Here is a 92040-nt window from a genome sequence, read left to right as displayed (position 1 = left end):
TTTTCCGGCTAATGGAGATCGAATTTATGTATTCAATCCTTCGTGATACCAAAAATTCATCAATGCCTGGGCTTTGTTGAATAAATCGAACTTTTGCTGAGTTGAAGGATCAGATCACGCATCTTCCCGACAACACAGACCGTTCCATGGCAAAGCAAAAGTTCAAAATCACCAACTGGCCCACCTACAACAAAGCCCTCATCAATCGTGGCTCCGTCCCTTTTGGCTGGATGATGAGGCTATTCAGGCCTGGTATGAGCCAGCAACGCCTTCATCCCGGGGAAGACCTCAACGTTATTCTGACCTTGCCATCACTACTGCCCTGGTGATTAAACGCGTATTCCGGCTGACCCTGCGGGCTGCTCAGGGTTTTATTGACTCCATTTTTACCCTGATGGACGTTCCGTTGCGCTGCCCGGATTACACCAGTGTCAGCAAACGGGCAAAGTCGGTTAATGTCAGCTTCAAAACACCCACCCGGGGTGAAATCGCGCATCTGGTGATTGATTCCACCGGACTGAAGGTCTTTGGTGAAGGTGAATGGAAAGTCAAAAAACATGGCAAAGAGCGCCGTCGTATCTGGCGAAAGCTTCATCTGGCTGTTGATGGCAAAATACATGAAATCATCTGCGCAGACCTGTCGCTGAACAACGTAACGGACTCAGAAGCCTTCCCGGGTCTAATCCGGCAGACTCACAGAAAAATCAAGGCAGCAGCGGCAGACGGGGCTTACGACACCCGGCTATGTCACGATGAACTGCGGCGTAAAAAAATCAGCGCTCTCATCCCCCCCCGAAAAGGGGCAGGTTACTGGCCCGGTGAGTACGCAGATCGTAATCGTGCAGTAGCGAACCAGCGTCTGAGCGGGAGCAATGCACGGTGGAAATGGGCAACAGATTATAATCGTCGGTCGATAGCGGAAACGGCGATGTACAGAGTAAAGCAACTGTTCGGAGGTTCACTGACGCTACGGGACTATGATGCCCAGGTTGCAGAGGCTTTGGCCATGGTGCATGCGCTGAACAAAATGACAAAGGCAGGGATGCCTGAAAGCGTGCGTATTGCCTGACAGAAGCAAACAGCTATAGGTATGTTTGCCCCAAATCTGATTTATTCAACAAAGCCCTAATTAAACTAACGAATTGCAGCTAACATATATGAGCTACTCTCGTGCTTCACGAATTTCTTCCGCGCAATGTACACGCTTATGGGACTATTATGTAAGTCTCCCTACAAAAAGATCCATGAATTTTTAGAGGGCCTCTGGCACTCCAGCTTCTCCTCCTGGCACGTAACGGACCTTCATTGACGCTATGCCAGACCTAAATTGCTGCTCAGCAGGGATTTTAACGCCGCCATTAACTTCACTTACTGGAGGCTTAGCAGTGGCTGGGAAAAGTTGGTTGACGGAGGGCTGACAACCGATTTTATTGAAAACCGTGAGCAAGACCGGGAATCCTTTCCGGGATTGTGAGGGGGTGAGCAAGCCTACCGGCGCGGTAGTGTTTTCCACACATCTGAAGTGAAGTGAAGCGATGCTGCTTGTCTTCTCCTGACCGGACAAAGACCGGATTCTGCCTTGCTGTGATCAATTCACCAGTAGGTATACTTGGTGGAAATAGTATTTATTGGCAGAGTGAAGACCAGCAGACGTTGGCACAATGACCGGAAGGGCATCGCTAAAGGAAAATGCTCAGGTGGGGCCCAAGGTGTAAAGCAATGCCTCCTGTGGCCGACACGACCAGAAATCTACCGGAACCCCAGAAAGCAAAAAACCAGCCCATAGGCTGGTTCTTCTAAATAGTGGTGCCCGGACTCGGAATCGAACCAAGGACACGGGGATTTTCAATCCCCTGCTCTACCGACTGAGCTATCCGGGCAACGAGGCGCATTAAAACCGATTCACCTCGTTTCGTCAACGAAATTTCTTCAAATTAATGCAGACTGCACAATCTATCACCACATTGCTGGTATTGCACGCATTGTCAGGCAAAAAAAGCCGTCCACGCGGCGGAAAGTGGCATGACCAGCAGTAGGGCGGGCAGCATATTCACAACGGCAAACATTTTAATTCCACAAATACGCAAGCCGGTTGCCAGCAACAGTAGACCGCCTACGGCACTAAAGTCAGCCATCATGGCTGGCGTGGTCAGCGGCAAAATCAGCGTAGCGCAGGTGGCTAGCGTCAGCTGGATTGCCAGCATCGGCACACATATGGCAGATACCGCAATTCCGAGCGAACAGGCGAAGATGATAGCGGTGAAGAAATCGAGAAACGACTTCGCGATTAATATATTCGGATCGCCGGTCATTCCTTCATGTATCGCCCCAAAGATCCCGGTACCGCTGGCGCAAAACAGGACAATGATGGCGACAAAGTTTTGGATAAAAGACTCGTGCGTTGAATTTGTATTCGACTTTGAGAACAGTTTCTGTGCTTTGGCGACCGCTGTGTTAATCCCTTTTTCCAGATAACAAAACTCACCAATAAGCGCGCCGACCAGCGTTGCCAACACCATGACTGGTAGATTGGCGCACTTGATGACGAGTAAGATCCCAATACCGAGCGAGGACAGTCCGAAAATGGAGGTCATTGAGACCCGAATACGTTCGGGTAAATGCTGGCTAAGCAGTGTGCCGAGAACGCCACCAAGTAAAATAGCGCTGGCATTAATAAAAGGTCCGATTACCACATGAACTCCTGCATACCCGTTATCGTCTTGATGATGAAGGCAATTTGCGAGGTATAATTATGTTTTCAGGTTGCATTATTATGCCGCTATTGTTCGGCGAAATGCTTGTTTATCTGTGAGGTATATGCATAGGATTTTATCTTGCGCCTGATAATGAAAGGTGCCATTATTGCGCGAATTTTCTCCTGTCTGAATGGGGTTGCCTGGGATGAATCAATTCCCCCTACATCACCTTCAACATCGCCTTTTTGTGCGAAGTTCCCCCCTTTCTGCGACATATCCTCATTATCCCACCATGCGGTGACGGCGGCGTACGCTCACTGCAGGATAACAGTAAAATCAGAGGCTATCTGCTTTTACTGATGTCTGGCGGTCGGGGCTGGTAACCAGTTTGACCAAACATTTCGTGGGACAACGCCGTGTGGTTTTGTCCGGGACTTTGACTTTCCCGAAACGGGTTTTTGCGCTTATGAAATCAATGAAAATTGCCGCCAGTGGTGAACTGGTCTCTCGTCTGTCTACCCATCGTCAGGTGGTATCACTGGACAGTACTGATTTTACTGATGTTGCGGCAGTCGTCATTACTGTTGCGGATAGCCGCAGCGGGATCCTGGCTTTGCTTAAATGCACAGGTTTTCATTTACCGGTGTTTATTTTCTCAGAGGTTACTGGCGAATTGCCTGCGGGCGTTGAGGCGGTCATTAACGGTAATGCACAGGACTGGCTTGAGCTGGAATCTGCCGCCTGTCGCTATGAGGATGATCTGCTGCCTCCCTTCTATGACACGCTGACGCAGTATGTCGAAATGGGCAACAGTACCTTTGCCTGCCCAGGCCATCAGCACGGTGAATTTTTTAAAAAACATCCTGCCGGACGGCATTTTTATGAGTTCTTTGGCGAAAATCTGTTTCGCGCGGATATGTGTAATGCCGACGTCAAGCTGGGTGATTTGCTTATTCACGAGGGGTCGGCAAAGCATGCGCAGAAATTTGCGGCAAAAGTGTTTAATGCAGATAAAACGTACTTCGTGCTGAATGGCACCTCTGCTGCCAATAAAGTGGTGACTAACGCGTTGCTGACGCGTGGCGATCTGGTGCTGTTTGACCGCAACAACCATAAGTCAAACCACCATGGTGCGCTGATCCAGGCCGGCGCTACGCCAGTCTATCTGGAAGCGGCGCGTAATCCGTTTGGCTTTATTGGTGGTATTGATGATCACTGCTTTAATGAAGAGTATCTGCGCGGTCAACTCCGCGAGGTCGCGCCACATAAAGCTGACCAGCCGCGTCCGTTCCGTCTGGCGATTATCCAGTTGGGGACTTATGACGGGACCATTTATAACGCACGACAGGTGATCGACAAGATCGGCAGTTTGTGCGATTACATCTTGTTTGACTCCGCCTGGGTTGGTTATGAACAATTTATTCCGATGATGGCCGATGGCTCACCCTTGTTGCTGGATCTCAAGCCCAACGATCCGGGTATTTTTGTCACCCAGTCGGTGCATAAACAACAGGCCGGGTTCTCACAAACCTCGCAGATCCATAAAAAAGATAACCATATTCGCGGTCAGGCACGTTTCTGCCCGCATAAACGGCTAAACAATGCCTTTATGTTGCACGCTTCCACCAGCCCGTTTTACCCGCTATTTGCTGCGCTGGATGTTAACGCTAAGATTCATGAAGGTGAGAGCGGACGTCGGTTATGGGCGGAATGCGTGGCGTTAGGGATTGAGGCACGTAAAGCTATTCTTGATCGCTGTAAGATGATTCAGCCCTTTATTCCTCCGACGGTGGAGGGTCAACCCTGGCAGACATACCCGACGCAGGTTATTGCCAGCGAGCGTCGCTTCTTTAGCTTTGAGCCGGGAGCAAAATGGCATGGTTTTGACGGCTATGCGCGCGACCAGTATTTTGTCGATCCGTGTAAACTGCTACTGACCACGCCGGGCATTGATGCGCAAACTGGGCAGTATACTGACTTTGGTATACCAGCGACGATCCTCGCACACTACCTGCGAGAGAATGGTATTGTGCCGGAAAAATGCGATCTCAATTCCATCCTGTTCCTGCTGACGCCAGCAGAAAGCGCAGAGAAAATGGCGCAACTGGTGGCGATGCTGGCTCAGTTTGAACAGCACATCGAGAACGATACGCCGCTGGCAGATGTACTGCCCACTATCTTCAACAAGTACCCAGTGCGTTACCGGGATTATACGCTGCGTGAACTGTGCCAGGAAATGCATGACCTGTACGTGAGCTTTGATGTGAAGGATCTGCAAAAAGCGATGTTCCGTCAGGAGAGCTTACCTGCCGTTGTCATGAACCCGCAGGACGCCAACAGCGCCTATATCCGGGGTGATGTTGAGCTGGTGCGTATTCGTGACGCTGCTGGTCGTATTGCGGCAGAAGGTGCGCTGCCTTATCCTCCCGGCGTGTTGTGCGTGGTACCCGGTGAAGTATGGGGTGGGGCGGTGCAGCGTTACTTCCTGGCGCTGGAAGAGGGCGTTAACCTGCTGCCGGGCTTCTCGCCGGAGCTGCAAGGGGTTTACAGCGAAACGGATGCCGACGGCATAAAGCGTCTGTACGGATATGTTCTGAAATAAAAACCGGATCGCGCAGCCGATACATTTTCGGCAAAAAAAAGGGTCACCGTCAGGTGACCCTTTTAAATCAATGAAGATTAGTGTGCGATAGTCTGCGTGCCAGCCGGAGTGCGAACGTGTTTGTACTTAAACAGTGCGACGAAGGCAAAGGCCAGGAACAGTGAGTAGCCCGCGAAGATCAGCCATACGCTCTGCCAGTCAGTAATGCCGTTCAGCGTAAAGTGTTCCACCACTTTTCCGCTCACCAGACCACCCAGAATACAGCCAAAGCCGTTGGTCATCATCAGGAACATACCCTGTGCACTGGCGCGAATTTCCGGACGAACTTCTTTTTCCACGAACACCGAACCCGAGATGTTGAAGAAGTCGAAAGCGCAACCGTAAACAATCATCGACAGAACCAGCAGCACGGTACCAAACGGAGTCGGGTCGCCGTAGGCAAACAGACCAAAACGCAGCATCCACGCCACAATACTGATCAGCATAACGTTCTTAATACCGTAACGGCTTAAGAAGAACGGGATGGTCAGGATAAACAAGGTTTCAGAAATCTGCGAGATGGACATCATCACTGACGCATGCTCAACGATGAAGCTACCAGAGAACAGCGGGTTATTATCGAAGCTGTGCAGGAAGGTATTACCGAACATGTTGGTAATTTGCAGTTCTGCGCCCAGCATCATCGAGAAGATGAAGAAAATTGCCATACGCTTGTTTTTAAACAGGGCGAAGGCATCCAAACCCATCATTGATGTCCAGCTCTGATTTTTCTGCTGATTAGCAACCGGAATATGCGGCAGCGTCAGGGTGAACAGTGCCAGCACCACGGACAGGGTTGCGCCGATATACAACTGCATATGGCTCAGTTCAAAACCAGAGAAGCTCACCGCCCACATGGCCAGAATAAACCCGATGGTGCCCCAGATACGGATTGGCGGGAAGTCGGTGACAATATCCATCCCGGCAGACTGCAGGCGATAGTAAGAAATGGTGTTGATTAACCCAAGCGTTGGCATATAGGCCAGGGAGTTAAGCAAGATCACAAAGAACATGGCCCCAGGTGTGGTGACCTCGGCGGCAGCGAACAGCGTACCTGCACCCACCAGGTGGCAAAGAGCATAAACCCACTTCGCACTGATCCATTTGTCGGCGACGATACCTAACAGCGTAGGCATAAATACGGCGGCAATCCCCAGGGAACTATAAACCGCACCAATGGATGCGCCGTCGAATTTAAGGGTGACAAACATATAAGAGCCGAGTGTCGTGAGCCAGCTACCCCACAGACAGAACTGCAGAAAGGAAAGGACTTTCAGCTGCAGCTTAAGATTCATGTTAATTTCCTCACACCGTAATGCGGATGGATGTTTTAAAAAGCACATTTGCCGTTTCAATATGATGTGATTCTATCAATGAGAAGGGGTGTTTTTTTGTTAGCTGTGACAAATATTTGCAAACAATTTCTAATTGCAAAGCAAAATAGTGACGCGGTTAACACTTTCTCCCTCTTCTGCCCTTCGTTTTACGCGACAGAAGAGGGAAAACATTACCGGCGTCGATAGGATTTTTGTGCAGAATTGACCTTATAAAGATAACGGCGTGATTCTGCCGACGGATGTCGGGTGGTTAATGTTTGATAAACGTCCCCTGGCGACATGCTGTTGATAATATTTGCAGCCTGAATTTTATCGCTGGAGAACACGCGCAGCACGCTGCCCGCCCCGCCGTTATACGCAGTAATAACGGCGTAACGACGCGAGGTTGGGTTATCGATTCCGCCCAGATAGACATTGTTGAGCATCGCCAGATAGGCGGTACCAGTATCAATGTTGTTGGCCGGGTCAAACAGGAAGCTACGGCTTGGCGTACCGGATCGGCCCTGAGAGCGGAACACATCCTTCCCGGCGCTGTGCTGCACGACCTGCATCAGGCCCAGAGCATCAGCATGGCTGACCGCATACGGGTTAAAGGAGGATTCAGTTTGCATGATGGCGAGGATCAGCGCCTCATCGACGCCATATTTACGCGATGCCTGACGAACCATGCCGACATACTTATGCGCACGCTTATCAAGGTGGTTTGGTACCAGATTAATTGTCACGCTGTAGATAATGCGCAGGCCGTTACTCCGGCTCTTCAGTCGAGTTTGCAGCAGGTAGTTGGCGAAGTTTGTTGCGCGTCCCTCCCAGCGAATAGGCTGACCGGTATTATCAACGACCTGCCCGTAGAGGAACGGCTCTTTGGAAATCTTGATATCATCGACATCGGAATAGAGATCGATGGAACCCGGATCGTCTCCCATCAGCAAGGTCTTGATTATTGCCCGTCGTAAATGCCCGGCAGGATCTGTCCCGGCAATGGTCTCCACGGTTATTGTACCGTCATCAAAGTTGATGTGGCTGCGGGTTTGATACTGATCGGTATACTTGACGTAGTCCTTCGGACCCGCGATCAGCACTTCTTTAAATCCCCACAAATTCTCAATGTTATGGGCAAACTGCCCCATCAGAATATCAAAACCGTTGGTATCCTTGACCCAGGCTTCGTTATAGGAATCGCCTTTTTTGGTCGAACTGGAACAGGAGATGAGCAACGGCGCAATAACGGCAAGCGCGAGAAATTTTTTCATCATTCCGGGGGGGCGTGTTGTGTTGGTTATTTGCAAGGACCAGATTAAATCGTCGGCCGGATAAGCACAGCGCCATCCGGCAACGGTTCTTATGACTCTGGCGTATAGCCTTCAATGTGCACGTCCTTGCCTTCAAACAGGAAGTTGATCATCTCCTGTTCCAACAGCTTACGGTGCTCGACGTTCATCATGTTGAGTTTCTTCTCGTTAATCAGCATGGTTTGCTTGTGCTGCCACTGCGCCCATGCTTCTTTCGAGATCTCGTTATAAATGCGTTTTCCCAGATCGCCTGGGTACAGCTGAAAATCCTGACCTTCTGCTTCACGTTGCAGGAAAGTACAAAAAATCGTTCTGCTCATAAAAAATCCTCTTTATCGACCGGCACGTTAAACCTGCGCACCGACGCGTAATTGCTGTAACAAACGCTCCACGGGAGCCGCCAGTCCGACCGACGGCGGTTGCGCTAAGTTATACCAGAGCGCGTTGCCTTCATCCATGCAGGCGGTGAATGAGGACACGGGAAGCCACATAGGCACAATATCTAAGTGGAAATGACTAAAGGTATGGCGAAACGCAGTAAGCTGGGTCAGATTATCTGCGTTAATTTGCCGTTGCGCCAGCCACTGATGCAGCCCATCTTCATCTTCAAACTGCGGAAAACAGTATAATCCGCCCCATAAGCCGCTGGGTGGACGCTGCGCGAGTAACACCTCATCGTTATGCTGCATCAGTAAAAAATAGCCTGTGCGCTGCGGTAACGTCTGTTTGGGCTTTTTACCCGGGTACTGTGCCCAACTTGCATTGGCGGTAGCCACACAGCCATTTTGTAATGGGCACAGGGAGCATTTGGGTTTTGAACGCGTACAGACAAGCGCGCCTAAATCCATCATCGCCTGATTAAATCGCTCAACGCCGTTGGCGGGCGTAACCTGTTCACTCAGCGCCCACAGTTTTTTCTCGACCTCTTTTTTCCCCGGCCAGCCGCTGACAGCATAGCAGCGCGCCAGCACGCGTTTGACGTTGCCGTCGAGAATCGGAAAATGCTGACCCAAAGAGAGCGAAAGGATCGCGCCTGCGGTAGAGCGTCCAACGCCGGGCAGGGCGGCCACTTCATCAAAGGTTTGCGGGAAGGTGCCGCCATGCAGCGTCGCCACCTGCTGAGCGGCTTTATGCAGATTGCGCGCACGAGCGTAATACCCCAGCCCGGTCCACAAATGCAGGACTTCATCAAGCGGGGCGTGGGCTAAATCGGTTATCGTTGGAAAGCGCGCCATAAAGCGTTCAAAATAAGGAATAACGGTCGCAACCTGCGTTTGTTGCAGCATGACCTCAGAAAGCCATACTTTGTAAGGCGTCTTGTCAATTTGCCAGGGCAGCGTTTTCCGCCCGTATTTGTCGTACCAGCTCAACACCTGAGCTGAAAATTGAGACGCTTGCATGATTACCGTTTCATTATTGCTGGGGGCAAGATTGCAGCACAGAGGTCGAAGGGTGTAAACCGGAACTTTCCGCAGCTGACTTTCTTCCTTTACTTGCATCCGGCAACTAACTTTGGATAATGCCCGTTTTCAGAACTCAAACACAGCAGACTAAACTTTTATGAAGAACGACGTCATTTCACCGGAATTTGATGAAAACGGCCGCCCGCTGCGCCGGATTCGTAGTTTTGTTCGTCGCCAGGGGCGACTGACCAAAGGGCAGGAACACGCGCTGGAAAACTACTGGCCGGTGATGGGCGTTGAGTTTAGCGAAGCGCCGGTCGATTTTACCGCGCTGTTTGGCCGTGACGCACCGGTGACGCTTGAAATAGGTTTTGGTATGGGTGCTTCGCTGGTGGCAATGGCCAAAGCGCGCCCGGAACAGAACTTCCTCGGCATCGAGGTACACTCTCCTGGCGTTGGCGCGTGCCTGGCTTCTGCCCATGAAGAAGGTGTCGAAAACCTGCGTGTGATGTGCCATGACGCCGTTGAAGTACTGCATAAAATGATTCCTGACAATTCTTTATCGATGGTTCAGCTCTTTTTCCCTGACCCGTGGCATAAAGCGCGTCATAATAAACGCCGTATCGTTCAGGTACCGTTTGCTGAGCATATTTTAAGTAAACTGAAGCTGGGCGGCGTTTTCCACATGACTACCGACTGGGAAGCCTATGCGGAACACATGCTTGAAGTGATGTCCTCTATTGACGGGTATAAAAACCAGTCTGAGAGTAACGATTATGTACCGCGCCCGGAATCGCGCCCGGTAACCAAATTTGAACAGCGTGGTCATCGTCTTGGCCACGGCGTATGGGACTTAATGTTCGAGAGGGTGAAATAATGGCAAAGAACCGTAGCCGTCGTCTGCGTAAAAAAATGCACATCGACGAATTCCAGGAAGTTGGATTTTCGGTTGCATGGCGTTTTCCGGAAGGCACATCTGAAGAGCAGGTCGATAAAATCGTTGATGACTTTATCAATGAGGTTATTGAGCCGAACAAGCTGGCCTATGACGGCAGTGGCTATCTGGCCTGGGAAGGTCTGATTTGCCTGCAGGAAATCGGCAAATGTACTGAAGAACATCAGACGATTGTGCGTAAGTGGCTGGAAGAGCACAAACTTGAAGAAGTGCGCACCAGCGAACTTTTCGATGTTTGGTGGGACTAAGTAGCACAGGGTCGGCAAATGCCGGCCCGATTTGTATTGAGGGATAGATATGATGCGCAAAACGCTGCTGGCGGCAGTCCTGACGTTCACGGCGATGGCCGCACATGCTGATTATAAGTGCAGCGTCACCCCGCGTGACGATGTGATTTTGAGTCCGCAAACGGTGCAGGTGAAGGGTGAAAACGGCGATCTGGTTATTACCCCAACGGGTAATGTTACCTTTAACGGTAAGCAGTACACCTTAAGCGCCGCACAGCGTGAGCAGGCAAAAGATTATCAGGCGGCGTTGCGTAGCAGCCTGCCGTGGATTGACGATGGCGCCAGAGAGCGCGTCGAGAAAGGCCGTGTGGCGCTGGATAAAATTATCGCCAAAGAAGTCGGTGAAAGCAGCAACATGCGTGGTCGTTTAACTAAGCTTGACGCCCAACTGAAAGAGCAGATGAATCGGATCATCGAGCATCGTACTGATGGTCTGACCTTCCATTATAAGGCGATTGACCAGGTTCGTGCTGACGGACAGCAACTGGTGAATCAGGCGATGGGCGGTATTCTGCAGGACAGCATCAACGAAATGGGTGCCAAAGCGGTGCTCAAAGGTGGCGGTAACCCACTGCAGGGCGTGCTCGGCAGTCTCGGCGGTTTGCAAACCTCGATCCAGAATGAATGGAAGAATCAGGAGAAAGACTTCCAGCAGTTTGGCAAAGATGTTTGCGCGCGCGTCGTGACGCTGGAAGATGACCGTAAGGCATTGGTTAACGGCCTAAAATAGCATTTACTTCTCTTTAACGGCACAGAAACATTTCTGTGCCGTTTTATTTTGTACTTTTCTGTCTTTTTGATATCCATCTCTAAGAATAACAATTTCATAGAAATATAAATCTGGTTAATTGGAATGCGTCACATTATTCATCTGCAAGATAGACATAATGCAGCAAATTCAAGTGACTGGAGAATTAACATGGAGTTTTTCAAGAGAACGGCACTGGCAGCACTGGTTATGGGATTCAGCGGCGCGGCGCTCGCATTACCCAATATCACCATTCTGGCTACCGGCGGGACGATTGCTGGCGGCGGTGATTCCGCAACAAAATCCAACTACACGGCAGGTAAGGTCGGCGTAGAAAATCTGGTTGAAGCTGTGCCGCAACTGAAAGATATTGCAGTCGTTAAAGGTGAGCAGGTGGTGAATATCGGCTCTCAGGATATGAACGACGACGTCTGGTTAACGCTAGCGAAGAAGATCAATACCGAGTGTGATAAAACCGACGGCTTCGTGGTAACACATGGTACGGATACCATGGAAGAAACCGCGTATTTCCTCGACCTGACCGTCAAGTGTAACAAGCCGGTTGTGCTGGTCGGTGCAATGCGTCCGTCTACAGGTATGAGCGCTGATGGCCCGTTCAACCTGTATAACGCAGTGGTTACCGCAGCAGACAAAACCTCTGCTAATCGTGGTGTGTTGGTGGTGATGAACGACACCGTCCTCGATGGTCGTGATGTGACCAAAACCAACACCACGGATGTAGCGACCTTCAAAGCAGTCAACTATGGCCCACTGGGCTACATTCATAATGGCAAAATTGACTACCAGCGTACGCCTGCCCGTAAGCACACCTCCGCAACGCCATTCGATGTTTCTAAGCTGAGTGAGTTGCCGAAAGTGGGCATTATTTATAACTACGCTAACGCCTCCGATCTGCCGGCCAAAGCGCTGGTCGATGCCGGTTACGCCGGGATTGTAAGTGCGGGTGTGGGTAACGGTAACCTGTATAAAACTATTTTTGATACGCTGGCAACCGCTGCGCACAAAGGCACCGTTGTTGTGCGTTCTTCCCGCGTACCAACTGGCTTCACCACGCAGGATGCTGAAGTTGATGATGCGAAGTACGGATTTGTGGCTTCAGGTTCTCTGAACCCGCAAAAAGCCCGCGTGCTGCTGCAGCTTGCGCTGACACAGACCAAGGATCCTAAGCAGATCCAGGAAATGTTTAATCAGTACTAATCCAGTCACCCCGGTCATCTGACCGGGGTTCGTTTCTGTACACACATCAGTCATTTCCGCACAATAATACTTTTGATTATAATAACCATTGTGATTATTTTGGGTGGAGCCCACGAATGAAAAAACAATGGATTGCTGGAATTGCACTGCTGACACTGGCTTCAGCGTATTGCCGGGCTGATGATGTTACCCCGCCGACAGACAACATTCTTAAAGACCAGTTTTATGCCGACTTTACTGGCCTTATGCGGCTGGACGATATTTCGTTGAAGTTGATTAGGGCTGAAGGTAATCAGGCAACCTGGTCGGCAGAAGGCGATATGTCTGCTACTGAAGATCTCTATAACATGGTAGGGATGGCGGGTGATTATAAATTTATGGAAAAAAACTGGGTTAAGGGTCACCAGATTAAATTCTCGGCTATGGTGACATCCGTTGGCACGCCCGCCTCAGGGTGGCGGACGGAATTTTTTTCCATGCAGACGGCGGCAAAGGTTATTGGTTATCCGCTGCCCAAAACAGAAAATAAAGATCATTACCTCGTCATTACCGACAGTAATTTTTACCCGAAGCTGGCAAAAATAGAGTCTATCTATCACGATAAAAAAATTGCGCAGGAAAAAGCGCTGAGTCAGATAGAGAAAATAGAAAAACAGATTACTGACATTGATACGCAAATTAAGCAATCATGGGGGGTGGATACGAATGGCAAGCCGCGCACTCGTAGCGATGTTATGCAGGAAAAACTGGAGAAAATGTACGAGGTTGACAAGCAAAATGATCCGCTTACCTACGAGAATCATTACTATAAAACCGTATACGATCCCGCGCTTGCAGTCTGCCAGGCTAAACCAGAGTGTGATGCTGTGCCATTGCGTGCAGCGCGTGATACCGCGCTTAACGAGCAAAAGCGAGACTATTACCGCCAGCACGCGCTCATGAGCGCAAAAATTAATGAAGAAATGGCCGCGTACGATGAAAGGCTGAAACCGCTTTATAACCAGCAAAGTGAACTGCGTCGACAGGGGATGGCACTGGATACGCAAAGCAGTCAGTTAAAAAATGAGTATGAGCGCTGGGATAGGGATATTACTGATTTACGACGCAAAGGTATTATTAAATAAATTTGTAGCCGATAGCCTCATGGGGCTGGATTTGATTTTAATGCGCCATCAGGAAAATTGCCTGATGGCGCTACGCTCATCAGGCCAACGTTCATTACGGTTTTCCGCGTTACTCCGCCAGAAACAGCTCCAGCAGTGAGTTTAAAAACAGCTTACCGTGCTGGGTAATCTGCCAGTACTCATCGCTTTGCGTCAGATATCCCTGGGCGATAGCCTCATCAATCTGTGTACGAATCACCTCTTCGGCAAGCCCTGTGTAGTGCGTGAATTCCGTACGTGGTGCGGCCTCCAGCAAGCGGAAGCGGTTCATAAAGAACTCAAACGGCTTATCAGCCTCGGCAACATCACGCTCGCTTTCGAGATAGCGCCCCTGCATGTAACCGCGCGGATGTCGCGTTTTGGTGGTGCGCAGGATGCGTCCGTCCGGGAAGGTGACCTTGCCGTGAGCCCCGCAGCCAATGCCAAGATAGTCACCAAATCGCCAGTAGTTCAGGTTGTGCTGACACTGATAGCCCGGCTTTGCATAGGCCGAAGTTTCGTACTGCTGATATCCGGCGGCGGTCAGCAACTGGTGGCCTTGCTCAAAAATATCCCACAGGGCGTCATCGTCTGGTAATACCGGCGGACGGGAGCCAAATAGCGTGTTAGGCTCAATAGTGAGCTGGTACCAGGAGAGATGCGGTGGGTTAAGCTCAATGGCTTGCTGCAAATCGCCCAGCGCCTCTTCCAGCGTTTGATCCGGCAGGCCGTGCATCAGATCGAGATTAAAGCTGCGTAACCCCAGACTGCTCGCCAGATGTGCCGCGCGTTTAGCTTCTTCCGGTCCGTGAATACGCCCCAGACGCTCAAGTTTGGCGGCGCTAAAACTCTGCACACCAATCGAAATACGGTTCACACCGGCGCGTTGATAATCAACAAAGCGATTGGCTTCTACCGTACCCGGATTGGCTTCCATCGTGATTTCGGCATCCGCCGCCAGATTCAGCCGCGCACGCACGCCATCCAGCAGCGTTTGCATTGCCGGGCCAGAGAGCAGGCTCGGCGTACCGCCACCAATAAAAATGGTCTTTACTTCGCGTCCCTGCGCGTAGGCGACGTTGGCATCCAGATCGCTCAGCAGATGCCCAACGTAATCATCATGGGGAACTTCCCCCTTTAACGCATGCGAGTTGAAATCGCAGTAGGGGCATTTCTGCACGCACCACGGGATATGAATATAAAGACTCAGTGGCGGCAGCTTAACCATTACGCAGCGCATCCAGCAGCAACTTCAGCGCCTGCCCACGGTGGGAAATAGCACTTTTCTCTTCACGGGTCAGCTCAGCTGCGGTTTTACCCTCAGACGGTACAAAGAAAATGGGGTCGTAACCAAAACCGCCGTTTCCGGCAGGTTCACGGGTAATCATACCAGGCCAGGCCCCATGGCACACAATCGGGGTTGGGTCATCTGCGTGACGCATATACACCAGCACACAGTGGAACTGCGCTTGACGTTTTTCGTCCGGGACATCTTGCAGAGTGTGCAGTAGTTTTTCCAGGTTCTGTCTGTCAGTCGCATCTTCACCAGAATAGCGAGCCGAATAAATCCCCGGCGCGCCGCCGAGTGCGTTCACGGCCAGGCCGGAATCATCGGCAATGGCCGGCAGACCGGTGATTTGCGCGGCATGACGCGCTTTCAGAATGGCGTTTTCAATAAATGTCAGGCCGGTTTCTTCTGCGGAATCAACGCCCAGATCCGTTTGGGCAACGACATCAAGCCCGAAATCGCTCAGGAGAGAGGCGAGTTCACGCACTTTACCGGCATTGCCGGTCGCGAGGACAACTTTTTGCATGGGATACCTAATCAGTTAGCGCCGCAATTTCTGGCGGGATCTGTTGCGGATGAATGATTTTAACCTGTTTGTGGCGGCCAAGCTCGCCCTTCTCAATAACGACCTGGCTTTTCGCCACGCGGAACTGTTTACCGAGAAACTTCACCAGATGGCTGTTGGCCTGCCCATCGACCGGTGGGGCGGTAATGGCGACTTTTACTTCGTCGCCATGTAAACCCACAATACTGTCACGGCTGGCTTTAGGCTGAATGTAGAGCCGTAAAACCAGACCGTCATCGCAGGGTGTTACGGCACTCATAGCGCCATCCACAGCCCCGGCAGCAGCATGTTGCCTGTTGCTTGTAACACTTCTGCGATCCCCATGTTGATGACATAGAGTAGCAGCACAAGGATCATTGGCGAGAAGTCGATCCCACCCATACCCGGAAGAATACGACGAATAGGGCGCAGCAGCGGGTCCGCCAGTTGAATCAGTACGTATTCTACAGGGCTGCGGCCCTGACTAACCCAGCTCATGATAGCCATCACCAGCAGTACCCAGAAAATCAGCAGCCCGATAGTCTTCAGGACGATCAGTACGGCGGCGATCCAGATAATGGGCTGGAACGTGACCACTTTGAACAACACAATGGCCTTGATAAAGCTGAGCACTAACGCGACCAGTAACGATGCGCTGTCAATCGGCCCCATAGGGGGAATAATGCGGCGTAACGGCCCAATAATAGGCTGAGTGATTTTTACAATGAACTGCGAAAACGGGTTGTAAAAATCGCAGCGAGACCACTGCATCCACACGCGCAATAGCAGCGCCATGGTATACAGCTCAATTACCGTTGAGAGCAGGAAGGTCAACGTATTCATGGTGTTCCTCAGTTTTCCTTAATTTTTTGTGTAATCACGAGCACCAAAAATGGCAGTGCCAATGCGCACCATCGTGCTACCCGCCGCGATGGCGGCATCCATATCATCAGACATTCCCAGTGAGAGTGTATCGATAGTTGGGTAGCGAGTTTTCAACCCGGCAAATGCTACAGCCATTTGCTGTGCAACTTCAAACTGCCTTACATAATCTGACTCAGGCGCCGGGATTGCCATCAGTCCACGCAGGGTAATGTGCGGCAGAGCGGCGACGTCTGCGGCCAGGGCATCAAGCTCAGCCAGCGGAATACCAGACTTGCTGTTCTCATCGCTGATATTTATTTGAATCAGCACATTCAGCGGCGGTAGGTCTACCGGGCGCTGTTCACTGAGACGGGTGGCGATGCGCAAACGGTCTATCGTATGGCACCAGTCAAAATGTTCAGCCACCAGACGGCTTTTGTTGGACTGCAGCGGGCCGATAAAGTGCCACTGCAGACCGGTGGCACCGTTTTCTTTGAAGTAGCGGATCTTGTCCACACCTTCCTGAACATAGTTTTCACCAAAAGCGTGCTGCCCGGCGGCAATGGCTTCTTCGATGGCGCTCGCAGGTTTGGTTTTGCTCACTGCAAGCAACGTAACTTCTTCTGAAGACCGCCCGCAACGCGTCGCGGCGGCTGAGATTTTGTCCCGGACATGTGCCAGGTTATGCGCGATATCGTTCATTTTCCGAGGATGTTCATATGAATATGGAAGAAATAGTGGCCCTTAGTGTAAAGCATAATGTGTCGGATCTACACCTGTGCAATGCATGGCCTGCGCGCTGGCGCATATGTGGGAGGGTAGAAATAGCACCGTTTACCGCGCCAGACGTGGACGTGTTGCTATTGGCCTGGCTCAATGAGCAACAACAGGTACAGTGGCGGGAAAATGGCCAGGTTGATTTTGCTATCGAGTTGGCGGATTCCCGTCGTTTACGGGCCAGCGCATTTGCTCATCAGCAGGGAACGTCACTGGCGCTGAGACTGCTGCCGGTGGCCTGCCCACAGTTAGATGAGCTGCAGGCTCCCGCCATTTTGCCAGAGCTGCTGCACAGCGAAAACGGGTTGATTTTGGTGACGGGGGCGACGGGTAGCGGTAAGTCGACGACGTTGGCGGCGATGGTGGACTCTCTCAATCAGCACGTTGACGGCCATATTCTGACGCTGGAAGACCCGATCGAGTACCGCTATACCAGCCATCGTTGTCTGATCCAACAGCGTGAGATTGGTGTGCACTGCCCATCTTTTTCCACCGGTCTGCGAGCGGCGTTGCGTGAAGACCCGGACGTGATTTTACTCGGAGAACTGCGCGACAGCGAAACGATTCGTCTGGCGCTCACCGCGGCGGAAACGGGACATCTGGTGCTGGCAACACTGCATACGCGCGGCGCGGCGCAGGCGATAGAGCGGCTGGTGGATACGTTTCCCGCACAGGAGAAAGATCCGGTACGTAATCAACTGGCGGGTAGCTTGCGGGCGGTGCTCGCGCAAAAGTTGGAGGCCGACAGGCAGGGTGGGCGGGTGGCGTTATTCGAACTTCTCGTTAATTCGGCGGCTGTTGGTAATCTGATCCGTGAAGGGAAAACCCACCAGCTACCCGGTGTGATACAAACCGGGCAACAGGCAGGTATGCAGACGTTTGCCCAGAGCCTGCAACAGCGACAGGCGCAGGGCAGGCTGTAAATATGAGCCTTAGTAGCCTTGTTCGAAATAGCTTTCGAGAATAACGACGGCAGAGGCAGAGTCTACTTTGCCTTTATTCAGCGCGCGGTACCCGCCTTGCTCAAACAGGCCAGAACGAGCTTCGACGGTGCTCAGACGTTCATCGTGTAGCGTGACGGTGACGCCAAAACGGCCATGAATACGGTTGGCAAACTTGCGTGCGCGTGCGGTAAGCAGCTGCTCGGTGCCGTCCATATTGAGCGGCAGACCGACAATGATTTCATCCGGCTGCCATTCTTTCAGCAGGCGTTCAATCACATTCCAGTCCGGCGTGCCGTCCTGCGCTTTGATGGCGGGCAGCGGTCTGGCGGTGCCGGTAATGCGTTGACCGATCGCCACGCCAATACTTTTGGTCCCAAAATCAAAGGAGAGTAATGTTTCGCTCATTATGCATGTCCCGCCACACCGGGCATGGTCAGGATATCGATCCCGATAAGTTTGGCCGCGTCGCGCCAGCGGTCGGCAATCGGTGTTTTAAACAGAATGTTGAGATCGGCAGGGGCAGTGAGCCAGGCGTTATCCAGCAACTCTTGCTCCAGCTGGCCTTTTTCCCATGATGAATACCCCAGGGCGACCAGCACTTCAGAAGGTTGTTCCTGAGTACCTAAGGTTTCCAGCACATCGCGAGAGGTGGTGATAATGGTGTTGTCCGAAATACGAATGCTGGAGGCGAAGCGTGAAGGTGGGGTATGCAGAATAAACCCACGGTCTTCTGCTAGCGGGCCACCGAGCATCACAGCTTTATCCAGGCGAATCGCCGGATCGCGTGTCTCTGGGGTAATTTTCAGCTTTTCCAGAATCCCTTCAATCTGTAAGTTTTCCAAGGGCTTATTGACGATAATCCCCATAGCGCCGTTTTCATTATGTTCGCAAATATACACCACGGAGCGGCGGAAAATCGGATCCTGGAGAGCAGGCATGGCAATAAGAAAGTGATGCTGTAAATTCATTGTCAGAGGTTCTGTTTCCTGGTTCAAAAAAGCAACAGCGCCCAGTATGTGGGCAAAGCGTTGAGTTGTCACCCTCTGAAAAAAGCTTTGCCGGATGTCGGCTTCGCCTTATCCGGCCTACGGGGTGCAATTGTAGGCCGGATAAGACACCGTGGCGTCGTCATCCGGCGCAGGTTTACTTGGCTAAGCGAGCCTCAATGGCATCCATCAACATACCGGTAATGGACACCGGGAACTCTGCTTCAATTTCGCGAATACAGGTCGGGCTGGTGACGTTAATTTCCGTCAGGCGATCGCCAATGATATCTAAACCGACAAAAATCAGACCTTTGGTTTTCAGCGTTGGCCCGATACGGCGCGCAATTTCCCAGTCGCTGTCGGTCAGTGGACGGGGCTCTCCACGGCCACCAGCGGCCAGATTACCACGGGTCTCACCGCCCTGCGGAATGCGTGCCAGGCAGTAGGGAACGGGTTCGCCATCGACCACCAGCACGCGTTTGTCACCGTCTTTAATCGCTGGCAGGTAGTTTTGCGCCATGCAGTAGCGGGTGCCGTGTTCGGTCAGCGTTTCGGCAATGACGCCGAGGTTCGGATCGCCTTCCTTCACGCGGAAGATCGACGCACCACCCATGCCGTCCAGCGGCTTGAGAATGATATCGTTGTGTTTTTGCCAGAAGGCTTTCAGCTGCGCTTTGTTACGCGTGACCAGCGTTTCTGGTGTCAGGTCGGCGAACCAGGCGGTGAACAGCTTTTCGTTACAATCGCGCAGGCTCTGCGGTTTGTTCACGATCAGCGTCCCTTGTTCTTCTGCACGTTCCAGAATATAGGTGGCGTAGATGAACTCGGTATCAAACGGCGGATCTTTACGCATCAGAATGACATCCAGGTCAGCCAGTGGCAGATCCTGCTCGCTGTTGAACTCATACCATTTGTCGTAGTTCTGCTCTACGCTCAGGGTACGCGTACGGGCGCGGGCTTCTCCGTTAATCAGATAAAGATCGGCCATCTCCATATAGTGAAGTTCGTAACCACGACGTTGCGCTTCCAGCAGCATAGCGAAGCTGGAGTCTTTCTTGATGTTGATGCTTGCGATGGGGTCCATCACGATGCCGAGCTTGATCATTGTTCTTCTCCGTTAAAAACCCAACCTCTTAGGCTATTTTTCTTGCCAGTTTGAACCTGGGCAGTGCTCACAATCCTCACATACTGCGTGTACGCTCCGGTTGTTGTGCGCTGTCGTGTTCAAACTGGCTACGACAATAACGCCTAATAGGCGGCTTTAGCCCAGATCGCCAAATCGCACCTGTAGCGCGGTAATGGCGGTGAGCGCAGTTGTCTCAGTACGCAGAACGCGAGGTCCCAACAGGATATCAGTAAACTGATAACGTGCAGTCATGGCAATTTCATCTGCCGACAGCCCGCCTTCCGGGCCAATCAGCAGTCGGATGCGTTCTACCGGCAGCGGCAGCGTGTTAATACTGGCACTGGCGCGTGGATGCAGGTTTAGCTTCAAGCCTGTATCTTCTTCGGCGCACCATGCTTCCAGATCCATCGCCGGGCGGATTTCTGGCACCCGGTTACGACCGCACTGCTCACAGGCGGCAATCGCAATTTTCTGCCACTGCTGGAGCTTCTTGTTCAGGCGTTCACTGTCCAGTTTAACGCCGCAGCGCTCAGAAAAAAGTGGCGTAATGAGGCTTACACCCAGTTCAATCGATTTCTGGATAGTAAATTCCATTTTTTCACCGCGCGACATCACCTGCCCAAGATGAATATGCAAAGGGGATTCGCGATCGTCGAGTTCGGCGCTCAGTATCTTCACATCCACGCTTTTCTTGCTGGCGTGCGTGATCTCGGCGTCAAACACCTGGTTGCTGCCATCAAATAGTTGAAGAGCCTGGCCCGGCCCCATGCGCAGCACGCGACCGATATGGTTGGCGGCATCTTCACACAGTGAAATCTGGCTGCCTGCCGTGAGTGGTTCAGGGTGATAAATGCGAGGAATGCGCATAGGTAACCATCCGCGTCATGGCCCTGGGCTGCAAAACACCAGGGCATGGGTTAAAAATATTGACGCTAGTGTAGGTTAGCTCTTTTGCGCCTGGCAAGCGCGTTGCACGTATGGGTTATGATTGCCCTGCACCTTCGCAATACGTTCGTCGCGTTCACACTCCCAATCGGTCACCGGATACTGTTTATTCCAGGCATTAAAAAGCTGGGTTTGCTGGCGGGAAAGCGTCAGGTTGTACTGGTCGCGCATGTAAAAATAGGTGCGCGCGATGGCGCCGCGGGCGCGGGCTGGCGGCTCAGCCACTTTTTCTTTGAAATCGACCTTCATAGCGCACTGCCCGTACTGGCCTTCACCGCCGTTCCACTGGCTGTACATAAAGTTCGCGCGATCGCCATTTACTTCACCCACTGCCGGTTGCAGGTTGTGCATATCGCTTTCCATCTGGCGATAGACCGGATCTTTGGCGCAGTTTTTACGTCCACCGTCCTGCCAGCACTGGCGTTGATGACCAAATTGCCAGGCCGGAACTACGTGTTCCCATTCAATACGGCTGGCGCGGTTTTCATTTTTCCGCACTTTATAGCCGCAGGACTCGAGATCCACGACCCCTTTTTTGCCCTGCCAGTTAATTTTACAGCCGCAGTAGAAATCGCCGGGCGCATCGGCATTAACTTTTACACCAGCGGCTTTCGCCTGGGAGAAACTGTTGATACCTTCGGCGAATGCCGGGCCAGAGAGCGCAGTGGCCAATAACGCCACTGCCATAGAAAGATTACGGTACATCACACACTCCGTGTCAAAACGAGCCCGCAACGTAACGAAAGCGTCGGGCAGATGCAATCAGCTAAATCATATAAGTTCCAGAAATTACTTTTGAGTAACAAGGCGCTATCGGCGGATCATCGTTTGCTTGTTTAGCGCGCCTGCTCATACAGTAGCGTGTCACGAGTGCGAACCAGGGCGTTGCGCAGATTGCCTGGATAACAGCCGTTTTTAACGAATTAATGACCGGGGAAAAAGATGAAGAAAGGGTTGAGCGCGTTTCCGCTTACGCCGCTGAGGGCGGGTGAGGTTGATGAAAATACATGGCTTTCTCTGATTGAGAATATTGCCGGTGCCGGCGTTGATTCCATCGGTGTGCTGGGTTCTACCGGGAGCTATGCATACCTGACGCGTGAACAGCGCCTACGCGTTACCCGGCTTGCGCTAGAGGCGGCATCTGGTATCCCCGTTATTACCAGCATTGGCAGCGTACGAGTCGAAGAAATTCTGCATCTTATCGATGATGCGCAGCAGGCGGGTGTCAGCGGTGTTTTGATGGCCCCGGTCTCTTACCAGCGGCTGAACGTGGATGAAGTTTTTGATCTGTACGATCGAGTCACTCGTGAGCTGTCGGTGCCGCTATGTATTTATGACAATCCCGCCACCACCGGGTTTGAATTTAGCGATGACCTGCTTATCGCGCTGTCAAATTTACCGGCTATTGGTTCGATTAAACTGGCTTCATTCACCTCTGAACGGATCACCAGGCTAAAAAACAGTCTTCCGGCAGGCGTCTCTATTGGTGTCAGTGGCGACGGTCAGGCTGCCTCAGGACTGTTAGCCGGAGGCGATGTCTGGTATTCGGTCCTGGCAGGCTTGTTCCCGCATTATTCACGTGCTTTAGCCAATGCCGCGTTGACGGGAGATCACGTCAAAACCCGGCAACTGGATAGCGCGCTCCAGCCTCTGTGGGCCTTTTATCAACGGCACGGTAGCCTGAGGGTGATCGCGACGGTGGCAGAAATGATGGGAAAAGTGTCTGCTCCTTGTCTCCCCTTTCCGCTGCAAACGCTGAAGGGGGAGGAAAGGATCTTATTGCAGGAAACGTTGAGTTCATTATCTTTTTTAGATTGATGAACGAGGATGTCAGGCCTTCGCCGGGTTTTCCTGCGACTCGGGAATCAACGGTTCGCCGCAGTGGACGCAGCGGTAGGTGGCCTCACCGCGCACAATGCGGTTATGTCGGCGGACGGTCAACTGATGCTCCTGGCACTTGCAGCGGTAAGTAAAGGTATTGCGCTGCACGGATTGCAGTTCGAACTGATGCGTACGCCGGGCCGGAACGCCCAGCACGCTTTCCATCATCCATTTCCACTCTTTCCCGTGAGGCGGCACGCGGCCAAAGTGCTTCCACACCAGCAAATGTGCCAGTTCATGCGGTACGACCTCGTTGATAAACGCCTCGACGTTTTCCATCAACAGCACCGGGTTGAGGCGAATTTCATTGCTTTGTAGCCACGCTGTACCCGCAGCAGTGCCACGCTGTTGGTACACGAGCTTAGGTTCCGGATAATTGCGTTCGAGCTTGAGATTGGCGAGGGCGAGTTTTTCCCGCAGGCTGCGCATAACGGCTTGCTGGATGGCGATGGGGAGACGGGAGGTTTTCATAACGCCAGAGGATAGTGCGACAGGAAAAGGACTGCAAGAGGCAGGCTTCCCCCCGGCAGGGGAGGAAGCCGCAGGTGATTAGTCGTGGGCGCCAATTTCGCGCAGTTTACGGCCTTTCATTAGGTTACGTTCAATGTGTTCCAGGGAGACGTTTTTGGTTTCCGGAATCAGCCACAAGGTCAGGAAGATGAACAGGACGTTCAGGCCGCCGTAGACCCAGAAGGTGTTGGCGCTGCCCAACGAGTTCAGCATCGTCAGGAAGGTTGCGCCGACGATCATGTTGGCAATCCAGTTGGTTGCGGTAGAGCAGGTGATACCGAAATCGCGGCCTTTCAGCGGCTGGATTTCAGAGCACAGTACCCAAATCAGCGGACCGGCACTCATCGCGAAGCCAACGATAAACATCAGCAGCATCAGTACGGCAAAGTACTGGGCGGCAGCGGAGTGGATACCAATGTGCATCATTGTGCCCAGCACGCCCATACCGACAGCCATCACGATAAAGCCGAGGATCAGCGTCGGTTTACGACCCCAACGGTCAACCAGACCAATGGCGATAAAGGTAGCCAGTACGTTGGTTAAACCTACGATAACGGTGCCCCACATCTGTTCGGTGGTATTGGTATAGCCCGCCAGTTCAAAGATTTTTGGCGCGTAGTACATGATGACGTTCATCCCGGTGAACTGTTGCATAACCTGTAACAGTACGCCAAGGAATACCGCGCGGCGGAAGTTGCTGTTTTCTTTAAACAGTGCCCAGCCACTCTGTTTTACCTGCAGGCTTTCACGAATTTCATCCAGCTCGCGTTTAGCTTCTGCACTGGTATCACGCAGACGCAACAGCACGCGTTCGGCATCGACGAAGCGACGTTTAGCGGCGAACCAGCGCGGGCTGTCCGGCAGGAAGAATACGCCAACCAGCAGCAGCAGGGCAGGAATGATGATCACGCCCAGCATCCAGCGCCATGCACCGCTATAGCTAAAGGCGGTATCGGACAGATAGGCACCGAGGATCCCGATGGTGATCATCAGCTGATACATCGAGATCATGCTGCCACGAATTTTTTCCGGTGCAATTTCAGACAGGTACAGTGGTGCAGTGTAGGACGCAACGCCCACAGCCAGACCCAGCAGGATACGGGAGAGAAGCAGCACTTCTACGTTAGGCGCAGCGGCGGAGAACAGTGAGCCGGCAACAAACAGGATCGCGCCGATCATCAGGCTTTTTTTACGCCCCAGCTTGAAGGAGAGCCAGCCGCTGCCGACAGCACCTACAGCTGCGCCAAACATCATGGAGCTGACCACCCATTCCTGAGTGTGTGGGGTAATTTGAAATTCGTCGGTGATGAACGGTAACGCACCGGCAATCACGCCGATATCCAGGCCAAAAAGTAATCCTGCCAGGGCGGCAAGAAAGCAGACAAAAAATGTCATGGCTTTGTTGGAACGCCCCTGTTTTTTATTCCCAGGCATGATGCCCTCCGGTTGGGTAACTTATTTTTGTTGATGTTAAGGGTAGGTGAGTGCGGGGTAAAAAAATGAGATTCACATCACATTAGTGTAATCGTTTACACTGGTATTTATATGGTGTATGAGTTAATTATCTGAAAAATATAAATTTTTATAAAATTAAGCGATGAGTGATTGTCTGTGATTAAGACATTCCTGAAAAATAATGTAACAGTAATGAAAATGAAAAAATAAAGGGATGTGGAATCAGCCTATTATGACAGTGGGCTAATGTAATCGCTTTCATTGAAGGGCAAAGGCAAAGGGAAGATAAGATGTACAGGCAAAAAAAGACCAGCCTGCAGGCTGGTCTTGTTAAGCGGAGGCTTCAGTAAATTACTTCAGGCCGGCAGCTTCACGCAGCAGTTGCGCTTTGTCGGTTTTTTCCCATGGGAAATGTTCGCGACCAAAGTGACCGTAAGCTGCGGTTTCTTTGTAGATTGGGTGCAGCAGATCCAGCATCTGGATCAGGCCGTACGGACGCAGATCGAAGAACTCACGCACCAATAGGGTCAACTGCTCAGAAGGCACTTTTTCAGTACCGAATGTTTCAACCATGATGGAGGTTGGTTCAGCCACGCCAATGGCGTAAGAAACCTGAATCTCACAACGGTCAGCCAGACCGGCAGCCACGATATTTTTCGCGACATAGCGGGCTGCGTAGGCTGCAGAACGGTCAACTTTAGACGGATCTTTACCTGAGAATGCACCGCCACCATGACGAGCCATGCCGCCGTAGGTATCAACGATGATCTTACGACCGGTCAGACCGCAGTCACCCATTGGGCCACCGATAACGAAACGGCCGGTTGGGTTGATGAAGAATTTGGTCGACGCGCTCAGCCATTCAGTCGGCAGCACCGGCTTGATGATCTCTTCCATCACCGCTTCTTGCAGTGTTTTCTGGTCAACATCTTGAGAGTGCTGAGTAGACAGAACCACCGCATCAATACCGACAATTTTGCCATCGTCATACTGGAAGGTGACCTGGCTTTTCGCATCTGGACGCAGCCACGGCAGGGTGCCATTTTTGCGCACTTCAGCCTGACGCTGTACCAGACGGTGAGCGTAAGTAATCGGCGCTGGCATCAGTACGTCGGTTTCGTTTGTCGCGTAGCCGAACATCAGGCCCTGATCGCCCGCGCCTTGTTCCAGCGGATCGGCACGGTCAACGCCCTGGTTGATATCCGGGGACTGTTTACCGATAGCGCTCAATACTGCACAAGAGTTAGCGTCAAAGCCCATGTCGGAATGCACATAGCCAATTTCGCGAACCGTATTACGCGTGATCTCTTCGATATCGACCCATGCGCTGGTGGTGATTTCACCGCCAACTAAAACCATACCGGTTTTGACATAGGTTTCGCAGGCGACGCGTGCTTTCGGATCCTGTTCGAGGATTGCATCCAGCACGGCGTCAGAGATTTGGTCAGCGATTTTGTCAGGATGCCCTTCTGATACGGACTCGGACGTAAAAAGGTGTTTTGCCATATTTAATTTCACCTAAGGAGAATTTGGTTAGCTCAAACTGTCGAGTGGAATAGCCATGTGTAGAAGATTCTACCATGAGTCTGCAGAGTTCGGACACTGGCAGTCTGAGTGTTAATCGGTATAGATGGATTAACATCTGGACGGCTATTTTAGGACAGTTCTTCGCCCGATTTCCAGCTTTTTTTGATTACGATCGCATTGTACTGAAAATGTAACTGGAAATTTTTCCTGACGGTGCTGGCAATGCGCGCATTTATCTTTTGCTTTTTCGCATTCTTATCGGTATAAAACGCGGCGCGCGGCTTATACAAAAAGCACACGACGTTTTCATCGTGTCGCCACTTCCAGCCGGGTTAACACTTTAGCTTTGGCTTGTGGGTTCGTTCCGTCTGGAGCAACCGTGGAGGTGATACGAGATAATGAACCGTTGTATTCTGCTGAATCTGTCACACCATTCTGGTGTGCATTTGTCCCCCGCAATCTGCATTTCTGCTTTGCATACCTGTCGATGTTATATACACAAAATCTTTCATGCTGCGTCGAGGCGGCAAGTGAATGAGTCCCCTGAACGTACGAGTAGTACGTGACTGGGGCGAATGAGCGCAGCCAACAAAGAGGCTGAATGAAGGATAAAGTGTATACCCATCCCGGCGTATCTCAGGACTCAAGAGCCGGTAACGGTCACTAAGGACTGAACAAGGGCGCTCTTGGTAAACAAGAGTTTTCTCGTGGTTTCGCCGAACCGTCAGCATTATGTTCGGTTACGTGTTTACAATGATATGAAAAAGAAACCGGTCGCACAGTCGGAGCGTCAGCACTATCTGCTGGAAAATCTGCCTGTTTATGGGTTGTTATCGCCTCTTCGGATTGCGATAGTAGTCAACTGTTTTACACTTGTTAATAAAATCTGAGGTTCGCTATGTCTGACGACATTTCTATGGGTTCGCCTTCGTCAGCAGGCGGACAGGGTGTACTACGCTCCATGCAGGAGGTTGCAATGAGTTCCCAGGAAGCCAGCAAGATGCTGCGTACATACAATATTGCCTGGTGGGGTAATAACTACTACGACGTCAACGAACTCGGCCACATTAGCGTGTGCCCGGACCCAGACGTCCCGGAAGCGCGCGTTGACCTTGCCGAACTGGTAAAAGCCCGCGAAGCACAGGGGCAGCGTCTGCCTGCGCTGTTCTGCTTCCCGCAGATCCTGCAACACCGTCTGCGTTCGATTAACGCCGCGTTCAAGCGCGCCCGCGAATCTTACGGCTACAAGGGTGATTATTTCCTCGTTTACCCGATCAAGGTCAACCAACACCGTCGCGTGATTGAATCACTGATCCACTCCGGTGAACCGCTGGGACTGGAAGCGGGTTCTAAAGCGGAACTAATGGCAGTTCTGGCGCATGCCGGTATGACCCGCAGCGTGATTGTCTGTAACGGTTACAAAGACCGTGAATATATCCGTCTGGCACTGATTGGCGAGAAGATGGGCCACAAGGTCTATCTGGTCATCGAGAAGATGTCTGAAATCGCTATCGTGCTGGATGAAGCCGAACGTCTGAATGTGATCCCGCGTCTGGGCGTGCGTGCGCGTCTGGCCTCGCAAGGCTCCGGTAAATGGCAGTCCTCCGGCGGTGAAAAATCCAAGTTCGGCCTGGCGGCAAATCAGGTGCTGCAGCTGGTGGAAATGCTGCGCGAGCGTGGTCGTCTGGACAGCATTCAACTGCTGCATTTCCATCTCGGTTCGCAGATGGCGAACATTCGCGATATCGCCACCGGCGTGCGTGAGTCTGCGCGTTTCTACGTTGAGCTGCACAAGCTCGGTGTGAACATCCAGTGCTTCGACGTGGGCGGTGGACTAGGCGTGGACTATGAAGGTACTCGTTCGCAGTCTGACTGTTCCGTGAACTATGGTCTGAACGAATACGCCAACAATATTATCTGGGCGATTGGCGACGCCTGTGAAGAACACGGCCTGCCGCATCCGACGGTAATCACCGAATCCGGTCGTGCGGTTACCGCGCACCACACCGTGCTGGTGTCTAACATCATCGGCGTTGAGCGTAGCGAACACACCGAAGCTACGCCTCCGGCTGAAGATGCGCCGCGTGCCCTGCAAAGCATGTGGGAAACCTGGCTGGAGATGCATGAGCCGGGAACCCGTCGTTCCCTGCGTGAATGGCTGCACGACAGTCAGATGGATTTGCACGATGTTCATATTGGCTATTCGTCCGGCACGTTCAGTCTGCAAGAACGCGCGTGGGCAGAACAGCTCTATCTGAACATGTGTCATGACGTGCAGAAGCAGCTCGACCCGAGCAACCGCGCGCACCGTCCGATCATTGACGAACTGCAGGAGCGGATGGCGGATAAAATTTACGTCAACTTCTCGCTGTTCCAGTCGATGCCGGATGCGTGGGGGATCGATCAGCTGTTCCCGGTCATGCCGTTGGAAGGACTGAACCAGGTCCCTGAGCGCCGTGCGGTGCTGCTGGATATTACCTGCGACTCTGATGGTGCTATCGACCATTACGTTGATGGCGATGGTATTGCTACCACCATGCCGATGCCGGAGTACGATCCTGAGAACCCGCCGATGCTGGGCTTCTTTATGGTCGGCGCGTACCAGGAAATCCTTGGCAACATGCATAACCTGTTCGGTGATACCGAAGCGGTCGACGTGTTCGTCTTCCCTGACGGCAGCGTAGAAGTTGAGTTGTCTGATGAAGGGGATACTGTCGCAGACATGCTGCAGTACGTGCAGCTGGATCCGAAAACGCTGCTGACCCACTTCCGCGATCAGGTTAAACAGACCGATCTGGACGATGCACTGCAACAGCAGTTCCTCGAAGAGTTCGAGGCTGGACTGTACGGCTATACCTATCTCGAAGACGAGTAAGGTTGTTCTGGGTCGCTTGAACCTGGACAAATTAACGGCGATAATTCGCCCATACACGTAGTCACGTAAATCAATCCCTTCCTCGTCGGGCTTAACGACGCGGAGGGGATTTTTTTTCACCGATTTTATAAGAGGTCAGTACATGAGCACCTTAGGTCATCAATACGACAACTCCCTGGTTTCTAACGCCTTTGGTTTTTTACGTCTGCCGATGAATTTCCAGCCCTACGACAGCGATGCCGACTGGGTTATTACCGGCGTACCGTTTGATATGGCAACGTCCGGTCGCGCAGGTGGGCGTCATGGTCCGGCAGCGATCCGTCAGGTTTCCACTAATCTGGCCTGGGAACATAACCGTTTCCCGTGGAACTTCGACATGCGCGAGCGCCTGAACGTGGTGGACTGCGGTGATCTGGTGTATGCGTTTGGCGATGCCCGTGAAATGAGTGAAAAACTGCAGGCGCATGCTGAAAAGCTGCTTTCTGCTGGCAAGCGCATGCTCTCCTTCGGCGGTGACCACTTTGTCACATTGCCGCTGCTGCGCGCGCACGCTAAGCACTTTGGTAAAATGGCGCTGGTGCACTTTGATGCTCACACTGACACCTATGCCAACGGCTGCGAATTTGACCACGGCACAATGTTCTATACCGCGCCGAACGAAGGCCTGATCGATCCTAACCATTCCGTGCAGATCGGTATTCGTACCGAGTTCGACAAAGACAACGGCTTTACCGTACTGGATGCCTGCCAGGTGAACGATCGCAGCGTGGATGACATCATCGCGCAGGTGAAGCAGATTGTCGGTGACATGCCGGTTTACCTGACCTTTGATATCGACTGCCTGGATCCGGCCTTTGCTCCGGGTACGGGTACGCCAGTGATCGGCGGTTTGACCTCCGATCGTGCGATCAAGCTGGTACGTGGTTTGAAGGATCTGAATATTGTCGGGATGGATGTAGTCGAAGTGGCTCCGGCCTACGATCAATCTGAAATCACCGCGCTGGCGGCGGCAACACTGGCACTGGAAATGCTGTATATCCAGGCGGCGAAGAAAGGCGAATAACGGGTTTCGGACTATTTTGCCGAATGTCGCTGATGCTAATCCGGCCTACATCGTTGTTGAATCTGTAGGCCGGATTAGGCGTTTACGCCGCCATCCGGCACTGTTTGAAGATTACTTAATTCCGTCTGCGCTCATTCGGTCGCGAATATGTTGCGCACGTTCGGCAGAGGCTGGATGGTCGTCAAACATTGAGCTTTGACGACCGGCTTCCAGTTTTGCCAGTTTCTCAAAGCTGGTGGCTAAGCCTGCCGGATTAATACCGCGTTTGCGCAACAAATCATACGAGTAATCATCCGCTTCGGATTCCTGACGCTGGGAGAACTGCGAGTTCACCAGTTTTTCCCCCAGATCGCCAAGTTGAGACTGCGACAAGCTGCCAACGATCCCGCCCGCAGAGGCTGCTGCTGCACGCACGGCGTTGGTTCCCAGCGCAACCTGCATCCCTTTCTTCACGTGACCCAGCGCAACGTGGCCCATTTCGTGGCCAATGACCGCCTCAACTTCATTATCGGTCATCATATCCATCAGGCCGCTGTACACGCGGATGCAGCCATTTGCCATCGCAAAGGCGTTGACGTCTTTTGCCACATAGACTTTGTAGTTCACCGGCTGGCCGTTGATGTTATCGCCAAGCGCAGTGGCGATTTTATTCAGACGCTTGGTATATTCGCTGCTGGCAGGGGCGATAGTCGCTTTGCTGTCCATATCCTGACAGGCCTGGTTGCTCAGTGCGATGACTTGCGCATCGCTCAGGCTGTAGGCCTGGAAAGCGCCCGCGCCAGATGAAAGTAGTCCGTTGGAGTCCATATTCTGGCAGCCGGTCAATGCCGTCGCCATGCTCATAGCAAGCAGTAAAGCGCGAATTTTCATTTTTTCTCTTCCGCACGAAGTCAGGATTATTCTAAAAAATACGTCGTTTGCAGGTAAAGCGACGCTCACCATAAGTATAAAGAAAAGAACAACAAGCGGGCGAGAAGATTGCGCAACATATATGCATGATCCAGAGATTTCTGAAACGGTAAAAGGATGCTCCATGTACATGACACGCGGCTTGGGTTACATTGTTGGCACTTTTTTCCGGCGTAGCCCAAAACGCTCTGTCGTCAAGTCGTTCCGGGCACAGCCTTCATTATCCGATCTGGAGTCAAAATGTCCTCACGTAAAGAGCTTGCCAATGCTATTCGTGCGCTGAGCATGGACGCAGTACAGAAAGCCAAATCCGGTCACCCGGGTGCCCCGATGGGTATGGCTGACATTGCCGAAGTCCTGTGGCGTGATTTCCTGAACCACAACCCGAATAACCCGTCCTGGGCCGACCGTGACCGCTTCGTGCTGTCCAACGGTCACGGCTCTATGCTGATTTATAGCTTGCTGCACCTCTCCGGCTACGACCTGCCGATGTCAGAGCTGCAGAACTTCCGTCAGCTGCACTCTAAAACGCCGGGCCACCCGGAAGTGGGTTATACCGCGGGCGTAGAGACCACTACCGGTCCGTTGGGTCAGGGTATTGCAAACGCGGTTGGTATGGCTATCGCTGAAAAAACACTGGCGGCGCAGTTTAACCGTCCAGGCCACGACATTGTTGACCACTTCACCTACGCCTTTATGGGCGACGGCTGCATGATGGAAGGTATCTCTCACGAGGTATGTTCTCTGGCCGGTACGCTGAAGTTGGGCAAACTGGTTGCGTTCTACGATGACAACGGTATTTCTATCGATGGTCACGTTGAAGGCTGGTTCACTGATGATACCGCGAAGCGTTTCGAAGCTTACGGCTGGCACGTGGTGCGTGGCGTTGATGGCCACGATGCTGACGCGATTAAGCGCGCAGTAGAAGAAGCCCGCTCAGTGACCGACAAACCGTCCCTGCTGATGTGCAAAACCATCATCGGTTTCGGTTCCCCGAACAAAGCCGGCACCCACGACTCTCATGGTGCACCGCTGGGCGACGCAGAAATTGCACTGACCCGCGAACAGCTGGGCTGGAAATATGCGCCGTTCGAAATCCCGTCTGAAATCTACGCGCAGTGGGATGCGAAAGAAGCAGGCCAGGCTAAAGAAGCGGCATGGAACGAGAAGTTCGCTGCTTATGCAAAAGCCTTCCCTCAGGAAGCGGCTGAATTCACCCGTCGTATGAAAGGTGAAATGCCGTCTGACTTCGACGCGAAAGCGAATGAATTCATTGCTAAACTGCAGGCGAATCCGTCCAAAATCGCCAGCCGTAAAGCCTCTCAGAATGCCATTGAAGCGTTTGGTCCTTTGCTGCCGGAATTCCTCGGCGGTTCCGCTGACCTCGCGCCATCTAACCTGACTATCTGGTCTGGTTCTAAAGCCATTAACGAAGACGCTGCTGGTAACTACATTCATTACGGTGTACGCGAATTCGGTATGACCGCTATCGCTAACGGTATCGCGCTGCACGGTGGCTTCCTGCCGTACACCTCTACCTTCCTGATGTTCGTCGAATATGCCCGTAACGCGGTGCGTATGGCTGCGCTGATGAAACAGCGTCAGGTGATGGTCTATACCCACGACTCCATCGGTTTGGGCGAAGATGGCCCGACTCACCAGCCGGTAGAGCAGGTGGCTTCTCTGCGTGTGACCCCGAACATGAGCACATGGCGTCCATGTGACCAGGTTGAATCTGCGGTAGCGTGGAAATACGGCGTTGAGCGTCAGGACGGCCCGACCGCGCTGATCCTCTCCCGTCAGAACCTGGCACAGCAGGAACGTACTGCAGAGCAACTGGCAAACATTGCACGCGGTGGTTACGTGCTGAAAGATTGCGCCGGCCAGCCGGAGCTGATCTTCATCGCTACCGGTTCTGAAGTTGAACTGGCGGTGGCTGCATGGGACAAACTGACTGCGGAAGGCGTTAAAGCGCGCGTGGTCTCTATGCCGTCTACCGACGCATTCGACAAGCAGGATGCCGCTTACCGTGAATCCGTGCTGCCGAAAGCTGTCTCTGCTCGCGTGGCCATTGAAGCGGGTATCGCGGACTACTGGTTCAAATACGTGGGCCTGAACGGCGCTATCATCGGTATGACCACTTTTGGTGAGTCTGCCCCGGCTGAGTTGCTGTTTGAAGAGTTTGGTTTCACTGTAGACAACGTGGTTGCGAAAGCGAAAGAACTGCTGTAATTAGATTTACAACGGTATAACGGGTCGCTCACGCGGCCCGTTTTTTTATCAAAAAGTGATTTATTTTTATCTGTGCAACCTCTTATTGTAGATCCGGGTCACAAATACAATATTTAGCCTCGGTTGTTATTTGCAGAGCGCATCACATTATTGGTGTTGCTTTTTATAATTCATATCTCAATTTGTTGTTTTTAAAGGTTTTACAAAATCCTTTTTCTCACTATATGCGTATTCCCTCCAGTTTGATTTCATTTTGCCACGCGAGTATTTTATTTTTAACGATAACTCGTACCCTAAAAATAAAATAAGGAAAATTTATGCGACTGATTGATTACTTCCCTGAGTCGTCTATCTCAATTAAGAATTCAGCAAAGAATTGGCAGGAAGCAATTGATTTTTCTATGTCTTCCTTGCTGACTCATCATTATGTGAACTCCAATTATATTCAGGCTATTAAGGACTCAACCATCACTAATGGACCTTATTATATTTTGGCACCGGGTGTGGCGATGCCTCATGCTCGCCCAGAATGTGGTGCGTTAAAAACCGGAATGTCATTAACATTACTCAAACAGGAAGTTCAGTTTGCTGTTGATGATGAACCCGTAAAATTGTTAATTGGATTGTCTGCAGCAAATGCTGATTCACATATTGGCGCTATTCAGGCATTAAGTGAATTGTTATGTGAAGAGGAAGCTCTGTCTGCATTGTTAACCGCTAAGTCAGAAAAACAACTTGCGGATATTATTGCTAGCGCATAACTCTCACTCTCCTTTCAGGATAATATTATGGAAAACAAGTCTGCTCGAGCAAAGGTCCAGGCTTTTGGTGGGTTTTTGACTGCCATGGTCATTCCCAATATCGGGGCTTTTATTGCCTGGGGATTTATAACGGCACTATTCATTCCTACTGGCTGGATGCCTAATGAGCATTTTGCAAAAATTGTCGGTCCGATGATCACCTATTTACTGCCCGTCATGATTGGTTCCACTGGGGGACATCTGGTGGGAGGTAAGCGTGGTGCCGTTATGGGCGGGATTGGCTCTATTGGTGTGATTGTCGGCGCTGATATTCCCATGTTCTTGGGGGCCATGGTGATGGGGCCACTCGGTGGTTGGGTGATTAAACATATAGACCGTCTGCTTGAAAAACGTATTCCAGCCGGCTTTGAGATGGTTATTAATAACTTCTCTCTGGGGATCGCAGGGATGTTGTTATGCCTGTTGGGATTTGAAGTTATCGGTCCGGCCGTACTGATTGCCAACAACTTTGTAAAAGAGTGCATAGAATCTCTGGTCCATGCGGGTTATCTGCCGCTGTTATCGGTGATTAATGAGCCTGCAAAAATTCTCTTTCTGAATAACGCTATCGATCAGGGCGTGTATTACCCGCTGGGAATGCAACAGGCATCTGAAACCGGAAAATCTATTTTCTTCATGGTGGCATCTAACCCCGGTCCGGGATTGGGTCTGTTACTTAGTTTTGCCATCTTTGGTAAGGGAATGAGTAAGAAGTCAGCGCCAGGTGCCATGATCATCCACTTCCTGGGGGGGATTCATGAGCTGTATTTCCCTTATGTGCTGATGAAACCGTTAACTCTGGTTGGCATGATTGCAGGTGGGATGACCGGTACATGGGTATTCCATCTTTTAGACGGTGGGCTTGTTGCTGGACCGAGCCCAGGATCGATTTTCGCTTATCTGGCATTGACGCCAAAAGGTTCTTTCCTGGCAACCATTGCGGGAGTCACTGCGGGTACGCTTGTCACCTTTGTAATTACCGCCGTTATACTGAAAATAGAAAAGAACGTCGAAACAGAAAGTGAAGATGAATTCTCTGAGTCAGCCAGAACTGTGAAGGCGATGAAGCAGGAAGGTCAATTTTCTTATAAAAATATTAAACGAGTCGCTTTTGTGTGTGATGCGGGAATGGGGTCAAGCGCTATGGGGGCTACCACGTTCCGTAAGCGTCTGGAAAAAGCTGGGTTGAATATTAATGTAACGCATTATGCTATCGAAAACGTGCCACAAGATGCAGATATTATCGTTACCCATGCCAGCCTTGAAGGTCGTGTTAAACGAGTAAGTGAAAAACCTTTAATATTGATTAAAAACTATATTGGTGACCCATTGTTGGACGACTTATTTAAGAAAATTACTGCTTAGCATTGTTCAATTTTTGGAGTAAATATGAAAACGAAAGTAGCTGCTATATATGGCAAGCGGGATGTCCGCATCCGTGAGTTCGAATTGCCTGAAATTACAGATAATGAACTGTTAGTGAGTGTTATATCCGATAGTGTTTGTTTATCGACCTGGAAAGCGGCTGCATTAGGAAGTGAACATAAACGTGTACCAGACGATCTGGAAAATCATCCAGTTATAACTGGACATGAGTGTGCCGGAATTATTGTCGAAGTTGGAAAAAATCTGACCGATAAATACAAAAAAGGCCAGCGCTTTGTTTTGCAACCCGCCATGGGATTGCCGAGCGGATATTCAGCGGGCTACAGCTATGAATTTTTTGGCGGCAATGCGACCTACATGATTATTCCTGAAGTGGCGGTTAATCTGGGATGCGTTTTACCGTATCACGGTTCCTATTTTGCCGCTGCATCGCTGGCGGAGCCGATGTGCTGCATTATTGGCGCGTATAACGCGAATTACCATACCACACCGTATGTTTATGAACACCGGATGGGGGTTAAACCCGGCGGCAATATCGCACTCTTAGCCTGTGCGGGGCCGATGGGTATTGGTGCGATCGATTATGCCATTAACGGTGCGATCCAGCCGTCGTGCGTGGTGGTGGTTGATATCGATGAAGCGCGTCTGGCACAGGCTAAAAAGCTGTTGCCGGTTGAACTGGCGGCACAAAAAGGAATTGAACTCATCTACGTGAACACTACGGGGATGAACGATCCTACTGCCGAGCTTCGGGCGTTAACCAATGATGCTGGATTTGATGACGTATTTGTCTATGCCGCTGTTCCGGCCGTAATTGAAATGGCGGATGATCTGCTGGCAGAAGATGGTTGCCTGAACTTCTTCGCCGGGCCAACGGATAGCAACTTTAAAGTACCGTTCAATTTTTACAACGTGCACTACAACAGTACGCATGTGGTGGGGACATCCGGAGGTTCAACGGATGATATGAAAGAGGCCATTGCGTTAAGCGCGACAGGCCAGCTTCAACCCTCTTTTATGGTCACCCATATTGGTGGGCTTGACGCAGTACCAGACACGGTTTTGAACCTGCCAAATATTCCGGGCGGTAAAAAGCTCATCTATAACGGCGTGACGATGCCGCTGACGGCGATTAGCGATTTTGCCGAAAAAGGGAAAACTGACCCACTCTTCAAAGAGTTGGCGCATTTGGTTGAAGAGACTCACGGTATCTGGAATGAAAAAGCGGAGAGATACCTGCTGGCACAATTCGGTGTTGATACCGGGGAGGCTGCGGCATGATGTCTCTGGCATGGCCGCTATTTCGTATTACGGAACAGGCTGCTCTGGCAGCCTGGCCGCAAACCGGCTGCGGTGATAAGAACAGAATTGACGGGCTGGCTGTCACCGCGATGCGAACTGCCTTAAATGAAATTGCCATTCGGGGACGGATCGTCATCGGCGAGGGGGAGATCGATCACGCGCCAATGCTGTGGATTGGTGAGGAAGTCGGAAAGGGCGTTGGACCTGAGGTGGACATTGCGGTCGATCCTATTGAAGGCACCCGAATGGTCGCAATGGGGCAAAGTAATGCGCTGGCAGTGATGGCTTTTGCACCTCAGGGCAGCCTGTTGCATGCCCCCGATATGTATATGAAAAAACTGGTTGTTAACCGGTCTGCTGTGGGGGCGATTAACCTGGCGTTACCGTTGGCAGATAACCTACGCAATGTGGCGCAAGCGCTGGGTAAACCGCTGGATAAACTGCGTATGGTTACGCTGGATAAACCGCGAATGCATGAAGCGATTACGGAGGCGACACAGTTAGGTGTGAAGGTGTTCGCGCTTCCAGACGGTGATGTGGCGGCCAGTGTTCTGAGTTGTTTGCAAAACAATGCCTATGACCTGATGTATACCATTGGTGGGGCGCCGGAAGGCGTTATCTCGGCCTGCGCGGTAAAAGCGCTGGGTGGCGATATGCAGGCAGAACTGATCGATTTCTGTGAGGCAAAAGGTGACACCACCGAAAACCGTCAGGTCGCTATGCGAGAACGTGAGCGCTGCGCTGAGATGGGGGTTGAGGTGAATCGTGTCTACTGCCTCGACGAGCTGGTAGGGGGAAATGACATCCTGTTTAGCGCGACGGGTGTTACGGGCGGCGATCTTGTTAATGGCATCCAACAGGTTACGAATGGTGTGCGTACGCAAACTTTACTGATCGGCGGCGCAGATCGAACGTGTAATATAATAGACTCTCTGCATTCATGGTGATTGATCGGAAAACGAATGACGACGCTGACAGAAGATGATGTGCTTGAGCAACTGGATGCTCAAAATAACTTACTCTCGTTTATGACGACGGCACATAACATTTTGCTACTTGGCATTAAGCGCTTTCTGCCGTCGCTGTTTGTCGATAACGATGAAGAGATCGTGGAATATGCAGTGAAGCCGTTACTCGCACAGAGCGGGCCGCTGGATGATATCGATGTTGCGCTACGCCTGATTTATGCGCTGGGGAAAATGGATAAATGGCTGTATGCCGATATCACTCACTTTTCCCAGTTTTATCAGTACTTAAATGAACAGGGTAACATCCCCGGCTTCGCCGATGATATGACCTGGGATTTTATCAGCAATCTGAATAGCATTACGCGTAATACCACCCTGTACGGCGCACTTGAATCAATGAAATTTGCTGACTTTGCTACGTGGTCAGAGGTGCGTTTTACGACAATGGTCAAGACGGCGTTAACGCTGGCGGTAACGACAATATTAAAGGAATTAACGCCGTGAAAATCGGGCTAATGGTTAATGGGCTTCATGTTGAAGCGCATTATGATGAAGATGAAGTAGAAAACGTTCACAAACCCTTATTACAACGACTGGCGAGACTACATTCTGCGAACCCGCAACGTCGCACGGTTGTTTTTCTTAGCGCCCCCCCCGGTACGGGAAAATCCACGCTCACCACTTTCTGGGAATATCTCACCCGTCAGGATCCTGCGCTACCGGAGATCCAGACGCTGCCAATGGATGGCTTCCATCATTACAATGCCTGGCTGGATGCCCATAATCTGCGGGCATATAAAGGTGCGCCGGAAACGTTTGATGTCGATAAACTGGCACAGAATCTGCGGCAGGTGAGAGAGGGGGAAAGCACCTGGCCACAGTACGATCGGCAAAAACATGACCCGGTTGAAAATGCTGTTGTGATAACTGCCCCGATCGTGATTGTTGAAGGCAACTGGTTATTGCGGGATGACGACAGATGGCGAGGATTAGCAGAATTCTGTGATTTTTCGCTGTTCATCCGCGCTCCAGCTGATGCTCTGCGTGCGCGGCTGGTAGGTCGTAAACTGGCTGGCGGGCTTTCACAAGCTGACGCCGAGGCATTTTATGATCGCACCGACGGACCGAATGTTCTCCGGGTACTGGAAGGTAGCCTGCCCGCTGATCTCATGCTGGAGATGACGGCCGATGGAGAGTATCGGACTGTGTGAGTGTTCTGTTATGTAGGCGAGCGATTCGCGAGAAATGGCGCTGCGTAAATGCAGCGTCATGGCTGATAGCGACCACGCTAGTGCCTCGTGCGCGGCACACCGAAAGCCAGTTCTCAAATACCGCCAGCCAGTGCGCGTCAAAATCCCGGCTCGGCTCATCAAGCAGGAGAATGGCTGGTGCCATGGCTTCAAGGCTGGCGACGGCGACCATACGTCGTTGCGCGGTATGCAGATCCAGCGGATGGGCGTCGGCGACATCCGCTAACTGACATAATTGCAGTGCTGCCGCGGTGCGTTGCGCAACCTCTGTTGCCGGGCGCTTTTGTAACCGTAAACCAAAGGCCACTTCCTCTGCGACCTTGCTGTGAAAAATTTGGTTTTCGGCTTCCTGAAACAATACGCCGAGCACTGTCGCTCTTTCGCGGTTTTTTAGTTGCGCAATCGATCGACCATTGAGTGTTACCGTGCCAGAGGAGGGAGACAGAAGGCCCGCCATGATGCGCAGTAACGTCGATTTTCCTGCGCCATTATTGCCTGTTAGTGCCAGCCATTCACCGGCGTTAAGCTCAAGCGAAATGTTGTGCAGGCAGTGATCAGAAGCATTCGGCCAGCGATACGTCACCTGGTTGAGTGTTAGCATAATGGGGATAGCGCTCCGTCGCGCAGTTGCCATGCCTGCTGACAATAGTTGATAAAAGGAGCGTGGTTGCGCTCGAAAAGCACCATCAACGCCTGTTGTTCCTGCGCCCATTGATGTAACCGCTCCAGCAACGTCGCGGTGGCTTGCGCTGTCAGACGGCTGAACGCTTCGTCCAGAATCAATATTCTGGGTTGCATCGCCAGCGCGCAGGCAATCACCACCCGCTGGGTTTCACCTCCGGAGAGTGTTCCCGGATGACGACGGCGTAACGTCTGGCATTCCGTCAGAATCAGTGCCGTGTCGATTCGGCGCATAATTTCAGCCTCGTCCAGGCCGAGATTTTCCGGGCCAAACGCCACTTCCTCTTCAACGCTGAAGGTACAGCCAGAAAGCTGCAGATAAGGCGATTGCTGCACAAGTTGGATGGTACACGACTGCTCGACGAGCGACAGTTGCCCGACAGGGTTACCCAACAGGGTACCTGTACCTTCAATCTCGCCGGGAAGAAAATCGGGGTACCAGCCTGCCATCAGTTGTGCCAGCGTACTTTTTCCGCTGCCGTTATCACCGAAAATCGCCACCATTCCGGGTTCTGCATAGTGGAAGTCAAAGCAAGCAGGCGGGCGCGAGGCATGTGTCGGAAGATAGCGAAACTGCTCTAGCGTAACCATATCCAGACTCCTGTTTCGATCAGCATGGCGAGTACCATCGTGTAGCGGGCAATGCGTTGTAAGGTGCTGTCCTCTGGGGCCCATAACGTTGTGCGTCTGCGATGCAAACGAAAGGCCCGCATGTCCAGCGCCGCCCCGCGAACCACCAGATCGTTGAGCGCATTATGCGTGAGCGGCACGATCAGCGCAGGCATGGCACGCAGGCGCTGATACCAGCGTTCATCCAGCGGTACTCCGCGCGCGCGTTGGGCCTCATGAATAATCGCCAACTGGCGTTTGAGTTGCTCGACAACCAGAAGCGGGCCTGCAAACAGGTAGGCAACGCCGGGCGGCAGGCGAGAGGCAAACAGGGCGCGAATAAACCGTGATACCGGCACGTACTGCATCCACAGCTGCGACGTTGATACTATCGCCAGGATCCGCAGCCATAGCGTGACGGCATCGGCCCAACGTTGTGGCGTGCGTGGCTGCCCGCTAATCCATTCGGTCAGCCAGCCACCGTGGACCAGCCACAGCCCAACGCCCAGGGGCACCATTAACCAGACCACATATTTTGCCCGGGGACGCGTGACCTGCATACACAGTAAGAGCAGGAACATTACCGTGCTGTAGACGGTAAGCGGTATTCCCGCTGGCAGCAGCAACGTGGAACATGCAGCCAGCGCCCACAGGGTTAACGAGGTAAACGGGTGCATTTAGCGTACAGCGGACATCGTTGGGAAATGACGAGTGGTGCGCAATGGAAGCTGGCGCAACAGTACCCAAACAATCACGGCGGTGAGAATTTTATCCACCAGATTAGCGCCAATCACCGTGATAGCCACCGACTCAACCAGACCCTCGCCGACGGAATGCATCCAGGCAACAAATAAATCCGCACCGCTGCCGGTAACGCCGGCAAACAGCGTGGTGCGGATTGGCACAGCAACAACCGTGACGGCCAGAGTAATGATCACGCCGCTGGCCACAACTTTCGGTAAAGTACGAAACCATCCTGCACGAGCCAGCCATCCGGCGACCAGCCCGATAACCATTGCCACCGGCGCGAAGGCGGCAGCGATAGGATCGGTGAGTAATCCCCACAGCAGGTTGGTGAGTAATCCGGTCAACATCCCTACAATCGGGCCTAACAGCACCGCGCTGATAATGGTACCGATGGAATCGAGGAAAATAGGCAGTTTCAGCATGCTGATGAGTTGTCCACCGACCATATTGATGGCGATGGCAATAACAATCAGTACCAGTGACTGGCTGGAAAATTGGCGACGCGCCATAGAAAACCTCTTTAAAGTGAAGCGTTAACGGGATGTGATAACCAGTTCGTCATAGCCGGAAACGACACAAGGTTGGCGGCTAAACGCCAGCTCTGTGAGTTCGCCAATCACCAGTTCCAGCGTGGTGCGCACGGTACAGCCCGGCATCATGTGGCCTCCCAGCATCGCGCCCTGCGGGTCAGAAACCGCAAGATGCAGGTGCTCGCCAGTCAGTTCCAGCGTGCCGTTCAGAGAGATAATTTCCCATGTGCCGGTGAGTAATGTGGTTTCTTCCTGGCCCGCGAAGCGTAGGGCAACGTTTGTCAAACTCCCGGTACAACCGGCAATCCAGGCTGCGTGTAATTGGTGTTGCTGTACAAACTCGTGCAACCGCGAAAAGACTTCCTGACCAGGGAGTAAACGTAGTGCATGAAAGCGAGCTGCTGAAGCGTGGGGAGAGTATCTAATCATAGGTTGGAGGACTCCGAGACTCGGACGTAGCGCTGATAATATAGACGCAGGTTAGGGGGCTTTCTGATATAAATCAGGATTTGTGACACGGCAACGAAATAATCTTGCTACGCTTATTCGTAATTCTGGAATATGGAATAAATTTAGCGGGACATGGCGTTAAAATGTGATGTAAGTCAGATAACGGTGTTCTGTTGCTGGACAATCATTCCTTTTATTCCTTGTTTCGCTTATTCTAGCTGAAGCGTTTCAGTCGATTAAATGTTCGACAATTAATCAATTAGTCGCAGTTTGCGACAGGTAAGGTTTCCCTGAGCGATTTGCTGCATTACTCTGTCAGCCACATCGTTTCTGAGAAATCCTTGCAGGAGACCTATGACCGTACGCGTAGCGATTAATGGTTTCGGTCGCATCGGGCGCAACGTGGTTCGTGCTTTGTATGAATCCGGGCGTCGGGCGGAAATCACCGTGGTGGCCATCAACGAACTGGCGAGTGCTGAAGGCATGGCGCATTTGTTGAAATATGACACCAGCCATGGACGTTTTGCCTGGGATGTTCGCCAGGAACGTGACCAACTCATTGTCGGCGACGACGCGATTCGCATTCTGCACGAGCGAACACTCGATGCGCTTCCGTGGCGCGAGCTGGGTGTTGACGTCGTGCTGGACTGTACGGGGGTCTTCGGTAACCGCGAACACGGCGAAGCGCACATTGGCGCTGGTGCAAAAAAAGTGCTCTTTTCACATCCTGGTAGTCACGACATCGACGCAACCGTTGTGTTTGGCGTTAATCAGGATCAGCTGCGCGCTGAACACCGGATCGTTTCCAACGCCTCCTGTACCACGAATTGCATAATTCCCGTTATTAAATTGTTGGATGATGCTTACGGCATAGAATCCGGTACTGTTACGACGATCCACTCCGCGATGCACGATCAGCAGGTTATTGATGCCTATCATCCCGACCTGCGTCGGACGCGAGCGGCCAGTCAGTCGATTATTCCCGTTGATACCAAACTGGCGGCGGGGATCACACGAATTTTCCCGCAATTTAACGATCGTTTTGAAGCGATTGCGGTGCGTGTACCGACCATAAATGTGACGGCGATCGACTTAAGCGTGACGGTAAAAAAACCAGTAAAAGCTTGTGAAGTCAACCAGTTGCTGCAAAAAGCAGCACAAGGTGCATTTCATGGTATAGTTGACTATACGGAATTACCGTTGGTCTCTGTAGATTTTAACCACGACCCGCACAGCGCCATCGTTGATGGTACGCAAACGCGCGTAAGTGGTGCTCACCTGATCAAAACTTTGGTCTGGTGCGATAATGAATGGGGCTTTGCTAACCGCATGCTCGACACAACGTTAGCGATGGCTGCTATTGGTTTCAGGTAAGGCGCGTAAGCGCTTGCAAAACTTTAAGAATCAACGAGAGGATTCACCATGTCTGTAATTAAGATGACCGATCTGGATCTTGCTGGTAAACGTGTTTTTATCCGTGCGGATCTGAACGTACCAGTTAAAGAAGGGAAAGTAACCAGCGACGCGCGTATCCGTGCTTCTCTGCCGACCATCGAACTGGCCCTGAAGCAGGGTGCAAAAGTGATGGTAACTTCCCACCTGGGTCGTCCTACCGAAGGCGAGTACAACGAAGAATTCTCTCTGCTGCCGGTTGTTAACTACCTGAAAGACAAACTGTCTAACCCGGTTCGTCTGGTAAAAGATTACCTCGACGGCGTTGACGTTGCAGCCGGTGAACTGGTGGTTCTGGAAAACGTTCGCTTTAACAAAGGCGAGAAGAAAGACGACGAAGCGCTGTCCAAAAAATACGCTGCACTGTGCGACGTATTCGTTATGGATGCTTTCGGTACGGCTCACCGTGCGCAGGCTTCTACTCACGGTATCGCGAAATTTGCTGATGTCGCTTGCGCGGGTCCGCTGCTGGCCGCTGAGCTGGACGCACTGGGTAAAGCCCTGAAAGAACCTGCTCGCCCGATGGTTGCTATCGTTGGTGGTTCTAAAGTTTCTACCAAACTGACCGTTCTGGATTCTCTGTCTAAAATCGCTGACCAGCTGATCGTCGGTGGTGGCATCGCCAACACCTTCGTTGCCGCTCAGGGCCACAACGTGGGTAAATCCCTGTATGAAGCAGATCTGGTTGACGAAGCCAAGCGTCTGCTGACTATCTGCGACATTCCGGTACCGGCTGATGTTCGCGTAGCTACCGAGTTCTCTGAAACTGCACCGGCAACGCTGAAATCCGTTAACGACGTGAAAGAAGACGAGCAGATCCTGGATATCGGTGACGCATCCGCGCAGCAACTGGCTGACATCCTGAAGAATGCAAAAACCATTCTGTGGAACGGCCCGGTTGGCGTGTTTGAATTCCCGAACTTCCGTAAAGGGACTGAAATCGTGGCTAACGCTATTGCAGACAGCGAAGCGTTCTCTATTGCTGGTGGCGGTGACACCCTGGCGGCTATCGATCTGTTCGGCATCGCTGACAAAATCTCCTACATCTCCACTGGTGGCGGCGCATTCCTCGAATTCGTGGAAGGCAAAGTCCTGCCAGCAGTAGCTATGCTCGAAGAGCGTGCTAAAAAGTAATTCAGTTCAGGCGGGGTCACCCGCCTGTTTTTCAGCGCGCTTAAACGCTCGCGAACCTTCTTCAACGGTCGAAGATACAGATACAGGACTACGTAACATGTCTAAAATTTTTGATTTCGTAAAACCGGGCGTCATCACTGGCGACGACGTACAGAAAGTTTTCCAGGTAGCTAAAGAAAACAACTTTGCTCTGCCAGCAGTTAACTGCGTCGGTACCGACTCCATCAACGCCGTTCTGGAAACCGCTGCAAAAGTTAAAGCACCGGTAATTGTCCAGTTCTCCAACGGTGGCGCTGCGTTCATCGCGGGTAAAGGCGTGAAGTCTGACGTTCCTCAGGGTGCGGCAATTCTGGGCGCTATCTCTGGTGCGCATCACGTTCACCAGATGGCTGAACACTACGGTGTTCCGGTTATCCTGCACACTGACCACTGCGCGAAGAAACTGCTGCCGTGGATCGACGGTCTGCTGGACGCGGGTGAAAAACACTTCGCAGCAACCGGCAAACCGCTGTTCTCTTCTCACATGATCGACCTGTCTGAAGAATCTCTGGAAGAGAACATCGAAATCTGCTCCAAATACCTGGCGCGTATGTCCAAAATGGGCATGACTCTGGAAATCGAACTGGGTTGCACCGGTGGCGAAGAAGACGGCGTGGACAACAGCCACATGGACGCTTCTGCACTGTACACCCAGCCGGAAGACGTTGATTACGCGTTCACCGAGCTGAGCAAAATCAGCCCGCGTTTCACTATCGCTGCTTCCTTCGGTAACGTACACGGCGTGTACAAACCAGGTAACGTGGTTCTGACTCCGACAATCCTGCGCGACTCTCAGGACTATGTTTCTAAGAAGCATAACCTGCCGCACAACAGCCTGAACTTCGTCTTCCACGGCGGTTCCGGTTCTACAGCTCAGGAAATCAAAGACTCCGTAAGCTACGGCGTAGTGAAAATGAACATCGATACCGATACCCAATGGGCGACCTGGGAAGGTGTTCTGAACTATTACAAGGCAAACGAAGCTTACCTGCAGGGTCAGCTTGGCAACCCGAAAGGCGAAGATCAGCCGAACAAGAAATACTACGATCCGCGCGTATGGCTGCGTGCTGGTCAGGCAACTATGATCACCCGTCTGGAACAGGCTTTCAAAGAACTGAACGCGGTTGACGTTCTGTAATTTAGTCTGTTGATTGTAAAAATGGCTTCCTAAGGGAAGCCATTTTTTTAACCAGTAATACAGGTTCCTTTCTCACCCGCTAATATCTGCGGAGCATCTTTCAGCGCGCCGATAAACGCGCTATTTCCGGTCTGTTTGACAAACTGTATCACTGCTGCCGCTTTGGGGCCCATCGCGCCGTCTGGTGCAGCATATGGAGCAAGCTCTGCGGTTGTCGCGTGTCGTAGCGCACGAGCCTGCGGTGTTCCCCAGTTTTCATATACGGCGTCTGCATCTGTTAGGATTAATAAATGGTCGGCATTAATGGCGTGTGCTAATACGGCCGCGGTTAAATCCTTATCAATTACTGCCTCGGTTCCCCTATAACCCTCACCGTGTTTGATGACCGGAATACCACCACCACCGCAGCAGACCACTGTATGTCCGGCGTCCATTAACGTCTGGATAGCATCGCTATCGAGTATTTTTAGCGGGGTCGGGGAGGGAACAACTCGGCGAATATACTGACCATCAGTCTTCATCTGCCAGCCATAGCATTTTTCTAGCTCTGCTTGCCGCTCTGGTGGGTACACCGGGCCGATATATTTACCAGGATCAGTGAAGGCCTCATCCTGAGGGCTGACTTCAACACGGGTCATTAATGTTGTGACGGGGGCGCTGTCAGCAAATGTCATCAGTTCTTGCGTGATAGCGAAACCGACCATCCCCTGACTTTCGGCAACCAGAATATCCAGGGGCCAGGCGGGAGACTCTGTGTATGCTGCATTCTGTAACGCGAGTAGACCAACCTGCGGTCCGTTACCGTGAACAATCACCAGTTGATAATCACGTGCTAATTCTGCCGCCATTTTGGCAAAGAGCTGGATGTTACGCTGTTGATTTTCAGCGCTCAAAATTTCTCCACGCTGTAATAACGCATTACCGCCAAGGGCAATGACAATTCTCTTTTTCATGAATACCTCAATGTGAAAATATCTCGAAGTTAAAATATCTATTTATTATTTTTATAGTGTGATGGAACTGACGATTTAACTAGCTTAAAAAATATCTCAATAATACCTTTCGTTTTTAGCTGGTTTATTTAAGCTAATTTAATAATGATTATTAGAGTTTTTTTAATAATGACGTAGTCAGTTTCCAGGAATTTATAACAATGGCTTTAGTGTGACATTGTTCAAATGAAATGAACTGTTCCCTCGATAAGGTAAACGCAGTTAAAACATCAATTCTCACGTATCTTGTCAGATAACATGGGGTGTTTAGCGGTAAATATTACCGGGAGATTAATTATGTCTGGATCATATGAAGTGACTGAGGTCACGAAGAGAAAAGGGATACCGGCCTGGTGGGTTACTGTATTCCTGTTCTGGTTAGGGTGGATTTTTATGTATGCCGACCGTACGGTACTGAATCCAGTGATGGGTGAACTGGAAAAAGAATTTGGTTTAAGTGGTACACAATTAGGCATTCTTAATTCAGTATTCTATTTTTCTTATGCTTTGCTTCAGGTTCCGGCAGGAATTTTGGGGGATAAAATTGGTAAGAAAAAAGTGCTGGTGCCGGGATTTATCCTTTTTGGTGTGTTTACCGCAGTGACCGGTTGGGCAAAAAGTTGGTACACACTGCTGTTTGCCCGAGCCGTCACCGGTGCAGGAGAAGGTACCTACTACGGACCGCAGTATGGCTTATCCTCTGAGCAGATTCCGAAGAAATACCGTTCTCTGGGAAGTGCAATAATCAATAGCGGAATGGCATTTGGTATCGCACTTGGTCTGATGACATCCAGCTGGCTGGTGTATGATCAAGGGTATTCATGGCGTATGCCATTTTATGCCATGGCAGTCCCTTCTATTTTAGTGGGGGTAGCAATCTGGTTATTTGTCAAAGAGAAAAAACGCACGGTTGAGACTGATGGCACCGTGGTGAAAAAAGGGAAATTTAGCGATCTGCTGAAAAACCGTAATTTAATTATTACCTATATTATGGTGTTCTGCAGCTTGTTTGGCTTCTTCGTTATTTTGACCTGGCTTCCCTATTATCTGCAAAATGAACGCGGTATTGCCGGTAGCGAAACTGGATTTATCTCTTCGCTAGTGGCGTGGATTTCAATTCCTGGTGCACTGCTATTCTCCAGCCTGTCTGACAAATTAGGAAAGCGTAAGCCATTAATTTTGTTCCTGGTGCCGGTAGCGATTATCAGCATGCTGTCCATTATCTGGATGCCGAATATGACAGGCGTAATTGTCGCGCTGTGTGTCTATGGCCTGGTTGGGAAACTGGCGCTCGATCCTGTATTGGTGGCTCTGGTTGCTGATAGTGTTGATGAAAATAATTATAGCACCGCATTTGGTCTATTTAATTTTATCGGTATGAGCTCATCTATTCTTGCACCCATTATTGCGGGTGCGGCACGTGATATGACCGGAAGTCTGGCATCCAGTTTCTATGTTTCAGCTACGCTGCTGGCTGTCGGATTTGTCGCCATGCTGTTTTTAAAAGAAAAACGCACATAAAGAGGTAGTGGTAATGATTTACGCCTTTATTAAAAAGGGAAGTTTTCAGGACTCTGTCAGCCTGATGATTATCTCCCGAAAACTCAGTGAACGACCGGAGGTTGATCAGGTTTCGGTCATGATGGGGACTCCTGCCAATAAATCGATGCTGGATTCAACGGGGTTCTGGCATGACGACTTTGCTGACGCGACGCCAAACGATATTTGTGTGGCGGTCAGAACTGAAAACCAGCAGGCAGGTATTCTGGATTTAATTCGTGAGCAACTTGAGAAAGAGCTGAGCGCGATTGCTAACGCGTCGGGGAGTTCACATCAGCTGATTAAGGCGCGTCGTTGGGAAAGCGCGTGCCAGAAATTACCTGAGGCCAACCTGTTGCTGGTCTCTGTTGCCGGGGAGTACGCAGCATCGGTCGCTAAAGAGGGGTTACTGGCAAACAAAAACGTGATGTTGTTCTCTGATAATGTGCCGCTGGAACAGGAAGTTGAACTGAAAACGATAGCGCGCGAGCGGGGGTTGATCGTCATGGGGCCGGATTGTGGAACGGCAATGATTGCCGGCAGTCCGCTGGCCTTCGCCAATGTCCTGCCTGACGGTGGGATTGGCGTGATTGGTGCATCGGGGACCGGGATTCAGGAAATCACTTCGCAGATTGCTCTGCACCAACAGGGGATCAGCCATGCCATCGGTCTGGGGGGGAGAGACCTGAGCGCCAATGTCGGCGGTATTAGCGCATTGAGTGCTCTTGAAATGCTGGCTGCCGATGATTCCACCCAGGTAATTGCGTTTGTCTCTAAGCCACCGTCGCCGCAGGTTAGAACACGCATTATTACTGCAATGCAGAAGGTGGGTAAACCTGTTGTTGCGCTTTTCCTTGGGAGTAAACCGGAACAGCGTCGCGAAGGTAATGTTTGGTTAGCCTACTCACTCTCCGATGCCGCCCAACTGGCGGTGCTGCTTATGCGCGTGGCGCAACAGCGGCTGATCCAGCCGGAAGTGGCGGGTAAAGGTATTTATGGCCTGTACGCTGGAGGTACGCTGGCTGCCGAAGCTGCCATGTTGCTCTCCGCCGGGCTCGGGGTGCCTGTCAGCCAGAGCCACGACCAGGGTGTCATGCTGGAGGCAGGTGATCACCGCATTGTTGATCTCGGTGATGATAGCTACACCCTGGGCAGACCGCATCCGATGATCGATCCGACAACCCGCAGTATTGAAATTGAGAAACTGGCGACGATGCCCGCGGTGGGGGTTTTACTGCTGGATGTGGTGCTGGGTTACGGCGCATGTGCTGATCCTGCTACTGCCGTTGTTGAGGCGATTGAGTACGTACGAGCCAGACGCACTGAGCCGCTGGCCGTGATTGCCACCCTGACCGGTACCGATGCCGATCCGCAAGGGCGAGGTGGGCAGATAGACATTTTGCGCAGCGCCGGAGTGGCGGTTGTCGAAACGCTGGAAGAGGCCGTGCTGCTTGCTGTCAGTCTGACCCATCATCAAAACCCCCGCAGGTCAGAGACACACAGTGCACTTCTGGAAGGGGTCCAGGTTATCAATGCCGGGTTGCGCAGTTTCGCGCTGGACCTGCAGAGCAGCGGTACGCCAGTTGTGCATTATCAGTGGGCACCTGTTGCCGGTGGTAACGCTCGTCTCGCCAGTTTACTCAAACAGTTACGTTAAGTTCAGAGGTACGGATATGTATTCATCTATTGCACAGGCCAACGAAGCCATTATTGAACGAATTAAAGCCGCGCGCCCACACTGGGTTGCCGTACGTCCGGCAAAAGAAGCGGTGACCCAATTATCTTCCGGGCGCAAGTTGCTGCATGCTGGCCCACCGATCGGCTGGGAAGAGATGACCGGCCCAATGCGCGGTGCCTGTATTGGCGCATCACTTTTTGAAGGATGGGTAGCCACCGAGGAAGAGGCAGTGCGGATGCTCGGACAGGGAGAGGTTGAGTTTATCCCTTGTCATCATGTTGGTGCAGTGGGACCGATGGGCGGTATCACCTCGGCTAACATGCCGGTGCTGGTAGTGCGTGACGTCGTGCATGGTAATCAATCCTGCTGCAACCTTAATGAAGGTATCGGTAAGGTGATGCGCTTTGGTGCGTACGGCGATGATGTGCAGAAACGTCTGCACTGGATGCACGATACTCTCGCACCTGTGCTGCAGGAAGCGCTCTCGCGTATGGAAAACGGCATCGATCTGACGGCAATGATGGCGCAGGCTATCACTATGGGCGATGAGTTTCATCAGCGCAATATTGCCGCTTCTTCGCTGCTTTTGCGCATGTTATCACCAGTGATTGCCGGACTGGACCGTCCGAAAGCGGAAATTATTGACGTTCTGCAGTTCCTGAGCGTTACCGACCAGTTCTTCCTTAACCTGGCGATGGCTTACAGTAAAGCGGTGATGGACGCGGCAGCAGAAATCAAGGCTGGTTCCGTTGTGACTGCCATGACGCGTAACGGACGTGATTTTGGCATTCGCGTTAGCGGCACCGGCGACCGCTGGTTTACCGCGCCAGTGAACACGCCGCAAGGGCTATTCTTTACTGGTTACAGTCAGGCTGATGCTAACCCGGATATCGGGGACAGCGCGATCACCGAAACGTTGGGCATTGGCGGTGCTGCAATGATTGCCGCACCTGGCGTAACACGTTTTGTCGGTGCGGGCGGTATGGGCGCAGCGCTGGAAACATCAGAAGAGATGGCAGAAATCTATCTTGCCAGTAACCCACTATTCCAAATTCCGTCATGGGATTTCAAGGGCGCTTGCCTGGGGCTCGATATCCGCCGCGTGGTGGAAACGGGGATCACCCCATTGATTAACACAGGTATTGCGCATCGGGAAGCCGGTATTGGCCAGGTTGGCGCGGGAACTGTACGCGCACCGCTGCTCTGTTTTGAAAAGGCGCTTGAGGCGCTGGCGGAACTGCATCACATTACCGCCTGATACTTTTCCGGATGGCGACGCGCCTACAGGAGTCACGCACTCGTAGGCCGGTTAAGGCATCAGCGCCGCCATCCGGCCTACTGGAGTGTACCGATGATTATCATCAACACCCTGGCCTGTGCCGGACTGGATCGACTTCCTGATGGTGAGTGGAAATTGCATAGCCGCTTCTCGCAGGCAATTAACTTTTGCCATCCAGGCGGTGAGCTGCTTACGCTGTTTCGTTATGGTAAAGGAATGGGGCCAACGGGGGTGCTACTGAATACTGAGCAATTTCCCCGCGTGGCTAACGTTAAGCGGATAATCAAGCAGGGGAACACTTTACAGGCGCTGAATATGATGATTCGCTCTCACCGCGTACTCAGACTTCAGTTGCCAGCAACCGCATTCACTCCTGTCGATCTCTCTTTTTATACGCATCAAAGTGGGCTGGTTGGATCGTTGAACCAACCTCTCGATATCATGCCACTCTACCCTGAAATCATTGCGCAACTCGAATGCTGGCATCATGGTGCAGTGCCTGACTGGCGCTGGCTAATTGGTCGTGGGCCGGGGCTAACGCCCAGCGGCGATGATATGCTGACGGGGATGATTGCAGTGCTGTATGCCTGTGGGATTTTTACGCAACAGCCCTCTTTTTTACCCCCGGCTGATCGCCTGGCGCAACTAACAACGTCGGTAAGCTGCAGTTATCTGAATAGTGCCAGAATTGGCGAGTTTTCGACGCCGGTATTGAAGGTTATACGCAGTTTGCAGTCCGGGCGAGACCCCCATTCTGCCATTTGTCGACTGCTCGCTGTTGGGCACACTTCCGGGGCTGATATAGTGTTGGGAATAGCAATAGCGCAACGATGGCTACAGGTGAGCGATTCAAGGAGAAGGCATGCTCGATCAGGAAACAATACGCACGTTTATTCGGGTTGCTGAGACGGAAAGCTTTTCCCGCGCGGCCAGCTCATTACACAAAACGCCAGCAGCAATAAGCTATCGCATTAAAACGCTGGAAGAGCAGGTGGGGACACAGCTTTTTTTACGCACCACGCGAACGGTTAGTCTGACGCTTGCCGGGCAACATCTGCTGGAACACTGCCGACAGTGGTTAAACTGGCTGGATGTTATGCCGGATGAGCTTCGACAAATCAACGCAGGCGTTGAAAGGCAGGTGAACATTGTTATCAATAATTTACTCTATCAGCCGCAGACGGCGGCGGACTTATTGACCTGGCTGCATCAACAGTTTCCCTTTACTCGTTTTCAGATTTCCCGCCAGGTTTACATGGGGGTATGGGACTCATTGTTGTATGACGATTTTCAGTTGGCGGTTGGCGTAACCGGATCGGAATCGCTCTCCAATAACATTTCCTTACTGCCGTTGGGGGATATTAACTGGCAATTTGTGGTAGCGCAAAACCATCCTTTGGCCAGCTATTCTGCGCCAGTGTTATCTGACGATATGCTGCGTCGCTACCCGGCCATTAATATTGAAGATACCTCACGAACACTTACCCGCCGGGTTGCCTGGCTACTCAGTGGACAAAAAGAAATCAAGGTTCCGGACTTAAGCACTAAGCTGGCCTGTCATTTAAGCGGTCTTGGTGTAGGTTTTTTACCTGAACGACTGTGTCGTCCTTATGTCGAGTCCGGGGCATTGGTTGCTCGTGACGTTATGAATCCACGTCAGCCTTCGCCACTTTCTATTGCCTGGAAGAATGCGGGTAGCGGAAAAGTAGTCAGTGAAATTGCAGATGTATTTAAGCAGAAGAGTTCTTTGGTGAGCGGCTTTCTCCGCATGGTGGATCGACCTGCGGAACATTGATACTACCTATGTCTAATTTAGGAACATGTTGAAAAATGGCATATTCGATCGTTTTTGTTTACCTTTAAAAGGTCGTTTTCGTGAGAATGATCTCATTTGCTTTATATTTGATATGACCAAGGACTATTAAATGGAAGATTTGAATGTTGTCGACAGCATAAACGGTGCGGGCACCTGGTTGGTGCGTAACCAGGAACTGCTGTTGAGCTATGCCGTCAACATCGTTGCGGCTATCGCTATTGTCATCGTCGGGATGATTGTGGCGCGCGTTGTGTCTAACACCATTAACCGTGTGATGGTGGCGCGTCAAATTGATGCGACCGTGGCTGATTTTCTTTCTGCACTGGTGCGCTACGGTATTATTGCCTTTACGCTGATTGCTGCGCTGGGCCGCGTTGGTGTGCAGACCGCCTCTGTTATCGCCGTGCTCGGTGCCGCCGGTTTAGCCGTTGGTCTGGCGTTGCAAGGCTCGCTGTCTAACCTCGCCGCAGGCGTTCTGTTGGTGATGTTCCGTCCGTTCCGCGCGGGTGAGTATGTCGATCTTGGCGGTGTAGCCGGCACCGTACTCAATGTGCAGATTTTCTCTACCACCATGCGTACCGTAGACGGCAAAATCGTAGTGATTCCCAACGGGAAAATCATTGCCGGGAATATCATTAACTTCTCTCGTGAGCCGGTCCGTCGTAACGAATTTATTATCGGTGTGGCCTACGACTCCGATATCGATCAGGTTAAACAGATCCTTACCGATATCATTCAGTCTGATGAGCGTATCCTGAAAGATCGTGAAATGACGGTGCGCCTGAATGAGCTGGGGGCGTCCTCGATTAATTTTGTAGTGCGTGTCTGGAGCAACAGCAGCGATCTGCAAAGCGTTTACTGGGACGTACTGGAACGCATTAAGCGCGAGTTTGACGCTCACGGCATCAGCTTCCCGTATCCGCAGATGGATGTGAACTTCAAGCGCGTGAAAGCGAACGCGGCAGAATAATCGCGAGCCCGGTGGCGCTACCGCTTACCGGGCCTACAAAACCTGTAGGCCGGATAAGGCGTCAGCCGCCATCCGGCGTTTTCCCTCCGGGTATTAATTCCTCTTATACCTGATTAATATTATCAATTTCCGCTAATGATTATCCCGCGCTATAGTCTGCGCTTAAGAGAAGCAATTCGGGATAATTAACGTGTTATCATATTATTTTCAAGGGCTTGCGCTTGGTGCGGCAATGATCCTTCCGCTCGGCCCACAAAATGCTTTCGTGATGAATCAGGGGATTCGTCGCCAGTATCACATCATGATCGCCTTACTTTGTGCCATCAGCGATTTACTGCTGATCTGCGCAGGGATCTTTGGTGGTAGCGCTCTGCTGATGCAGTCGCCGTGGCTGATGGCGCTGGTGACCTGGGGTGGGGTGGCGTTTTTACTCTGGTATGGTTTCGGCGCGTTAAAAACGGCGATGAGCAGCAATCTGGAGCTGGCCAGTGCCGAAGTGATGAAGCAAGGGCGCTGGAAAATTATCGCCACAATGCTGGCAGTGACGTGGCTTAACCCGCACGTCTATCTCGATACCTTTGTGGTATTGGGCAGTCTTGGTGGTCAACTGGACGTCGAGCCGAAGCGCTGGTTTGCGCTGGGCACCGTTAGCGCATCGTTCCTGTGGTTCTTTGGTCTGGCGCTGCTGGCGGCCTGGCTGGCACCGCGTCTGCGCACCGCCAAAGCACAACGAATCATCAATACGCTGGTGGGATTAGTGATGTGGTTTATTGCTTTTCAACTGGCAAAAGAAGGCGTTGCGCACGTGGATGCGCTGTTCAACTAAGTGTTGTCTGATGGACAACAGGCTGAGATCCGCTAAGCTTGCCTGCATGTGCCCTGAGTTTTGGGGTAAATAATGAAACATGGAGGAACGACAGTGAAGTTCAAAATAATGGCCCTGGCGGCATTAGTCGGATTCAGTGCACTTACAGTACAGGCAAATGAATTGCCGAATGGACCGCACATCGTGACTTCCGGAACGGCAAGCGTGGATGCGACACCTGATATCGCGACGCTGGCAATTGAAGTCAATGTGGCGGCAAAGGATGCGGCCTCAGCAAAGAAACAAGCTGACGAACGCGTCGCACAATACCTTTCCTTCCTGGAAGAAAACCAGATAGCCAAGAAAGACATCAGCTCTGCAAACCTGCGTACGCAGCCGGATTACGATTACCAGAATGGTAAAAGCGTACTCAAAGGCTATCGCGCGGTGCGCACTGTTGAGGTGACACTGCGTCAGCTGGATAAACTTAATGCACTGCTGGACGGCGCGCTGAAAGCAGGTCTGAACGAAATTCGTTCGGTGTCGCTGGGCGTGGCCCAACCGGATGCCTACAAAGATAAAGCGCGTAAAGCTGCCATTAATGATGCAATTCATCAGGCTGAACAACTGGCAGCGGGCTTTAACAGCAAGCTCGGCCCGGTTTACAGCGTGCGCTACCACGTGTCAAATTATCAGCCGAGCCCGATGGTACGAATGATGAAAGCCGACGCAGCGCCTGCAGCATCGGCTCAGGAAACCTACGAGCAGCCGGTCATTCAGTTTGACGATCAGGTTGATGTGGTGTTCCAGATAGAGCCCGCGGCGGGTCAGCCAGCAGCACCTGCCAAAACGCAGTAATCTTTCAGACCCGGCTTATCCGCCGGGTTTTTTATGTGAACAACTGTAAAAGTGCGACCTCACATCCAGTCTTTTTTTCGCCGTAATGAGGATATGCCATAGTGATTTTATGAGGTGACTATGGATATTTTTATCTCGAAAAAGATGCGTAATTTTATTCTGTTGGCGCAAACCAATAACATCGCCAGAGCAGCAGAAAAAATCCACATGACCGCATCGCCCTTTGGTAAAAGCATTGCCGCGCTGGAGGACCAAATCGGCTATACGCTGTTTACCCGTAAAGACAACAACATCAGTCTCAATAAAGCCGGTCAGGAACTGTATCAAAAACTGTTTCCCGTCTATCAGCGTTTGTCCGCCATTGATAACGAAATCCATACTTCGTCGCGTCGCTCCCGGGATGTCGTTATTGGAATCGATAATACCTATCCGACCATCATTTTTGACCAGCTGATTAGCCTGGGTGATAAGTATGAAGGTGTGACGGCCCAGGCCGTTGAATTCAGTGAGAATGGGGTGATTGATAATCTGTTCGATCGACAGCTGGATTTTATTATTTCACCGCAACATGTCTCTTCGCGAGTGCAGGAGCTGGAAAATCTGTCTGTTAACGAACTGCCCCCCCTGCGCCTTGGTTTTTTGGTTTCCCGCCGTTACGAAGAAAAACAGCCACAGGATCTGCTGCGGGAATTACCCTGGCTGCAAATGCGTTTTCAGAACCGCGCCAACTTTGAAGCGATGCTGGATGCCTACATGCGACCCTGTGGGATCAATCCAACCATTATCTATCGCCCGTACAGCTTTATGGCCAAGGTGAGCGCGGTGGAGCGTGGACATTTTCTGACGGTGATCCCTCATTTTGCCTGGCGGCTGGTGAATCCGGCGACGCTGAAATATTTTGATGCGCCCGGCAGCCCGATGTATATGCAGGAATTTCTCTATTCGCTGAAAAATCATCGGTATACCGCCACGATGCTCCAGCACATTGCTGAAGATCGTGACGGTACGGCAAATTAACCCAGCATCGATCCGGTTTCGAGCAGATTGCGGTGCAGATCGAACGCGTGGTTGAGATCGTGATGAATATGTCCGCCGGGTGCCTGTTCCAGATACTGATGCAGATAATCGCGATAAAGCGGGTGCGCACAGTTGTCGATGATGGTGTGCGCCCGTTGCAGTGGCGATAACCCGCGTAGATCGGCAATCCCCTGTTCGGTTATGATCACTTTAACGCTATGCTCGCTGTGATCGACATGGCTACACATCGGGACAATCGTTGAGATTTTCCCGTCTTTGGCAATTGACGGGGCCATAAAGATAGACAGATAGGCGTTGCGCTCAAAATCCCCGCTGCCGCCGATGCCATTCATCAGATTTACCCCTGCGACGTGCGTGGAGTTGGCATGACCATAGATATCAAATTCCAGGCCGACATTAAGTGCAATCACCCCCAGGCGACGGATGATCTCCGGATTATTGGAGATCTCTTGCGGGCGCAGAACAATGCGGCTGGCGAAGAAATCCATATTGGCGTAAATCTTCTGTAGTGAGACGTCGGAAATCGTCAGGCTGGAGGCGCTGGCACCGGTTATCTTGCCCGTTTCCAGCAGATGCACCACCGATTCCTGCAGCACCTCGGAGTACATCATAAAGGGGGGAATATCCGGGTTCTCGCCCAGTCGTGCCATCACCGCGTTGTTAATATTGCCGACGCCGCTCTGCAAGGGCAGAAACTCAGGTGGGATACGCTTGTGCGCCATTTCCGCCAGCAGAAAGCGCACCACGTTATCGGCGATTTGCTGGCAGAGCGGATTGGTTTTATCCGAGATACTTCCGGCATCGGGCTGGTTCGTTTCCACCAGTGCAACAATCTTTTTCGGGTCTACCTGCACACACTGGCTGCCGATGCGATCCATCGTATGAAAAATAGGTACGCTGTTACGCCGTGGCGGCGCGCCCGGAATCACAATGTCGGCCAGTTCCGCCACGCGCGGGTTGTGATAATGATTCAGCTCAATGATGACTTTTTTCGCCCGTAGCAGCCAGGTCGGCGCGTTGCCGATCCCGCTGGTCAGCCAAACCCTACCGTCTGGCGCAATGGCCGAGGCCTCTATAACGGCAACATCAATCTCGCCAAAAAAACCGTAATTGACCATCTGCGCGACTTCACTGAGATGGAGATCAACAAACCGCACCTGGCCCTGATTAATTTTCTGACGCAGGCCAGACGAGGTTTGATAAGGCGCGCGCCAGGAAACGGCATCCGCCTCAGAGAGCGCGTCATCTGCGGCGGCGCTAATTGATGCGCCGGTCAGCAGGCGGATTTGAAAGGGCTGCCCAACCTGATGCAGTTCGCAGGCGCGCTGGGCAATCGCGGCGGGCAACGCTTTTGGCGAACCCGCAGGCGTAAAACCGCTGAATGCCACCATATCATCATGCTGAATAATTTCTGCCGCCTGTTCGGCGCTCATCCGTTTCATGGCTTTTCCTTTAGCTAGCCGCGATTAATGGCCGACGAAGTTCGGTTTCCGTTTTTCTAAAAACGCATTCATCCCTTCCTGATAGTCATCGCTGTCGTAAACCGCGCGGCGCATACCCTGGATGCGTTCAAATTCATCGGAATTCATGGTGTGCGCTTCGCCCAACACGCGCAGTTCTTCTTTGATAACCGCAATTGCCAGTGGCGCTTTTTCCGAGATGTGATGTGCCATTTGCAGGGTAAAATCTTCCAGCTCGTCGACGGCGACCACATGGTTGAGAATGCCGACCGCCAGCGCACGCTGAGCGGTGATAGGGGAGGCGGTAAAAATCAGTTCTTTGACGATGTGAAAGCCCGCGTCGCGGGTCAGGTTGTGAATACCTACCAGGTTATACGGCACGCCGAGATTGACCGGTGTCATCGAGAACGTTGAGGTTTCGGCGGCGATTATGAGATCGGAACTCATGATCATCTCAAATGCGCCGCCCCAGACGCTGCCTTCGACCATCGAGATAATAGGTTTCGGGTACTTTTGGATCATTCGGGTGATCTGGCGCAGCGGATCGTCATAGGACAGCGGATCGCGACGTCCGGTAGGGAGTTCATGAATATCATGTCCGGCAGAGAACACTTTAGCCCCGCTCGGTGCGCGCAGAATAATGCAGCGAATTTCCGGACGATTGAGATCGTTCAGCGCCAGCATAAGATCGTCAATAAACACTTTGCTCAGGGCGTTAAGCTTGCGGGAATAATTGAACTCAATGACCGCGACTTTCTGGATGATGACGACGTTGACGTATTGATAGGACATAATGTTCTCTTTAATCAAAGTAATGATGTTGGATAAATTCGCTGATGTGTCGCAGACCGGTACGCGGGGAAAGGTCATTGTTCCTGACCGACTGCAGCGTTTGCTGGAAATAGCGATTGAAATCAGTGCGGGCAAATAACAGGTGCAGCGCCTCTTCTTCGGCCTGTCTCTGTAACCAATCCACTGCCTGCTGCTGGCGGACTTTTTCCAGCCGACCGCTGGCCGTAAGGCTTGTTTGAAAGTCGGTGATGGCCTGCCAGATCTCCTCAATGCCGCGTTTTTCCAGCGCACTACAGGCCAGAGCCTGCGGCTGCCACTCGTCATACTTACGGCGCAGAATGTGCAGGGCGGATTCATACATATGGCGAGTGATGGCGACGTTGGCGCGGTTGTCACCGTCATCCTTGTTGATGATGACCAGATCCGCCATCTCCATGATCCCTTTTTTGATGCCCTGAAGATCGTCACCGCCGCCGGCGATTAGCAGCGAGAGAAAGCAATCCACCATGCGGGCCACTTCAGTTTCGGACTGCCCAACACCGACGGTTTCGACAATCACCACGTCAAAGCCCGCTGCCTCGCACAACAGCATTAATTCACGGGCGCGTTGGCTGGCACCCCCCAAATGCCCACTGGAAGGAACCGGTCGAATAAACGCGGCATCTGCACGCGCCAGTTCCGTCATTCGGGTTTTATCGCCCAGAATGCTGCCGCCGCTGACCGGACTGCTGGGATCGACGGCGATTACAGCCACCCGCAGTCCCTTGCGGATCAGCAGCATGCCAAAGGCTTCCAGAAAGGTGCTTTTCCCCGCGCCCGGCGTGCCGGTAATGCCCAAACGTAGGGCGTTACCGGTGAACGGCATGATGGCGTCCAGTAGCTGTGTACTTAGCGCCAGATGACGCGGATGTTGGCTCTCGACCAGCGTCATGGCCTGAGCGAGAGTGGCACGCTCACCCTGGCGTAGACGACGGACGCTATCAGCCAGCGTGGCGTTGCTAATCATGGTGCTGTCCGATGCGGGTTAATACATCCCGCACACTGTCGAGCATCGGCATACCGGGACCATAAATGGCGGCAACGCCGCGCGCCTGCAGGAAGGCGTAATCCTGCGGCGGGATCACACCGCCCGCTACCACACAGATGTCCTCGCGTCCCCAGCCTTTGAGTGCGGCTACCAGTTCAGGGATCAACGTTTTATGACCCGCAGCCAGTGAAGAAGCGCCAATCACATGCACATCGTTTTCCACCGCCAGGCGGGCGATCTCTTCTGGCGTAGAGAACATCGGGCTGAGATCAACATCGAAACCGAGATCGGAATAGGCGCTGGCGATTACTTTGGCCCCGCGATCGTGACCGTCCTGACCCATCTTGGCGATCAGAATGCGCGGTCGACGCCCATTATCTGCCAGGAACCGTTCGGTTTGCGCAACAATGGCGTCAAACTCGTCGGCGGATTTTTCAGACTGGTGGTAGCTTTTCGCAATCACCCCAGTGACACACTGGCTGGGTACCAGGTAACGGTCAAAGACGGTTTCCAGTGCGTCGGAGATTTCACCGAGCGTGGCGCGAACGCGGGCGGCATCTATCGCGGCGGCGAGCAGGTTTTCATTGTGTTGCGCCGCGTGGGTCAACGCCTTCAGCGCGGCCTTCACGGCGCTGTCGTCGCGGGTCGCACGGATGTGCTGCAGCGAAGCAATCTGCTCATTGCGCACCTTCACGTTGTCGATTTCCAGCACCGATGTGGCGTCTTCTTTATCCAGCTTATATTTGTTCACGCCAACAATAACGCGCTGGCCCTGGTCGATGAGTGACTGTTCGCGGGCGGAGGCTTCTTCGATCATCCGTTTTGGTAACCCGGCTTCTATCGCTTTCGCCATTCCACCCGCGTCGTCGATCTGTTCGATGATCGCCCGTGCTTGCTTAACGATCTGATCGGTCAGCGATTCTACGTAATACGATCCGGCCAGCGGATCGACGGTGCGGCAGATCTCTGACTCCTCCTGGATGATGATCTGCGTATTACGTGCGATGCGGGCGGAGAAATCGGTTGGCAGGCCGAGAGCTTCATCAAAGGCGTTGGTGTGCAAAGACTGGGTACCGCCCAGGGTTGCGCCCAGTGCTTCGATGGTGGTGCGCACCACGTTGTTGTACGGATCCTGCTCGGTCAGGCTCCAGCCGGAGGTTTGGCAGTGGGTGCGCAGCGCTAAGGATTTTGGGTTGGTGGCGCCAAAACCGCTGACCGCCTCGCTCCACAGATAGCGCGCGGCACGCAGCATGGCGACGTTCATAAACAGATCCATGCCAATGCCGAAGAAGAATGACAGGCGCGGGGCGAAATCATCTATCTTCAGCCCGGCGGACAGCGCGGCCTTGATGTACTCAATCCCGTCAGCCAGGGTAAACGCCACCTGCTGTACGCAGTTGGCACCGGCTTCACCCATGTGATACCCGCTGATGCTGATGGTATTAAAGCGCGGCATATTGTCAGAACACCAGGCGATGATGTCGGCGATAATGCGCATTGAGGGTTTGGGCGGGTAAATATAGGTGTTGCGGCACAGGTACTCTTTCAGAATATCGTTTTGTATCGTGCCAGTGAGCAGTTCCGGCGCGACGCCTTGCTCCTGCGCTGCCACGATATAAAACGCCATCACCGGGAGTACCGCGCCGTTCATGGTCATGGATACCGACATTTTATCCAGCGGGATCTGGTCGAACAGCACCTTCATGTCTTCAACGGTATCAATTGCCACGCCCGCTTTGCCGACGTCACCCGCCACGCGCGGATTATCTGAGTCGTAGCCGCGATGGGTGGCAAGGTCAAAGGCGACGGAAAGCCCTTTTTGTCCGGCGGCGAGATTGCGGCGATAAAACGCGTTAGATTCTTTGGCGGTAGAGAACCCGGCGTACTGGCGAATAGTCCATGGCTGTGCGGTATACATGGTGGCGCGTGGGCCGCGAACGTAAGGCGCCAGGCCGGGAAGGGTACCCGTCACCTCCAGGTTATCGAGGTCAGCTTCAGTGTACAGCGGCTTGATGGCAATCCCTTCTGCTGTCTGTTTTACCAGCGAGTCGACGGTTTTTTCCCGCCGGCTGAGTTCTTTGTTGGCGAGCGTTTGCCACGCCTGCATATTGGCCATTTTTTGCTCCGTATTACGCAATAAGTTGAATCTTTACGAATACGGTGAGCTTTTTCATCTGGCTTGTCGCCAGCAAAAAATAGCCAATAGGGCGTCGTTTTTTGCCGCGTGGTATATTTTATTTTGTGATGGATTTCAAAGACGTGATGGGAATAACATGAAATGTGCTTGGGGCATGTTGGCCGGATAAGGCGTTACACTGCCCTCCGGCATCAATGTGAAGAGCTAGTCCTGACGCAGGACGTTATGTCCGTAGGCCAGTAGTGCGTCGGTGACGTTGCGCATCATGCGGCTTTCCGGCGCAAAGCGATGCCAGTAGAGCATCCGCCGCTGGAACAGACCTGGCGTTAAGTCGATAAGCTCGCCGCTTTCCAGTTCTTTCTCGATCTGTAAGTGTGGGATCATGCAGCAGGTGGTGCCCTGACGCGCCAGTTGCACGAAGGCTTCCGACGAGTTAACGATGTGGCATGGCACGCTGCCCGGCGGCAGATCGAAGTTTTGTTGCAGAAAAGCCTGATGCATGTCGTCGAGATGGTCAAATGCAACCGCTGGCGCTTTCAGCAGGGCGGAGCGGGTGACGCCATTCGGGAAATAGCGCTCGGCAAAAGGTTTTGAGCCGACAAACAGGTAGTCCAGCGCGCCCAGTTTATCCACCAGACAGCTTGGCAGCGCCTGATGTTGAATACTCACCGCGCCTACTACCTCACCGCGACGCAGGCGTTCCTGAGTGCGCGTTTCATCTTCAACCTGTAGGTTCAGACGAATGGGGGAGTTTGCCAGCACGGGAGCCAGCGCCGGGAGTAACCAGGTTGCCAGACTGTCGGCGTTGACGGCCAACGAGAGCAGCAGCGGCGTTGAGCCAGTTTGTTCATCCCCCAGCCACTCATCTTCCAGTAGCTCGACTTGACGCAGCAGTGCCAGCAGCTTTTGCCCCTGTTCGGTTGGACGAGGCGGTACGGTACGCACCAGCAGTGGTTGTCCGAACATATTCTCAAGCTGTTTTATGCGTTGTGAAACCGCGGATTGTGTGATGCATAGCTTTTGCGCAGCGCGCTCAAATCCCCGTTCACGAATAACCGCATCCAGTGCTTGTAGTGTTCTGTAGTCCGGACGTTTCATTGCTCTGACGTACTCCTGATATTTTTGCGTATTCTGCACTATGACACAATTTTAGGTTGGGTACAGACGAAATCCGCCACCTGTGCGCGGGTGTGAGGACATTTTTCTACGCAATGTTCTATAATGCGCGTGAATTTCCACACCACATTCACACCACAGGCGAAACGATCATGACGCAGGATGAACTGAAAAAAGCAGTAGGATGGGCGGCACTTCAGTATGTACAGCCCGGCACCATTGTGGGCGTAGGTACCGGTTCAACGGCCGCGCACTTTATTGATGCGCTGGGCACCATGAAAGGTCAGATTGAAGGCGCAGTCTCCAGTTCGGACGCATCGACTGAAAAACTCAAAAGCCTCGGTATCCATGTGTTCGATCTTAACGAAGTGGACAGCCTTGGCGTGTACGTTGATGGCGCGGACGAAATCAACGGCCACATGCAAATGATTAAAGGCGGCGGCGCAGCGCTGACCCGCGAAAAAATTATTGCTTCCGTCGCTAAGAAATTTATCTGCATCGCCGACGCGTCCAAAGAAGTCGATATTCTGGGTAACTTCCCGCTGCCGGTAGAAGTGATCCCGATGGCGCGTAGTGCGGTTGCCCGTCAACTGGTGAAGCTGGGCGGTCGTCCTGAATACCGTCAGGGTGTGGTTACTGATAACGGTAACGTCATCCTTGATGTGCACGGTCTGGAGATCCTCGACGCCGTGGCGATGGAAAACGCCATCAACGCGATCCCGGGCGTTGTGACCGTAGGTCTGTTTGCCAACCGTGGGGCGGACGTCGCGTTGATTGGCACAGCAGATGGCGTGAAAACTATCGTAAAATGATCTGATAACCGAGATCTTCCGCTGCTAAAAAAATTTTGGCAGGGCAAATTTGGTGACTTGTGTCACGTTTACAATATTGTCCTGCCGATCCCTCCAAAGAAAAAGTTATCACCAGAATTTTACTCTGACATTTTCCTCTGAATGACACTTCTTCAGCACGACGACGCAAACGTTCATATTGCCGCAATATTTTTTTTTGATATGTTGAAGAGGCGGATGAAAATCCCACACACAACACATCAGATTGAACTAAAAAAAGACAGGGTCGGGGAAATGGCAAAGGTATCACTGGAGAAAGAAAAGATTAAGTTTCTGCTGGTTGAAGGTGTGCATCAAAAAGCACTGGAAAGCCTTCGCGCGGCAGGTTACACCAACATCGAGTTTCACAAAGGCGCTCTGGACACTGAACAGTTGAAAGAGTCCATCCGTGATGCCCACTTCATTGGCCTGCGATCCCGTACTCATCTGACTGAAGATGTGATTGACGCCGCAGAGAAACTGGTCGCGATTGGCTGCTTCTGCATCGGCACCAATCAGGTTGATCTGGGCGCGGCGGCAAAGCGCGGGATCCCCGTGTTTAACGCGCCATTCTCTAACACCCGCTCCGTTGCCGAACTGGTGATTGGCGAATTGCTGCTGCTGCTGCGCGGCGTGCCGGAAGCGAACGCCAAAGCGCACCGTGGCGTATGGAACAAACTGGCTACCGGCTCTTTTGAAGCGCGTGGCAAAAAACTGGGGATTATTGGTTACGGTCACATTGGTACCCAGTTGGGCATTCTGGCGGAATCGCTAGGGATGCACGTTTATTTCTATGATATTGAAAACAAACTCCCGCTGGGTAACGCCACCCAGGTACAGCATCTTTCCGACCTGCTCAATATGAGCGATGTGGTCAGCCTCCACGTGCCGGAAAATGCCTCCACCAAGAATATGATGGGCGCGCAAGAGATTGCTCTGATGAAGCCGGGTGCGCTGCTGATCAACGCCGCGCGCGGTACGGTCGTCGATATTCCGGCGCTGTGCGATGCGTTAGCTACTAAGCATTTGGCTGGCGCGGCAATCGACGTCTTCCCGACGGAGCCGGCGACCAACAGCGATCCGTTTACGTCTCCGCTGTGTGATTTTGACAACGTGATCCTGACGCCGCACATCGGCGGTTCAACGCTGGAAGCGCAGGAAAACATTGGTCTGGAAGTGGCAGGTAAGCTGACGAAGTATTCCGATAACGGCTCTACGCTGTCGGCGGTTAACTTCCCGGAAGTGTCGCTGCCGCTGCACGGCGGTCGTCGTTTGATGCACATTCACGAAAACCGACCAGGCGTGCTGACCGCGCTGAACCAAATCTTTGCCGAGCAGGGCGTTAACATTGCCGCGCAGTATCTGCAAACCTCCGCGCATGTGGGGTATGTGGTCATTGATATTGAGGCAGATGAGGATGTGGCGGAGAAAGCGCTGCTGGCGATGAAAGCCATTCCGGGAACGATTCGCGCGCGTATGCTGTACTAATTATTGGTACATCGTGCCGGGTGGCGACTGCGTCTTAACCGACCTACGAGATGATTCGTAGGTCTGATAAGCGTAGCGCCATCTGGCAATTCAAGGCTACCACTCCCATACTTTTGACGGTGTTACCACCGCGGGCAGCGGAATATCCCATTCTTCGACCGGTAACTTCTCCACCCGCTGGCAATCATGTGCGTAGCCCACCGGCTGAATCTGATGCTGCTGCCAGTTTTGTAACGTGCGATCGTAAAAACCGCCACCCATGCCTAAACGTTGTCCGTCTTCATCAAACGCCACCAGTGGTGTAATCAATACATCCAACTTTGACAGCGGCAAAACGTCGCGCACATCAAGTCGCGGCTCCTGGATTTTGAGTCGATTAGTTACCAGGTCGCTGTGCGGATGATAGTGCAGAAAAAGTAAATTACCGCGGCTAAACGGATGCAGAACCGGGAGATAGACGCGCTTTCCTGCACGCCACAACTGTTCGATCAGCGGTTGGGTATCGAGTTCGCCATCAAAAGAGAGAAATACTGCCACGGTGTGCGCGAGTACAACAGGGGGGAAGCTCAGCATTCTGCTCGCGGCCTGCTGACCAAAATGGCGTTGTTGCTCAGAGGTTAGCGCACGGCGACGTTGCCGAATCAGTTGACGAATTTCTTGCCGGGATAAAGGAAGTTCAGAAAGTAGTGTCATGGCTGTTGCCAGGTAGAAGGGAATCTCCGAGATGCCGCCGCAGGCTGTAACCCTTGAACCCTTGGTTCAAGGTGAATGTGTCGTCACAGTTTTAAGGCTTCTCGGACGAACCGAGCATGCTCACCAACCGTGGAGCGCCACATTCTTGTGGTATGAAATATCGGCTCAGGGGACTGGCCCGCTTGCAAACATCTCAGAGAAATTTTGTCTTCACGGTCACTCTACCACAGTAAACCGAAAAGTGTTATTCAAAGTTTTGGCCCGTTTTTTCGGTTATGCGACCCTGATCAAGCAACGCTTGTTCAATGGTTTGTTGTAGCATCCGAATACGTTGTTCCATGCTCGCCGCGTAGTCACGCGTCTTCGCTTTTTCCTGAGTTAACTCATAGCTGATGTTCAACGCGGCGATGAAAACCAGCTGCTCAGTATTTGTGACTCTAGTGCGAACTTTCAGATCTTGCAATCGCTGATTCAGATCGTCCGCAGCCTGATTCAACGCATCTTGTTGTTCAGGCGGGCAATTCACTCGCAGTGAACGGCCAAAAATTTGGATATCGACGGGTTGTGCAGACATGCCACCTTCCTGCTGATTGACTGCGCTGCCTTCGTCTCCAGACCTTGGGTCCGCGAAGGGGCGACACTATAGCTACCCTGGTATGAACATACAAGCCCTTTTCTGGTCCACCAGGGCCCAAAGTGGTAGCATATCATGAATATCCCCCCTTTGATGACGAATGCTTATGTCTATACAGAACGAAATGCCTGGTTACACCGAAGTTAACCAGTTTTTGAACCAACAAGGGGCTGGATTAACCCCGGCCGAAATGCACGGTTTGATCAGCGGGATGATTTGCGGCGGCAACAACGACAGCTCATGGCAGCCGCTGTTGCACGACCTGACCAACGAAGGCTTGGCCTTTGGTCATGAACTGGCCCAGGCGCTGATCAAAATGCATGCGGCGACCAGCGATGCCCTGGAAGATGACGGCTTCCTTTTTCAGCTTTATCTGCCTGAAGGCGACGACGTCAGCGTGTTCGATCGTGCCGATGCGCTGGGGGGCTGGGTCAATCACTTTTTGCTGGGCCTCGGGGTTACACAGCCTAAGCTCGACAAAGTGACAGGCGAAACCGGTGAAGCGATCGACGACCTGCGCAATATCGCCCAGCTGGGATATGACGAAGACGAAGATCAGGAAGAGCTGGAAATGTCGCTCGAAGAGATCATCGAGTACGTGCGAGTTGCTGCGCTGTTGTGCCATGACACGTTTACGCGTCAGCAACCGACCGCGCCGGAAGTGCGTAAACCGACACTGCACTAAGTAACGAGAACGCCACGGAGAGTGTTATGACTCAGCAAGAATACTTACGCCGTCGCCAGGCATTACTGGCGCAAATGCAGCCGGGCAGCGCTGCGCTGATTTTCGCGGCCCCAGAAGCGACGCGCAGTGCGGACAGTGAATATCCGTACCGCCAGAGCAGCGACTTTTGGTACTTCACTGGCTTTAACGAACCTGAAGCCGTGCTGGTGCTGATTAAAAGTGATGACACTCATAACCATAGCGTTCTGTTCAACCGGGTACGTGACCTGACGGCGGAGATCTGGTTTGGTCGCCGTCTGGGGCAAGATGCCGCCCCCGAGAAACTGGGCGTTGATCGGGCGTTAGCGTTCAGCGAAATCAACCAGCAGTTGTATCAGTTGCTTAACGGTCTGGACACGGTGTACCACGCCCAGGGCGAGTATGCCTGGGCTGATGAGATCGTGTTTACGGCGATGGATAAACTGCGCAAAGGCTCCCGGCAGAACCTGAAAGCGCCGGCCACGATTGTTGACTGGCGTCCGATAGTGCACGAGATGCGCCTGTTCAAATCGCCGGAAGAGATAGCGGTTATGCGTCGCGCCGGTGAAATCAGCGCGCTGGCACATACCCGCGCGATGGAAAAATGCCGTCCGGGAATGTTCGAATACCAACTGGAAGGAGAGATCCACCATGAATTTACCCGTCATGGTGCGCGTTATCCTTCCTATAACACCATTGTCGGCAGCGGTGTAAACGGCTGCATTCTGCATTACACCGAAAACGAAAGTGAAATGCGCGATGGCGATTTGGTGTTGATTGACGCCGGCTGCGAATACAGAGGTTATGCTGGCGACATTACCCGCACCTTCCCGGTCAACGGAAAGTTCAGCCCCGCCCAGCGAGAGATCTATGACATCGTGCTGGCGTCGCTGGAAACCAGCCTGCGTCTGTATCGTCCGGGGACCTCCATCCAGGACGTGACGGGAGAGGTGGTGCGCATCATGATTACCGGTCTGGTAAAACTGGGTATTCTGCACGGTGATGTCGATCAACTGATTGCTGACAACGCACACCGTCCTTTCTTTATGCATGGCCTGAGCCACTGGCTGGGGCTAGATGTCCACGATGTTGGCGTTTATGGCCAGGATCGCTCGCGTATCCTCGAACCGGGGATGGTACTCACCGTCGAGCCTGGACTGTATATTGCGCCGGACGCCGACGTACCAGCGGCTTATCGCGGTATCGGTATTCGTATTGAAGATGACATCCTGATTACCGAAGACGGTAATGAAAACCTGACCGCCAGCGTAGTGAAAAAGGCGGATGACATTGAAGCCCTGATGGCTGCGGCGCGGCTGCAATGAGCGTGATTATTGTCGGTGGCGGTATGGTTGGTGCGATGCTGGCGCTGGCTATTTCAGAGCTTAGCCATGGGACGCTGCCGGTCCATCTTATTGAAGCGAGCGAGCCAGATACTGACCGCCATCCGGGATTTGACGCCCGGGCGATTGCGCTGGCCGCAGGCACCTGCCAGCAATTGGCGCGAATTGGCATCTGGCAGGCCATTGCCGATTGCGCAACCGCAATCAAAACGGTGCACGTCAGCGACCGTGGACATGCTGGGTTTGTGACGCTTGATGCGCAGGAATATCGTATTCCTGCGCTGGGTCAGGTGGTGGAGCTGCATGACGTCGGGCTACGCCTGTTTGCGCTGTTGCGCAAAGCGCGCGGCGTCACGCTACATTGCCCTGACCGGGTGGCCAGCGTGTCGCGTACCCAGCAGCACGTTGAGGTCACGCTGGAGAATGGCGAGGTGATTTCCGGTCGTGTGCTGGTAGCCGCTGACGGCACACGCTCTGCGCTGGCGACCGCCTGCGGCGTTGACTGGCAGCAGCAGCCTTACGAGCAATTGGCGGTGATCGCCAACGTCACCACCTCTGTCCCGCACAACGGGCGGGCGTTTGAACGTTTCACGCAGCATGGCCCGCTGGCTATGTTACCAATGTCAGATGGCCGCTGCTCGCTGGTGTGGTGTCATCCGCTGGAAAGGCGTGATCAGATCATGGCCTGGTCCGACGAACAGTTTTGCCGCGAACTGCAAACCGCGTTTGGCTGGCGACTAGGGCAGATTACGCAAGCCGGTAAACGTAGCACCTACCCGCTATCTTTAACCACCGCGGTGAAGGCGATTACCCATCGCACAGTGCTGGTGGGCAATGCGGCACAGACGCTGCACCCCATTGCCGGTCAAGGTTTTAACCTCGGCCTGCGCGATGTCATGAGCCTTGCCGAAACGTTGACGCAGGCACAGGATGCCGCCGAAGACGTGGGCGATTATGCGGTGCTGTCGCGCTATCAGCAGCGTCGTGAGACCGATCGCGAAACAACGATTGGCGTGACTAACAGCCTGGTGTATTTGTTTGCCAATCGCTGGGCTCCGCTGGTCGTTGGACGCAACGCGGGTCTTATGGCGATGGAATTATTGACGCCAGCCCGCGATGCGTTGGCGGAGCGGACCCTCGGTTGGGTCGCGCGATAAATATAGCCAGTAGGCCTGATAAGCGTAGCGCCATCAGGAAAATGCAATGGCAATCATGCCGGATGGCGGCTTCGCCTGATCCGGCCTACGGTATTTGATAGTCCCGTTTTCAGGAGCAAACAGTGCAAAGTGTTGATGTAGCAATTGTTGGTGGCGGCATGGTGGGACTGGCGGTTGCCTGCGGCTTGCAGGGCTCCGGGTTACGCGTTGCCGTATTAGAACAACATGTTCCGCAGCCTCTGGCGGCGGATGCACCTCCTCAGCTTCGCGTGTCGGCCATTAACGCCGCCAGCGAAAAACTGCTGACCCGTCTTGGCGTATGGTCAGACATTGTTGCCCGCCGGGCTTGCTGCTACCACGGGATGGAAGTCTGGGACAAAGACAGCTTTGGGCGCATCGAATTTGATGACCAAAGCATGGGCTACAGCCATTTAGGACACATCGTTGAAAATTCGGTGGTCCACTACGCGCTGTGGCAAAAGGCGCAGCAGTCGGCGGATATTACGCTAATGGCTCCGGCAGAACTGCAGCAGGTGGCCTGGGGGGAGAACGAGGCTTTTCTGACCCTGAAGGACGGCTCTATGCTGACCGCGCGCTTGGTCATCGGCGCGGACGGCGCGAACTCCTGGTTGCGTAACAAAGCGGATATCCCGCTGACCTTCTGGGATTATCGCCATCATGCGCTGGTGGCAACCATTTGTACCGAGGATGCTCACGGTGCAGTTGCTCGCCAGGCGTTCCATGGTGAAGGCATTCTGGCGTTCTTACCGCTCAGCGATCCGCATTTGTGCTCTATCGTCTGGTCTCTCTCGCCGCAAGAAGCCGAACGTATGCAGCAGGCAAGCGCTGATGAGTTTAACCAGGCGCTGAATATCGCCTTTGATAATCGCCTGGGGTTATGTTGTGTAGAGAGTGAACGTCAGGTGTTTCCGCTGACGGGGCGCTATGCCCGCCAGTTTGCCGCGCATCGCCTGGCGCTGGTCGGTGATGCGGCACATACCATCCATCCGCTGGCAGGACAGGGGGTTAACCTCGGTTTTATGGATGCTGCGGAGCTGATTGATGAGCTCAAACGTCTGCAACGCCAGGGGAAAGACATCGGTCAGTACCTCTATCTGCGTCGTTACGAGCGTAGCCGTAAGCACAGTGCGGCGGTGATGCTGGCCGGTATGCAGGGGTTCCGCGAGCTGTTTGCCGGCGCGAATCCGGCGAAGAAACTGCTGCGTGATATTGGTCTGAAACTGGCCGATACCCTGCCAGGCGTAAAACCACAACTCATCCGTCAGGCGATGGGATTAAACGATCTTCCTGAGTGGTTGCGCTAACGTCCGTCAGGACAATTTTAAGAGTTTGAGACCCGTCACACTTTCCTCTCCCGGCCTGCGCGCCGGGATGCTTCTCTCATTTGAAATAATCTAATTTCACGCCTCTTTTCGCATTAGTTTTTTTAATATTACTATTTTCTTATAATGCCATTTTTGACATTTTTTCCACATTTAATATTGATTTTATGCGATGTGTTTCGTCATGTTTATCTATTATTCTAATTTCGTGGTCACGAATTGGTTTTTTATTCTGTAGGCGATCTGGCTATTTTTAGCCATAAGCTAATGTGATGGTTAATTTTGCCTTATGGTTAAGCGTCTGTTTCGGTGGTAAGTTCAAGGCAAAGAGAACGTTTGCGTCGCAGCCCCCGGAGCGGCTGCGGTGCTGGGTTTCGTGGTGAAGATGTCACCGCGAAAGAGTTGATAGCCCCGCTTATTCAACGAGGAAAAGATGGCTCAACAGACTCCTTTGTACGAACAACACACGCTATGCGGCGCGCGCATGGTTGATTTCCATGGCTGGATGATGCCTCTTCACTACGGTTCTCAGCTCGACGAGCACCACGCTGTTCGCACTGACGCCGGAATGTTTGATGTGTCGCACATGACCATCGTCGACCTGCGCGGCAGTCGCACCCGGGAGTTCTTGCGTTATCTGCTGGCAAACGACGTCGCGAAGCTAACGAAAACCGGCAAAGCTCTTTACTCCGGTATGCTCAACGCGTCAGGCGGCGTGATAGATGACCTGATCGTCTACTACTTCACTGAAGATTTCTTCCGCCTCGTTGTTAACTCCGCCACCCGCGAAAAAGACCTCTCCTGGATAACCCAACACGCTGAACCTTACGCCATCGACATTACCGTTCGTGATGACCTGTCGATGATTGCGGTGCAGGGACCGAATGCTCAGGCTAAAGCCGCCACGCTGTTTACTGAAGAACAGCGTCATGCGGTAGAAGGTATGAAGCCGTTCTTTGGTGTGCAGGCTGGTGATTTGTTTATCGCCACCACTGGCTATACCGGCGAAGCGGGCTATGAAATCGCCCTGCCAAATGAAAAAGCCGCGGATTTCTGGCGTGCGCTGGTCGATGCAGGCGTACAGCCATGTGGTCTGGGCGCGCGCGATACGCTCCGTCTGGAAGCTGGTATGAACCTGTACAGCCAGGAAATGGACGAGGGTATTTCTCCACTGGCCGCCAATATGGGCTGGACCATCGCGTGGGAACCGGCTGACCGCGACTTTATTGGTCGCGAAGCGCTGGAAATGCAGCGTGAAAAAGGCCACGAGCAGTTGGTGGGCCTGGTAATGACCGAGAAAGGTGTTCTGCGTAATGAACTGCCGGTGCGCTTTACTGATGCCCAGGGCAACCTGCAGGAAGGCATTATCACCAGCGGTACGTTCTCTCCTACGCTCGGCTACAGCATTGCACTGGCGCGCGTACCTGCAGGTATCGGCGAGACGGCAATCGTGCAGATCCGTAACCGTGAAATGCCGGTAAAAGTGACTAAACCTGTTTTTGTGCGTAACGGCAAAGCCGTCGCGTGATTCATCCTTTTTGGAGATTGATTGATGAGCAACGTACCAGCAGAACTGAAATACAGTAAAGAACACGAATGGCTGCGCAAAGAAGCTGACGGCTCTTACACCGTTGGGATCACCGAACACGCTCAGGAACTGCTGGGTGACATGGTGTTCGTTGACCTGCCAGAAGTGGGTGCCACCGTCAGCGCGGGCGATGACTGCGCGGTTGCGGAATCTGTAAAAGCGGCCTCCGATATCTATGCGCCAGTGGGCGGTGAGATTGTGGCGGTGAATGACGCGCTCAGCGATTCCCCGGAACTGGTGAACAGCGAGCCGTACACCGGCGGCTGGATCTTCAAGATCAAAGCCAGCGACGAAAGCGAAATCGAATCACTGCTGGATGCCACTGCGTACGAGGCATTACTGGAAGACGAATAAGATTGTGCCGGATGGCACTGCGTTTATCCGGCCTACGGTTTTATGTAGGCCCGGTAAGCGTCAGCGCCACCGGGCAATTGAGTTAGAGACAATCACGATTCACTGCACGTTTCAGGAACCATCGCCCATGACACAGACGTTAAGCCAGCTTGAAAACAGCGGCGCTTTCATTGAACGCCATATCGGACCGGACGCCGCGCAGCAGCAAGAAATGCTGAATGCGGTTGGCGCCGAGTCGTTAAACGCGCTGATCGGCCAGATTGTGCCGAAAGACATTCAGCTCGCAACCCCGCCACAGGTGGGTACTGCTGCGACCGAATACGCTGCGCTGGCAGAGTTAAAAGCCATCGCCGGGCGTAACAAGCGCTTCACGTCCTACATTGGCATGGGTTATACCTCCGTGCAGTTACCGCCGGTTATCCTGCGTAATATGCTGGAAAACCCGGGTTGGTACACCGCATATACGCCGTATCAACCAGAAGTCTCCCAGGGCCGTCTGGAAGCACTGCTTAACTTCCAGCAGGTGACGTTGGATCTGACCGGTCTGGATATGGCTTCCGCTTCTCTGCTGGATGAAGCCACCGCGGCTGCCGAAGCCATGGCGATGGCAAAACGCGTCAGTAAACTGAAAAACGCCAACCGCTTCTTTGTGGCGTCTGATGTTCATCCGCAAACGCTGGATGTTGTCCGTACCCGTGCGGAAACCTTCGGCTTTGATGTCATCGTTGACGACGCAGCAAAAGCGCTGGATCACCAGGATGTCTTCGGGGTGCTGCTGCAACAAGTGGGCACTACCGGTGAAGTTCACGACTACAGCACGCTGATTGCTGAACTGAAAGCGCGTAAAGTGGTGGTCAGCGTAGCGGCCGATTTTATGGCGCTGGTTCTGCTGACTGCCCCGGGCAAACAGGGCGCGGACATTGTTTTCGGCTCCGCTCAGCGCTTTGGCGTACCGATGGGTTACGGCGGTCCGCACGCGGCATTCTTTGCAGCCAAAGACGAATTCAAACGCTCCATGCCAGGCCGTATTATCGGCGTCTCCAAAGATGCCGCAGGTAATACCGCATTGCGCATGGCGATGCAGACTCGCGAGCAGCATATTCGCCGTGAGAAAGCGAACTCCAATATTTGTACCTCGCAGGTACTGCTGGCAAACATCGCCAGCCTGTATGCCGTTTACCACGGTCCAGTCGGACTGAAGCGTATTGCGAACCGCATCCACCGCCTGACCGATATTCTGGCCGCGGGTCTGCAACAGAAAGGGTTGAAGCTGCGTCATGCGCATTACTTTGACACCCTGTGTGTCGAAGTCGCTGATAAAGCGGCCGTGCTGGCGCGTGCCGAAGCGGCAGAAATCAACCTGCGCAGCGATATTCATAACGCCGTAGGCATTACGCTCGACGAAACCACCACCCGTGAAAATGTGGTGCAGTTGTTTAATGTACTGCTGGGCGACAGCCACGGCCTGAACATCGACACGCTGGATAAAGACGTGGCGCTCGACAGCCGTTCTATTCAGGACAGCATGCTGCGTGATGATGCGATCCTGAGTCATCCGGTGTTCAATCGCTACCACAGCGAAACCGAGATGATGCGCTACATGCACTCGCTGGAACGTAAAGATCTGGCGCTGAATCAGGCAATGATCCCACTGGGTTCCTGCACCATGAAGCTGAACGCGGCCGCCGAGATGATCCCAATCACCTGGCCTGAATTTGCTGAACTGCACCCGTTCTGCCCACCAGAGCAGGCGGAAGGGTATCAGCAGATGATTGGTCAGCTTTCTGAGTGGCTGGTAAAACTGACCGGTTATGACGCTGTCTGCATGCAGCCGAACTCCGGCGCACAGGGTGAATATGCAGGCCTGCTGGCGATTCGTCACTATCACGAAAGCCGTAACGATGGTCATCGCGATATCTGCCTGATCCCGGCCTCTGCTCACGGTACCAACCCGGCTTCCGCCCAAATGGCGGGTATGCAGGTGGTGGTGGTGGCCTGTGATAAGAACGGCAACATAGATCTTGGCGATCTGCGCGAAAAAGCGGCGCAGGCGGGTGAAAACCTATCCTGCATTATGGTGACCTATCCATCCACCCACGGCGTGTACGAAGAAACGATCCGTGAAGTATGCGAAGTCGTGCATCAGTTTGGCGGCCAGGTTTACCTCGATGGCGCGAACATGAACGCTCAGGTCGGTATCACCACGCCGGGCTTTATCGGCGCGGATGTATCACACCTCAACCTGCATAAAACCTTCTGCATTCCGCACGGCGGCGGCGGTCCGGGTATGGGGCCGATCGGTGTTAAATCGCACCTCGCACCGTTCGTGCCGGGTCACAGTGTGGTACAGATTGAAGGCATGCTCACTCGTCAGGGTGCGGTATCTGCCGCACCGTTCGGTAGCGCCTCCATTCTGCCGATCAGCTGGATGTACATCCGCATGATGGGCGCTGAAGGTCTGAAGCAGGCAAGCCAGGTGGCAATTCTGAATGCCAACTACATTGCCAGCCGTCTGAAAGATGCCTACCCGGTTCTGTATACCGGTCGTGATGGTCGCGTGGCGCACGAGTGTATTCTCGACATTCGTCCACTGAAGGAAGAGACCGGTATCAGCGAGCTGGATATTGCCAAGCGCCTGATCGACTACGGTTTCCATGCGCCAACCATGTCGTTCCCGGTAGCGGGTACGCTGATGGTGGAGCCTACGGAATCTGAAGGTAAAGTGGAATTGGATCGTTTTATCGATGCGATGCTGGCAATCCGCGCAGAGATCGATCGTGTGAAAGCAGGCGAGTGGCCGCTGGAAGATAACCCGCTGGTTAACGCGCCGCACACCCAGAACGAGCTGGTGGCGGAGTGGAATCACGGTTACAGCCGTGAAATTGCGGTCTTCCCGGCTGGCGTGGCAAATAAATACTGGCCAACGGTGAAACGTCTTGATGACGTTTACGGTGACCGTAATCTGTTCTGCTCTTGCGTGCCGATGAGTGAATACCAGTAACTAGCTTATTCAACTAACCTTTAAAGGCGCTTCGGCGCCTTTATTTTTTGGGGAGAAATGTTATGGCAATAGTACTGGTAACTGGCGGTAGTCGCGGTATTGGGCGCGCAACCGCGCTACAGCTGGCAGAAGAAGGCTACACGGTTGCGGTTAACTTCCATCACAATATTCGTGCGGCAACCGAGGTGGTGAATCACATTGCGACAGCAGGCGGCAAAGCATTTGCCCTGCGGGCAGATATCAGCGATGAAAGCCAGGTTGTGGCAATGTTTGAGGCTATCGATCGGGAAGGTGAACCACTGGCTGCGCTGGTGAACAATGCCGGGATTTTGTTCGAGCAGAGCACGGTAGAAAACTTTACTGCCGAACGCATCAACCGCGTACTGGCAACCAACGTTACCGGCTATTTCCTGTGTTGTCGGGAAGCGGTTAAGCGGATGTCGTTGAAGCATGGCGGTAGGGGCGGGGCGATTGTTAACGTCTCCTCGGCGGCATCGCGGCTGGGCGCACCGTTTGAATATATCGACTATGCAGCGTCGAAAGGGGCGGTAGATACGTTGACGACGGGGTTAGCGCTGGAGGTGGCGGCGCAAGGTATCCGTGTGAACGGCGTGCGTCCTGGCCTAATCTACACCGACATGCATGCGTCTGGTGGGGAGCCCGGACGGGTTGATCGCGTAAAGTCGATGTTACCGATGCAGCGTGGCGGGCAGCCGGAAGAGGTGCGCAGGCTATCACCTGGCTACTGAGTGAGAAGGCATCTTACGTAACGGGCAGTTTTCTGGAGCTGGCGGGTGGGAAGTAGCGCGTTGATTGCCGGATGGCGCATCGCTTATCGGCCTACGGGAAATTAACGTGTAGGCCGGATAAGGCGTTTACGCCGCCATCCGGCAAAAATCACAGATTTTCGCCGTTGCTGGCGATCACCTCTTTGTACCAGTTGAAGCTTTTCTTGCGTGAACGCGACATATCTCCGGTGCCGTCGTCGTGTTTGTTCACATAGATAAAACCGTAGCGTTTGCTGTACTGACCGGTGGTGAACGACACGCAGTCAATGCAGCCCCACGGTGTGTAGCCCATCAAATCTACGCCATCGTACGTTACTGCTTTCATCATCTCTTCGATGTGGGCGCGTAGGTAGTCGATGCGATAGTCATCGTTGATGCTGCCATCTTCTTCTACTTTGTCGTACGCACCAAAGCCGTTTTCAACGATAAACAGCGGCTTCTGATAGCGTTCGTACAGCTCACATAAGGCATAGCGCAGGCCGACGGGATCTATCTGCCAGCCCCAGTCGGAGGCTTTAACGTGTGGGTTGGGGACGCTGCCTTCGAAGCCGGAAATCGCGTCACCGCTGCCACCTTCCGCTTTCACGGCGTTGGTCATGTAGTAGCTGAAGCCCAGGTAGTCGCAGGTGCCTTCACGCAGGATCTGTTCGTCGCCAGCTTCCATTTTAATATTGAATTCACGACGTTCCCATTCGTTCAGTACATAAGAGGGGTAATAACCGCGTAGCTGAACGTCGGTGAAGACGTAGCGTTCACGCATCGATTCCTGCGCAAACATCATATCCTCTGGTTTACAGGAGAAGGGGTACAGCGGCACCATCGCCAGCATGCAACCGACTTTCATTTCGGGATTAATGCGCCGCGCCGCTTTCACCGCCAGCGCGCTGGCAACAAACTGGTGATGCAGCACCTGATACAGAGTTTCTTCCGGATTTTCATGCTCGGTGTACACCACGCCGGAACAGCAATAGCCAAACAGCGGCGCACGCCAGTTACGCTGGTTGTTGATCTCATTAAAGGTCATCCAATATTTGACCTTGTGCTTGTAGCGCTCAAAGACCACTTCGGCAAAACGAACGAAGAAGTCGACCACTTTACGATTGGTCCAGCTACCGTACTGCTGTACCAGGTGCAGCGGCATTTCGAAGTGGGAGAGGGTAATGACCGGCTCAATGTTGTACTTGAGTAGCTCATCGAACATGTCGTCGTAAAACTTCAACCCTTCTTCATTTGGCTGAGTTTCGTCACCTTGCGGGAAGATTCGGGTCCAGGCGATAGACGTACGGAAGCATTTGAAGCCCATCTCAGCAAACAGCTTTATGTCTTCTTTGTAATGACCATAAAAATCGACGGCTTCGTGGTTCGGGTAGTATTTGCCTGGAATGACGCTCTGGGTGATTTCGCGCGGAACACCGTGCGCGCCGCCAGTCAACACGTCACAGATACTGGGCCCTTTGCCGCCTTTATTCCAGGCACCTTCAACCTGATGCGCCGCAACCGCGCCGCCCCATAAAAAATCTTTCGGTAAACTCAGTTTTTTCATTTGCGCTCAGTCTCAAATTAATGCCATTTGATTTTGAGTCTAACAAAGGAAAGGTAAATGTCACGATATAACAAAATAGGCTTAATGTGATTTGTTACATCAAAAAAACAGTTTGTTTTTTATGTCAATCTTTTCGCCAGTTTGCGACCCAATGATTCCAGAATATAAATTACGGGGATTTGCGTGGTTATATCATACCTCCCCGCAATGCGGGTTTGCGGCACATGCCAGGAGAGGTTAAAGTCAGCCAACTTCGCCAGACGTGAGTGCTCATGGCTGGTAACCGACAATACTTTGCAGTTGTGGAGACTGAACTGGCTGGCGAAACGTAAGATCTCCTCGGTTTCACCAGAGACGGAAAGGACAATCGCCAGCGCGTTACGGGCCATATCGTTGGTAACCGGGAAATAAGGATCATCAATATGGTTACTGAATTTTCCGACGTTTGAGAAAAAACGTGCACCGTATTTAGCCAAAGATCCGGATGTGCCCGCACCGACGAATATAATTCGTTCGGAAGACAATATAATATCAACAGCCTGATCGAGTAATGTATCGAACTCGTCGTTATTCACGCCCTTAAAGAAGCTGATTATTTCGCTGGCACCAAAATTAGCCTGTTGCGGTTCATTCTGCTCTAAATATAATTTAAAGCGTATACGAAACTCAGAGTAGCCCTCACAGCTAAGCTTGCGGCAAAAGCGTAGCACGGTGGTGGTCGAAACCCCTACGGCGTCAGCCAGTTCGCGAATAGTCATATACATGACTTTGTCACGGTTCTTGATGACATAGTTGTAGACCAACATCTCTAGATTGTTGAGACTGGCGATGGCGGCGTGGGAGAACATACTCACAATGGCAAAACTCACTCATCAGACTTCATCTACAGGGAATAATAACATGCAGCCAAATGACATCACTTTTTTTCAGCGTTTCCAGGATGACATTCTGGCCGGACGCAAGACCATCACTATTCGCGATGAGTCTGAATCCCACTTCAAAACCGGTGACATTCTACGGGTTGGACGCTTCGAAGATGACGGCTACTTCTGCACTATCGAAGTGGTAGGCACCTCAACCGTGACATTGGATACGCTGAGCGAAAAACATGCTCAGCAGGAAAATATGACCCTCGTCGAGCTTAAACGCGTGATTACTGAGATCTATCCAAATCAGATGCAATTTTATGTGATTGATTTTAAATGTCTTTGACGTGATCGGTACGCTTGTTAGCTGAAAAATAAAATATAATTATATGATTTTTATGGGTTATGTATTTTTTGATATTTATTTTGGCTAACAGGTGTTCACTGGAACCATTCTCAGTTACGCTAGAAGCGCAATCACGAAAGTGTTCGTTTTTTGGAGTAAGCTATGGTTCAGAAGCCATTAATCGTGCAGGGATATTCGCTGGCAGAGGAAATCGCCAACAGCATCAGCCACGGTATCGGGCTGGTGTTTGGTATAGTCGGACTGGTGTTGTTACTGGTTCAGGCTGTGGATACCAATGCCAGTGCTATGGCCATTACCAGCTATAGCCTGTATGGCGGCAGCATGATCTTGCTGTTTCTCGCTTCGACTTTGTATCACGCGATCCCTCATCAGCGTGCGAAAATTTGGCTGAAAAAATTCGACCATTGCGCTATTTACCTGCTGATTGCCGGGACCTATACGCCATTTCTGTTGGTAGGGCTGGATTCACCATTGGCGCGTGGGTTGATGGTGGTGATTTGGAGTCTGGCGCTGCTCGGTATTCTGTTCAAACTGACCATTGCCCACCGCTTTAAGGTTTTGTCACTGGTGACCTACCTGACCATGGGCTGGCTGTCATTGATTGTGGTGTATCAACTGGCGATTAAGCTGGCGGCTGGGGGCGTAACGTTGCTGGCGGTCGGCGGTGTAGTTTATTCACTGGGCGTCATTTTCTACGTCTGCAAGCGTATCCCTTACAACCATGCAATCTGGCATGGATTTGTGCTGGGCGGCAGCGTGTGCCATTTTCTGGCCATCTATCTTTATGTTGGGCAGGCGTAATTCTTGATGCCGGATGGCGGCTGACACTTTACCAGTCCTACAAGATAATACCCTGTAGCCCTGGTAAGCGTAGCGCCATCAGGCATGAGTCATTTACTCTTCCAGCGAATACGGCAGCGGTACAATATGCAGCGTTTTTGCGTCGTCGCGAACGCGGAATACGCTGTCGGCTTCCATGTCGTTATTCATCACCACCTGCACCAGTACCTGACCGTCCGCCAGTTGTACTGCAGCAAGTACGGTGCCGGTTCGGCGCCAGTTTTCTCCCATTTTCAGTTCCAGGTCTTCACCTGCTTCCGGTAACCGGCTGGCAGAACCTGCCAGTGACCACAGCGCACGTTTGTTGGCACCGCGGAATTTTGCTCGGGCGACCATTTCCTGACCGGTATAGCAGCCTTTTTTGAAGCTGATTCCGCCCAGGGCCTGCAAGTTGGTGGCCTGTGGAATGAACTGCCCGCTGTTGGCGGAATCAATGACGGCGATCCCGGCTTCGATATCCAGTGCCAGCCACTGTTGGCTGTTGTTCAACTCCGCTTCACCACGCAGTTTTTCTACCAGCGTTTCCGCCGTGGCAGTATCAGTAATCAACAGGAAGCGTTCAGCGGGGTGTTCGAACCACAATATTGTGGACGCACCTTCGGTAATCACCTGCTTATCGCGGGTTGGCAGTTCGCTAAAGAGATTGTCCAGCGCAGCACGCGCCTGGAATCCGGCAACGCCCAACAGCACGCGCTCGTCGTCAGGGGCAATCACCACCTTTGAGAAGACGGCATATTTTTTCAGTTCGGTAAGCTGGGCATCGCGCAGACTACGGCGTTCAAGCCACGCAAAGCCGTCATTCTGGCGGAAGAGGCGCAGGTTGCTCCACATTTTGCCTTTGGCGTCGCAATGGGCAGCCAGCACATGCTGATGCTCGGTCAACTGACTGATATCAGCAGTAACCTGGCCCTGAATATACTTCTCACTGTCGGTGCCGGTAATGGTCGCGAGCGCCCAATCATCAAGCGTTATCAGCGTCAGAGGCAAACGCGTTGACGCACAAGGCTGACGAGGAGGAAAAGATGTAAAAGCCATAATAATGTCCTGATTTGCTTAACGCAGTAATAGTGACTAATGGTAAAAGAGCTATGGCCTATTGCAAGCGGTTTAAACATCCTGATTGTGCCATATTTTAAGCTTTGCGAGGAGACATCCACAATTGATGAACCCTTTGACTTAATGTGGTTTTATTTAGCGATCGCGCTTCCGTTTACTGATATTCCCGCAAAAGAGTGTGAAAAACACGTTACAATAGCCGGGTACTTCGTTTTCGCGAGACAGGAAGAAGAACATGGATATTAACAACAAAGCACGTATTCATTGGGCATGCCGTCGCGGTATGCGTGAGCTGGACATTTCAATCATGCCGTTTTTCGAACATGAATATGACAACTTAAGTGATGACGAAAAACGCATCTTCATCCGTTTGCTGGAGTGTGATGACCCCGATTTATTTAACTGGTTGATGAATCACGGGAAGCCGGCTGATGCACAGCTGGAGCAAATGGTACGGCTTATCCAGACACGGAATCGGGAACGTGGTCCAGTGGCAATCTGATTTACGCGTCTCCTGGCGCGCACAGTGGATTTCGCTGCTCATTCATGGGTTGGTGGCGGTGCTTATTTTATTGATGCCCTGGCCACTGAGTTACACCCCTTTATGGTTGATTTTGCTCTCTCTGGTAGTGTTCGATTGCGTGCGCAGTCAGCGCCGTATCAACGCGTGTCAGGGCGAGATTAGACTATTGATGGATGGTCGCCTGCGTTGGCAAGGACAAGAGTGGACTATTGTTAGCGCGCCCTGGATGATGAAAACGGGCATGATGTTGCGTTTGCGGTCAGGTACAGGAAAACATCAGCATCTGTGGCTGGCAGCGGACAGTATGGATGATGCCGAGTGGCGGGATTTGCGTCGGTTGATATTACAACCGTCGATGCAGAAATAGCCTGACGGTAAGGTTGCAGACCTTTACCGTCAGTCAGCAGGCGATCAGGACCAGTGTTCGGCCATTTCGCCGAGAATTTGCTCGCACCATGTCTGAATGCGTTCATCACTAAGGTCGTACTGGTTGGTTTCATCCAGCGCAAGGCCGACAAACAGTTGCCCATCGGCAATAACAGGTTTATCGCTGGTAAATTCATAGCCTTCTGTTGGCCAGTAACCGACAAACTTCACCCCTTTAGTGACCAGTTTGTCGTGCAGCATCCCCAGCGCATCCAGGAACCATTCGCCGTAGCCCAACTGATCGCCCATGCCGTAAAGAGCAACAATTTTGCCTTCCAGGTTGAGGTTATCCAGCTGATCCCAGACGGCTTCCCAGTCCTCCTGAATTTCACCGAAATCCCAGGTCGGGATACCTAAAATGAGCACGTCGTACTGCTCCATTAAGGTCGGGGAATCATCCTTGAGGTTGTGTAATGTCACCAGCTCGGGACCAAGAATATCGCGGATTTTCTCTGCTGCCATCTCGGTGTAGCACGTGCTGGAACCGTAAAAAAGACCCATGTTCATTACTAAACGTCTCAATTCTGCTGTAGCGTTGCGCGTAGTGTATCAGAATCCCCGCAATCACGGCACAATGAGGCATAATGCATCAAAAATGAGAATGAAATAAGGGGCGCGAGTGGAACAAGATCTGGCGCGCATCGAGCAATTTCTTGATGCCCTGTGGCTGGAGCGCAATCTGGCGGAAAACACGTTAAGTGCATATCGTCGCGATCTGACCATGCTTGTTGAATGGCTACACCATCGCAGTGTTTCTCTGGCGACGGTACAGAGCGATGACCTGCAAGCACTGCTGGCCGAGCGGATGGATGGTGGGTATAAAGCTACCAGTTCCGCGCGCTTGCTTAGTGCAACACGGCGTTTTTTTCAGCATCTATACCGTGAGAAATTTCGTGATGATGATCCCAGCGCGTCGCTGGCTTCACCTAAGCTACCGCAGCGTCTGCCAAAAGATCTCAGTGAGGCGCAGGTCGAGCGCTTGCTGCAGGCCCCGCTGATTGACCAGCCGCTGGAACTCCGTGACAAAGCCATGCTCGAAGTATTATACGCTACTGGTTTGCGTGTTTCTGAGCTGGTGGGGCTGACGATGAGTGATATCAGTCTGCGTCAGGGTGTTGTGCGGGTCATTGGTAAAGGTAATAAAGAGAGGCTGGTACCGTTGGGTGAAGAGGCCGTGTACTGGGTGGAAACATACCTGGAACACGGACGACCATGGTTGCTCAATGGCGTCTCAATTGATGTGCTGTTTCCTAGCCAGCGTGCGCAGCAGATGACACGCCAGACCTTCTGGCATCGAATTAAACACTATGCTGTGTTAGCGGGAATCGACAGCGAGAAGCTGTCGCCGCACGTACTGCGGCATGCTTTTGCCACGCATTTGCTTAACCATGGCGCTGATTTGCGTGTGGTGCAGATGCTGCTTGGTCATAGCGATCTCTCTACCACACAAATTTATACTCATGTCGCAACGGAGCGCTTGCGTCAATTACATCAACAGCATCACCCGCGTGCGTGAGTGCTGACAGGAAAGGATAGGTTATGAAGAAAAGTTTTATGATGCTCACCCTGCTGGCGACGGCGTTTTCAGGCATGGTGCAGGCAGACGACGCGGCGATTCGTCAGTCATTGACGAAGCTGGGCGTGCAAAGCACCGAAATCCAACCTGCTCCGATTGCGGGAATGAAAACCGTACTGACCAACAGTGGTGTGCTGTACGTGACTGAAGACGGTAAGCACATTATTCAGGGACCGATGTATGACGTGAGCGGCGCAAGTCCGGTGAACGTCACCAATCAACTGCTGATGAAGCAGCTGAACGCGCTGGAAAAAGAGATGATCATCTACAAAGCGCCGCAGGAAAAACACGTTATTACCATTTTCACCGACATCACCTGTGGCTACTGTCACAAGTTGCACGAAGAGATGAAAGACTACAACGCGCTGGGGATTACTGTACGATATTTGGCCTTCCCTCGTCAGGGACTGGAAAGCCAGGCCGAGCAAGATATGAAGTCCATCTGGTGTGCGTCAGACAAAAACAAAGCGTTTGATGATGCCATGGCGGGTAAAAGTGTGAAACCGGCGACCTGTGATGTGGATATTGCTGACCACTACGCGCTGGGCGTGCAGTTTGGTGTGAGTGGCACGCCAGCGATCGTCCTGAGCAACGGCTATGTTGTTCCGGGCTACCAGGGGCCGAAAGAGATGAAAGCGTTCCTCGACGCACACCAAAAACAGACCAGCGGTAAATAATTCGCGTGAAACAACTGATACAACTTCGTCGTCGTGAAGCCGACGAAACGGTCGACCTTCCTGCAGATTTACCGCCACTGCTGCGTCGTTTGTACGCCAGTCGCGGTGTGCGCAGTGCGCTGGAGCTTGAGCGTAGCGTCAAAGGTATGTTGCCGTGGCAGCAATTGAGCGGTGTCGAAAAGGCGGTTGAGATCCTCTATAGCGCCTTTCGTGACGGCACCCGCATTATCGTGGTGGGGGATTTTGACGCCGATGGCGCAACCAGCACGGCGCTGAGCATTCTGGCGATGCGTGCGTTAGGTTGTAGCAACATTGACTATCTGGTGCCTAACCGTTTTGAAGATGGCTATGGCTTGAGCCCGGAAGTGGTGGATCAGGCACATGCCCGGGGCGCTGAGCTGATCGTCACCGTTGACAACGGCATCTCTTCCCATGCCGGCGTTGAGCATGCCAGAACGCTGGGGATCCCAGTCGTGGTTACCGATCACCACCTGCCTGGAGATACTCTGCCGGGCGCAGTGGCGATTATCAATCCTAATCTGCACGACTGTACGTTCCCGTCGAAATCACTGGCGGGCGTCGGCGTAGCTTTTTATCTGATGTTGGCGCTGCGTACTTTTCTTCGTGATAAGGGCTGGTTTGATGAGCGCGGTATCACCCCGCCAAACCTTGCGGATTTGCTTGATCTGGTTGCGCTAGGTACGGTGGCCGATGTCGTCCCGCTGGACGCCAATAACCGCATCCTGACGTGGCAAGGCTTGAGCCGTATTCGCGCGGGGAAATGTCGCCCGGGTATTAAAGCGCTGCTTGAGATTTCGAATCGCGACCCGCAAAAATTGGCCGCCAGCGATTTAGGCTTTGCGCTGGGGCCACGCCTGAATGCGGCAGGCCGCCTGGATGATATGTCCGTTGGCGTGGCGCTGTTGCTGTGCGACAACATTGGCGATGCGCGGGTGCTTGCCAGTGAACTGGATGCGCTCAACCAGACGCGGAAAGAGATAGAGCAGGGCATGCAGACGGAAGCGCTGACCCTGTGCGAGAAGCTTGAGCGCAGCAGCGAGACGCTGCCTGGCGGACTGGCGATGTATCATCCCGAGTGGCATCAGGGCGTGGTAGGGATCCTGGCCTCACGCATTAAAGAGCGTTTTCACCGTCCGGTGATCGCCTTTGCACCGGCTGGAGACGGCACCCTTAAAGGGTCGGGGCGTTCGATTCAGGGCCTGCACATGCGAGATGCGCTGGAGCGACTGGATACCCTTTACCCAGGCATGATCCTTAAGTTCGGCGGCCACGCCATGGCGGCAGGATTATCGCTGGAAGAGGCGCAGTTTGAGTGCTTCCAGCAGCGTTTTGGCGAGCTGGTGACCGAGTGGCTCGACCCCGCCTTACTGCAGGGTGAAGTGGTCTCCGATGGCCCGCTAAGCGCGGCGGAGATGACCATGGAGGTCGCACAAATGCTGCGTGATGCCGGGCCGTGGGGACAAATGTTCCCGGAGCCGCTGTTTGACGGGCGCTTTCGCCTGCTTCAGCAGCGTCTGGTTGGCGAGCGTCATCTGAAGGTGATGGTTGAGCCCGTCGACGGCGGACCGCTGCTGGACGGTATTGCGTTTAATGTCGATACCGCTATCTGGCCGGATAACGGCGTACGTGAAGTCACGCTGGCCTACAAGCTGGATATTAACGAGTTCCGTGGCAACCGCTCATTGCAAATTATTATCGATAATATCTGGCCACTTTAGCGTCACTATCTCTATAAAAAAGAGCGTGGATTGGTTACAATCCCGCTCTTATAACCGCATTTTGACTCGTCCAATAAAAGAAAACAGACCATGTTTGAAATTAATCCGGTAAATAACCGCATTCAGGACCTCACGGAACGCTCTGACGTTCTTAGGGGGTATCTTTGACTATGATGCCAAGAAAGAGCGTCTGGAAGAAGTAAACGCCGAGCTGGAACAGCCGGACGTCTGGAACGAACCCGAACGCGCACAGGCGCTGGGCAAAGAACGCTCCTCCCTTGAGGCCATTGTCGACACGCTCGACCAAATGAGCCAGGGCCTGGAAGATGTCTCCGGCCTGTTGGAACTGGCTGTAGAAGCCGACGACGAAGAAACCTTTAACGAAGCCGTTGCCGAACTCGATACGCTGGAAGAAAAGCTGGCGCAACTGGAGTTCCGTCGTATGTTCTCCGGTGAATATGACAGCGCAGATTGCTATCTCGATATTCAGGCCGGTTCTGGTGGCACCGAAGCACAGGACTGGGCCAGCATGCTGATGCGCATGTATCTGCGTTGGGCTGAAGCCCGCGGCTTTAAGACTGAAATTATTGAAGAATCTGAAGGTGAAGTGGCGGGTATTAAATCCGTGACCATCAGAATCGCTGGCGAATATGCTTACGGCTGGCTGCGTACTGAAACCGGCGTACACCGCCTGGTACGTAAGAGTCCGTTTGACTCAGGCGGCCGCCGCCATACGTCGTTCAGCTCTGCGTTTGTCTACCCGGAAGTTGACGATGACATTGATATCGAAATCAACCCGGCAGACCTGCGCATCGATGTTTACCGTGCCTCGGGTGCGGGCGGTCAGCACGTTAACCGTACGGAATCTGCGGTGCGTATTACTCACATTCCAAGCGGATTAGTGACACAGTGCCAGAACGACCGTTCCCAGCACAAGAACAAAGACCAGGCCATGAAGCAGATGAAAGCGAAGCTTTATGAACTGGAGATGCAGAAGAAGAATGCCGAGAAGCAGGCGATGGAAGACACCAAGTCCGACATCGGCTGGGGTAGCCAGATTCGTTCTTATGTCCTCGATGACTCCCGCATTAAAGATCTGCGTACTGGGGTTGAAACCCGTAACACGCAGGCGGTGCTGGATGGCAGCCTGGATCAATTTATCGAAGCAAGTTTGAAAGCAGGGTTATGAGGAACCAACATGTCTGAACAACACGCACAGGGCGCTGACGCGGTAGCCGACCTTAACAATGAACTGAAAACGCGCCGTGAGAAGCTGGCTAATCTGCGCGAGCAGGGGATCCCGTTCCCGAACGATTTCCGTCGCGATCACACCTCAGACCAACTGCACGCTGACTTCGACGCGAAAGAAAACGAAGAGCTGGAAGCGCTGAACATTGAGGTATCCGTTGCCGGACGTATGATGACCCGCCGCATCATGGGTAAAGCCTCATTCGTTACCCTGCAGGACGTTGGCGGCCGTATTCAGCTGTACGTTGCGCGTGACGATCTGCCGGAAGGCATTTACAACGAGCAGTTTAAAAAATGGGATCTGGGCGATATCCTCGGCGCGAAAGGTAAGTTGTTTAAGACCAAAACCGGCGAGCTGTCCATCCATTGCACTGAGCTGCGTCTGCTGACTAAAGCGCTGCGTCCGCTGCCGGACAAATTCCATGGCCTGCAGGATCAGGAAGCGCGTTACCGTCAGCGCTACCTGGATCTCATCTCTAACGATGAATCGCGCAACACCTTTAAAGTGCGCTCACAGATCATGGCGGGTATCCGTCAGTTCATGGTTGGCCGTGGCTTTATGGAAGTGGAAACCCCGATGATGCAGGTGATCCCAGGCGGTGCCGCCGCACGCCCGTTCATCACCCATCATAACGCGTTGGATCTGGACATGTACCTGCGTATCGCGCCGGAACTGTACCTCAAGCGTCTGGTGGTTGGCGGCTTCGAACGCGTGTTCGAAATTAACCGTAACTTCCGTAACGAAGGCATCTCGGTTCGTCATAACCCAGAGTTCACCATGATGGAACTCTATATGGCTTATGCGGACTACAAAGATCTGATCGAACTGACCGAATCGCTGTTCCGCACGCTGGCGCAGGACGTTCTGGGAACCACCGAAGTGCCTTACGGCGAAGAAGTCTTCGACTTTGGTAAACCGTTCGAAAAACTGACCATGCGTGAAGCCATTCAGAAATACCGTCCGGAAACCAACATGGCGGATCTGGATAACTTCGACTCTGCTAAAGCGATTGCTGAATCTATCGGCATCAAGGTTGAGAAGAGCTGGGGTCTGGGCCGTATCGTGACAGAGATCTTTGAAGAAGTGGCGGAAGCGCACCTGATTCAGCCGACCTTCATTACCGAGTATCCGGCAGAAGTCTCTCCGCTGGCGCGTCGTAACGATGACAACCCGGAAATCACTGACCGTTTCGAATTCTTCATCGGTGGACGTGAAATCGGTAACGGTTTCAGCGAGCTGAACGATGCAGAAGATCAGGCGCAGCGTTTCCAGGATCAGGTTAACGCCAAAGATGCGGGCGATGACGAAGCGATGTTCTACGACGAAGACTATGTTACCGCTCTGGAACACGGTCTGCCGCCGACAGCCGGTCTGGGGATTGGTATCGACCGTATGGTTATGCTGTTCACCAACAGCCATACCATCCGCGACGTGATCCTGTTCCCGGCGATGCGTCCGGTTAAATAAGATGTGAAATGCCGGATCGCGCCACGCTTTTCCGGCCTACGAGATGCATGATTTGTAGGCCGGATAAAACGCTTTCGCGTTGCCATCCGGCTATCAATTACGGTTGGCAAACTCGCGCAGTAATTCTCGCGCCTTATCGTTTGAAACCTGCATTACCATCCACGGGCTGAAGGCCCAAGGCGTGGCATCCAGCGCACGTAAGACATCCTCAAGTTCACTCCACTGCTCATCCATTACTTCATCCGCGTTTGACCGTAGCGCACTGATAACTTGTGCGGCATAGACCGGGCAAACTTCGTTTTCCACAATTCCACTGGGATCTGCGGCGCGGTAACGAAAATCAGGATACACGGGCGTGAGTTCGGCAACCTCCACACCCAGTTCGAAGCGAGCGCGACGGATAATAGCGTCAGTAGTGTTTTCACCGGACTGCGGATGGCCGCAGACCGAGTTAGTCCAGACGCCTGGCCAGGCTTTTTTGTGTAGCGAACGCCGAGTCACCAACAGTTGGCCCTGGTCGTTAAATAGCCAGCACGAAAAGGCAGAGTGCAGGGGCGTTGTGGCGGTATGCGCCGCATATTTTTCCAGTGTTCCGCAGGGCTGGTCCTGCTCATTCAATAAAATGACATGTTCCTGTCGCATCGCGTTCACCATTAATCTTGAGCGTCACTATTATATGCCTAATTGTGACGGATTGATTATCCGTCGGTGTGAAATGCCTGAACAGACGATTCGCGTCGCGATATGATTTGGCATCCGGCATCTGGCTGCTATGATAAAGCGTCTTAAAATGTTGCGAGGAATTGTTTTGAGTGCAGGACGCCTGATGAGAAAACGCTTTGTTATCACAATAATGTTGCTGAGCAGCCTGATCGTCGCGGGATGTTCAAGCTCATCTGATTCCAGTTCTGGTTCTACCTATACTGTTAAGCGGGGAGATACACTGTATGGTATTTCACGTGCGACAGGGACCAGCGTCAAAGAGATCGCGCGCCTGAACAACATTTCTCCCCCCTATACCATTGAAGTCGGGCAAAAGCTTAAGGTCAGCGGTGGCGCAAAGACCAGCACGGCATCGGCGAAAACAAAATCTAAATCGAAATCCTCCACCAAAACGGCAGCAGTCAGACCGTCTTCTTCTGTGCCGCAGTCATCCTGGCCGCCGGTAGGGCAACGCTGTTGGCAGTGGCCAGCGAGTGGGAAGGTGATACTGCCATACTCCACGGCGGAAGGTGGCAACAAGGGGATTGATATCTCTGCCGCGCGCGGCACACCTGTTTATGCGGCTGGAGCCGGGAAGGTGGTCTATGTCGGCAATCAGCTGCGTGGCTACGGCAACCTCGTGATGATCAAACATGGTGAAGATTATATTACCGCCTACGCCCATAACGACACACTGTTGGTCAACAACGGGCAAACAGTGAAAGCAGGGCAGAAAATTGCCACCATGGGCAGTTCTGATGCGGCTTCAGTACGCCTGCATTTCCAGATCCGCTATCGTGCAACGGCTATCGATCCGCAGCGCTATCTGCCGCCGCAGGGCAGCAAGCCAAAATGCTGACGGTGAATTAATCGCCAGTCAGTCGATCAGCCCCTTGCCAGGAAGTGTGTAAGGTTTATAATCCCTTACGCACTTCAATGCGGGCGTAGTTCAATGGTAGAACGAGAGCTTCCCAAGCTCTATACGAGGGTTCGATTCCCTTCGCCCGCTCCAGAATCTCCCCTTGTGGAGCAAGCATTCTAAAATGCTGCTCTGCCAGCATGTTACGCAGTAGTGCTTACTAACATGCTGAGGCGTTCTACCATAGTTCACTACTTTGACACTTGTCACGAATGGTTACTCGGTGAAATGAGAGTTTAGCCAATCGTCGGCGGTGGTTTCAAGTTCTTACCGCGATAGTCCAACAATGAACGCAAAGCCTACACCAGGCAGCGACGGATCGCACTTCTCATAACCTTACAGTGAAGCGCATTTTTTGCCGATGCTCCCACATGCCACACGTCGAGATGACGTTGCAGGGAATAAACAGGTTTTATGGTGGTGATGCTCCGGTAGCTACAGATCCGGCTCTGCCAGCGGTTCGGCCTCGCTCCTTCGGGTACATGGTCATCCTGATAAACTTCACTGTCTGACATAACCCTGATGAAGTC

Annotated in this window: 87 protein-coding genes, 2 tRNA genes, 1 other RNA gene and 3 pseudogenes; 53 read left to right on the top strand and 40 right to left on the bottom strand. The window is 52.5% G+C overall.

All coding sequences use genetic code 11. The features are described 5' to 3' along the window. The first annotated feature begins 146 nt into the window (after window positions 1-146). Window positions 147-1069, top strand: a pseudogene (locus IMQ48_RS15065) (IS5 family transposase). 735 nt (window positions 1070-1804) lie between these two features. Here the strand turns inward: IMQ48_RS15065 and IMQ48_RS15060 are convergent. After that, window positions 1805-1880: transfer RNA gene (locus IMQ48_RS15060), tRNA-Phe, on the bottom strand. Between the two features lie 105 nt (window positions 1881-1985). Further along, window positions 1986-2693: a DUF554 domain-containing protein gene (locus IMQ48_RS15055; protein WP_196209680.1), complete on the bottom strand. Its 708-nt coding sequence runs from the start codon at window positions 2691-2693 to the stop codon at window positions 1986-1988. 469 nt (window positions 2694-3162) lie between these two features. Between IMQ48_RS15055 and IMQ48_RS15050 the strand changes: the two genes are divergently transcribed. Then, window positions 3163-5298, top strand: coding sequence for an ornithine decarboxylase (locus tag IMQ48_RS15050; RefSeq protein WP_196209679.1), 2136 nt, complete (start codon window positions 3163-3165; stop codon window positions 5296-5298). A 77-nt stretch (window positions 5299-5375) separates the two neighbouring features. On the opposite strand, the gene IMQ48_RS15045 is transcribed toward IMQ48_RS15050, so the two are convergent. From IMQ48_RS15045 to mutY, 4 genes are all read right to left on the bottom strand, one after another. Beyond that, entirely contained in the window at window positions 5376-6632 is a 1257-nt protein-coding gene (locus tag IMQ48_RS15045) for a nucleoside permease (RefSeq protein ID WP_196209678.1), read from the bottom strand. A 212-nt stretch (window positions 6633-6844) separates the two neighbouring features. Next, window positions 6845-7930, bottom strand: a complete 1086-nt coding sequence (gene mltC, locus IMQ48_RS15040; protein ID WP_196209677.1) for a membrane-bound lytic murein transglycosylase MltC — start codon at window positions 7928-7930, stop codon at window positions 6845-6847. Between the two features lie 86 nt (window positions 7931-8016). Further along, window positions 8017-8286: an oxidative damage protection protein gene (locus IMQ48_RS15035; RefSeq protein ID WP_003027126.1), complete on the bottom strand. Its 270-nt coding sequence runs from the start codon at window positions 8284-8286 to the stop codon at window positions 8017-8019. Between the two features lie 27 nt (window positions 8287-8313). Continuing rightward, entirely contained in the window at window positions 8314-9366 is a 1053-nt protein-coding gene (gene mutY, locus IMQ48_RS15030) for an A/G-specific adenine glycosylase (protein WP_196209676.1), read from the bottom strand. Window positions 9367-9526: 160 nt separating this feature from the next. On the opposite strand from mutY, the gene trmB reads away from it, so the two are divergent. The 5 genes from trmB to IMQ48_RS15005 all read left to right on the top strand — a co-directional run bounded on the left by trmB (window position 9527) and on the right by IMQ48_RS15005 (window position 13701). Continuing rightward, window positions 9527-10246 (top strand): tRNA (guanosine(46)-N7)-methyltransferase TrmB, encoded by a 720-nt coding sequence (gene trmB / locus IMQ48_RS15025; RefSeq protein ID WP_196209675.1) that lies wholly within the window; start codon window positions 9527-9529, stop codon window positions 10244-10246. Further along, window positions 10246-10572 (top strand): YggL family protein, encoded by a 327-nt coding sequence (locus IMQ48_RS15020; protein WP_196209674.1) that lies wholly within the window; start codon window positions 10246-10248, stop codon window positions 10570-10572. The genes trmB and IMQ48_RS15020 overlap by 1 nt, the downstream gene beginning before the upstream one ends. Window positions 10573-10621: 49 nt before the next feature. Next, a complete protein-coding gene (locus tag IMQ48_RS15015; RefSeq protein ID WP_196209673.1) occupies window positions 10622-11341 on the top strand; it encodes a DUF2884 domain-containing protein in 720 nt (239 codons plus the stop codon). Between the two features lie 189 nt (window positions 11342-11530). After that, entirely contained in the window at window positions 11531-12577 is a 1047-nt protein-coding gene (ansB, locus tag IMQ48_RS15010; protein WP_196209672.1) for an L-asparaginase 2, read from the top strand. 116 nt (window positions 12578-12693) lie between these two features. Then, on the top strand, window positions 12694-13701 hold the full coding sequence (locus IMQ48_RS15005) for a DUF1202 family protein (protein ID WP_196209671.1): 1008 nt from the start codon (window positions 12694-12696) through the stop codon (window positions 13699-13701). Window positions 13702-13810: 109 nt separating this feature from the next. On the opposite strand, the gene hemW is transcribed toward IMQ48_RS15005, so the two are convergent. The 5 genes from hemW to IMQ48_RS14980 are packed head-to-tail and all read right to left on the bottom strand — an operon-like array spanning window position 13811 to window position 17117. Further along, window positions 13811-14947: a radical SAM family heme chaperone HemW gene (hemW, locus tag IMQ48_RS15000; RefSeq protein WP_196209670.1), complete on the bottom strand. Its 1137-nt coding sequence runs from the start codon at window positions 14945-14947 to the stop codon at window positions 13811-13813. Next, window positions 14940-15533, bottom strand: a complete 594-nt coding sequence (locus IMQ48_RS14995; RefSeq protein WP_196209669.1) for an XTP/dITP diphosphatase — start codon at window positions 15531-15533, stop codon at window positions 14940-14942. The genes hemW and IMQ48_RS14995 overlap by 8 nt, the downstream gene beginning before the upstream one ends. A gap of 7 nt (window positions 15534-15540) precedes the next feature. Beyond that, the gene (yggU, locus tag IMQ48_RS14990; protein ID WP_003027101.1) at window positions 15541-15831 is read right to left on the bottom strand and encodes a DUF167 family protein YggU; all 291 of its coding nucleotides are present in this window, start codon (window positions 15829-15831) and stop codon (window positions 15541-15543) included. Next, window positions 15828-16394 (bottom strand): YggT family protein, encoded by a 567-nt coding sequence (locus IMQ48_RS14985; protein ID WP_096755742.1) that lies wholly within the window; start codon window positions 16392-16394, stop codon window positions 15828-15830. Before IMQ48_RS14985 ends, yggU begins: the two co-directional genes overlap by 4 nt. A gap of 18 nt (window positions 16395-16412) precedes the next feature. Then, window positions 16413-17117 (bottom strand): YggS family pyridoxal phosphate-dependent enzyme, encoded by a 705-nt coding sequence (locus IMQ48_RS14980; protein WP_196209668.1) that lies wholly within the window; start codon window positions 17115-17117, stop codon window positions 16413-16415. 17 nt (window positions 17118-17134) lie between these two features. Here IMQ48_RS14980 and IMQ48_RS14975 point away from each other — a divergent pair, with 17 nt between their 5' ends. Further along, window positions 17135-18115 (top strand): type IV pilus twitching motility protein PilT, encoded by a 981-nt coding sequence (locus IMQ48_RS14975; RefSeq protein WP_196209667.1) that lies wholly within the window; start codon window positions 17135-17137, stop codon window positions 18113-18115. 9 nt (window positions 18116-18124) lie between these two features. Here the strand turns inward: IMQ48_RS14975 and ruvX are convergent, their stop codons facing one another. The 5 genes from ruvX to endA form a co-directional block, all read right to left on the bottom strand. Continuing rightward, window positions 18125-18541 (bottom strand): Holliday junction resolvase RuvX, encoded by a 417-nt coding sequence (gene ruvX, locus IMQ48_RS14970; protein ID WP_196209666.1) that lies wholly within the window; start codon window positions 18539-18541, stop codon window positions 18125-18127. Beyond that, a complete protein-coding gene (locus IMQ48_RS14965) occupies window positions 18541-19104 on the bottom strand; it encodes a YqgE/AlgH family protein (RefSeq protein ID WP_196209665.1) in 564 nt (187 codons plus the stop codon). Before IMQ48_RS14965 ends, ruvX begins: the two co-directional genes overlap by 1 nt. A gap of 175 nt (window positions 19105-19279) precedes the next feature. Further along, window positions 19280-20227: a glutathione synthase gene (gene gshB / locus IMQ48_RS14960; RefSeq protein ID WP_196209664.1), complete on the bottom strand. Its 948-nt coding sequence runs from the start codon at window positions 20225-20227 to the stop codon at window positions 19280-19282. Between the two features lie 156 nt (window positions 20228-20383). Beyond that, entirely contained in the window at window positions 20384-21115 is a 732-nt protein-coding gene (gene rsmE / locus IMQ48_RS14955) for a 16S rRNA (uracil(1498)-N(3))-methyltransferase (protein WP_196209663.1), read from the bottom strand. A gap of 75 nt (window positions 21116-21190) precedes the next feature. Continuing rightward, entirely contained in the window at window positions 21191-21898 is a 708-nt protein-coding gene (gene endA / locus IMQ48_RS14950) for a deoxyribonuclease I (protein WP_196209662.1), read from the bottom strand. 237 nt (window positions 21899-22135) lie between these two features. Here endA and IMQ48_RS14945 point away from each other — a divergent pair, with 237 nt between their 5' ends. Beyond that, entirely contained in the window at window positions 22136-23011 is an 876-nt protein-coding gene (locus tag IMQ48_RS14945; protein ID WP_196209661.1) for a dihydrodipicolinate synthase family protein, read from the top strand. A 12-nt stretch (window positions 23012-23023) separates the two neighbouring features. Here the strand turns inward: IMQ48_RS14945 and IMQ48_RS14940 are convergent, their stop codons facing one another. The 3 genes from IMQ48_RS14940 to metK all read right to left on the bottom strand — a co-directional run bounded on the left by IMQ48_RS14940 (window position 23024) and on the right by metK (window position 26545). Continuing rightward, entirely contained in the window at window positions 23024-23545 is a 522-nt protein-coding gene (locus tag IMQ48_RS14940; RefSeq protein ID WP_196209660.1) for a SprT family zinc-dependent metalloprotease, read from the bottom strand. Between the two features lie 78 nt (window positions 23546-23623). Next, complete coding sequence (gene galP, locus IMQ48_RS14935) at window positions 23624-25018, bottom strand: galactose/proton symporter (protein WP_196209659.1); 1395 nt, start codon at window positions 25016-25018, stop codon at window positions 23624-23626. A gap of 372 nt (window positions 25019-25390) precedes the next feature. Next, window positions 25391-26545, bottom strand: a complete 1155-nt coding sequence (metK, locus tag IMQ48_RS14930) for a methionine adenosyltransferase (RefSeq protein ID WP_196209658.1) — start codon at window positions 26543-26545, stop codon at window positions 25391-25393. Window positions 26546-26964: 419 nt separating this feature from the next. Between metK and IMQ48_RS23165 the strand changes: the two are divergent. The 4 genes and pseudogenes from IMQ48_RS23165 to speB all read left to right on the top strand — a co-directional run. Continuing rightward, window positions 26965-27066: pseudogene (locus IMQ48_RS23165) on the top strand (hypothetical protein); the annotation flags it as partial. A gap of 258 nt (window positions 27067-27324) precedes the next feature. Beyond that, a complete protein-coding gene (gene yqgB / locus IMQ48_RS14915; protein WP_137382624.1) occupies window positions 27325-27456 on the top strand; it encodes an acid stress response protein YqgB in 132 nt (43 codons plus the stop codon). 8 nt (window positions 27457-27464) lie between these two features. After that, window positions 27465-29441, top strand: coding sequence for a biosynthetic arginine decarboxylase (gene speA, locus IMQ48_RS14910; protein ID WP_196209656.1), 1977 nt, complete (start codon window positions 27465-27467; stop codon window positions 29439-29441). A 142-nt stretch (window positions 29442-29583) separates the two neighbouring features. Next, window positions 29584-30504, top strand: coding sequence for an agmatinase (gene speB, locus IMQ48_RS14905; RefSeq protein WP_096755756.1), 921 nt, complete (start codon window positions 29584-29586; stop codon window positions 30502-30504). A 111-nt stretch (window positions 30505-30615) separates the two neighbouring features. Here the strand turns inward: speB and IMQ48_RS14900 are convergent, their stop codons facing one another. After that, complete coding sequence (locus tag IMQ48_RS14900; RefSeq protein ID WP_196209655.1) at window positions 30616-31374, bottom strand: M48 family metallopeptidase; 759 nt, start codon at window positions 31372-31374, stop codon at window positions 30616-30618. 279 nt (window positions 31375-31653) lie between these two features. Between IMQ48_RS14900 and tkt the strand changes: the two genes are divergently transcribed. The 7 genes from tkt to IMQ48_RS14865 all read left to right on the top strand — a co-directional run bounded on the left by tkt (window position 31654) and on the right by IMQ48_RS14865 (window position 39312). Beyond that, the gene (gene tkt, locus IMQ48_RS14895; protein WP_196209654.1) at window positions 31654-33645 is read left to right on the top strand and encodes a transketolase; all 1992 of its coding nucleotides are present in this window, start codon (window positions 31654-31656) and stop codon (window positions 33643-33645) included. 317 nt (window positions 33646-33962) lie between these two features. Beyond that, window positions 33963-34406 (top strand): PTS mannitol transporter subunit IIA, encoded by a 444-nt coding sequence (gene cmtB / locus IMQ48_RS14890; RefSeq protein ID WP_096755759.1) that lies wholly within the window; start codon window positions 33963-33965, stop codon window positions 34404-34406. A 27-nt stretch (window positions 34407-34433) separates the two neighbouring features. After that, entirely contained in the window at window positions 34434-35810 is a 1377-nt protein-coding gene (locus tag IMQ48_RS14885) for a PTS mannitol transporter subunit IICB (RefSeq protein WP_196209653.1), read from the top strand. A gap of 24 nt (window positions 35811-35834) precedes the next feature. Further along, complete coding sequence (locus tag IMQ48_RS14880) at window positions 35835-37112, top strand: zinc-binding dehydrogenase (RefSeq protein ID WP_196209652.1); 1278 nt, start codon at window positions 35835-35837, stop codon at window positions 37110-37112. Further along, on the top strand, window positions 37109-38080 hold the full coding sequence (glpX, locus tag IMQ48_RS14875) for a class II fructose-bisphosphatase (protein ID WP_196209651.1): 972 nt from the start codon (window positions 37109-37111) through the stop codon (window positions 38078-38080). Before IMQ48_RS14880 ends, glpX begins: the two co-directional genes overlap by 4 nt. 15 nt (window positions 38081-38095) lie before the next feature. Next, window positions 38096-38605 (top strand): MltR family transcriptional regulator, encoded by a 510-nt coding sequence (locus tag IMQ48_RS14870; RefSeq protein WP_196209650.1) that lies wholly within the window; start codon window positions 38096-38098, stop codon window positions 38603-38605. After that, the gene (locus IMQ48_RS14865; RefSeq protein WP_196209649.1) at window positions 38602-39312 is read left to right on the top strand and encodes a nucleoside/nucleotide kinase family protein; all 711 of its coding nucleotides are present in this window, start codon (window positions 38602-38604) and stop codon (window positions 39310-39312) included. Before IMQ48_RS14870 ends, IMQ48_RS14865 begins: the two co-directional genes overlap by 4 nt. Here the strand turns inward: IMQ48_RS14865 and IMQ48_RS14860 are convergent. From IMQ48_RS14860 to IMQ48_RS14840, 5 genes are read right to left on the bottom strand one after another with little or no spacing between them, the layout of a single operon-like run. After that, complete coding sequence (locus IMQ48_RS14860; protein ID WP_196209648.1) at window positions 39269-39952, bottom strand: ABC transporter ATP-binding protein; 684 nt, start codon at window positions 39950-39952, stop codon at window positions 39269-39271. The genes IMQ48_RS14865 and IMQ48_RS14860 overlap by 44 nt on opposite strands. Beyond that, window positions 39946-40623 (bottom strand): ABC transporter ATP-binding protein, encoded by a 678-nt coding sequence (locus IMQ48_RS14855; RefSeq protein ID WP_196209647.1) that lies wholly within the window; start codon window positions 40621-40623, stop codon window positions 39946-39948. The genes IMQ48_RS14860 and IMQ48_RS14855 overlap by 7 nt, the downstream gene beginning before the upstream one ends. Beyond that, window positions 40611-41318 carry an energy-coupling factor transporter transmembrane component T gene (locus IMQ48_RS14850; RefSeq protein ID WP_196209646.1) on the bottom strand — a complete coding sequence of 236 codons (708 nt, stop codon included), beginning with the start codon at window positions 41316-41318 and terminating at the stop codon, window positions 40611-40613. The genes IMQ48_RS14855 and IMQ48_RS14850 overlap by 13 nt, the downstream gene beginning before the upstream one ends. Beyond that, window positions 41319-41897 carry an ECF transporter S component gene (locus IMQ48_RS14845; RefSeq protein WP_196209645.1) on the bottom strand — a complete coding sequence of 193 codons (579 nt, stop codon included), beginning with the start codon at window positions 41895-41897 and terminating at the stop codon, window positions 41319-41321. A gap of 24 nt (window positions 41898-41921) precedes the next feature. Beyond that, entirely contained in the window at window positions 41922-42347 is a 426-nt protein-coding gene (locus tag IMQ48_RS14840; protein WP_196209644.1) for a PPC domain-containing DNA-binding protein, read from the bottom strand. Window positions 42348-42722: 375 nt separating this feature from the next. Between IMQ48_RS14840 and epd the strand changes: the two genes are divergently transcribed. From epd to fbaA, 3 genes are all read left to right on the top strand, one after another. Continuing rightward, window positions 42723-43742, top strand: coding sequence for an erythrose-4-phosphate dehydrogenase (gene epd, locus IMQ48_RS14835; protein ID WP_196209643.1), 1020 nt, complete (start codon window positions 42723-42725; stop codon window positions 43740-43742). Window positions 43743-43790: 48 nt separating this feature from the next. After that, window positions 43791-44954 (top strand): phosphoglycerate kinase, encoded by a 1164-nt coding sequence (gene pgk, locus IMQ48_RS14830; RefSeq protein ID WP_196209642.1) that lies wholly within the window; start codon window positions 43791-43793, stop codon window positions 44952-44954. A 97-nt stretch (window positions 44955-45051) separates the two neighbouring features. Further along, window positions 45052-46131 (top strand): class II fructose-bisphosphate aldolase, encoded by a 1080-nt coding sequence (fbaA, locus tag IMQ48_RS14825; protein WP_196209641.1) that lies wholly within the window; start codon window positions 45052-45054, stop codon window positions 46129-46131. Window positions 46132-46178: 47 nt separating this feature from the next. Here fbaA and IMQ48_RS14820 read toward each other — a convergent pair whose 3' ends face one another. Next, window positions 46179-47084, bottom strand: coding sequence for a carbamate kinase (locus IMQ48_RS14820; protein WP_196209640.1), 906 nt, complete (start codon window positions 47082-47084; stop codon window positions 46179-46181). 336 nt (window positions 47085-47420) lie between these two features. On the opposite strand from IMQ48_RS14820, the gene IMQ48_RS14815 reads away from it, so the two are divergent. The 9 genes from IMQ48_RS14815 (at window position 47421) to IMQ48_RS14775 (ending at window position 57085) form a co-directional block, all read left to right on the top strand. After that, window positions 47421-48644, top strand: a complete 1224-nt coding sequence (locus IMQ48_RS14815; RefSeq protein ID WP_181617819.1) for an MFS transporter — start codon at window positions 47421-47423, stop codon at window positions 48642-48644. A 13-nt stretch (window positions 48645-48657) separates the two neighbouring features. Next, window positions 48658-50319, top strand: coding sequence for an acyl-CoA synthetase FdrA (locus IMQ48_RS14810; RefSeq protein ID WP_181630239.1), 1662 nt, complete (start codon window positions 48658-48660; stop codon window positions 50317-50319). A gap of 16 nt (window positions 50320-50335) precedes the next feature. Beyond that, window positions 50336-51598 (top strand): DUF1116 domain-containing protein, encoded by a 1263-nt coding sequence (locus IMQ48_RS14805; RefSeq protein WP_181630241.1) that lies wholly within the window; start codon window positions 50336-50338, stop codon window positions 51596-51598. A 93-nt stretch (window positions 51599-51691) separates the two neighbouring features. Continuing rightward, window positions 51692-52525 (top strand): DUF2877 domain-containing protein, encoded by an 834-nt coding sequence (locus tag IMQ48_RS14800; protein WP_196209639.1) that lies wholly within the window; start codon window positions 51692-51694, stop codon window positions 52523-52525. Beyond that, the gene (gene allS, locus IMQ48_RS14795; RefSeq protein WP_181630245.1) at window positions 52482-53414 is read left to right on the top strand and encodes an HTH-type transcriptional activator AllS; all 933 of its coding nucleotides are present in this window, start codon (window positions 52482-52484) and stop codon (window positions 53412-53414) included. Before IMQ48_RS14800 ends, allS begins: the two co-directional genes overlap by 44 nt. A 130-nt stretch (window positions 53415-53544) precedes the next feature. Then, window positions 53545-54405 (top strand): small-conductance mechanosensitive channel MscS, encoded by an 861-nt coding sequence (locus tag IMQ48_RS14790; protein WP_196209638.1) that lies wholly within the window; start codon window positions 53545-53547, stop codon window positions 54403-54405. Window positions 54406-54595: 190 nt separating this feature from the next. Next, window positions 54596-55231, top strand: a complete 636-nt coding sequence (argO, locus tag IMQ48_RS14785; protein WP_096755774.1) for an arginine exporter ArgO — start codon at window positions 54596-54598, stop codon at window positions 55229-55231. Window positions 55232-55324: 93 nt separating this feature from the next. Beyond that, window positions 55325-56068: an oxidative stress defense protein gene (locus tag IMQ48_RS14780; RefSeq protein WP_196209637.1), complete on the top strand. Its 744-nt coding sequence runs from the start codon at window positions 55325-55327 to the stop codon at window positions 56066-56068. A 120-nt stretch (window positions 56069-56188) separates the two neighbouring features. Beyond that, window positions 56189-57085, top strand: a complete 897-nt coding sequence (locus tag IMQ48_RS14775; RefSeq protein ID WP_196209636.1) for a LysR family transcriptional regulator — start codon at window positions 56189-56191, stop codon at window positions 57083-57085. Here the strand turns inward: IMQ48_RS14775 and IMQ48_RS14770 are convergent. The 5 genes from IMQ48_RS14770 to argP form a co-directional block, all read right to left on the bottom strand. After that, window positions 57082-58548: an acetyl-CoA hydrolase/transferase family protein gene (locus IMQ48_RS14770; RefSeq protein WP_196209635.1), complete on the bottom strand. Its 1467-nt coding sequence runs from the start codon at window positions 58546-58548 to the stop codon at window positions 57082-57084. The two genes, IMQ48_RS14775 and IMQ48_RS14770, sit on opposite strands and share 4 nt — an antisense overlap. A 24-nt stretch (window positions 58549-58572) precedes the next feature. Beyond that, window positions 58573-59358 carry a methylmalonyl-CoA decarboxylase gene (gene scpB, locus IMQ48_RS14765; RefSeq protein ID WP_196209634.1) on the bottom strand — a complete coding sequence of 262 codons (786 nt, stop codon included), beginning with the start codon at window positions 59356-59358 and terminating at the stop codon, window positions 58573-58575. A gap of 10 nt (window positions 59359-59368) precedes the next feature. Then, entirely contained in the window at window positions 59369-60364 is a 996-nt protein-coding gene (gene meaB / locus IMQ48_RS14760; RefSeq protein WP_196209633.1) for a methylmalonyl Co-A mutase-associated GTPase MeaB, read from the bottom strand. Beyond that, window positions 60357-62501 (bottom strand): methylmalonyl-CoA mutase, encoded by a 2145-nt coding sequence (gene scpA / locus IMQ48_RS14755; protein WP_196209632.1) that lies wholly within the window; start codon window positions 62499-62501, stop codon window positions 60357-60359. The genes meaB and scpA overlap by 8 nt, the downstream gene beginning before the upstream one ends. 225 nt (window positions 62502-62726) lie before the next feature. Next, the gene (argP, locus tag IMQ48_RS14750; protein WP_003825477.1) at window positions 62727-63620 is read right to left on the bottom strand and encodes a DNA-binding transcriptional regulator ArgP; all 894 of its coding nucleotides are present in this window, start codon (window positions 63618-63620) and stop codon (window positions 62727-62729) included. Window positions 63621-63790: 170 nt separating this feature from the next. Between argP and rpiA the strand changes: the two genes are divergently transcribed. Then, window positions 63791-64450 carry a ribose-5-phosphate isomerase RpiA gene (gene rpiA / locus IMQ48_RS14745; RefSeq protein WP_136345248.1) on the top strand — a complete coding sequence of 220 codons (660 nt, stop codon included), beginning with the start codon at window positions 63791-63793 and terminating at the stop codon, window positions 64448-64450. A 273-nt stretch (window positions 64451-64723) separates the two neighbouring features. After that, window positions 64724-65956: a phosphoglycerate dehydrogenase gene (gene serA / locus IMQ48_RS14740; protein ID WP_196209631.1), complete on the top strand. Its 1233-nt coding sequence runs from the start codon at window positions 64724-64726 to the stop codon at window positions 65954-65956. Window positions 65957-66052: 96 nt separating this feature from the next. Here the strand turns inward: serA and IMQ48_RS14735 are convergent, their stop codons facing one another. The 3 genes from IMQ48_RS14735 to zapA all read right to left on the bottom strand — a co-directional run bounded on the left by IMQ48_RS14735 (window position 66053) and on the right by zapA (window position 67223). Then, window positions 66053-66649 carry a 5-formyltetrahydrofolate cyclo-ligase gene (locus tag IMQ48_RS14735; protein WP_196209630.1) on the bottom strand — a complete coding sequence of 199 codons (597 nt, stop codon included), beginning with the start codon at window positions 66647-66649 and terminating at the stop codon, window positions 66053-66055. A 19-nt stretch (window positions 66650-66668) separates the two neighbouring features. Next, window positions 66669-66852: non-coding RNA, 6S RNA (gene ssrS, locus IMQ48_RS14730), on the bottom strand. Between the two features lie 41 nt (window positions 66853-66893). Then, the gene (gene zapA, locus IMQ48_RS14725; protein ID WP_096755784.1) at window positions 66894-67223 is read right to left on the bottom strand and encodes a cell division protein ZapA; all 330 of its coding nucleotides are present in this window, start codon (window positions 67221-67223) and stop codon (window positions 66894-66896) included. Between the two features lie 166 nt (window positions 67224-67389). On the opposite strand from zapA, the gene IMQ48_RS14720 reads away from it, so the two are divergent. The 8 genes and pseudogenes from IMQ48_RS14720 (at window position 67390) to IMQ48_RS14685 (ending at window position 77577) form a co-directional block, all read left to right on the top strand. Further along, complete coding sequence (locus IMQ48_RS14720) at window positions 67390-67968, top strand: YecA family protein (RefSeq protein WP_196209629.1); 579 nt, start codon at window positions 67390-67392, stop codon at window positions 67966-67968. A gap of 26 nt (window positions 67969-67994) precedes the next feature. Then, window positions 67995-69311, top strand: a complete 1317-nt coding sequence (pepP, locus tag IMQ48_RS14715; protein ID WP_196209628.1) for a Xaa-Pro aminopeptidase — start codon at window positions 67995-67997, stop codon at window positions 69309-69311. Next, complete coding sequence (ubiH, locus tag IMQ48_RS14710) at window positions 69308-70486, top strand: 2-octaprenyl-6-methoxyphenyl hydroxylase (RefSeq protein ID WP_196209627.1); 1179 nt, start codon at window positions 69308-69310, stop codon at window positions 70484-70486. The genes pepP and ubiH overlap by 4 nt, the downstream gene beginning before the upstream one ends. Window positions 70487-70608: 122 nt before the next feature. Beyond that, the gene (gene ubiI, locus IMQ48_RS14705; RefSeq protein ID WP_196209626.1) at window positions 70609-71811 is read left to right on the top strand and encodes an FAD-dependent 2-octaprenylphenol hydroxylase; all 1203 of its coding nucleotides are present in this window, start codon (window positions 70609-70611) and stop codon (window positions 71809-71811) included. Between the two features lie 451 nt (window positions 71812-72262). After that, on the top strand, window positions 72263-73357 hold the full coding sequence (gcvT, locus tag IMQ48_RS14700; RefSeq protein ID WP_196209625.1) for a glycine cleavage system aminomethyltransferase GcvT: 1095 nt from the start codon (window positions 72263-72265) through the stop codon (window positions 73355-73357). A gap of 24 nt (window positions 73358-73381) precedes the next feature. Further along, the gene (gcvH, locus tag IMQ48_RS14695; RefSeq protein WP_045447282.1) at window positions 73382-73771 is read left to right on the top strand and encodes a glycine cleavage system protein GcvH; all 390 of its coding nucleotides are present in this window, start codon (window positions 73382-73384) and stop codon (window positions 73769-73771) included. 127 nt (window positions 73772-73898) lie between these two features. Beyond that, window positions 73899-76772: an aminomethyl-transferring glycine dehydrogenase gene (gcvP, locus tag IMQ48_RS14690; protein WP_196209624.1), complete on the top strand. Its 2874-nt coding sequence runs from the start codon at window positions 73899-73901 to the stop codon at window positions 76770-76772. A gap of 62 nt (window positions 76773-76834) precedes the next feature. Beyond that, a pseudogene (locus tag IMQ48_RS14685) lies at window positions 76835-77577 on the top strand (SDR family oxidoreductase). Between the two features lie 92 nt (window positions 77578-77669). On the opposite strand, the gene bglA reads toward IMQ48_RS14685, so the two are convergent. Then, window positions 77670-79103: a 6-phospho-beta-glucosidase BglA gene (gene bglA, locus IMQ48_RS14680; RefSeq protein ID WP_196209623.1), complete on the bottom strand. Its 1434-nt coding sequence runs from the start codon at window positions 79101-79103 to the stop codon at window positions 77670-77672. A gap of 119 nt (window positions 79104-79222) precedes the next feature. Further along, complete coding sequence (locus tag IMQ48_RS14675) at window positions 79223-79951, bottom strand: MurR/RpiR family transcriptional regulator (RefSeq protein ID WP_196209682.1); 729 nt, start codon at window positions 79949-79951, stop codon at window positions 79223-79225. Between the two features lie 52 nt (window positions 79952-80003). Between IMQ48_RS14675 and yqfB the strand changes: the two genes are divergently transcribed. Further along, window positions 80004-80315 (top strand): N(4)-acetylcytidine aminohydrolase, encoded by a 312-nt coding sequence (gene yqfB, locus IMQ48_RS14670; protein WP_196209622.1) that lies wholly within the window; start codon window positions 80004-80006, stop codon window positions 80313-80315. A 162-nt stretch (window positions 80316-80477) separates the two neighbouring features. Next, window positions 80478-81137 (top strand): hemolysin III family protein, encoded by a 660-nt coding sequence (locus IMQ48_RS14665; protein ID WP_196209621.1) that lies wholly within the window; start codon window positions 80478-80480, stop codon window positions 81135-81137. Between the two features lie 93 nt (window positions 81138-81230). On the opposite strand, the gene ygfZ is transcribed toward IMQ48_RS14665, so the two are convergent. Continuing rightward, on the bottom strand, window positions 81231-82211 hold the full coding sequence (gene ygfZ, locus IMQ48_RS14660; RefSeq protein ID WP_196209620.1) for a tRNA-modifying protein YgfZ: 981 nt from the start codon (window positions 82209-82211) through the stop codon (window positions 81231-81233). Window positions 82212-82467: 256 nt separating this feature from the next. Here ygfZ and sdhE point away from each other — a divergent pair, with 256 nt between their 5' ends. Both sdhE and IMQ48_RS14650 read left to right on the top strand, forming a co-directional pair. Further along, window positions 82468-82734, top strand: coding sequence for an FAD assembly factor SdhE (gene sdhE / locus IMQ48_RS14655; protein ID WP_096755798.1), 267 nt, complete (start codon window positions 82468-82470; stop codon window positions 82732-82734). After that, window positions 82715-83122, top strand: coding sequence for a protein YgfX (locus tag IMQ48_RS14650; RefSeq protein ID WP_196209619.1), 408 nt, complete (start codon window positions 82715-82717; stop codon window positions 83120-83122). The genes sdhE and IMQ48_RS14650 overlap by 20 nt, the downstream gene beginning before the upstream one ends. A gap of 44 nt (window positions 83123-83166) precedes the next feature. Here the strand turns inward: IMQ48_RS14650 and fldB are convergent, their stop codons facing one another. After that, the gene (gene fldB / locus IMQ48_RS14645; protein WP_196209618.1) at window positions 83167-83688 is read right to left on the bottom strand and encodes a flavodoxin FldB; all 522 of its coding nucleotides are present in this window, start codon (window positions 83686-83688) and stop codon (window positions 83167-83169) included. Window positions 83689-83800: 112 nt separating this feature from the next. Between fldB and xerD the strand changes: the two genes are divergently transcribed. From xerD to lysS, 5 genes are all read left to right on the top strand, one after another. Next, window positions 83801-84697 carry a site-specific tyrosine recombinase XerD gene (gene xerD / locus IMQ48_RS14640; RefSeq protein ID WP_196209617.1) on the top strand — a complete coding sequence of 299 codons (897 nt, stop codon included), beginning with the start codon at window positions 83801-83803 and terminating at the stop codon, window positions 84695-84697. A 23-nt stretch (window positions 84698-84720) separates the two neighbouring features. Continuing rightward, a complete protein-coding gene (gene dsbC / locus IMQ48_RS14635; RefSeq protein ID WP_181617792.1) occupies window positions 84721-85434 on the top strand; it encodes a bifunctional protein-disulfide isomerase/oxidoreductase DsbC in 714 nt (237 codons plus the stop codon). A gap of 5 nt (window positions 85435-85439) precedes the next feature. Then, a complete protein-coding gene (gene recJ / locus IMQ48_RS14630) occupies window positions 85440-87173 on the top strand; it encodes a single-stranded-DNA-specific exonuclease RecJ (RefSeq protein WP_196209616.1) in 1734 nt (577 codons plus the stop codon). 90 nt (window positions 87174-87263) lie between these two features. Continuing rightward, a protein-coding gene (prfB, locus tag IMQ48_RS14625; protein ID WP_196209615.1) for a peptide chain release factor 2 occupies window positions 87264-88362 on the top strand; the annotation gives its coding sequence in 2 pieces (ribosomal slippage) (window positions 87264-87338 and window positions 87340-88362; 1098 coding nt in all). Between the two features lie 9 nt (window positions 88363-88371). Next, the gene (gene lysS, locus IMQ48_RS14620; RefSeq protein ID WP_096755805.1) at window positions 88372-89889 is read left to right on the top strand and encodes a lysine--tRNA ligase; all 1518 of its coding nucleotides are present in this window, start codon (window positions 88372-88374) and stop codon (window positions 89887-89889) included. A gap of 93 nt (window positions 89890-89982) precedes the next feature. Here lysS and idi read toward each other — a convergent pair whose 3' ends face one another. Continuing rightward, entirely contained in the window at window positions 89983-90531 is a 549-nt protein-coding gene (gene idi / locus IMQ48_RS14615; protein ID WP_196209614.1) for an isopentenyl-diphosphate Delta-isomerase, read from the bottom strand. Window positions 90532-90691: 160 nt separating this feature from the next. Between idi and actS the strand changes: the two genes are divergently transcribed. Continuing rightward, window positions 90692-91450, top strand: coding sequence for an amidase activator ActS (actS, locus tag IMQ48_RS14610; protein ID WP_196209681.1), 759 nt, complete (start codon window positions 90692-90694; stop codon window positions 91448-91450). 79 nt (window positions 91451-91529) lie between these two features. Beyond that, window positions 91530-91603, top strand: a tRNA-Gly gene (locus IMQ48_RS14605). Between the two features lie 206 nt (window positions 91604-91809). Here IMQ48_RS14605 and IMQ48_RS23075 read toward each other — a convergent pair. Further along, on the bottom strand, window positions 91810-92040 hold a 231-nt coding region (locus tag IMQ48_RS23075), incomplete at its 5' end, for a hypothetical protein (RefSeq protein ID WP_230326421.1).

Origin of the sequence: Citrobacter sp. Res13-Sevr-PEB04-36 (assembly GCF_015672735.1) — a bacterium.
Classification (GTDB): Bacteria; Pseudomonadota; Gammaproteobacteria; order Enterobacterales; family Enterobacteriaceae; genus Citrobacter.
Note: the sequence above shows the minus strand (reverse complement) of the source record. Positions and strands in the feature narration are given on the sequence as shown.

Excerpts from the sequence above, each read along its gene's own strand:
- serA (WP_196209631.1), top strand. The coding sequence starts at position 64,724 with ATGGCAAAGGTATCACTGGAGAAAGAAAAGATTAAGTTTCTGCTGGTT.
- cmtB (WP_096755759.1), top strand. The coding sequence starts at position 33,963 with ATGCGACTGATTGATTACTTCCCTGAGTCGTCTATCTCAATTAAGAAT.
- zapA (WP_096755784.1), bottom strand. The coding sequence starts at position 67,223 with ATGTCTGCACAACCCGTCGATATCCAAATTTTTGGCCGTTCACTGCGA.
- IMQ48_RS14775 (WP_196209636.1), top strand. The coding sequence starts at position 56,189 with ATGGATATTTTTATCTCGAAAAAGATGCGTAATTTTATTCTGTTGGCG.
- IMQ48_RS14880 (WP_196209652.1), top strand. The coding sequence starts at position 35,835 with ATGAAAACGAAAGTAGCTGCTATATATGGCAAGCGGGATGTCCGCATC.
- speA (WP_196209656.1), top strand. The coding sequence starts at position 27,465 with ATGTCTGACGACATTTCTATGGGTTCGCCTTCGTCAGCAGGCGGACAG.
- IMQ48_RS14850 (WP_196209646.1), bottom strand. The coding sequence starts at position 41,318 with ATGCACCCGTTTACCTCGTTAACCCTGTGGGCGCTGGCTGCATGTTCC.
- metK (WP_196209658.1), bottom strand. The coding sequence starts at position 26,545 with ATGGCAAAACACCTTTTTACGTCCGAGTCCGTATCAGAAGGGCATCCT.
- mltC (WP_196209677.1), bottom strand. The coding sequence starts at position 7,930 with ATGATGAAAAAATTTCTCGCGCTTGCCGTTATTGCGCCGTTGCTCATC.
- sdhE (WP_096755798.1), top strand. The coding sequence starts at position 82,468 with ATGGATATTAACAACAAAGCACGTATTCATTGGGCATGCCGTCGCGGT.
- IMQ48_RS14900 (WP_196209655.1), bottom strand. The coding sequence starts at position 31,374 with ATGAAAATTCGCGCTTTACTGCTTGCTATGAGCATGGCGACGGCATTG.
- meaB (WP_196209633.1), bottom strand. The coding sequence starts at position 60,364 with ATGATTAGCAACGCCACGCTGGCTGATAGCGTCCGTCGTCTACGCCAG.
- yqfB (WP_196209622.1), top strand. The coding sequence starts at position 80,004 with ATGCAGCCAAATGACATCACTTTTTTTCAGCGTTTCCAGGATGACATT.
- IMQ48_RS15050 (WP_196209679.1), top strand. The coding sequence starts at position 3,163 with ATGAAATCAATGAAAATTGCCGCCAGTGGTGAACTGGTCTCTCGTCTG.
- IMQ48_RS14800 (WP_196209639.1), top strand. The coding sequence starts at position 51,692 with ATGATTATCATCAACACCCTGGCCTGTGCCGGACTGGATCGACTTCCT.
- mutY (WP_196209676.1), bottom strand. The coding sequence starts at position 9,366 with ATGCAAGCGTCTCAATTTTCAGCTCAGGTGTTGAGCTGGTACGACAAA.
- IMQ48_RS15045 (WP_196209678.1), bottom strand. The coding sequence starts at position 6,632 with ATGAATCTTAAGCTGCAGCTGAAAGTCCTTTCCTTTCTGCAGTTCTGT.
- allS (WP_181630245.1), top strand. The coding sequence starts at position 52,482 with ATGCTCGATCAGGAAACAATACGCACGTTTATTCGGGTTGCTGAGACG.
- bglA (WP_196209623.1), bottom strand. The coding sequence starts at position 79,103 with ATGAAAAAACTGAGTTTACCGAAAGATTTTTTATGGGGCGGCGCGGTT.
- ruvX (WP_196209666.1), bottom strand. The coding sequence starts at position 18,541 with ATGAGCGAAACATTACTCTCCTTTGATTTTGGGACCAAAAGTATTGGC.
- trmB (WP_196209675.1), top strand. The coding sequence starts at position 9,527 with ATGAAGAACGACGTCATTTCACCGGAATTTGATGAAAACGGCCGCCCG.
- scpB (WP_196209634.1), bottom strand. The coding sequence starts at position 59,358 with ATGTCCTATCAATACGTCAACGTCGTCATCATCCAGAAAGTCGCGGTC.
- hemW (WP_196209670.1), bottom strand. The coding sequence starts at position 14,947 with ATGGTTAAGCTGCCGCCACTGAGTCTTTATATTCATATCCCGTGGTGC.
- IMQ48_RS14885 (WP_196209653.1), top strand. The coding sequence starts at position 34,434 with ATGGAAAACAAGTCTGCTCGAGCAAAGGTCCAGGCTTTTGGTGGGTTT.
- IMQ48_RS14965 (WP_196209665.1), bottom strand. The coding sequence starts at position 19,104 with ATGAATTTACAGCATCACTTTCTTATTGCCATGCCTGCTCTCCAGGAT.
- gshB (WP_196209664.1), bottom strand. The coding sequence starts at position 20,227 with ATGATCAAGCTCGGCATCGTGATGGACCCCATCGCAAGCATCAACATC.
- fldB (WP_196209618.1), bottom strand. The coding sequence starts at position 83,688 with ATGAACATGGGTCTTTTTTACGGTTCCAGCACGTGCTACACCGAGATG.
- IMQ48_RS14995 (WP_196209669.1), bottom strand. The coding sequence starts at position 15,533 with ATGCAAAAAGTTGTCCTCGCGACCGGCAATGCCGGTAAAGTGCGTGAA.
- idi (WP_196209614.1), bottom strand. The coding sequence starts at position 90,531 with ATGCGACAGGAACATGTCATTTTATTGAATGAGCAGGACCAGCCCTGC.
- argP (WP_003825477.1), bottom strand. The coding sequence starts at position 63,620 with ATGAAACGTCCGGACTACAGAACACTACAAGCACTGGATGCGGTTATT.
- IMQ48_RS14805 (WP_181630241.1), top strand. The coding sequence starts at position 50,336 with ATGTATTCATCTATTGCACAGGCCAACGAAGCCATTATTGAACGAATT.
- pgk (WP_196209642.1), top strand. The coding sequence starts at position 43,791 with ATGTCTGTAATTAAGATGACCGATCTGGATCTTGCTGGTAAACGTGTT.
- yggU (WP_003027101.1), bottom strand. The coding sequence starts at position 15,831 with ATGAGTGCCGTAACACCCTGCGATGACGGTCTGGTTTTACGGCTCTAC.
- IMQ48_RS14980 (WP_196209668.1), bottom strand. The coding sequence starts at position 17,117 with ATGAACGATATCGCGCATAACCTGGCACATGTCCGGGACAAAATCTCA.
- glpX (WP_196209651.1), top strand. The coding sequence starts at position 37,109 with ATGATGTCTCTGGCATGGCCGCTATTTCGTATTACGGAACAGGCTGCT.
- IMQ48_RS14675 (WP_196209682.1), bottom strand. The coding sequence starts at position 79,951 with ATGTTCTCCCACGCCGCCATCGCCAGTCTCAACAATCTAGAGATGTTG.
- IMQ48_RS14790 (WP_196209638.1), top strand. The coding sequence starts at position 53,545 with ATGGAAGATTTGAATGTTGTCGACAGCATAAACGGTGCGGGCACCTGG.
- IMQ48_RS14945 (WP_196209661.1), top strand. The coding sequence starts at position 22,136 with ATGAAGAAAGGGTTGAGCGCGTTTCCGCTTACGCCGCTGAGGGCGGGT.
- IMQ48_RS14820 (WP_196209640.1), bottom strand. The coding sequence starts at position 47,084 with ATGAAAAAGAGAATTGTCATTGCCCTTGGCGGTAATGCGTTATTACAG.
- IMQ48_RS14810 (WP_181630239.1), top strand. The coding sequence starts at position 48,658 with ATGATTTACGCCTTTATTAAAAAGGGAAGTTTTCAGGACTCTGTCAGC.
- IMQ48_RS14840 (WP_196209644.1), bottom strand. The coding sequence starts at position 42,347 with ATGATTAGATACTCTCCCCACGCTTCAGCAGCTCGCTTTCATGCACTA.
- scpA (WP_196209632.1), bottom strand. The coding sequence starts at position 62,501 with ATGGCCAATATGCAGGCGTGGCAAACGCTCGCCAACAAAGAACTCAGC.
- IMQ48_RS15020 (WP_196209674.1), top strand. The coding sequence starts at position 10,246 with ATGGCAAAGAACCGTAGCCGTCGTCTGCGTAAAAAAATGCACATCGAC.
- yqgB (WP_137382624.1), top strand. The coding sequence starts at position 27,325 with ATGAAAAAGAAACCGGTCGCACAGTCGGAGCGTCAGCACTATCTGCTG.
- gcvH (WP_045447282.1), top strand. The coding sequence starts at position 73,382 with ATGAGCAACGTACCAGCAGAACTGAAATACAGTAAAGAACACGAATGG.
- IMQ48_RS15005 (WP_196209671.1), top strand. The coding sequence starts at position 12,694 with ATGAAAAAACAATGGATTGCTGGAATTGCACTGCTGACACTGGCTTCA.
- IMQ48_RS14860 (WP_196209648.1), bottom strand. The coding sequence starts at position 39,952 with ATGCTAACACTCAACCAGGTGACGTATCGCTGGCCGAATGCTTCTGAT.
- IMQ48_RS14815 (WP_181617819.1), top strand. The coding sequence starts at position 47,421 with ATGTCTGGATCATATGAAGTGACTGAGGTCACGAAGAGAAAAGGGATA.
- epd (WP_196209643.1), top strand. The coding sequence starts at position 42,723 with ATGACCGTACGCGTAGCGATTAATGGTTTCGGTCGCATCGGGCGCAAC.
- rpiA (WP_136345248.1), top strand. The coding sequence starts at position 63,791 with ATGACGCAGGATGAACTGAAAAAAGCAGTAGGATGGGCGGCACTTCAG.
- IMQ48_RS14845 (WP_196209645.1), bottom strand. The coding sequence starts at position 41,897 with ATGGCGCGTCGCCAATTTTCCAGCCAGTCACTGGTACTGATTGTTATT.
- IMQ48_RS14855 (WP_196209647.1), bottom strand. The coding sequence starts at position 40,623 with ATGGTTACGCTAGAGCAGTTTCGCTATCTTCCGACACATGCCTCGCGC.
- lysS (WP_096755805.1), top strand. The coding sequence starts at position 88,372 with ATGTCTGAACAACACGCACAGGGCGCTGACGCGGTAGCCGACCTTAAC.
- IMQ48_RS14985 (WP_096755742.1), bottom strand. The coding sequence starts at position 16,394 with ATGAATACGTTGACCTTCCTGCTCTCAACGGTAATTGAGCTGTATACC.
- tkt (WP_196209654.1), top strand. The coding sequence starts at position 31,654 with ATGTCCTCACGTAAAGAGCTTGCCAATGCTATTCGTGCGCTGAGCATG.
- ygfZ (WP_196209620.1), bottom strand. The coding sequence starts at position 82,211 with ATGGCTTTTACATCTTTTCCTCCTCGTCAGCCTTGTGCGTCAACGCGT.
- IMQ48_RS15015 (WP_196209673.1), top strand. The coding sequence starts at position 10,622 with ATGATGCGCAAAACGCTGCTGGCGGCAGTCCTGACGTTCACGGCGATG.
- galP (WP_196209659.1), bottom strand. The coding sequence starts at position 25,018 with ATGCCTGGGAATAAAAAACAGGGGCGTTCCAACAAAGCCATGACATTT.
- endA (WP_196209662.1), bottom strand. The coding sequence starts at position 21,898 with ATGTACCGTAATCTTTCTATGGCAGTGGCGTTATTGGCCACTGCGCTC.
- rsmE (WP_196209663.1), bottom strand. The coding sequence starts at position 21,115 with ATGCGCATTCCTCGCATTTATCACCCTGAACCACTCACGGCAGGCAGC.
- ansB (WP_196209672.1), top strand. The coding sequence starts at position 11,531 with ATGGAGTTTTTCAAGAGAACGGCACTGGCAGCACTGGTTATGGGATTC.
- dsbC (WP_181617792.1), top strand. The coding sequence starts at position 84,721 with ATGAAGAAAAGTTTTATGATGCTCACCCTGCTGGCGACGGCGTTTTCA.
- IMQ48_RS15035 (WP_003027126.1), bottom strand. The coding sequence starts at position 8,286 with ATGAGCAGAACGATTTTTTGTACTTTCCTGCAACGTGAAGCAGAAGGT.
- IMQ48_RS14940 (WP_196209660.1), bottom strand. The coding sequence starts at position 23,545 with ATGAAAACCTCCCGTCTCCCCATCGCCATCCAGCAAGCCGTTATGCGC.
- IMQ48_RS14870 (WP_196209650.1), top strand. The coding sequence starts at position 38,096 with ATGACGACGCTGACAGAAGATGATGTGCTTGAGCAACTGGATGCTCAA.
- IMQ48_RS14735 (WP_196209630.1), bottom strand. The coding sequence starts at position 66,649 with ATGACACTACTTTCTGAACTTCCTTTATCCCGGCAAGAAATTCGTCAA.
- IMQ48_RS14720 (WP_196209629.1), top strand. The coding sequence starts at position 67,390 with ATGTCTATACAGAACGAAATGCCTGGTTACACCGAAGTTAACCAGTTT.
- IMQ48_RS14770 (WP_196209635.1), bottom strand. The coding sequence starts at position 58,548 with ATGAAACGGATGAGCGCCGAACAGGCGGCAGAAATTATTCAGCATGAT.
- speB (WP_096755756.1), top strand. The coding sequence starts at position 29,584 with ATGAGCACCTTAGGTCATCAATACGACAACTCCCTGGTTTCTAACGCC.
- fbaA (WP_196209641.1), top strand. The coding sequence starts at position 45,052 with ATGTCTAAAATTTTTGATTTCGTAAAACCGGGCGTCATCACTGGCGAC.
- gcvP (WP_196209624.1), top strand. The coding sequence starts at position 73,899 with ATGACACAGACGTTAAGCCAGCTTGAAAACAGCGGCGCTTTCATTGAA.
- IMQ48_RS14975 (WP_196209667.1), top strand. The coding sequence starts at position 17,135 with ATGAATATGGAAGAAATAGTGGCCCTTAGTGTAAAGCATAATGTGTCG.
- pepP (WP_196209628.1), top strand. The coding sequence starts at position 67,995 with ATGACTCAGCAAGAATACTTACGCCGTCGCCAGGCATTACTGGCGCAA.
- ubiH (WP_196209627.1), top strand. The coding sequence starts at position 69,308 with ATGAGCGTGATTATTGTCGGTGGCGGTATGGTTGGTGCGATGCTGGCG.
- gcvT (WP_196209625.1), top strand. The coding sequence starts at position 72,263 with ATGGCTCAACAGACTCCTTTGTACGAACAACACACGCTATGCGGCGCG.
- IMQ48_RS14665 (WP_196209621.1), top strand. The coding sequence starts at position 80,478 with ATGGTTCAGAAGCCATTAATCGTGCAGGGATATTCGCTGGCAGAGGAA.